87 protein-coding genes and 4 pseudogenes are annotated in these 102,843 nt (G+C 65.6%); 59 read left to right on the top strand and 32 right to left on the bottom strand.

The window, feature by feature from the left end:
* Window positions 1-121 precede the first annotated feature (121 nt).
* Window positions 122-1,621 carry a serine/threonine-protein kinase gene (locus tag AC5Y21_RS16670; protein WP_499913809.1) on the top strand — a complete coding sequence of 500 codons (1,500 nt, stop codon included), beginning with the start codon at window positions 122-124 and terminating at the stop codon, window positions 1,619-1,621.
* Between the two features lie 32 nt (window positions 1,622-1,653).
* Here AC5Y21_RS16670 and AC5Y21_RS16665 read toward each other — a convergent pair whose 3' ends face one another.
* On the bottom strand, window positions 1,654-2,850 hold the full coding sequence (locus AC5Y21_RS16665; RefSeq protein WP_499913807.1) for a cysteine desulfurase-like protein: 1,197 nt from the start codon (window positions 2,848-2,850) through the stop codon (window positions 1,654-1,656).
* A 118-nt stretch (window positions 2,851-2,968) separates the two neighbouring features.
* Between AC5Y21_RS16665 and AC5Y21_RS16660 the strand changes: the two genes are divergently transcribed.
* The 21 genes from AC5Y21_RS16660 to AC5Y21_RS16560 all read left to right on the top strand — a co-directional run bounded on the left by AC5Y21_RS16660 (window position 2,969) and on the right by AC5Y21_RS16560 (window position 23,920).
* Window positions 2,969-4,939 (top strand): DUF6541 family protein, encoded by a 1,971-nt coding sequence (locus AC5Y21_RS16660; protein WP_499913805.1) that lies wholly within the window; start codon window positions 2,969-2,971, stop codon window positions 4,937-4,939.
* A gap of 93 nt (window positions 4,940-5,032) precedes the next feature.
* On the top strand, window positions 5,033-5,506 hold the full coding sequence (locus tag AC5Y21_RS16655) for a bacterial proteasome activator family protein (protein ID WP_499913820.1): 474 nt from the start codon (window positions 5,033-5,035) through the stop codon (window positions 5,504-5,506).
* A 20-nt stretch (window positions 5,507-5,526) separates the two neighbouring features.
* Complete coding sequence (gene wzt, locus AC5Y21_RS16650; protein ID WP_499913803.1) at window positions 5,527-6,363, top strand: galactan export ABC transporter ATP-binding subunit Wzt/RfbE; 837 nt, start codon at window positions 5,527-5,529, stop codon at window positions 6,361-6,363.
* Window positions 6,356-7,264: a galactofuranosyltransferase GlfT1 gene (glfT1, locus tag AC5Y21_RS16645; RefSeq protein WP_499913801.1), complete on the top strand. Its 909-nt coding sequence runs from the start codon at window positions 6,356-6,358 to the stop codon at window positions 7,262-7,264. Before wzt ends, glfT1 begins: the two co-directional genes overlap by 8 nt.
* The gene (gene wzm / locus AC5Y21_RS16640) at window positions 7,261-8,091 is read left to right on the top strand and encodes a galactan export ABC transporter permease subunit Wzm/RfbD (RefSeq protein ID WP_499913799.1); all 831 of its coding nucleotides are present in this window, start codon (window positions 7,261-7,263) and stop codon (window positions 8,089-8,091) included. The genes glfT1 and wzm overlap by 4 nt, the downstream gene beginning before the upstream one ends.
* A gap of 155 nt (window positions 8,092-8,246) precedes the next feature.
* Entirely contained in the window at window positions 8,247-8,711 is a 465-nt protein-coding gene (locus AC5Y21_RS16635) for a GTP cyclohydrolase I (protein ID WP_499913797.1), read from the top strand.
* Window positions 8,708-9,250, top strand: a complete 543-nt coding sequence (locus AC5Y21_RS16630) for a 6-carboxytetrahydropterin synthase (protein ID WP_499913795.1) — start codon at window positions 8,708-8,710, stop codon at window positions 9,248-9,250. Before AC5Y21_RS16635 ends, AC5Y21_RS16630 begins: the two co-directional genes overlap by 4 nt.
* 42 nt (window positions 9,251-9,292) lie before the next feature.
* Complete coding sequence (locus AC5Y21_RS16625; protein WP_499913793.1) at window positions 9,293-9,574, top strand: NfeD C-terminal domain-containing protein; 282 nt, start codon at window positions 9,293-9,295, stop codon at window positions 9,572-9,574.
* Between the two features lie 66 nt (window positions 9,575-9,640).
* Entirely contained in the window at window positions 9,641-10,756 is a 1,116-nt protein-coding gene (locus AC5Y21_RS16620; RefSeq protein ID WP_499913792.1) for an SPFH domain-containing protein, read from the top strand.
* A gap of 187 nt (window positions 10,757-10,943) precedes the next feature.
* Window positions 10,944-11,438, top strand: coding sequence for a GreA/GreB family elongation factor (locus tag AC5Y21_RS16615; protein ID WP_499913790.1), 495 nt, complete (start codon window positions 10,944-10,946; stop codon window positions 11,436-11,438).
* A gap of 53 nt (window positions 11,439-11,491) precedes the next feature.
* Window positions 11,492-11,920: a GtrA family protein gene (locus tag AC5Y21_RS16610; protein WP_499913788.1), complete on the top strand. Its 429-nt coding sequence runs from the start codon at window positions 11,492-11,494 to the stop codon at window positions 11,918-11,920.
* 31 nt (window positions 11,921-11,951) lie between these two features.
* Complete coding sequence (dprE1, locus tag AC5Y21_RS16605; protein WP_499913786.1) at window positions 11,952-13,346, top strand: decaprenylphosphoryl-beta-D-ribose oxidase; 1,395 nt, start codon at window positions 11,952-11,954, stop codon at window positions 13,344-13,346.
* Window positions 13,347-14,111, top strand: coding sequence for a decaprenylphospho-beta-D-erythro-pentofuranosid-2-ulose 2-reductase (gene dprE2, locus AC5Y21_RS16600; RefSeq protein ID WP_499913784.1), 765 nt, complete (start codon window positions 13,347-13,349; stop codon window positions 14,109-14,111).
* A 2-nt stretch (window positions 14,112-14,113) separates the two neighbouring features.
* Window positions 14,114-16,078 carry a galactan 5-O-arabinofuranosyltransferase gene (locus tag AC5Y21_RS16595; RefSeq protein ID WP_499913782.1) on the top strand — a complete coding sequence of 655 codons (1,965 nt, stop codon included), beginning with the start codon at window positions 14,114-14,116 and terminating at the stop codon, window positions 16,076-16,078.
* A gap of 6 nt (window positions 16,079-16,084) precedes the next feature.
* The gene (locus tag AC5Y21_RS16590) at window positions 16,085-19,360 is read left to right on the top strand and encodes an arabinosyltransferase domain-containing protein (protein ID WP_499913780.1); all 3,276 of its coding nucleotides are present in this window, start codon (window positions 16,085-16,087) and stop codon (window positions 19,358-19,360) included.
* A gap of 350 nt (window positions 19,361-19,710) precedes the next feature.
* Window positions 19,711-21,672 carry a serine/threonine-protein kinase gene (locus AC5Y21_RS16585; protein WP_499913778.1) on the top strand — a complete coding sequence of 654 codons (1,962 nt, stop codon included), beginning with the start codon at window positions 19,711-19,713 and terminating at the stop codon, window positions 21,670-21,672.
* A 173-nt stretch (window positions 21,673-21,845) separates the two neighbouring features.
* Complete coding sequence (locus AC5Y21_RS16580) at window positions 21,846-22,151, top strand: hypothetical protein (RefSeq protein WP_499913777.1); 306 nt, start codon at window positions 21,846-21,848, stop codon at window positions 22,149-22,151.
* Between the two features lie 8 nt (window positions 22,152-22,159).
* Complete coding sequence (locus tag AC5Y21_RS16575) at window positions 22,160-22,459, top strand: type II toxin-antitoxin system PemK/MazF family toxin (RefSeq protein ID WP_499913775.1); 300 nt, start codon at window positions 22,160-22,162, stop codon at window positions 22,457-22,459.
* A gap of 47 nt (window positions 22,460-22,506) precedes the next feature.
* A complete protein-coding gene (locus AC5Y21_RS16570; RefSeq protein ID WP_499913773.1) occupies window positions 22,507-22,827 on the top strand; it encodes an ArsR/SmtB family transcription factor in 321 nt (106 codons plus the stop codon).
* A complete protein-coding gene (locus AC5Y21_RS16565; RefSeq protein WP_499913772.1) occupies window positions 22,824-23,303 on the top strand; it encodes an SRPBCC family protein in 480 nt (159 codons plus the stop codon). The genes AC5Y21_RS16570 and AC5Y21_RS16565 overlap by 4 nt, the downstream gene beginning before the upstream one ends.
* Window positions 23,300-23,920 (top strand): maleylpyruvate isomerase family mycothiol-dependent enzyme, encoded by a 621-nt coding sequence (locus AC5Y21_RS16560; protein WP_499913771.1) that lies wholly within the window; start codon window positions 23,300-23,302, stop codon window positions 23,918-23,920. Before AC5Y21_RS16565 ends, AC5Y21_RS16560 begins: the two co-directional genes overlap by 4 nt.
* A gap of 5 nt (window positions 23,921-23,925) precedes the next feature.
* On the opposite strand, the gene AC5Y21_RS16555 is transcribed toward AC5Y21_RS16560, so the two are convergent.
* On the bottom strand, window positions 23,926-25,062 hold the full coding sequence (locus AC5Y21_RS16555) for a BTAD domain-containing putative transcriptional regulator (protein ID WP_499913769.1): 1,137 nt from the start codon (window positions 25,060-25,062) through the stop codon (window positions 23,926-23,928).
* Between the two features lie 367 nt (window positions 25,063-25,429).
* Here AC5Y21_RS16555 and AC5Y21_RS16550 point away from each other — a divergent pair, with 367 nt between their 5' ends.
* The 4 genes from AC5Y21_RS16550 to AC5Y21_RS16535 all read left to right on the top strand — a co-directional run bounded on the left by AC5Y21_RS16550 (window position 25,430) and on the right by AC5Y21_RS16535 (window position 34,867).
* On the top strand, window positions 25,430-28,759 hold the full coding sequence (locus AC5Y21_RS16550) for an arabinosyltransferase domain-containing protein (RefSeq protein WP_499913767.1): 3,330 nt from the start codon (window positions 25,430-25,432) through the stop codon (window positions 28,757-28,759).
* Window positions 28,756-32,016: an arabinosyltransferase EmbB gene (embB, locus tag AC5Y21_RS16545; protein WP_499913765.1), complete on the top strand. Its 3,261-nt coding sequence runs from the start codon at window positions 28,756-28,758 to the stop codon at window positions 32,014-32,016. Before AC5Y21_RS16550 ends, embB begins: the two co-directional genes overlap by 4 nt.
* Window positions 32,017-32,646: 630 nt before the next feature.
* Complete coding sequence (locus AC5Y21_RS16540; protein WP_499913764.1) at window positions 32,647-33,045, top strand: hypothetical protein; 399 nt, start codon at window positions 32,647-32,649, stop codon at window positions 33,043-33,045.
* A 31-nt stretch (window positions 33,046-33,076) separates the two neighbouring features.
* Window positions 33,077-34,867: an acyl-CoA dehydrogenase family protein gene (locus AC5Y21_RS16535; protein ID WP_499913762.1), complete on the top strand. Its 1,791-nt coding sequence runs from the start codon at window positions 33,077-33,079 to the stop codon at window positions 34,865-34,867.
* Window positions 34,868-34,940: 73 nt separating this feature from the next.
* Here the strand turns inward: AC5Y21_RS16535 and AC5Y21_RS16530 are convergent, their stop codons facing one another.
* The 11 genes from AC5Y21_RS16530 to glf all read right to left on the bottom strand — a co-directional run bounded on the left by AC5Y21_RS16530 (window position 34,941) and on the right by glf (window position 54,398).
* Window positions 34,941-36,521 carry an acyl-CoA carboxylase subunit beta gene (locus AC5Y21_RS16530; RefSeq protein WP_499913760.1) on the bottom strand — a complete coding sequence of 527 codons (1,581 nt, stop codon included), beginning with the start codon at window positions 36,519-36,521 and terminating at the stop codon, window positions 34,941-34,943.
* 7 nt (window positions 36,522-36,528) lie between these two features.
* Window positions 36,529-41,931, bottom strand: coding sequence for a polyketide synthase Pks13 (gene pks13 / locus AC5Y21_RS16525; RefSeq protein WP_499913758.1), 5,403 nt, complete (start codon window positions 41,929-41,931; stop codon window positions 36,529-36,531).
* A gap of 22 nt (window positions 41,932-41,953) precedes the next feature.
* Window positions 41,954-43,843 (bottom strand): long-chain-fatty-acid--AMP ligase FadD32, encoded by a 1,890-nt coding sequence (fadD32, locus tag AC5Y21_RS16520; RefSeq protein WP_499913756.1) that lies wholly within the window; start codon window positions 43,841-43,843, stop codon window positions 41,954-41,956.
* Between the two features lie 309 nt (window positions 43,844-44,152).
* Entirely contained in the window at window positions 44,153-45,175 is a 1,023-nt protein-coding gene (gene culp6, locus AC5Y21_RS16515; protein ID WP_499913754.1) for a carboxylesterase Culp6, read from the bottom strand.
* A gap of 153 nt (window positions 45,176-45,328) precedes the next feature.
* Complete coding sequence (locus AC5Y21_RS16510) at window positions 45,329-46,243, bottom strand: esterase family protein (RefSeq protein ID WP_499913752.1); 915 nt, start codon at window positions 46,241-46,243, stop codon at window positions 45,329-45,331.
* 172 nt (window positions 46,244-46,415) lie between these two features.
* Entirely contained in the window at window positions 46,416-47,471 is a 1,056-nt protein-coding gene (gene ag85A, locus AC5Y21_RS16505; protein ID WP_499913750.1) for a diacylglycerol acyltransferase/mycolyltransferase Ag85A, read from the bottom strand.
* Window positions 47,472-47,846: 375 nt separating this feature from the next.
* A complete protein-coding gene (gene aftB, locus AC5Y21_RS16500; protein ID WP_499913818.1) occupies window positions 47,847-49,838 on the bottom strand; it encodes a terminal beta-(1->2)-arabinofuranosyltransferase in 1,992 nt (663 codons plus the stop codon).
* A 25-nt stretch (window positions 49,839-49,863) separates the two neighbouring features.
* Window positions 49,864-50,775: a decaprenyl-phosphate phosphoribosyltransferase gene (locus AC5Y21_RS16495; RefSeq protein WP_499913817.1), complete on the bottom strand. Its 912-nt coding sequence runs from the start codon at window positions 50,773-50,775 to the stop codon at window positions 49,864-49,866.
* Window positions 50,776-50,780: 5 nt separating this feature from the next.
* Window positions 50,781-51,305 carry a phosphatase PAP2 family protein gene (locus AC5Y21_RS16490; RefSeq protein WP_499913748.1) on the bottom strand — a complete coding sequence of 175 codons (525 nt, stop codon included), beginning with the start codon at window positions 51,303-51,305 and terminating at the stop codon, window positions 50,781-50,783.
* Window positions 51,298-53,205 carry a glycosyltransferase gene (locus tag AC5Y21_RS16485; RefSeq protein WP_499913746.1) on the bottom strand — a complete coding sequence of 636 codons (1,908 nt, stop codon included), beginning with the start codon at window positions 53,203-53,205 and terminating at the stop codon, window positions 51,298-51,300. The genes AC5Y21_RS16490 and AC5Y21_RS16485 overlap by 8 nt, the downstream gene beginning before the upstream one ends.
* Complete coding sequence (gene glf / locus AC5Y21_RS16480; protein ID WP_499913744.1) at window positions 53,202-54,398, bottom strand: UDP-galactopyranose mutase; 1,197 nt, start codon at window positions 54,396-54,398, stop codon at window positions 53,202-53,204. Before glf ends, AC5Y21_RS16485 begins: the two co-directional genes overlap by 4 nt.
* Before the next feature lie 278 nt (window positions 54,399-54,676).
* Here glf and AC5Y21_RS16475 point away from each other — a divergent pair, with 278 nt between their 5' ends.
* The 3 genes from AC5Y21_RS16475 to AC5Y21_RS16465 all read left to right on the top strand — a co-directional run bounded on the left by AC5Y21_RS16475 (window position 54,677) and on the right by AC5Y21_RS16465 (window position 59,515).
* On the top strand, window positions 54,677-55,726 hold the full coding sequence (locus AC5Y21_RS16475) for a PirG (protein WP_499913742.1): 1,050 nt from the start codon (window positions 54,677-54,679) through the stop codon (window positions 55,724-55,726).
* Between the two features lie 171 nt (window positions 55,727-55,897).
* Window positions 55,898-57,529 carry an N-acetylmuramoyl-L-alanine amidase gene (locus AC5Y21_RS16470; RefSeq protein WP_499913740.1) on the top strand — a complete coding sequence of 544 codons (1,632 nt, stop codon included), beginning with the start codon at window positions 55,898-55,900 and terminating at the stop codon, window positions 57,527-57,529.
* Window positions 57,530-57,571: 42 nt separating this feature from the next.
* Window positions 57,572-59,515, top strand: coding sequence for a spermine/spermidine synthase domain-containing protein (locus AC5Y21_RS16465; protein WP_499913738.1), 1,944 nt, complete (start codon window positions 57,572-57,574; stop codon window positions 59,513-59,515).
* Between the two features lie 406 nt (window positions 59,516-59,921).
* Here the strand turns inward: AC5Y21_RS16465 and AC5Y21_RS16460 are convergent, their stop codons facing one another.
* The 7 genes from AC5Y21_RS16460 to AC5Y21_RS16430 all read right to left on the bottom strand — a co-directional run bounded on the left by AC5Y21_RS16460 (window position 59,922) and on the right by AC5Y21_RS16430 (window position 65,507).
* Window positions 59,922-60,389 (bottom strand): DUF350 domain-containing protein, encoded by a 468-nt coding sequence (locus AC5Y21_RS16460; protein WP_499913736.1) that lies wholly within the window; start codon window positions 60,387-60,389, stop codon window positions 59,922-59,924.
* 28 nt (window positions 60,390-60,417) lie between these two features.
* On the bottom strand, window positions 60,418-61,584 hold the full coding sequence (locus AC5Y21_RS16455; protein WP_499913734.1) for a glutathionylspermidine synthase family protein: 1,167 nt from the start codon (window positions 61,582-61,584) through the stop codon (window positions 60,418-60,420).
* Complete coding sequence (locus AC5Y21_RS16450; RefSeq protein WP_499913733.1) at window positions 61,581-62,294, bottom strand: hypothetical protein; 714 nt, start codon at window positions 62,292-62,294, stop codon at window positions 61,581-61,583. The genes AC5Y21_RS16455 and AC5Y21_RS16450 overlap by 4 nt, the downstream gene beginning before the upstream one ends.
* A gap of 64 nt (window positions 62,295-62,358) precedes the next feature.
* The gene (locus AC5Y21_RS16445; RefSeq protein ID WP_499913816.1) at window positions 62,359-63,177 is read right to left on the bottom strand and encodes an HAD family hydrolase; all 819 of its coding nucleotides are present in this window, start codon (window positions 63,175-63,177) and stop codon (window positions 62,359-62,361) included.
* Complete coding sequence (locus tag AC5Y21_RS16440; protein WP_499913731.1) at window positions 63,174-63,959, bottom strand: lysophospholipid acyltransferase family protein; 786 nt, start codon at window positions 63,957-63,959, stop codon at window positions 63,174-63,176. Before AC5Y21_RS16440 ends, AC5Y21_RS16445 begins: the two co-directional genes overlap by 4 nt.
* A 17-nt stretch (window positions 63,960-63,976) precedes the next feature.
* Entirely contained in the window at window positions 63,977-64,729 is a 753-nt protein-coding gene (locus AC5Y21_RS16435) for a lysophospholipid acyltransferase family protein (RefSeq protein ID WP_499913729.1), read from the bottom strand.
* A 7-nt stretch (window positions 64,730-64,736) separates the two neighbouring features.
* A complete protein-coding gene (locus AC5Y21_RS16430; RefSeq protein ID WP_499913727.1) occupies window positions 64,737-65,507 on the bottom strand; it encodes a lysophospholipid acyltransferase family protein in 771 nt (256 codons plus the stop codon).
* Between the two features lie 107 nt (window positions 65,508-65,614).
* Here AC5Y21_RS16430 and AC5Y21_RS16425 point away from each other — a divergent pair, with 107 nt between their 5' ends.
* Together AC5Y21_RS16425 and AC5Y21_RS16420 are read left to right on the top strand one after the other, a co-directional pair.
* Window positions 65,615-67,165, top strand: a complete 1,551-nt coding sequence (locus AC5Y21_RS16425; RefSeq protein WP_499913725.1) for a Rieske 2Fe-2S domain-containing protein — start codon at window positions 65,615-65,617, stop codon at window positions 67,163-67,165.
* Window positions 67,162-67,494: a hypothetical protein gene (locus tag AC5Y21_RS16420; RefSeq protein ID WP_499913723.1), complete on the top strand. Its 333-nt coding sequence runs from the start codon at window positions 67,162-67,164 to the stop codon at window positions 67,492-67,494. The genes AC5Y21_RS16425 and AC5Y21_RS16420 overlap by 4 nt, the downstream gene beginning before the upstream one ends.
* Before the next feature lie 16 nt (window positions 67,495-67,510).
* Here AC5Y21_RS16420 and AC5Y21_RS16415 read toward each other — a convergent pair whose 3' ends face one another.
* The 3 genes from AC5Y21_RS16415 to AC5Y21_RS16405 all read right to left on the bottom strand — a co-directional run bounded on the left by AC5Y21_RS16415 (window position 67,511) and on the right by AC5Y21_RS16405 (window position 71,605).
* The gene (locus AC5Y21_RS16415) at window positions 67,511-69,304 is read right to left on the bottom strand and encodes a serine/threonine-protein kinase PknH/PknJ (protein ID WP_499913720.1); all 1,794 of its coding nucleotides are present in this window, start codon (window positions 69,302-69,304) and stop codon (window positions 67,511-67,513) included.
* Between the two features lie 68 nt (window positions 69,305-69,372).
* Window positions 69,373-70,935 carry a phytoene desaturase family protein gene (locus AC5Y21_RS16410; protein ID WP_499913718.1) on the bottom strand — a complete coding sequence of 521 codons (1,563 nt, stop codon included), beginning with the start codon at window positions 70,933-70,935 and terminating at the stop codon, window positions 69,373-69,375.
* Window positions 70,936-70,981: 46 nt separating this feature from the next.
* On the bottom strand, window positions 70,982-71,605 hold the full coding sequence (locus AC5Y21_RS16405) for a TetR/AcrR family transcriptional regulator (protein ID WP_499913716.1): 624 nt from the start codon (window positions 71,603-71,605) through the stop codon (window positions 70,982-70,984).
* Window positions 71,606-71,675: 70 nt separating this feature from the next.
* On the opposite strand from AC5Y21_RS16405, the gene AC5Y21_RS16400 reads away from it, so the two are divergent.
* The 4 genes and pseudogenes from AC5Y21_RS16400 (at window position 71,676) to AC5Y21_RS16385 (ending at window position 73,258) form a co-directional block, all read left to right on the top strand.
* Window positions 71,676-72,170 carry a DUF2834 domain-containing protein gene (locus tag AC5Y21_RS16400; protein WP_499913714.1) on the top strand — a complete coding sequence of 165 codons (495 nt, stop codon included), beginning with the start codon at window positions 71,676-71,678 and terminating at the stop codon, window positions 72,168-72,170.
* A gap of 55 nt (window positions 72,171-72,225) precedes the next feature.
* A pseudogene (locus AC5Y21_RS16395) lies at window positions 72,226-72,294 on the top strand (antitoxin); the annotation flags it as partial.
* A pseudogene (locus AC5Y21_RS16390) lies at window positions 72,281-72,588 on the top strand (type II toxin-antitoxin system PemK/MazF family toxin). The pseudogenes AC5Y21_RS16395 and AC5Y21_RS16390, both read left to right, overlap by 14 nt.
* Before the next feature lie 79 nt (window positions 72,589-72,667).
* Window positions 72,668-73,258 carry a TIGR03086 family metal-binding protein gene (locus AC5Y21_RS16385; RefSeq protein ID WP_499913712.1) on the top strand — a complete coding sequence of 197 codons (591 nt, stop codon included), beginning with the start codon at window positions 72,668-72,670 and terminating at the stop codon, window positions 73,256-73,258.
* A gap of 181 nt (window positions 73,259-73,439) precedes the next feature.
* On the opposite strand, the gene serS is transcribed toward AC5Y21_RS16385, so the two are convergent.
* The gene (gene serS / locus AC5Y21_RS16380) at window positions 73,440-74,696 is read right to left on the bottom strand and encodes a serine--tRNA ligase (RefSeq protein ID WP_499913710.1); all 1,257 of its coding nucleotides are present in this window, start codon (window positions 74,694-74,696) and stop codon (window positions 73,440-73,442) included.
* A 112-nt stretch (window positions 74,697-74,808) separates the two neighbouring features.
* Between serS and AC5Y21_RS16375 the strand changes: the two genes are divergently transcribed.
* The 3 genes and pseudogenes from AC5Y21_RS16375 (at window position 74,809) to AC5Y21_RS16365 (ending at window position 76,767) form a co-directional block, all read left to right on the top strand.
* Complete coding sequence (locus AC5Y21_RS16375) at window positions 74,809-76,146, top strand: septum formation family protein (RefSeq protein ID WP_499913708.1); 1,338 nt, start codon at window positions 74,809-74,811, stop codon at window positions 76,144-76,146.
* A 4-nt stretch (window positions 76,147-76,150) separates the two neighbouring features.
* Window positions 76,151-76,554: pseudogene (locus AC5Y21_RS16370) on the top strand (metallopeptidase family protein); the annotation flags it as partial.
* Between the two features lie 6 nt (window positions 76,555-76,560).
* Window positions 76,561-76,767 carry a hypothetical protein gene (locus AC5Y21_RS16365; RefSeq protein WP_499913815.1) on the top strand — a complete coding sequence of 69 codons (207 nt, stop codon included), beginning with the start codon at window positions 76,561-76,563 and terminating at the stop codon, window positions 76,765-76,767.
* A gap of 1 nt (window position 76,768) precedes the next feature.
* Here AC5Y21_RS16365 and AC5Y21_RS16360 read toward each other — a convergent pair whose 3' ends face one another.
* Both AC5Y21_RS16360 and pheA read right to left on the bottom strand, forming a co-directional pair.
* The gene (locus tag AC5Y21_RS16360) at window positions 76,769-77,455 is read right to left on the bottom strand and encodes a histidine phosphatase family protein (protein WP_499913706.1); all 687 of its coding nucleotides are present in this window, start codon (window positions 77,453-77,455) and stop codon (window positions 76,769-76,771) included.
* A complete protein-coding gene (pheA, locus tag AC5Y21_RS16355) occupies window positions 77,452-78,405 on the bottom strand; it encodes a prephenate dehydratase (RefSeq protein ID WP_499913704.1) in 954 nt (317 codons plus the stop codon). Before pheA ends, AC5Y21_RS16360 begins: the two co-directional genes overlap by 4 nt.
* 93 nt (window positions 78,406-78,498) lie before the next feature.
* Here pheA and AC5Y21_RS16350 point away from each other — a divergent pair, with 93 nt between their 5' ends.
* From AC5Y21_RS16350 to AC5Y21_RS16325, 6 genes are all read left to right on the top strand, one after another.
* Window positions 78,499-79,278 carry a DUF2470 domain-containing protein gene (locus AC5Y21_RS16350; protein WP_499913813.1) on the top strand — a complete coding sequence of 260 codons (780 nt, stop codon included), beginning with the start codon at window positions 78,499-78,501 and terminating at the stop codon, window positions 79,276-79,278.
* A gap of 61 nt (window positions 79,279-79,339) precedes the next feature.
* On the top strand, window positions 79,340-80,524 hold the full coding sequence (locus AC5Y21_RS16345; RefSeq protein WP_499913702.1) for an LCP family protein: 1,185 nt from the start codon (window positions 79,340-79,342) through the stop codon (window positions 80,522-80,524).
* 206 nt (window positions 80,525-80,730) lie between these two features.
* Entirely contained in the window at window positions 80,731-82,218 is a 1,488-nt protein-coding gene (locus AC5Y21_RS16340; RefSeq protein WP_499913700.1) for a hypothetical protein, read from the top strand.
* Window positions 82,219-82,229: 11 nt separating this feature from the next.
* Window positions 82,230-82,793 (top strand): hypothetical protein, encoded by a 564-nt coding sequence (locus tag AC5Y21_RS16335; protein WP_499913699.1) that lies wholly within the window; start codon window positions 82,230-82,232, stop codon window positions 82,791-82,793.
* Window positions 82,794-82,928: 135 nt separating this feature from the next.
* Window positions 82,929-83,492, top strand: coding sequence for a hypothetical protein (locus AC5Y21_RS16330; protein WP_499913697.1), 564 nt, complete (start codon window positions 82,929-82,931; stop codon window positions 83,490-83,492).
* A 678-nt stretch (window positions 83,493-84,170) separates the two neighbouring features.
* Window positions 84,171-84,725, top strand: a complete 555-nt coding sequence (locus AC5Y21_RS16325) for a ferritin (RefSeq protein WP_499913695.1) — start codon at window positions 84,171-84,173, stop codon at window positions 84,723-84,725.
* Here the strand turns inward: AC5Y21_RS16325 and AC5Y21_RS16320 are convergent.
* Both AC5Y21_RS16320 and AC5Y21_RS16315 read right to left on the bottom strand, forming a co-directional pair.
* Window positions 84,722-85,546 carry a glycerophosphodiester phosphodiesterase gene (locus AC5Y21_RS16320; RefSeq protein WP_499913692.1) on the bottom strand — a complete coding sequence of 275 codons (825 nt, stop codon included), beginning with the start codon at window positions 85,544-85,546 and terminating at the stop codon, window positions 84,722-84,724. The two genes, AC5Y21_RS16325 and AC5Y21_RS16320, sit on opposite strands and share 4 nt — an antisense overlap.
* Window positions 85,547-85,550: 4 nt before the next feature.
* Window positions 85,551-86,630, bottom strand: a complete 1,080-nt coding sequence (locus AC5Y21_RS16315) for a DUF4328 domain-containing protein (protein ID WP_499913690.1) — start codon at window positions 86,628-86,630, stop codon at window positions 85,551-85,553.
* Between the two features lie 540 nt (window positions 86,631-87,170).
* Between AC5Y21_RS16315 and AC5Y21_RS16310 the strand changes: the two genes are divergently transcribed.
* From AC5Y21_RS16310 to rraA, 9 genes are all read left to right on the top strand, one after another.
* Entirely contained in the window at window positions 87,171-87,323 is a 153-nt protein-coding gene (locus tag AC5Y21_RS16310; RefSeq protein ID WP_499913688.1) for a hypothetical protein, read from the top strand.
* A gap of 156 nt (window positions 87,324-87,479) precedes the next feature.
* Window positions 87,480-88,103: a superoxide dismutase gene (locus AC5Y21_RS16305; RefSeq protein WP_499913686.1), complete on the top strand. Its 624-nt coding sequence runs from the start codon at window positions 87,480-87,482 to the stop codon at window positions 88,101-88,103.
* A 206-nt stretch (window positions 88,104-88,309) separates the two neighbouring features.
* Window positions 88,310-88,843, top strand: a complete 534-nt coding sequence (locus AC5Y21_RS16300; protein WP_499913811.1) for a peptidase — start codon at window positions 88,310-88,312, stop codon at window positions 88,841-88,843.
* 587 nt (window positions 88,844-89,430) lie between these two features.
* The gene (locus AC5Y21_RS16295; protein ID WP_499913684.1) at window positions 89,431-89,829 is read left to right on the top strand and encodes a transcriptional regulator; all 399 of its coding nucleotides are present in this window, start codon (window positions 89,431-89,433) and stop codon (window positions 89,827-89,829) included.
* Window positions 89,830-89,962: 133 nt separating this feature from the next.
* Window positions 89,963-90,619: a DUF6474 family protein gene (locus AC5Y21_RS16290; RefSeq protein ID WP_499913682.1), complete on the top strand. Its 657-nt coding sequence runs from the start codon at window positions 89,963-89,965 to the stop codon at window positions 90,617-90,619.
* A 1-nt stretch (window position 90,620) separates the two neighbouring features.
* The gene (locus tag AC5Y21_RS16285; RefSeq protein ID WP_499913680.1) at window positions 90,621-91,277 is read left to right on the top strand and encodes a YcnI family copper-binding membrane protein; all 657 of its coding nucleotides are present in this window, start codon (window positions 90,621-90,623) and stop codon (window positions 91,275-91,277) included.
* On the top strand, window positions 91,274-91,786 hold the full coding sequence (locus AC5Y21_RS16280; protein ID WP_499913678.1) for a copper resistance CopC family protein: 513 nt from the start codon (window positions 91,274-91,276) through the stop codon (window positions 91,784-91,786). Before AC5Y21_RS16285 ends, AC5Y21_RS16280 begins: the two co-directional genes overlap by 4 nt.
* Before the next feature lie 110 nt (window positions 91,787-91,896).
* Window positions 91,897-92,340, top strand: a complete 444-nt coding sequence (locus AC5Y21_RS16275) for an Rv3852 family protein (protein ID WP_499913676.1) — start codon at window positions 91,897-91,899, stop codon at window positions 92,338-92,340.
* Between the two features lie 5 nt (window positions 92,341-92,345).
* Window positions 92,346-92,837, top strand: coding sequence for a ribonuclease E activity regulator RraA (rraA, locus tag AC5Y21_RS16270; RefSeq protein WP_499913673.1), 492 nt, complete (start codon window positions 92,346-92,348; stop codon window positions 92,835-92,837).
* On the opposite strand, the gene AC5Y21_RS16265 is transcribed toward rraA, so the two are convergent.
* A complete protein-coding gene (locus tag AC5Y21_RS16265; protein WP_499913671.1) occupies window positions 92,834-94,303 on the bottom strand; it encodes a flavin-containing monooxygenase in 1,470 nt (489 codons plus the stop codon). The genes rraA and AC5Y21_RS16265 overlap by 4 nt on opposite strands.
* Window positions 94,304-94,380: 77 nt before the next feature.
* On the opposite strand from AC5Y21_RS16265, the gene AC5Y21_RS16260 reads away from it, so the two are divergent.
* The 4 genes and pseudogenes from AC5Y21_RS16260 (at window position 94,381) to AC5Y21_RS16245 (ending at window position 96,980) form a co-directional block, all read left to right on the top strand.
* Window positions 94,381-95,022, top strand: a complete 642-nt coding sequence (locus AC5Y21_RS16260) for a TetR/AcrR family transcriptional regulator (protein WP_499913670.1) — start codon at window positions 94,381-94,383, stop codon at window positions 95,020-95,022.
* Window positions 95,023-95,053: 31 nt separating this feature from the next.
* Window positions 95,054-96,254: pseudogene (gene dinB / locus AC5Y21_RS16255) on the top strand (DNA polymerase IV).
* A gap of 64 nt (window positions 96,255-96,318) precedes the next feature.
* A complete protein-coding gene (locus AC5Y21_RS16250) occupies window positions 96,319-96,585 on the top strand; it encodes a type II toxin-antitoxin system Phd/YefM family antitoxin (protein WP_499913668.1) in 267 nt (88 codons plus the stop codon).
* Window positions 96,585-96,980 (top strand): type II toxin-antitoxin system VapC family toxin, encoded by a 396-nt coding sequence (locus AC5Y21_RS16245; protein ID WP_499913666.1) that lies wholly within the window; start codon window positions 96,585-96,587, stop codon window positions 96,978-96,980. The genes AC5Y21_RS16250 and AC5Y21_RS16245 overlap by 1 nt, the downstream gene beginning before the upstream one ends.
* Here the strand turns inward: AC5Y21_RS16245 and AC5Y21_RS16240 are convergent.
* Both AC5Y21_RS16240 and AC5Y21_RS16235 read right to left on the bottom strand, forming a co-directional pair.
* Complete coding sequence (locus tag AC5Y21_RS16240) at window positions 96,977-97,987, bottom strand: PHP domain-containing protein (protein WP_499913664.1); 1,011 nt, start codon at window positions 97,985-97,987, stop codon at window positions 96,977-96,979. The genes AC5Y21_RS16245 and AC5Y21_RS16240 overlap by 4 nt on opposite strands.
* Complete coding sequence (locus AC5Y21_RS16235) at window positions 97,975-98,409, bottom strand: hypothetical protein (RefSeq protein WP_499913662.1); 435 nt, start codon at window positions 98,407-98,409, stop codon at window positions 97,975-97,977. The genes AC5Y21_RS16240 and AC5Y21_RS16235 overlap by 13 nt, the downstream gene beginning before the upstream one ends.
* 51 nt (window positions 98,410-98,460) lie before the next feature.
* Between AC5Y21_RS16235 and AC5Y21_RS16230 the strand changes: the two genes are divergently transcribed.
* Complete coding sequence (locus AC5Y21_RS16230) at window positions 98,461-99,321, top strand: LLM class F420-dependent oxidoreductase (RefSeq protein ID WP_499913660.1); 861 nt, start codon at window positions 98,461-98,463, stop codon at window positions 99,319-99,321.
* A 149-nt stretch (window positions 99,322-99,470) separates the two neighbouring features.
* On the opposite strand, the gene AC5Y21_RS16225 is transcribed toward AC5Y21_RS16230, so the two are convergent.
* The gene (locus AC5Y21_RS16225; protein WP_499913658.1) at window positions 99,471-100,721 is read right to left on the bottom strand and encodes a cytochrome P450; all 1,251 of its coding nucleotides are present in this window, start codon (window positions 100,719-100,721) and stop codon (window positions 99,471-99,473) included.
* A gap of 167 nt (window positions 100,722-100,888) precedes the next feature.
* On the opposite strand from AC5Y21_RS16225, the gene AC5Y21_RS16220 reads away from it, so the two are divergent.
* A complete protein-coding gene (locus tag AC5Y21_RS16220; protein WP_499913656.1) occupies window positions 100,889-102,778 on the top strand; it encodes an ATP-binding protein in 1,890 nt (629 codons plus the stop codon).
* Window positions 102,779-102,843: the final 65 nt, after the last annotated feature.

Here is a 102,843-nt window from a genome sequence, read left to right as displayed (position 1 = left end):
CCCTATTTCGAACCGAAATTGGGGCCTTTTGCGTCTGCTCGCCGACAAATCCACCCACGAATTCACGTTGGAGATCCAGCAATAGCGAGACGGTGACGGGGCCTGAAGTCGAGAATCGGTGATGTCCGAGAGGAGTCCGTCGGTGGATGAGGTGGTGTTTGGGCGTTACCGGTTGTTGTCGGTGATCGGTGAGGGCGGGATGGGCCGGGTGTATCGGGCCCTTGACACAATGATCGGCCGTGAGGTGGCGGTCAAGGTGTTGTCTCCCGAGCTGGGCGCCGAGCCGGGGTATCGGGCGCGGTTCAAGCGTGAGGCCTCTGTTGCGGCGCGGCTCAACGAGCCGCACATCATCCCGATCTATGACACCGGGGAGATCGATTCGCAGCTGTATCTGGTGATGCCAATCGTCTCGGGCGTCGATGTGCAGGGGCTGCTGCAGCGGGAGGGTCCGCTGCGCCCGGCCCGGGCTGTTCACGTGATTGAGCAGCTGGGTGCGGCGCTGGACACCGCGCACGGGGCGGGGCTGGTGCATCGTGACATCAAGCCGTCCAACGCGTTGGTGGCCGCGCGCGATTTTGTTTATCTGATCGATTTCGGGATCGCCCATGACGGAGCTGCGACCAAGTTGACCAGTACCGGCGTGATGGTGGGCACGCTGGCCTACATGGCTCCGGAGCGTTTCAGCGCCGGGGTGGCCGACGCCCGCTCGGATGTCTATGCGCTGGCGTGTGTGTTGCATGAATGTCTCACGGCCCATCAGCCCTATCCGGGCAACAGCCTCGAGCAGCAGATTGCCGGGCATCTGACGTCGGACCCGCCTCGACCCAGCGAGCAGCGCCCTGAAGTGCCCACGGCATTCGACGAGGTCATCGCCTGCGGCATGGCTAAGACGCCTGAGGCGCGCTACCGCAGTGCCGGCGAGTTGGCCGCTGCGGCCCACCACGCCCTGACCAGTGCGGCCTCCCCCGTTCCACGCACTGCACCCGGGCCGGCGCCGACTGCACCCCGACCCCTCGTCTCGACACCGCCGCCGACCCTGGGACGCCCGGTGCCGCAGCCTGGGCCCGCCGAGCGCCGCGTCTCGTCCGGGCGATCGGGGTGGTGGATCGCCGCGGTGGTCGTGGTCGTCTTGGCCCTGGTCAGCGTCGGGGTGCTGGTCGCAGTTCTGTCGCAACACCAGGGATCCCAAACACCCACGGCCGCAACGACTTCGGAACCAACCGCCCAACCCGCGGCGCCGTCCGGGCAGACCGCGCCGTCTTCGCAGCCAGCCGCGCCCAAGTCCCAGTACTTCAAAACTCCGTGGGGCACACGCTGCCAAGTCGACGCGGACACGGTGCTGTGCGATACGTGCGAACCGGGGCTGCTACTGGACACACCTCATAGCAGCTGCCCCAGTCCGGGACAACCCAATCAAATCGGCATCAACGCCTCGGGCGCTAAAGCAACGCCGGCTGTCGGCGTCATCCTTCCCGCTTCTCCCGACATCCAGCAACTCTCGACCGGCCAGACCTACCACGCCAACGGCTGGACGATAACGGCAAGCGGCTGGGTCCGTTTCACCAACGACGCGACCGGTCACGGCATGGCCGTCGCCGCTCAGAACAGCGACTACTTCTGACCTGACCTGATCCGCGCGAAAAGACGCGCCGGCTAGCCCAGTGAGGCCAACGCACGCACGAGTTGATCGACCTCGGCCGTCGTCGAGTAATGCGCCAGGCCGACGGTAACGGCTCCGCCGACGTCGTTGGCGCCCAGCACATCCAGCACGCGTGAACTCTCGTCGACAATCGCGAGAATTCCGTTGTCCGCCAGACGCTGTATCACCCGCTCAGCCGGCACCCCTTGCAGGGCGAAACTGACCACCGGTATGCGTGTCTCCGGCCGGCCGATCACCATCACCAGCGGCAACGAACGCAACGACACCATCAGGTAGTCGAAGATGCGGTTCAGATATGAAGCGGCCGATTGCATCGACACAGCAAGACGTTCGCGTCGGTTGCCGCGGGCCGACTCGTCAAGCGCGGCAAGGTATTCGACGCTGGCGACCACACCGGCCAGCAGACCGAACTGGTGCGCCCCGACCTCCAGGCGCGCCGGGCCGGTGGCGTAGGGATCCGTGGAGACCGAGCTGAACGAGTCCACCAGAGCCGGATCGCGAAACACCAACGCCCCGATCGGCGGACCACCCCACGCGCTGGCGTTCACCGCCACCACGTCCACGTCCGACTCTTTGACGTCCAGCAATCGGTAAGGCGCAGCGGCGGAATGGTCGACCACCGCCAGCCCGCCGACGTCGTGGACCAGCTTGGTCATGGCTCGCAGATCGGTGACCGTGCCCAACGTTCCCGACGCCGAGGTCACGGCAACGAGGCGGGTCGACTTGCCGATCAGGCTCTCCCACTGCCACGTCGGCAAATCGCCGGTCTCGATATCGACCTCGGCCCATTGCACCTTGGCCCCGTAGCGATGGGCCGCGCGCAGCCACGGCGCGATGTTCGCCTCGTGGTCCAAGCGGCTGACGATCAGCTCGTATCCCAGGCCGGCCCGCGACGACGAAGCTTCGGCCAGCGACGACAGCAACACCGCACGATCGGCACCCAACACCACGCCTGCCGGGTCGGCGTTGAAGAAGTCGGCCATCGCCGCGCGCGCCGCGTCCAGCACCGCCGCACTGCGCTGCGCCGACGGGTGAGCGCCCGCCGTGCTGGCGCTGGACCTGCGGAATGCCGTCGACACGGTGGTCGCAACGGAATCGGGAATCAGCATCCCGGCCGGCGCGTCGAGGTGCACCCATCCGTCACCCAACGACGGATGCAACCCACGCACCCGGGCGACGTCGTATGCCATGACAGCCACCTTAGAGCTTCCGCAATTCCGCGAAATTGTGACGGTAGCGGGTGCCATACACGCTCCAGCCGGTCAGAGGCCTCGCGAGCCAGGTCACCCGGCCAGCCATACTAGTCGAGTGGGGGTTGCCTTCGGAACGCTGATGGCGTTGTTCTTACTGATCGCCCCGGGAGCCATCGTTGCACGTATCGCACAGCTAACTTGGCCAATCGCGATCGCTGTCGGCCCGGCCCTGACCTACGGCGTCGTCGCTCTTGCGATCATCCCCTACGGCGCGGTCGGAATCCCCTGGAACGGCTGGACGGCGCTGGCCGCGCTGGCCGCCGTGTGCCTGCTGATTACGGGTTTGCAGCTGCTGCTCGCCCGCTACCGCAACACCGAGGCTGAAGCCCGGGCTGTCGGCGTCCGGCCCGCGGTCATCGTCGCGGCCGGCGTGCTGCTGGGCGTTCTGCTGATCGGCTGGGCGGCCTGCCGCGGCTTGACCCATTGGCAGTCCATACCAAGCACCTGGGACGCCGTCTGGCATGCCAACACCGTGCGCTGGATCCTCGACACGGGCCAGGCGTCGTCGACCCATATGGGCGAGCTCCGCAACGTCGAGACACACCGGTCGCTGTACTACCCGTCCGTGTTCCACGCTCTGACGGCGGTGTTCTGCCAGCTGACTGGGGCAGCACCCACTACCGGTTACACCTTGAACTCGCTGGCAGCATCGGTCTGGCTGTTTCCGGCCAGCGCTGCCATCCTCACCTGGCACGTGCTCAGGCCGCGTACCAGCGAACTACGCGCAGCGGGAGCCGCGGCTACCGCTGCGGCGCTGTCGGCGTCGTTCACCGCGGTGCCCTATGTCGAGTTCGGCGTCGCGGCGATGCCGAACCTGGCGGCCTACGGGGCCGCGGTTCCGACGATGGTGTTAATCACCTCGACATTGCGGCACCGCGACCGCATTCCGCTGGCGGTGCTGGCCCTGGTGGGGGTCTTTTCGGTACATATCACCGGCGGGGCGATCGTCATGCTGCTGCTGGGCGCGCGTTGGCTTTTCGAGGAGCTGTGGCGTCCCGTCCGGGGGCGACTCGCCGACATTGCGACGCTGGCGGGCGTCGGGGTGGCGGCCGGGTTGATCCTGTTGCCCCAGTTCATCAGCGTCACCCAACAAGAAGACATCATTGCCGGGCATTCTTTCCCGACTTACCTCAGTAAGCGGCGTGGACTTTTCGACGCCGTCTTTCAGCACTCACGCCATCTCAACGACTTTCCGGTCCAATACGCGACGATCGCGCTGGCCATTGCCGGTGGCCTGATCCTGCTGGTCAAAAAGGTCTGGTGGCCGCTGGCGGTGTACCTGTTGCTGATCGTGGTGAACGTCGATGCGGGAACGCCGTTGGGTGGGCCGATCGGCGTGCTGGCCGGCGGAATCGGCGAGTTCTTCTACAAAGACCCACGGCGGATCGCGGCCGCGACAACGCTGCTGTTGACTGCGGGAGCAGGTCTGGGGTTGTTTGCGGCGGTCCTGGGGCTGGTGGCGCTGGGGAAACGACTGACCGGCCGTTTCAGACCCGTGCCGGCGCCCGCCTGGACCGGCATCACAGCAGCGCTATTGGTGGCGGCCACCCTGGTGAGCGCATGGCACTACTTTCCGCGCCACCGGTTTTTGTTCGGTGACAAGTACGACTCGGTGATGGTCGACAAGCGAGACCTCCAGGCCATGGCCTACCTGGCGACCCTGCCGGGCGCGCGCGACACCATCATCGGCAACTCCAATGTGGACGGCACCGCGTGGATGTATGCGGTGGCTGACCTGCATCCGCTGTGGACCCATTACGACTTCCCGCAGCAGACCGGCCCCGGCTATTTCCGCTATATCTTCTGGACGCACGCCCGCGAAGGCACCAGCAACCCGTGGGTGGTCGAAGCGGTCCGAGTACTCAACATCCGCTACATCCTGACCAGCGAACCGACGGTTCGCGGGTTCGCCGAGCCCGAGGGGATAAGGTCACTAGAGAAATCGAAGTCGTGGGCGAAGATCTATGACAACGTTGGCGCCCAGATCTGGGAATGGCGCGGTGATACCGCTGCCAAACGCCCCTAGACGGCACGCAAGAGGACGGTGACTGGATTGACAACCCGTGACGATGGCCCAGACGACAACGGCATCGAGATCATTGGCGGCCTCGACCCGCGGATGATGGCGATGCGCGATGCGGCAGCTGACGTCGACGACAACGACGAACGCTCGCTGACCGACCTGGTCGAGCAACCCGCCAAGGTGATGCGAATCGGCACGATGATCAAGCAATTGCTCGAGGAAGTCCGTGCCGCGCCGCTCGACGAGGCCAGCCGCACCCGGCTGCGGGACATCCACGCCACCAGCATCCGGGAGCTCGAAGAGGGGCTCGCCCCGGAACTGCGGGAGGAACTCGACCGTCTCACCCTGCCGTTCAGCGAGGACAGCGCCCCGTCGGATGCCGAATTGCGCATCGCACAGGCTCAGCTGGTCGGCTGGCTGGAAGGGCTCTTCCACGGTATCCAGACGGCGCTGTTCGCCCAGCAGATGGCCGCCCGAGCGCAGCTGGAGCAGATGCGCCAAGGCGCGCTGCCGCCCGGCATGGGTAAGCCGGGCCAAGCCGGCGGTCACGGCACCGGTCAGTACCTCTAACCTTTGAGCAACGTCGACCCGTGTCGAACCGCCCGTACATCGAAACCCGCAGTGCGTGGGTGGAGTTTCCCATCTTCGATGCCAAGTCGCGTTCCCTGAAGAAAGCCGTGCTCGGCAGGGCGGGCGGCACAATCGGTCGCAACGACGACAACGTGGTCGTCATCGAGGCCTTGCGCGACATCACCATGTCGCTCAGCCTGGGCGACCGAGTAGGTCTGGTAGGCCACAACGGAGCCGGGAAATCGACTCTGCTGCGGCTACTTTCGGGCATCTACGAACCCACCCGCGGCTCCGCAAAGGTCGTCGGCCGGGTGGCCCCGGTCTTCGACCTGGGCGTCGGCATGGACCCGGAAATCTCCGGCTTCGAGAACATCATCATCCGCGGCCTGTTCTTGGGGCAGACCCGAAAGCAGATGCTGGCGAAGGTCGACGAGATCGCCGACTTCACCGAGCTCGGCGAATACCTGTCGATGCCGCTGCGCACCTACTCCACCGGAATGCGGGTACGGCTGGCGATGGGCGTGGTCACCAGCATCGACCCCGAGATCCTGTTGCTGGACGAAGGCATCGGGGCGGTGGACGCCGATTTTCTGAAGAAGGCCCAGTCGCGGCTGCAGGGCCTGGTGGAGCGTTCCGGGATCCTGGTATTCGCCAGCCATTCCAACGAGTTTCTGGCCCGGCTGTGCAAGACCGCGATGTGGATCGAGCACGGCGTCATCAAGCTCACCGGCGGCATCGAGGATGTGGTGCGGGCCTACGAGGGCGAAGACGCCGCCCGTCACGTCCACGACGTGCTGGCCGAGACACGGTCCGACGCCGAAAAGCCGCTGGTACAAAAAGTTTCCGGGGATGAGTGACGCCGTCTTCGCCGTCGTGGTCACCCACCGGCGCCCCGACGAGCTGGCCAAGTCCCTGGATGCGGTGACCAGCCAGAGCCGGTTGCCCGATCAGCTGATCGTCGTCGACAACGACGCATCTGATGACGTCCGCGATCTGGTTGCCCGCCAACCGATTTCCACCACATACCTGGGGTCACGCCGAAACCTCGGCGGGGCAGGCGGTTTCGCGCTCGGGATGCTGCACGCGCTGGCCCAGGGCGCCGATTGGGTGTGGCTGGCCGACGACGACGGGCGGCCGGGGGATACGCAGGTGCTGGCGACCCTGCTGGCCTGCGCCGAGAAGTACGGGCTGGCCGAGGTGTCGCCGATGGTGTGCAACATGGACGACCCGCAGCGGCTGGCCTTTCCGTTGCGACGCGGGCTGGTATGGCGCAGGCACACAAGCGAATTGCGCACCGAAGCCGGTCAGGATCTGCTGCGCGGCATCGCGTCGTTGTTCAACGGCGCCCTGTTCCGCGCGTCCACCCTGGAGTCAATCGGGGTACCGGACCTGCGGCTGTTCGTCCGCGGCGACGAGGTGGAGATGCACCGCCGGCTGGTGCGGTCCGGCCTGCCGTTCGGCACCTGCCTGGACACCGCTTACCTGCATCCCTGCGGATCTGACGAGTTCAAGCCGATCCTGGGCGGCCGGATGCACACCCAATACCCCGACAACCCGGCCAAGCGATTCTTCACCTACCGCAACCGCGGCTATCTGATGTCGCAGCCGGGTCTGCGTAAGCTGCTGCTTCAGGAGTGGCTGCGGTTCGGCTGGTTCTTCGTGGTGACCCGCCGCGACCCCAAGGGCTTGCTCGAGTGGATTCGGCTACGCCGCTTGGGGCGCCGCGAAAAGTTCGGACAGCCGGGAGGTTCGGCATGACGTTCATTGACGCGGCCGCTGAGTCCAAGACGTTTGCCCGCGCCCGCAATGATCTGATCGAGGGCTTCCGGCGTCACGAATTGTGGCTGCACCTGGGCTGGCAGGACATCAAGCAGCGCTACCGCCGCTCGGTGCTGGGACCGTTCTGGATCACCATCGCCACCGGTACCACCGCGGTGGCCATGGGCGGCCTGTATTCCAAGCTGTTCCACCTGGAACTGTCGAAACACCTTCCCTACGTCACCCTTGGGTTGATCGTCTGGAACCTGATCAACGCCGCCATCTTGGAGGGCGCCGAAGTCTTCGTCGCCAATGAAGGCTTGATCAAGCAATTGCCCACACCGTTGTCCGTGCACGTTTACCGGTTGGTGTGGCGGCAGATGATCCTGTTCGCGCACAACATCGCCATTTATGTGGTCATCGCGATGATCTATCCCAAGCCGTGGTCGTGGGCGGACCTGTCGTTTATTCCGGCGCTGGTGCTGATCTTCCTCAACAGCATCTGGGTGTCACTGTGTTTCGGCATCCTGGCGACCCGCTACCGCGACATCGGTCCGCTGCTGTTTTCCGTCGTGCAGTTGCTGTTCTTCATGACGCCGATCATCTGGAACGACGACACACTGCGCCAGCAGGGCGCCGGGCGCTGGTCGCAGATCGTCGAGCTCAATCCCTTGCTGCACTATCTCGACATCGTTCGGGCGCCGCTGTTGGGTGCCCACCAGGAGCTGCGGCACTGGGCGGTGGTGGTGACGCTGACCATCATCGGCTGGCTGCTGGCCGCGGTCGCGATGCGTCAATACCGCGCCCGGGTGCCGTACTGGGTGTAGCGGCGTTCGCTGCTCAGTCAGCCGCGGACGCTCGGCTCCAAGAATCCTCCAAGGATCCTTTGAGAATCCCTCAAGGCAGCGTCGGGATGCTGGGCCGACGCATGAGACGCCCCAGATCACGTGCGATCTCGCCAATTGCCAATGAGAGGATTCACATGCTGCGCCACGCCGAGTTGTCCTTGCTCGCCGGTGGGCCACTGCCGGCCCACGACTCCGATTCAGAACTCGTGTTGGCGCCTCCTGTTCCGTTTCATTCGCTGTGCGAGCAGCATCTGCTTCCGTACTACGGCGTTGTGCGGGTCGGATACATTCCGGGCGAAACACGGTTGAACGAGTTCGAATTGGCGCGGATCGTCGAGGCGAGTTCGCGTGGCATTCAGATCCAGCAGCGGATGACCACCCGGATCGGATTGTGGCTGCACCACCAGTTGGCGCCTAGAGGGGTAGGCGTCCTGGTGGAGGCGGTCCACATCTGCATGCCACCGAGCCGCGTCTCGTCCGTCGGCACCCAGACGATCACGACCGCCTACTTCGGATCCCTGCGCGACAGCGCCGCTGAGCGACGCGAATTCCTCACGCTGGCAAGCCAAGAGCAGACATCGTCACAGGAGAGCGAATGACGCAGATGACCGAGACCGCACTCGCCGACGTGGTGCATATCGCGACGATGCACCGCGACGATGCGCCTTTGGGCCGAACGGCACGCTTCCATATGCGCAAGCAGTTCGACAGCTTGCCGTGCTGCCATCGCTCGTGGACCAATGAAGGAAAGCGTTTCTTTCTACATGGCTATGAGCGAACCTTCGAAATCGAGTTCGCGTGCGCGCAGACCGCGCCCGGTACCGGCGTGGTGCTGGGTCCCGATGCCGTCGAGGAAATCCGGGCGGCGCTGCGAAAGCAATTCGACCACACCACGCTGATCGCGGCGGACGATCCGGAACGTGACCTGTTCGAGCTGCTGGCCAGCCGGGGCGTGATCGACCTGCGGGTCATGGACAACACCGGGATGGAGGGCTCTGCGGCCTGGGTGTTCGACACCGTCGAGAGCATCGTCATGCGGACAACGCAAGGCCGGGTCTGGGTGTCACAGATCAGGGCACGCGAGAGCCAAAGCGACGCGGTCACGTTAACGGCGCGACCAGGAGCGATCCCGAACTGAACCCAGCGAAGCTGGATTAACCTTTCCGGCAAGGACACGGCCATGAGAACTCGTCTAGCAAAGGCCATTGACTCGACGCCGGCCCGCTCCGAGGGGCATTATTCGTTCGTGACCGAGGTGATCGGCTGCGTTGGAACGCTGGTCGTAGGGACTCGCGGCGAAGGTGGTGCCGGCGAGGTCTTGCTTAGTGTGCGGGGGACCAAGGAGGCATTCCTGGCCTGGTCCGATGAACCACTCCCGAAGGGCACGAAGGTGCTGGTAGTCGAGGCTCGGGGCGCGAGGACGGTGGTCGTCGAACCCTGGAGTGATTGCGCGCTGTTTTGACCAGCGAAATCCCCTGAAACACAACATCAAACACACGAGGAAACCAAACCCCCTTTAGGAGTCACCATGCTCGGTTATAAAGTGCCCGATCCGGACGAGGCGATGCTTATCGCCGGCGCGCGAAGCAGGGGCAACGCGCCCTTCCGCGTGGTGACCGGCCACGGCGCCTTCGTCATCCCGTTCTTCCGCAAGGCCCGGTTCCTGACATTGGCGATGTGCGAGTCCGAGGTCGCCGAAAAATGCGTCACCCAGCAGGGCATCACGCTCAACGTCCGGGCAGTGATCGCGTTCAAGGTCGGCAACGACACCGAAAGCATCATCGCAGCGGCACAACGCTTCCTGTCCGAGCAAGACCAGATGTCGGTACTCACCGGCCGGATCTTCGCCGGCCACCTGCGTTCGATCATCGGCTCGATGACGGTCGAGCAGATCATCCGGGAACGCCAGAAGCTGGCGACCGAGGTGCTCGACGGCTCCAAGGAGGAAATGGCCCGCATCGGCCTGAATGTCGACGCCCTGCAGATCCAGTCCATCGACGACGACGGACTCGGCTACATCACGGCGATGTCGGCGCCACACAACGCCGCCATCCAGCAGCAGGCGCAGATCGCCCAGGCGCAGGCGAACCAGAAAGCCGCCGAAGCCGAGCAGGAGTCACAGCGCCAGCAAGCTGAATTCGCCCGTCAGACCGCGGTTGTCAAGGCCCAGTACAAGGCCGAGGTCGACAAGGCTCAGGCAGAGGCGGCCCAGGCAGGTCCGCTGGCCGAAGCCGAGGCTCAGCGCGAGGTGCTGGCGATGCGCACCGAATTGGCCCAGCGCGCGGCCGAACTGCGCCAGCAGGAGCTGGTCGCCGAGGTGGTCAAGCCCGCCGAGGCCGAGGCCGAACGGGTTCGGATCCTGGCCCTCGCCGATGCGGAGAAGATGAAGATCCAGGCCGAGGCGGCGGCGTCGCACAACCGGGTGGCGCTGGACCGGATGCTGATCGACCAGTTGCCGCAAATCGTGGAGAAGGCCGCGGGCGGGCTCGCCGGTGCGAATGTGACCGTGCTCAACGGCGCCGAGGGCCTCAGCCAGGTGGCCACCGGGCTGGTCTCGCAAGGCAAAGCCATCTTCGACGCCCTGCGTGGCGGAGTCATCGACTACGACTACGACGGCGAAGGGGTGCCGCCCGCCACCCAGTGAGGTGACGGCTGCATTGCCGAGAAGACGCAAAAGCACCCTATTTCGTGACGAAATGGGTGCTTTTGCGTCTGCTGGCGCGTGGTGGTGTCACACTGAAACGCCACGAGTTGGATTCCCCGCCGCTGAGTAATCCGGCAAACGGGTACCCACACGCAATACGGCAATCTGGCGCGAAAGGTCGGCGGACGTGGTTAAGAAAGTCCAGACATCGGGACCGGCGAGCGCGGCGCGGGATAACCTCGCCGCGGAGCTGGCTCGGCTACGCCAGCGCCATCATCGCCTGGAGACCGAGGTCAAGAACGACCGCGGCATGATCGGCGATCACGGAGACGCGGCCGAGGCGATTCAGCGCGCCGACGAGCTGGTCGTGCTCGCTGACCGGATCCACGAACTCGACCGGCGGCTGCGGGCGGGGCCGTCAGACTTCACAAACTCCGACGACTCGGAAGCGCTGCCCGGCGGCACCGAGGTGACGTTGCGGTTCCCCGACGGCGAAGTGGTCACGATGCACGTGATCTCCATCGTCGAGGAGACCCCGGCCGGCCGCGAAGCCGAGACGTTAACGGCTCGCAGCCCCCTGGGCCAGGCCCTCGCCGGCCGTCAGCCGGGTGACACGGTGACCTACTCGACGCCGCAGGGACAAAGCCAGGTCGAGTTGATCGACGTGAAGCTGCCCGCCTGACCGGCGGTCGCGCAACACCGGGTAGCCGCGCAAGGGCCGTTAGACTTTGCCCGATGGTTGCCCCGATACCCGAGGCTGCACCGCCGCGCCCACCGCTGACCCTGACCACGCAAGTGTGGCGTTTCGTCGTCACCGGCGGCCTGTCGGCGGTGGTCGACTTCGGGCTCTACGTCATTCTCCTCAAAGTGGTGGGTTTGCCGTATGACCCGGCAAAGGCGATCAGCTGGCTTGCCGGCACCATCACCGCGTACCTGATCAACCGCCGCTGGACGTTTCAAGCGGCACCGAGCACGGCCCGGTTCGTCGCGGTCATGGTGCTGTACTGCATCACCTTCGCCGTGCAGGTCGGACTCAATCATCTGTGTCTGGCGCTGTTGCACTATCGGGGCTGGGCGATACCCGTCGCATTCGTGATCGCGCAGGGCACGGCCACGGTGATCAACTTCATTGTGCAGCGAGCCGTGATCTTCCGGATCCGCTGAGCCGACCCGCCAGGCTGTACCCTCTTTGACGATGTCGAGCAACCCTGAGCCAACTACGACGACCACCCGGTTGACGGGCTTCGGCCGCACCGCCCCGTCGGTGGCCCAGGTGCTGCGCACCCCCGATCCAGAGGCGATCGCCAAGGCGGTGGCGCGAGTCGCAGACGCGGGAGGTTCTAGAAGCCGGGGCGTTATCGCCCGCGGGCTGGGGCGCTCCTACGGCGACAACGCGCAGAACGGCGGCGGGCTGGTGATCGACATGACCGCGCTGAACGTCATCCACTCCATCAGCGCCGACACCAAGCTGGCCGACGTCGACGCCGGGGTGAACCTCGACCAGCTGATGAAGGCCGCCCTGCCGTTCGGGCTGTGGGTTCCGGTCCTGCCCGGGACCCGTCAGGTCACCATCGGCGGCGCGATCGCCTGCGACATCCACGGCAAGAACCATCACAGCGCGGGCAGCTTCGGCAACCACGTGCGCAGCATGGACCTGCTGACCGCCGACGGCGAAATCCGTCACCTTACTCCCGACGGTGAAGATTCCGAGCTGTTCTGGGCCACCGTCGGCGGTAACGGACTGACCGGCATCGTCTTGCGCGCCACCATCGCGATGACGCCGACCGAGACGGCATACTTCATCGCCGATGGCATCGCCACCAAGGACCTCGACGAAACCGTCGCCGTTCACCTCGACGGCAGCGAAAGCCACTACACCTACTCCAGCGCGTGGTTCGACGTGATCAGTCCGCCGCCGAAACTCGGCCGGGCCGCGGTCAGCCGGGGCAGCCTCGCGAAGCTTGATCAGCTGCCACCGAAGCTCGCTAAGAACCCGCTGCAATTCACTGCGCCACAGTTGCCCGCGGTGCCCAACGTCTTCCCGATCGGCGTGATGAACAAGCTGACGGGGAGCATGGTCGGTGAGGCCTTCTACAGGATGAGCGGGAACTACCAGAACAAGATCGTCAATTTGACACAGTTCTATCACATGCTGGACCTGACGACCGGATGGCAATACGCCTACGGCCCTGGGGGTTTCGTCCAACACCAGTTCTTGGTTCCGCCCAATGCGATGGAGGAGTTCAAGGGCATCATCCGGTGGATTCAAACGCAGGGTCACTACTCGTTCCTCAACGTGTTCAAGCTTTTCGGCCCCGGCAACAGGGCCCCGCTGAGCTTCCCGATGGCAGGCTGGAATGTCGCAATGGACTTTCCGAACAAGCCCGGCGTCAACGAGTTCCTCAACGAACTCGACCGCAGGGTCATGGAGTTTGGCGGCAGGTTATATACCGCAAAGGATTCGCGGGTTAGCGCCGAGCGATTTCATGCCATGTATCCGCGCATCGACGAGTGGATTGCGGTGCGCCGCAAAGTCGATCCGTCGAGGGTGTTCGCCTCCGACATGGCCCGACGTTTGGAGTTGCTCTAAATGGTTCTCGACGCCGTAGGAAACCCGCAGACCATCTTGCTGCTGGGCGGTACCTCCGAGATCGGGTTGGCGATCTGTGAGCGCTATCTGCAGAACGCACACGCGCGGATCGTGTTGGCCGCCATGCCCGACGACCCCGGCCGTGACGCCGCCGTCGCGCAGATGAAAGCCGCCGGCGCCAAGGCGGTCGAGCTGATCGACTTCGAAGCCACCGACACCGACAGCCATCCTAAGGCCATCGACGAAGCCTTCGTCGGCGGCGATGTCGACGTGGCCATCGTCGCGTTCGGTCTGCTCGGCGACGCCGAAGAACTCTGGCAGAACCAGCGCAAGGCGGTGCAGATTGCCGAAATCAACTACACCGCAGCTGTTTCCGTCGGCGTGCTGCTGGGTGAGAAGATGCGCGCTCAGGGCTTCGGTCAGATCATCGCGATGAGCACGGTGGCCGGTGAACGGGTGCGACGGTCCAATTTCGTCTACGGCTCCACCAAGGCCGGCCTGGACGGCTTCTACCTTGGATTGTCAGAAGCGTTGCGTGAGTATGGTGTTCGCGTGCTGGTGATCCGGCCGGGCCAGGTGCGCACCCGGATGAGCGCGCATGTCAAGGAAGCTCCGCTGACCGTCGACAAGGAGTACGTCGCCAACCTCGCGGTGACGGCGTCGGCAAAAGGTAAGGAACTGGTTTGGGCGCCAGCAGCATTCCGTTACGTGATGATGGTGTTGCGACACATCCCGCGGAGCATCTTCCGCAAGTTGCCAATCTGACCATGCGCAATGCGCTGGCCGGCCTAGGCCAGATGGTGCTGGCGGCGTTGGTGGCCGTCCTGGTCGCAGCGGTGTCGCTGACCGCCATCGCTCAGGTGCAGTGGCCGGCCTTTCCGTCGTCGAACCAGCTGCATGCGCTGACCACCGTCGGGCAGGTCGGTTGCCTGGCGGGCCTGATCGCGACCGGCTGGGTATGGCAGCGCGGGCGGTTCCGATGGCTGGCGCAGCTGAGCGGGCTGGTGCTGGTGTCCGCGTTCACCGTCGTGACCCTGGGTATGCCGTTGGGGGCCACCAAGCTCTATCTGTTCGGCATCTCCGTCGACCAGCAATTTCGCACCGAATATCTGACCCGCCTCACCGACAGCCCCGCCCTGCAGGACATGACGTATCGAGGGCTCCCGCCGTTCTACCCGCCGGGCTGGTTCTGGATCGGCGGGCGCATCGCGGCGCTGACCGGGACACCGGCCTGGGAGATGTTCAAGCCGTGGGCGATCACCTCGATCACCATCGCGGTCGCGGTCGCGCTGGTGCTGTGGTGGCGGATGATCCGCTTCGAATACGCGCTGATCGTCACCACCGCCACCGCGGCGGTCACGCTGGCGTACAGCTCGCCGGAGCCCTACGCCGCGATGATCACGGTCCTACTGCCGCCGGTACTGGTCATGACCTGGTCGGGTCTGCGCGCCGGAGCGCGGGCGGCCGCCGAGCGTCAGCCCGCCGAGCGTGACGCCACAGTCACGCTGGGGCGCGAGCGTGACGGCATCGTCACGCTCGAGGAGCGCGCGGGCGGGTCGGCGGGCTGGGCCGCCGTGGCCGCCGCCGGGATATTCCTGGGCTTCGCGGCTACGTGGTACACGCTGCTGCTGGGCTACAGCGCCTTCACGGTCACGCTGATGGCGCTGGCTCTGGCAACCGGGCGGTGGCGAAGCGGCGGGTTCAAAGCCGCCCTGGACCCGCTGCGCCGACTGCTCGTCATCGGCGTCATCGCAGCGGCGATCGCGTCCACCACCTGGCTGCCGTATTGGCTGCGAATACTGCATGACCCGGTCAGCAACACCGGCAGCGCCTTCCACTACCTGCCGGCGGACGGCGCAGAGCTCACCTTCCCGATGCTGCAGTTCTCCCTGCTGGGAGCGATCTGCATGCTCGGCACCCTGTGGCTGGTGGTGCGCGCGCGTTCGTCGGTGCGGGCGGGTGCCCTGGCGATCGGAGTGCTGGCCGTCTACCTGTGGTCGCTGTTGTCGATGCTGACCACGCTGGCCCGCACGACGCTGCTCTCGTTCCGGCTGCAGCCGACGCTGACTGTGCTGCTGGTCGCCGCCGGGGTGTTCGGCTTTGTCGAGGCGGCGGGCGCCCTGGCCGCGCGCAGCCGAATCGTCCTCCCGGTCGCCGGCGCGATCGGGCTGGCCGGGGCGATCGCATTCAGCCAGGACATTCCCGACGTGCTGCGGCCCGACCTCACCATCGCCTACACCGACACCGACGGCCACGGCCAGCGCGGCGATCGGCGACCGCCGAGCTCCGAGAAGTACTACTCGGCCATCGACGCCACCATCCGGCGCGTCACCGGTAAGCCGCCAGACCAGACCGTGGTGCTGACCGCCGACTACAGCTTCCTGTCTTACTACCCGTACTGGGGTTTTCAGGGGTTGACGTCACATTACGCCAACCCGCTGGCGCAGTTCGACCAGCGCGCCGTGCAGATCAAACACTGGTCCAAGCTCAAGACCGCCGACGAGTTCATCCACGCGCTGGACACGTTGCCCTGGCCGCCGCCGACGGTGTTCCTGATGCGCCGTGGCGCTGGCCAGACCTATACCCTGCGGCTGGCCGAGGACGTATATCCCAACCAGCCCAACGTCCGTCGCTACATCGTCGAGCTGCCGGCTGCGCTGTTCGCCGACCCGCGGTTCACCGTCGAAAGCGTCGGCCCGTTCGTGCTGGCGATCCGCAAGCCGGCGGGATAACGGCTGATGGCCACCGAAACCTCACCTGAGACGGTCGAAGAACTACGATCTACGTCCGTGAGCGACACGGGAGAAAATCACCGGATCGCTCGCTTCATTGCGGTGGTCGCCGGCCTGCTCGGGACCCTTCTGGCGATCATCACCCCGGTGCTTCCGGTCAAGCAAACCACCGCCCAACTGAACTGGCCGCAGAACGCCACCATCAACAGCGTCGAAGCACCGCTGCTCGGGTATGTGGCCACCGAACTGAACGTCAGCGTGCCGTGTCAGGCGGCAGCAGGACTGACCGGACCGCAGAACGCGGGCAAGACGGTGCTGTTGTCGACCGTCCCCAAGCAGGCCCCTAAGGCCGTCGACCGTGGCCTGCTGATCCAGCGCACCAACGACGAGTTGGTGCTGGTGGTGCGCAATGTCGCGGTGGTGACTGCCCCGCTGAGCCAGGTGCTCAGTCCGGCTTGCCAGCGGTTGACGTTCACCGCCCACGCCGACCGGGTAACCGCCGAGTTCGTCGGCCTGACGCAGGGACCCAACGCCGAGCACCCCGGCTCGCCACTGCGCGGCGAACGCAGCGGCTACGACTTCCGGCCGCAGATCGTCGGCGTGTTCACCGACCTGTCCGGTCCGTCGCCACCGGGTCTGAGCTTCTCCGCGACCGTCGACACCCGCTACAGCAGCAGTCCCACCATGCTGAAGCTGGTCGCAATGATCCTCGGCGTGCTGATGACCGTCACCGCGCTGATCGCGCTGCACTTCCTCGATACCGCTGACGGCACTCGGCACCGACGCTTCCTGCCCGCGCGCTGGTGGTCGATCGGCGGTCTGGACGCCCTGGTGATCGCGGTGCTGGCGTGGTGGCATTTCGTCGGCGCCAATACCTCCGACGACGGCTACATCCTGACCATGGCGCGGGTGTCGGAGCATGCCGGGTACATGGCCAACTACTACCGCTGGTTCGGTACTCCCGAGGCGCCGTTCGGCTGGTACTACGACCTGCTCGCGCTATGGGCGCACGTCAGCACCACCAGCATCTGGATGCGACTGCCGGTCCTGGCGATGGCGCTGACCTGCTGGTGGGTGATCAGCCGCGAAGTCATGCCTCGGCTAGGTGCGGCCGTTAAGCGAAACCGGGCCGCGGCGTGGACCGCGGCGGGCATGTTCCTGGCGGTCTGGTTGCCACTCGACAACGGGCTGCGGCCCGAGCCGATCATCGCCCTGGGCATCCTGCTGACCTGGTGCTCGGTCGAACGGGCGGTAGCCACCAGCAGGCTGCTGCCGGTCGCGGCCGCGTGCATCATCGGCGCGTTGACCCTGTTCTCCGGGCCGACGGGTATCGCCTCTATCGGTGCGCTGCTGGTCGCGGTCGGGCCGCTGCGGACCATCCTGCATCGCAGGTCCAAGCGGTTCGGCCTGCTGCCGCTGGTGTCGCCGATCCTGGCGGCGGTGACCGTTACCACGATCCTGATCTTCCGCGACCAGACCCTGGCCGGAGAGATGCAAGCCAGCATGCTCAAGCGCGCCGTCGGGCCCAGCTTGAGCTGGTTCGACGAACACACCCGCTACGAGCGGCTGTTCATGGCCAGTCCCGACGGCTCGGTCGCGCGGCGTTTCGCCGTGCTGGCCTTGGTACTCGCGCTGGCGATATCGGTGGCAATGTCGTTGCGCAAGGGCCGAATTCCGGGCACCGCCACCGGGCCGAGCCGCCGCATCATCGGCATCACGATCATCTCGTTCCTGGCGATGATGTTCACTCCCACGAAATGGACGCACCACTTTGGGGTGTTCGCCGGTCTGGCCGGATCGCTGGGAGCGCTTGCCGCAGTGGCGGTTACGGCTGCGTCGATGCATTCTCGACGCAACCGAACTGTGTTTGCTGCCACCGTGCTGTTCCTGGTCGCGTTGTCGTTCGCCAGCGTCAACGGCTGGTGGTATGTATCCAATTTCGGTGTGCCGTGGTCTAATTCGTTCCCCGCGTGGCACTATGCCTTTGCCACGGCGCTGCTGATGCTGACCGTGCTGGTGCTGCTGCTGTCGGCGTGGTTTCACTTCGTCGCGACTTCCAACGGACCGCCCAAGACTCGGTACGGGGCGCGAGCCGCCGGAATTGTCCAGTCTCCGTTGGCAATTGCGACCTGGGTGTTGGTGACCTTCGAAGTGGTGTCGTTGACCGCGGCGATGGCGAGCCAGTACCCGGCATGGTCGGTGGGCCGTTCCAACCTGCAGGCACTCACCGGAAAGTCTTGCGGACTGGCCGAAGACGTGATGGTAGAGCAGGATCCCAACGCCGGCATGCTGCCCCCGGTAACCGCTCAGGTTGCCGACGCCCTGGGATCCGGCCTGTCAGAAGCCTTCACGCCCAACGGTATTCCGGCCGATGTCTCCGCCGACCCGGTGATGGAACGCCCGGGTGATCGCAGTTTCATCAACGAGGACAGCAAGATCACCAGCAGCGAGGCCGGTACCGAAGGCGGGACCAACGCCGCGCCGGGAATCAACGGCTCCCGTGCCCAGCTGCCCTACCACCTGGATCCGGCCCGTACGCCGGTGCTGGGCAGCTGGCGCGCCGGCATCCAGGTCCCCGCGATGCTGCGGTCGGGCTGGTACCGGCTGCCCACCAAGGATCAACGCGACAAAACCGGCCCGCTGCTGGTGATCTCGGCGGCCGGCCGCTTCGACCCTCGTGAGATCCAGCTGCAGTGGGCCACCGACGACGGAGCTGCCAGCGGGCACGCCGGCGGGTCGTTCCAGTTCGGCGACGTCGGGGCGTCGCCGGCCTGGCGTAACTTGCGGTTGCCGCTTTCCGTGATACCAAGCACCGCCAGTCAGGTCCGCTTGGTTGCCGACGACTCGGATTTGGCGCCCCAGCACTGGATCGCGTTGACGCCGCCGCGAATTCCGCAGCTGCGCACGCTGCAAGACGTTGTGGGCTCGAAGGATCCGGTGTTCCTGGACTGGCTGGTGGGTTTGGCGTTCCCGTGCCAGCGACCGTTCGGCCATCGAAACGGCGTCACCGAGACACCCAAATGGCGCATTCTGCCGGACCGATTCGGCGCCGAGGCCAACTCGCCGGTGATGGACAAGAACGGCGGCGGGCCCTTAGGCATCACCGAGTTGCTGGTGAAGGCGACGACGGTAGCCAGCTACCTAAAGGACGACTGGTTCCGCGATTGGGGCGGGTTGCAGCAGTTGACGCCCTACTACCCCGACGCCCAGCCCGCCCATCTCGAGCTGGGGACGGTGACCCGCAGCGGGCTGTGGAACCCGGCGCCGCTCAGGCACTATTAGGCTCGCTTTCGCGGAAGGCCGTCGATCCCGTCACACCAGCCACTCGCATACCAGAAAAGCTGCCCATGTTGCGGTTTCGTATGCGATATCGCGGGCGATATCGCATTGGAAAAACCACTGGCCAAGTCCCCATGGGTCGGCGGGGTTGGTGTGACTGGTCGGTCCGGTCTTGCCGTATCACTTCGGGTTCGGCGGCGGATTAACGCCCTGGTAGACGAACGCGCCCCGAGCTTGCCCGCGGAGGTGGCGGCCGTTTAGCAGAAACGCGGAAATACCGGGCCTGATTGGCGATACTTATGGCCTTCTTCATAACTTTCACGGTCGCGAACTGACGTGATGGGAGTTCCGCGATGTCGGCTGACGTGGACGGCACGCCTTTTGGGCGCTACCGCTTAGTGGAGTTACTGGGCCGCGGCGGCATGGGCGAAGTCTGGCGGGCGCATGACACCGACACCGACCGGATTGTGGCCATCAAGGTTCTCCCCGCGAATTTGTCTGAGGACAAGGATTTTCAGCAGAGATTCCGACGGGAAGCCCACGCGGCGGCGCGATTGAACAACCCGCACGTCATTCCGATCCATAACTACGGCGAAATCGATGGCCGCCTTTATGTCGATATGCGGCTTGTCGAGGGGCGAGATCTCGGTAGCGTGCTGGCCGACGGGCCGCTGGAGCCAGGGCGGGCGGTGCGCATCATCGAACAGGTCGCCAAGGCGCTACATGCAGCCCACCAGGTGGGCCTGCTGCACCGCGACATCAAGCCCTCGAACATCCTGCTCGACCACGACGACTTCGCCTACCTGATCGATTTTGGGATCGCCCGGGTGGCTGATGAGACGCGAATGACCAAGTCCGGCTACATGATCGGTACTTTTCAGTACATCGCGCCGGAGCGTCTGGATAGCGGAACAGAAGATGCCCGCGCCGACATCTACTCGCTGGCCTGTGTGCTGTATGAATGCCTGACCGGAGACCCGCCGTTTGAGGGCGACACGATGGCGCGCCTGGTTGCCGCACACTTGAGCAAGCCCCCGCCTCGTCCGTCGATCAACCGGCCCGAGGTTCCCCAAGCGGTCGACGAGGTCATCGCCACTGGTATGGCCAAAGACCCCGATCAAAGGTATGCGACGACCATCGAGTTGTCGGACGCGGCGTGCGGGGCGGTCACTGAGCCGATTCAGCGACCCCATCCGGTGTCACCGACCGGCTCACAGCAGGGTCAGCGCACACCCATAGCCGGTTTCGTCTCACCGTCAGCCCCCACTCAGTTCGATTCGGCTGGCGGCCCCACCTCGCTTTCACCGCTACTGGGTCGGCCGAGTGGTGATGAAAAAAGCCGAAGACGCCGCCGGATCGCGTTGGTCGGAGGCGCAGCGGTGCTCGCAACAATCGTCGTTGTACTCGCCATGGTGTTCACCAACGGCAACAAAGGCGCCCATCGGACGCCCGCCGCCCCAACCAGCACGGCACCGCCGAACACCGGGCCCTTCACCGGCAGATACCGCGCCGACTTCGGCCCCTCCGCCACCCATGGGAAACCGGACGATGGAGGGACCCCGTCCACCGGGCAGTGGGCGGTGCGTTCGGTGTGTAAAACCACCGGCTGCGTGGCAACAGCGACGTCTACGGGCGGGCCTACCCTGCCGTCGGCCTTCGTGATCGATGACTTTGGCGGACAGTGGCATGCGGTCAGCCTAGGTTCAGTGGCGTCGTTCCCAGCGGGCGTGACGGGGTTTGACGGCTGCATCCCCGGCGAATACTTGACCGTCATCACGTTGCAACCGCGGCCCGACGGGACACTGGCCGGCCAATATCGCGCAACGGGCCCTCCCGATTGCGAGACGGAGCGAACCGTCACCTTCACCCGGATCGGAGACGTCGACCTCAACAGCCTTCCGGATCCGGCCAGCCAACCGCCACGCGTTGTGTCCCCGGCCGCCGCGTGGCACGGGCGTTACCACGGAACGAAAACAGCTGTCACGGCCAACTTTAAGCCATCCTCGTGGGATACCAGCATCCAGACCGACTGCCTTCGGACGGGCGAACGCTGCCTCAGCATGGACCCAAGCAAGACGGGAGCTGGCTATGTCTTCGCGGACGGAAAGTGGGTTTACAACCTTGATGGTGGCATCACCCGATGCAGCGGAGGTGGAACTGGTCCAGAAAAAGTTCATTGGGAATTTCCACTTCCGCAGCCGCCGCAAGATCCGATCACGTTGTTGACTGGCCGCGGACACACGCAGGTAACCGGCAACACCTCCTGCGTCGGCTCGTATGACCAAGCGGTGAAATTCGAACGCACCGGCGATTGAACGGCGTGGCAGGAGGAGTAAATGCGAAGGCATACGAGATCGGCTGATAGCCCAACGATCAGCTGAAGCGGCAAGATCCGCTGCGACTCGACCAGTTCGGGCCCGGGGGCGGTGATCGCCGCACCGCCGTATGCGCTTGGTTATGCACTCAATTTCAGCGTAAACTCTGCGCCATGGGTAAGCGAGTGAGCCTGATCCTCAAAGACGCGGATGAAGCGGTGATCGCGCCGTACCTCAGCGAAGGATCCGAGTCGTTCGAGGTACTGCGCGAGTGGGCGAATCAACGGGGCGAGAGCGACATCAAATCGGAGGCCGGCGCGCTCCGCGTACTGCTCCAGGCCGGCGCCGAAGCGCTCCGTGAGCGTGTCCTCGATGCCGGATACGTCCAATTGGCGGAGGAGTTCAACAGCGAACCTGCGCGCGCCGAGCGGCAGGCGGCAAGGGACCGCTACGTGCGCCGGTCCGAGGCCAGCCGGTGAATCGAGGGATGCGGAGTCAGACATACCTAGTGGACCTCGGGTACGGCTCGAAGCCATGGGTGATCCTCAGCAACAATCCGCGGAACAGGAACCTGGACACGGTGTTGGCGGCTCGGATCACGACGACGAGCAAGAACGCACACGTACCGACGGTCGTGCCATTGACCGCAGCCGATCCTCTTGCCGGGTTCGTCCTGGTGGACGACATTGTGCAGCTCTACCACGACGAACTGAGCGAATCACTTGGTGCCCTATCTCCGCCGACAATGCAGGAGATCAGCAAAGCACTCCGCATCGCACTCCCCTAAGTAGTGCCCATTTCTTCTGTCCGTCCGTAAGCGTACACTTACCGTTCGTGGCCACTTACCAAGATGGTGCTGCGTGGCTGGCGTTAGCCGACGGGACGCGACGGTCGATTGTCGAACGCCTTGCCCACGGGCCCTTGGCGGTCGGCGAACTGGCCCGTGACCTACCCGTCAGCCGGCCAGCCGTTTCGCAACACCTCAAGGTGCTGAAGTCCGCGGGGTTGGTGCGCGACCGTGCCGCGGGAACGCGTCGCGTCTACCAACTCGACCCGACCGGTCTGCAGGCATTGCGCGCCGATCTTGACCGGTTCTGGATGCAGGCACTGGCCACATACGCACAAAGTCTGGATGAGACAGGAGAAGCTGAATGACAACACCGAACGTGCGTCACCACATCGTCGTCAATGCCCCGATCGAGCGCGCTTTCGCCGTCTTCACCGAACAGTTCGGCAATTTCAAACCGCGCCAGCACAACCTGCTCACCGTCCCCATCGCCGAGTCGGTATTCGAACCGCGGGTAGGCGGACACATCTACGACCGCGGCGTCGACGGGAGTGTGTGCCGGTGGGCGCGCGTGTTGGTTTACGAGCCGCCCACCCGTGTCGTGTTCACCTGGGACATCGGCCCGACCTGGCAGCTGGAAAGCGACCCGTCCAAAGCCAGCGAAGTCGAAGTGCGCTTCACCGCCGAGTCCGACCAGCGCACGCTCGTCGAGCTCGAACACCGGCATCTGGACCGACACGGACCAGGCTGGAAGTCGGTCGCTGACGGCGTCGACGGTGACGCGGGCTGGCCACTGTATCTGGACCGCTACAGTCGCCTGTTCAGCGTGGCGGCACGGCCATGACGACAGACCTGATGGAGATGGCCCGCGCCGAGCGGGCCGACCTCGCGGAGTTCCTGGCCACCCTGACGCCGCAGCAGTGGGCCGCACCCAGCCTGTGCACCAAGTGGAGCGTGAAAGACGTTGTCGCCCATGTGATCAGCTACGAGGAACTGGGCACTCTCGGGCTGGTCAAACGATTTGCGAAGGGGTGGATGGTGCGGGCCAACCAGGTCGGCGTCGACGACTTCGAGACCCTGAGCCCGCAGGAATTGCTGGACTTTCTCCGCAATCACCTCACGCCCAGCGGGCTCACCGCGGGCTTCGGCGGCATGATCGCGCTGGTCGACGGCACAGTCCATCACCAAGACATCCGGCGCGCGCTCGGCCAGCGTCGCACCATCCCCGCCGATCGACTCGTAAGGGTCCTCGGCCTGGTGCCCGGTAACCCGAGACTCGGTGCCGGACGCCGGATCAGGGGACTGCACCTGCGCGCCACCGATGTCGACTGGGAACACGGCAGCGGGCCCGAGGTATCCGGCTCCGGCGAGGCGCTACTCATGGCGATGACCGGCCGCCCCGCGGCCCTCGCCGATCTCACCGGCCCAGGCGTGGGCACGTTGGCCTCGCGGCTGCGCTGATCCGTTCAGCTCGGCCTGATCTCGACGACGAACTCGCTGGTCCCAATGCGAATACGGTTGCCGTCAGCGAGGTTGGCGCTGCCTCGAATGCGCTGGCCTTGTACCTCGACACCGTTGGTCGACCGCGAATCGTAAATCACGAAACCCGCTCCGGTGTCGATGATTACCGCGTGGTGCCGGCTGACGTCTTCGTCGTTGGCGATAACGATGTCGTTGTCGTCAAGCCGCCCGATCCGGGTCGTCGCGCCGCTCAACCGGTAGCGGCGACCGGTCCGGTCATGCAGCCACGCGTCGGCGGACTCCGCGGGCGCCGCAACGCCCGAATCGCCCTGATAGGCGCTCAGCCTGCGGGTGGTTGAATCGGAACGCTTAACGGCCAGCGGCTGCTGACGCAGGATGCGTTCGTGCAGCGCGGTGATCGTGGGACCGGGGTCGATGCCCAGCCCTTCGGCCAGGGCCGTTCTCAGTCGCCGATAGGCGCCGAGCGCGTCCGACTGGCGCTCGGTGACGTAGTAGGCGGTGATCAGCTGCGCCCACAGCGGTTCCCGATAAGGGTGTTCGGCGGTTAGTGCCTCGAGCTCGGCAATCACCGCGCCGGCGCGGCCGCAGGCGATCTCGGCGTCGGCGTGCGCGGTGTGGGCCGCCACCTTTTCTTCCACCAGCGCGGTGCCGAACGCCTGGACGAAGGCAAAGTCGCGCAGGTCGTCAAGCACCGGTCCGCGCCATTCGCTCAGGGCGGCGGACAAATGGCTGCTGGCATCCTCGAATCGTCCGGCTGCGGAGGCCTGGATACCGGCGGCCTTTTCGGCCGTGAAACGCCCGACGTCGCACTCGATGTCGGCGATGCTGAGCTGATACCCCGGCGGCGCGCTGGCCAGCATCTGGTACGGGTCGGCCCCCGCGGTGCGCAGCAGTCGGCGCAGGTTGGACACGTGCGACTGGATGCTGGTCCGCGCTGCCGGTACCGGGTCCTCGTCCCACACCGCGTCGATCAACGCGTCGACCGACACCGGACGATTGCGGTTGATCACCAGCATGGCCAAGACGGCTCGCTGTTTAGGCGCGCCCAGCGGGAACCGGACGCCGTGCGAAGTCATCAGCAGCGGGCCCAGAACGCCGAACCCGAGTCCCGAGCTCTTCATTGCGCCGCCAGCCTCCTGGGTTGTCGAGGGCCTCAGCCGTCGATCCCATTGTGACGGCATGCGCGGCCACAATCGGGCGAATCCACGCGGCGCCGGTTGACGGCTTTCGGTGTGAGTATGGGACGGCGATCGGCGCTCGGGTTCAGCCCAGGCTGCACGCGCGAAGCCCAGAATTCCACCCCAAACACCCGAGCGTGCAACGCGATATCACCGGCGATATCGCTTTCAAACCAGCAACATGGCTGCCCTTTTGGTACCCGAGTGGCAGGTGTGACGAGATCGCCAGCGCCTCGCCGATCTTCGGCCAGCCGGCTGCGCGGCCCTGCATCCTCACCCGACAAAGCTGCGTCGCTTACGATCGACCCTCGTGCCCCCCGACGGTAATGAGCGACCGCAGCGCATCCCGCGGTTGGTGGCCGCCGGCGCCGGCATCGTGGGTCTGTTGTTGTGCGGCCTCGTTCCATTGCTTCCGGTGAAACAGACCACGTCGACCATCCTGTGGCCTCAAGGCACCACCGCGGACGGTCACGTCAGCCAGATCACCTCTCCATTGGTTTCCGGAGCGCCGCGCGCACTGGACATCTCTATCCCCTGCCCGGCGATGGCCACCCTGCCCCCCGACGGCGGCCTGGTGCTGTCCACGCTGCCGTCCGGCGGCATGGACGCCGGCAAGCACGCGCTGTTCGTGCGCGCCAGTAAAGACGTGATCGTCGTCGCGTTCCGGGATTCGGTAGCCGCAGTGGCGCAACGCTCGGCGGTCGCCGCGGGCGCGTGCAGCGTGCTGCACATCTGGGCCGACGCCGGTGCCGCGGGGGCGGATTTCGTCGGCATCCCCGGAGCCAGAGGGATCCTGGCCCCAGAGAAGAAGCCGCAAGTCGGCGGGATCTTCACCGACCTGAAAATCTCCGCACAGCCGGGTTTGTCGGCCCGCATCGACGTCGACACCAGGTTCATCACTGCGCCGACGGCGCTGAAGACGATCGTGATGCTCCTGGGTGCGCTGGCGGTCCTGGTCGCCATCGTCGCGATGGCCGTGCTGGACCGCCACAGCCGCGGCGGCGACACGTTGCGCGACTGGCGCTCCCCGATCGCCTGGCTGTCTCGGTACCGCCCGAGCGTGCACCGGCCATCGTGGTGGCGGGTCGGCCTGACGACCTGGATCGCCGATGCCGCAGTGACCGGGACGCTGCTGCTCTGGCACGTCATCGGCGCCACTTCGTCCGACGATGGCTACAACCTGACGATCGCCCGCGTCGCACCTCGAGCCGGCTACTTCGTCAACTATTACCGCTACTTCGGCACCACCGATGCGCCGTTCGACTGGTACTTCGGCGTCCTGTCCAAGATGGCGTCGGTGAGCACTGCCGGCGTGTGGATGCGGTTGCCCGCCACGTTGGCCGGGATCGCGTGCTGGCTACTTATCAGCCACTGCGTGCTGCGACGACTCGGTCCCGGCAAGGGGGGTCTGGCGTCCAACCGGGCGGCGATCTACACCGCGGGCGCCGTGTTCGTGGCCGCCTGGCTGCCGTTCAACAACGGGCTACGACCCGAGCCGCTGATCGCGCTGGGCGTGCTGGTCACCTGGATCCTGGTGGAACGCGCGATCGCACTGCGGCGACTGGTCCCGGCCGCGCTGGCGATCATCGTCGCGATGCTCACCGCGACGCTGGCACCGCAGGGCCTCATCGCGCTGGCCGCGCTGCTGACGGGGGCGCGGGCCATCGCTGCGGCGATCCGGCGGCGTCAGGCCACCGACGGCTTACTGGCACCGCTGGCGGTGCTGGCAGCGTCGCTGTCGCTGATCACCGTCGTGGTGTTCAGGTCGCAAACGCTGGCCACGGTGGCCGAATCGGCCCGCATCAAATACAAAGTCGGGCCGACGATCGCGTGGTACCAGGACTTCCTGCGCTACTACTTCCTTACCGTCGAGAGCAACGCCGGAGGATCGATGACGCGTCGATTCGCCGTGCTGGTGCTGCTGCTCTGCATGTTCGGGATGCTGTTCGTGCTGCTGCGGCGCGGGCGGGTAGCGGGGCTGGCCAGCGGCCCGGCCTGGCGGCTGATCGGCACCACCGCGGTCGGCCTGCTGATGTTGCACTTCACCCCCACGAAGTGGGCCATCCAGTTCGGGGCGTTCGCTGGACTCGCGGGGGCGCTGGGGGCGGTGACCGCGTTCACCTTCGCCCGGATCGGCCTGCACAGCCGACGCAACCTCGCGCTCTACGTGACGGCGTTGCTGTTCGTGCTGGCGTGGGCCACTTCGGGCATCAACGGCTGGTTCTACGTCGGTAACTACGGGGTGCCGTGGTACGACATCCAACCCGTCGTCGCCAGCCATCCGGTGACGTCGATGTTCCTGGCATTGTCGATCTTCACCGGACTGCTGACCGCCTGGTACCACTTCCGGATGGACTACGCCGGGCACACCGAGGTCAAAAACAACCGGCGCAACCGCGTCCTGGCCTCCACCCCGCTGCTGGTGGTCGCCGTGATCATGGTGCTGGGCGAGGTCGGGTCGCTGGCCAAGGGCGCGGTGTTCCGCTACCCCCTCTATACCACCGCCAAGGCCAACCTGGCCGCGCTCAGCAGCGGGCTGTCGCCGAACAGTTGCGCCATGGCCGACGACGTGCTCACCGAACCCGACCCCAATGTCGGCATGCTGCAACCCGTTTCGGGACAGACCTTCGGGCCCGACGGGCCGCTGGGCGGCATCAACCCCGTCGGCTTCAAACCCGAGGGGGTGGGCGAAGACCTGCAGTCCGACCCGGTGGTGAGCAAGCCCGGAGTGGTCAATTCCGACGCCTCGCCCAACAAACCCAACGCCGCCATCAGCGACTCCGCTGGCACCGCAGGAGGCAAGGGCCCGCCGGGTGTCAATGGCTCGCACGCGTTTCTGCCGTTCGGTCTGGACCCCGCGCGCACCCCGGTGATGGGCAGCTACGGCGAGAACAACCTGGCGGCGACGGCCACCTCGGCCTGGTACCAGCTGCCGCCCCGCAGCCCGGACCGGCAGATCGTGGCGGTCGCTGCCGCGGGCGCCATCTGGTCGTACAAAGAAGACGGCGACTTCATGTACGGGCAGTCCCTGAAACTGCAATGGGGCGTAGCCAGGCCCGACGGCAGCATTCAGGCGCTCGGCGAGGTCTATCCCATCGACCTCGGGCCGCAGCCCGCGTGGCGCAACTTGCGCTTCCCACTGACCTGGGCGCCACCGGAAGCGAATGTGGCGCGGATCGTCGCTTACGACCCGAACTTGAGCTCTGAGCAGTGGTTTGCTTTCACACCACCGCGAGTACCGGAACTGAAAACACTGCAGCAGCTCATTGGATCGCAGACCCCGGTGCTGATGGATATCGCGACAGCGGCCAATTTCCCGTGCCAGCGGCCGTTCTCCGAACACCTTGGCATCGCCGAACTTCCGCAGTACCGGATCCTGCCCGACCACAAGCAGACCGCGGTGTCTTCCAACCTATGGGAGGCGAGCTCGGCCGGCGGTCCGTTCCTGTTCACCCAGGGACTGCTGCGAACCTCGACGGTCTCGACGTACCTCCGCGGCGACTGGTACCGCGACTGGGGATCCGTCGAGCAGTACCTCCCGCTGGTGCCGACCGATCAAGCGCCGAACGCCCTTGTCGCACAGGGTGTGATCACCGTGCCCGGCTGGAGCCGGCAAGGACCGATTCGAGCCCTGCCATGACGACAACCGGCGCGAGCAGACGCAAAAGCGCCCAAAATGGGGCCATTTCGGGCGCTTTTGCGTCTGCTCGCCAGGTCCAGGTGACGCGCTGGGCGGCCATCGTCGCCGGGCTGATCGGCTTCGTGCTGTCGGTTGCCACGCCGCTGCTGCCGGTCGTGCAGACCACCGCGATGTTGAACTGGCCGCAGAACGGCCAACTGAACAGCGTTACAGCGCCGTTGATCTCGCTGACGCCCGTCGACCTGACCGCGACTGTACCGTGCAGCGTGGTGCGCGATATGCCGCCGACGGGTGGGGTGGTGCTGGGCACCGCGCCCAAGAACGCCAAGGACGCCAACCTCAACGCGATGTTCGTGGTCGTCAGCAGCCAGCGGGTGGACGTCACCGACCGCAACGTGGTGATCCGCAGCGTGCCGCGCGACCTGGTGGCCGGCGGCGCGAACGCGCCGGGATGCTCAAGCATCGAGATCACGTCGACCCGCGCCGGAACCTTCGCCACTTTCGTTGGGCTGAAGGATCCCGCGGGAAATCCCCTGCGCAGCGGCTACCCTGACCCGAATTTGCGCCCTCAGATCGTCGGGGTGTTCACCGACCTCAGCGGCCCAGCTCCGTCCGGATTAAAGCTGTCGGCGACCATCGACACCAGGTTCTCCACCACCCCGACGACGCTCAAACTGCTTGCGATCGTGGGCGCGATTCTGGCCACCGTGATCGCGCTGATCGCGCTGTGGCGGCTTGACCAGCTGGACGGACACCGAATGCGGCGACTGCTTCCGGCCAATTGGCGCACGTTCACCCTGGCCGACGCCGCGGTGATATTCGGGTTCCTGCTGTGGTGGGTGATCGGGGCCAACTCCTCCGACGACGGCTACATCCTGGGCATGGCGCGGGTCGCCGACCGGGCCGGCTACATGTCCAACTACTTCCGCTGGTTCGGCAGCCCGGAGGACCCGTTCGGCTGGTACTACAACCTGCTGGCGCTGATGACCCACGTCAGCGACGCGAGCCTGTGGATGCGGCTGCCGGACCTGTTCGCCGGGCTGGTGTGCTGGCTGCTGCTGTCGCGCGAGGTGCTGCCCCGACTTGGACCGGCGGTGGCGGCCAGCAAGCCCGCCAGTTGGGCGGCAGGCATGGTCCTGCTGACCGCGTGGATGCCATTCAACAACGGCCTGCGGCCCGAGCCGATCATCGCGCTCGGCTCGCTGGTCACCTACGTGCTGATCGAGCGATCGATGCGCTACAGCCGGCTGACGCCGGCGGCTCTGGCGGTCATCACCGCCGCGTTCACCCTGGGGGTCCAGCCGACCGGCCTGATCGCGGTGGCCGCGCTGGTCGCCGGCGGTCGCCCGATCCTGCGGATCCTGGTGCGTCGTCACCGCCTGGTCGGCACGCTGCCGCTGGTGGCCCCGATGCTGGCGGCCGGGTCGGTGATCCTGACCGTGGTATTCGCCGACCAGACGCTGTCAACGGTGTTGGAAGCCACCAGGATTCGCACCGCGATCGGGCCTAGCCAGGCGTGGTACACCGAGAACCTGCGCTACTACTACCTCATCCTGCCCACGGTGGACGGCTCGCTGTCACGCCGGTTCGGCTTCTTGATCACCGCGCTGTGCCTGTTTACTGCGGTGTTCATCATGTTGCGGCGCAAGCGGATTCCCGGTGTGGCGCGCGGTCCGGCGTGGCGGCTGATGGGCGTCATCTTTGGCACCATGTTCTTCCTGATGTTCACCCCCACCAAGTGGGTGCATCACTTCGGACTGTTCGCTGCCGTGGGCGCGGCCATGGCGGCGCTGACGACGGTGCTGGTCTCGCCGTCGGTGCTGCGCTGGTCGCGCAACCGGATGGCGTTCTTGGCGGCGCTGATGTTCATGCTGGCGCTGTGCTTCGCCACCACCAACGGCTGGTGGTATGTCTCCAGCTATGGTGTGCCGTTCAACAGCACGATGCCGAAGATCGGCGGAATCACCGTCAGCACAGTCTTTTTCGTCCTGTTCGCAATCGCCGCGCTGTACGCGGCGTGGTTGCACTTCGCATCCAGGGATCACGGCGAAGGTCGTCTGGCCCGGGCGGTTACTGGCGCGCCGGTACCGATCGCGGCCGGATTCATGGCGCTGGTGTTCGTCGCATCGATGGTGGCCGGAATCGTGCGCCAGTACCCCACCTACTCCAACGGCTGGGCCAATGTGCGGGCCTTCACCGGCGGCTGCGGGCTGGCCGACGACGTCCTCGTCGAGCCGGACAGCAACGCGGGATTCATGACGCCGATGCCCGGCGACTACGGCGCGCTGGGCGCCTTGGGTGGCATCAACCCGGTCGGCTTCACGCCCAACGGAGTACCGGAACATACTGTCGCCGAGGCGATCCGGATGACACCCAACCAGCCGGGCACCGACTACGACTGGGATGCGCCAACCAAGCTGAAGAAGCCGGGCGTCAACGGGTCGGTGGTGCCGCTGCCCTACGGCCTCAATCCCGACCAGGTTCCACTGGCCGCCAGCTACACCACTGGCGCGCAGCAGCAGAGCAGGCTCACGTCGGCGTGGTATCAGCTGCCCACGCCGGACGCCGGGCATCCGCTGGTGGTGGTGACCGCCGCAGGCAAGATCACCGGCAACAGCGTGCTGCATGCGCACACCGCGGGGCAGACCGTGGTGCTGGAATACGGCAAGCCCGGTCCCGGCGGCGACGTGGTGCCGGCCGGACGGCTGGTGCCCTACGACCTGTATGGGGAGCAGCCGAAGGCCTGGCGCAACCTGCGCTTCGCGCGAGCCGACATGCCCGCGAACGCGGTTGCCGTTCGGGTGGTGGCCGAGGACTTGTCCCTGACCCCGGAAGACTGGATCGCGGTGACTCCGCCGCGGGTTCCTGAGTTGCGTTCGCTGCAGGAGTATGTCGGCTCGTCGCAGCCGGTGCTGATGGACTGGGCGGTCGGGCTGGCGTTCCCGTGCCAGCAGCCGATGCTGCACGTCAACGGCGTCACCGAGATCCCGCGGTTCCGCATCACGCCGGACTACACGGCCAAGAAGATGGACACCGACACCTGGCAGGACGGCGTCAACGGCGGTCTGCTGGGCATCACCGATCTACTGCTGCGGGCCCACGTCATGTCGACCTACCTGTCGCGAGACTGGGGCCGCGACTGGGGCTCGCTGCGGAAGTTCGACACGCTGGTGGATGCGGGGCCGGCCCAGCTGCAATTGGGAACCGCGACCCGCAGCGGATTGTGGTCGCCGGGGAAGATCCGGATCAAGCCGTAGAGCGAGCGTCTCTACAGGCGAAGCTGCTCGACCGGGCAGTGTTAGATCGGTCAGCTGAATCGGCATCGATGCGGGCCATGGCGGGTTCTGACAAGCGTCGAATGAGTAGATCCGGCATCGCCCACCTTCTGATATCACTGTTATCAGCATTTCAGCTCGGTTGCCAACGATGTGCGTCGGCGTCTGGCCAACCACATATCGGCAACCTCAGCTGGGCCGGATTTCGACTACTTGCAGCCCAAGCTTGATGGCTCGGTCAGAGTAACGACAACTCGCGATAGAGAAATGGATCGACTTCTTCGGCCACAGGACGTTGTTGAAGCGGCCTGCTATTCCTTTGCACCCCAATACCTTTGGCTACAAAACGATGTCAGCCGCACCCTGCCGTTGAATTTCTTCAGCTAACTAACAAATTTAAATTCAAAGAAAATGCGCCTGACCAGGTTTTAGTTCCGCCGAATGTGGTCAATACTTGGCTGCGGGTGTGGGAATTCAATCAACAGTAAAACGGTGGGGCAAATGCGCGTGTGTACAACAATGGCGAAATCCGTTGCGGCAATCACTCTAGTCACTTCTGCGGCATTTGCGGCGGGCATCGCCGTCGCTTCTGCTGACCCGGGCGTGACAACGGTGGCTCTGGATTCGAAGCTGCGAAACTGCGATTTCAGCCTGGTGGCCTACCCACCCCTGGAGTTGGAGCCGTCTTTGGCGACCGGGTCGGCCATCATCCACAAAACGGGGTCCACAGCCGTCGCTGAGGTGCATCTGGCGGATGCCCCCGACCCGAACACCCACTTCACCGTCGGCTTGATCCAGGAACCGCGGCCGTCGTCGGCGAGCTGCGGGCCCGGGGCGCCGGGCACGTCTTTCACCGGCATGGACACCGATGGGGGCGGCAATGGAACGGTGACCATTCAAGACACGCTTCGGCCAGGCACGACGGGGGTCTGGGTGATTATCGAACGACCGAATGCACACGCCCAAGATCCGGCCGAGTATTACACCTCTGAGTTCGTGGTTCCTACTTAAAACACCGCGGCGGCTGTAATACCGTCGCGGGATGAGTGAGTACGACTTGGAGGCCGTGGATCGGCTGCCCTTCTCGACCCCGGAAAAGGCACAGCGATACGCGACCGACAACTATCGCGGCGCCGTGGGCCTCAATTGGTATCTCACCGATCCGACGCTGCAGTTCATCATGGCGTACTACCTGCGACCCGACGAAGTCGCTTTTGCGGAGCCACATCTGGCGCGCATCGGCGAGCTGATGGGCGGTCCGGTGGCGCGGTGGGCCGACGAAACCGACCGCAACCCGCCGCGGCTCGAGCGTTACGACCGGTGGGGACACGACATCAGCCAGGTCGTCATGCCCACTTCGTTGACGTCATCCAAACGCGCGGTGCTGGACGCCCAGCGGACGTTGCGCGCTGAGGCACGCAGCGCTGGGCTGAGCTCGTCGCTGCCCATGTTCGCCTCCAACTACCTGCTCAACCAGGCCGATATCGGGATGGGGTGCGCGCTGGGCACCGGCGGCGGCATGGTGCAGTCGCTGGTGGCCGCCTATGCGCCCGCCGACGTACGCGAACACGTCCTGGCCAAGTTCGACTCCGGCGAATGGGCGGGCGAAACCGCGCAACTGCTGACCGAACGGACCGGCGGCTCGGACCTGGGAGCGCTCGAGACGACCGCTCGACGCGTCAGCGGCGAAAATGGAGACGCCTGGCTGCTGAACGGCTTCAAGTGGTTTGCGTCGAACTGCGCCGGCGAGGCGTTCGTCGTGCTGGCCAAACCCGAGGGGGCTCCGGACTCGAGCCGCGGCGTCGCCAACTTTCTGGTGCTGCGCACCCGGCGGGACGGCTCACGCAACGGAGTGCGGATCCGTCGGCTGAAGGACAAGCTCGGCACCCGCTCGGTGGCCTCGGGCGAAGTCGAGTTCGTCGACGCCGAGGCGTTTCTGCTTTCCGGCAAAGCGTCCGGAGACTCCGGCCCGTCCGACGGCAAGGGGCTGGGCCGCATGATGGAGCTGACCAACGCCGCACGGCTGGGCATCGCCCTGTTCGGCCTGGCCAACGCGCGCCGGGCTCTGGTCGAATCGCTCTGCTACGCCAGGCAGCGCCGGGCATTCGGCGGGCCGCTCATCGACAAGCCGCTGATGCGGCGCAAGCTCGCCGAGATGATCGTCGACGTCGAGGCCGCGCAGGCGCTGGTGTTCGACGGCATCGGGGCAAGCAACCACCGTCAGCCCCGAACCGTGCGCCAGCGAATCGCGGTGCCGGTCACCAAGCTCAAGGTCTGCCGGCTTGGCATCACCGCGGCTTCGGACGCGATCGAAATCCACGGCGGCAACGGGTACATCGAAACCTGGCCGGTGGCAAGGCTTTTGCGTGATGCGCAGGTCAACACCATCTGGGAGGGTCCAGACAATATCCTGTGTCTGGACGTGCGCCGCGGCATCGAACAGACGCAGGCGCACGAGACGCTGTTGGCGCGCATGCGCGACGCGGTGTCAGTCTCCGACGATGACGAGACCACCAGGTTGGTTGCCGACCGCATCGATGATCTCGAGACGGCGACGACGGCCTGGGCCAAGCTCGACGGCCCAGTGGCCGAGGCGCGGCTATTCCCGCTGACGGTGTTCATGGGCGACGTGTACGCCGGCGCGCTGCTCACCGAGCAGGCGGCGTGGGAGCGGGCCGCGCGCGGCACCGACCGTAAGGGCCTGGTCGCGCGGCTATACGCGCAGCGGTATCTGGCCGATCGCGGGCCACTGCGCGGCATCGACGCCGACTCCGACGAGGCATTGGAGCACTTCGACGAGCTGGTGGACGGGGCGTTCGCGCCGCGAGTGTGAACTGTCCGACGCACAAACGGCGTGTCGCGTCGTGGATTTCACACTCGGCGCGAGGGGATGCTCGGCGTAGAAACTAGATCGGGATCAGGCTGTGCTTGCGCGCGACGCGGAACCACAGCTGCTTGTCCCGCAACAGATGCATCGACTTGCGCAGCAGCAGCCGGGTCTGGTGCGGGTCGATGACCGCGTCGATGAAGCCACGTTCGGCGGCGGTCCACGGGATCGCCATGTTGAGGTTGTAGCCCTCGATGAAGTCCTTCTTGATCTGCTGCGCCTCGGGCGTGGTCGGGTCGGGGAAGCGCTTCATCAGCAGCTGTGCGGCACCCTCCGCGCCAATCACCGCGATGCGGGCGGTGGGCCAGGCGAAGTTGAAGTCGGCGGTCAGCTGCCGCGAGCCCATCACGGCGTAGGCGCCGCCGTAGGACTTGCGGACGGTGATCGTGACCTTCGGCACGTCGGCCTCGACCACCGAGTGCAGGAACCGGCCGCCGCGCTTGATGATGCCGTTCTTCTCCTGCTCGGCGCCGGGCAGGAAGCCGGGCGTATCCACGACGAAGACCAGCGGGAGTTCGAACTGGTCGCAGAACCGGATGAACCGCGCTGCCTTGTCGGAGGCCTCGTTGTCGATCGACCCGGACAGGTGCATGGGCTGGTTGGCGACCACGCCCACCGCACGTCCGTCGACCCGAGCGAACCCGGTGATGATGGCCGGCCCGTGCTGCGCGGCGACGTCGAGGAAGTCGCCGTCGTCGAAGATGCGCAGCAGGATCTCGTGCATGTCGTAGGCCATGTTGTCCGAGTCCGGAACGATCGAGTCCAGCTCCAGGTCGGTGGGAGTGATCTCGGGCTCAAGGCCGGGGTTGACGATCGGGGGCTTATCGAAGCAGTTGGATGGCAGGAACGACAGGTAGTCCCGGACATATTGGAACGCGGCGGCCTCCGAATCCACCACGTGGTGGATGTTGCCGTGGCGGGCCTGCGCGTCGGATCCCCCGAGCTCGTCAAGGGTGACATCTTCGCCGGTGACTTCCCGGATCACATCGGGCCCGGTGACGAAGAAGTAGCCCTGGTCGCGCACTGACACCAGGAGGTCGTCCTGGATCGGCACGTACACCGCCCCGCCGGCGCATTTGCCGAAAATCAGGGAGATTCTCGGCACGACTCCGGACAGCGACTCCTGGCGGCGGCCCAGCTCGGCGTACCACGCCAGCGAGGTGACCGCGTCCTGGATGCGGGCGCCACCGGAGTCGTTGATGCCGATGATCGGGCACCCGACCATCGCGCACCACTCCATCAGCCGGGCCACCTTGCGGCCGAACATCTCGCCGACGGTGCCCTGAAACACCGTCTGGTCATGGGAGAACACCCCGACCGGCCGGCCATCGATCAGGCCGTGGCCGGTGACGCAGCCGTCACCGTAGAGCGCGTTGGGGTCGTTCGGGGTCTTCGCCAGCGCACCGGTCTCCAGGAAGGTGCCCGGATCGACCAGCGCGTGGATACGGGCGCGGGCACTCGGGATGCCCTTCTTGTCGCGCTTGGCGGCGGCCTTTTCACCCCCGGGCTCTTTGGCCAACTCCAGCCGGGCACGCAGTTCGGCCAGCTTTTCGGCTGTTGAGTGGACGACGATAGCTGGGTCGGGAGCTAAATCCGTCACTACTTGCCTACCTCACCTGTTCTGAATCGGCCGCCTGCCGCTCAGCGTCAATGTCGTCCAGCGCGCGGCTCATGTGTTCGCCCACCTTGGCGATGATCGGCTCGTCGATGGCCTGAATGTGCTCACCACCGATCGGCACGACCTCGAGGTCGGAGACGTACTCACCCCAGCCGCCGTCCGGCTTCCGGACGGCGTACCGCGGCTCGAACATGATCGCGTCGTCATGGTAGCGATCGGCCATGTAGAGGGTGACATGGCCGTCGTACGGCTGGATCTCGGCGGTGTCGATCGCCCGGTTGTCCAGGTACGACGTGCGCTGGTGCTCGATGATGCCGGCCGGGATCTGTACACCGCTTTGACTGACGGCGTCCAGCACGAACCGGATCTGGCCCTCGTCGTCCAGCTCCTCGAGCTGCTCGTACGGGACCTCCGGGATGGTGACGTTGAACGTCTTCTCGGCGAACCGGGCGTAGCGATCCCAGCGCTTGCGGATCTCCTCCTTGGTCTGCGGGATCTCCTCGCCCGCGCGCACCGCGTCGATCAATCCGACCCACCGGACGTCTTTGCCCAGTCGCTTCAGCCCGATCGCGCACGCGTAGGCCAGCACGCCGCCCAACGACCAGCCGGCCAGAATGTAGGGCCCGTCGCCCTGCATCTCGATCAGCTTCGGGACGTAGGCCGCCGCACGCTCTTCGATCGTGCCTTCCACCCGCTCCAAGCCGTACATCGGCGTGTCCGACGGCAGCCGGTTGAGCAGCGGCTCGTAAACGACGGTCGAGCCGCCGGCCGGATGGAACACGAACACCGGCGCCTTCGAGCTGCCTTCCGGCCGGGCGCGCAGGGTGCGGACGAAGCCGTCGATCTTGCCGGCCTCGAGGTAGCCACGCACCTTCTCGGCCAGTTCCTCGATGTTCGACGAGGTCAGCACGTCCTCAGCGGTAATCGGCCCTTCGGCGCGCTCCGAGAGTCGCTGCGCCATCTTCGCGGCGCTGTCCTGATCCAGATTGGGCAGTGTGTTGAAGATGCCGCCGGGCGACTTGCCGGTGACGATCGCCCAGGTGGCGAAGACGACCCGCTCGGCGGCGTCGCGCGGCGGGACGTCGGAGTTGAGTGCCGCGGCGACGGCCTGCTGGTTCAGTGCTTCGGCAGCGGCGGCCAGGTTCGGCTGCGCGCCATTACCCCCAGCAATGGAGGCGCGCGACGGGCCGGAGGGGTCGGTCGGCGGGGGCGGGATGGACCCTTCCATCGCCGACGGCTGGCTCGGCTCGGCCGGCGGCTCCGGCTGGGTTTCCGGCTCGGCTTGCGGGTCGGGCGCCGGCGCCAGCACCGTCGAAGGAGTTGCGCCGCTGAGCAATTCCGCCTGCGCCTTCGCGATCTCCTCAGCCGTCTGAGACTTCTGGTGCTCGTGCAGCTGCTCCACCTCGTCGCGGTGCTCGATCGCGTACTCGATCAGCTTCTCGACGTTGTAGAGGTTGGCGTCGCGGACCGCCTGCAATTGGATCGGGGGCAGGTCGAAGTCGTACTCGACGCGGTTCTTGATCCGCACCGCCATCAGCGAGTCCAGTCCGAGCTCGATCAGCGGCACCTCCCACGGCAGGTCCTCGGGCTCGTAACCCATGGCCGCCGCGACGATGCTGCCCAGCCGGTCGGCGATGGTCTCGCCGGAATCCGGCGACCACTTGGTGAAGCCGGCCGGCATGTAGCGGCTGGTAAGGCTGTCCGACAGCGTTTCGGCCTCTTCCTCTTCGGCAAGAGCCTCCTCGACGCGTGTGGTGGCGCCAGAAGTCCCAGCCGCGATCGTGGTGCCGGCGCCAACCGCCGTCGGCAACACCGATTCCGAACCGGCCCGGGCCACCAGCGCGTCGTAGACCAGCGTGAAGGATTCCTCGATTCGCGCGTGCACCTGAACCGAGGCGCCGCCGGGATGCCGCGTCAACGTCGTCACCAAGCGGGCACCCAGGCCGGGCACCGCGCGTTGCTCCGATGCCGTCAGCTGGGCATCCGGAATTACCTGCGTGGCAGCGGCTCGCACCAGCGCCGCGAGATCGGGCTTCTCGCGGGACGCGAACTCCCATACGTGCCGGCCATCCGGCAACGCGACATGGCTGCCGGGCATCAGCACCGCGGCGTCACCGGAGAAGTGTGCGTCAAGCCAATGTTCCTTGCGCTTGAACCGAGTCGGCGGAATGTCCGCAAAATCCTCAGGTCCTACGGCTCGCGTGAACAGAGTCCAGATGTCCAAGTCATGGCCGTACACGTACAGCTGCGCCATCGTCGACGTGATCGACTCGACTTCGTCCTGCTTGCGGGCCAGCGTCGGAATCAGTTGCGCGTCGAACAGGCCGGCCGACGCGGTGGTCAGGCCCACCTGCATCAGCGCCACCGGGTTGGGCGCGAGCTCCAGGAAGGTGGTGTGTCCGCTGTCGACGGCATTGCGGATGCCGTGGGTGAAGTAGACGGAATGCCGCAGGCCCTTCTTCCAGTACTCGACGTCATGGATCGGCTCGCTGCCGGGCTTGATGTAGCGGCCCTCGTGCACCGTCGAGAAGATCCCGGCCATGGGGCTCATCGGCTTGATGCCCTGCAACTCGGCGGTGAGCTCGCCGAGCAGCGGATCCATCTGCTGGGTGTGGCTGGCGCCCTTGGTCTGGAACTTGCGGGCGAACTTGCCCTCGGATTCCGCGCGGGCGATGATCGCGTCCACCTGTTCGGGCGGGCCGCCGATGACGGTCTGGCTGGGAGCGGCGTAAACGCACACCTCCAGGTCCGGGAAGTCGGAGAACACCGTCTTGATCTCGTCGGCGGAGTACTCCACCAACGCCATCAGCCGGATGTACTCGCCGAAGAGCATCGCCTCGCCCTCGCCCATCAGATGCGAGCGCGAGCAAATTGCCCGGGTGGCGTCCCGCAGCGACAAACCGCCGGCAAAGTAGGCCGACGCGGCCTCGCCCAGTGACTGGCCGACCACCGCGGCAGGCTTGGCGCCGTGATGCTTGAGCAGCTCACCCAGTGCGATCTGGATCGCGAAGATGGTGACCTGAGTGGTCTCGATGCCGTAGTCCTGCGAGTCGTCCAGGATCAGCTCGAGCACCGAATAGCCCAGCTCGTCCTGGACCAGCGCGTCGACCTTTTCGATCCATTCGGCGAAGACCTCGTCGCGCAGGTACAGGCTCTTGCCCATCTTGCGGTGCTGCGCGCCGAATCCGGCGAGCACCCACACCGGGCCGTTGGTCACCGGGCCGTCGACGCTGAACACGTTCGGCGCCTGCTTGCCCGCGGCGACCGCGCGCAGCCCCTTGATCGCCTCGTCGTGGTCATGGGCCAGCACCACCGCGCGCGAGCGACCGTGGTTGCGTCGCGACAGCGACCGGCCGATCGACTCCAGCGACGAAGCGCGGCCTTCGGGGCTTTCCATCCAGTCCGCCAGCTCGGCGGCGGCGGCCTTCTTGCGGGACGTCAGGAACGCCGACACCGCCAGCGGAATCAGCGGCTGGGGAATCCCGTCGATAACCTCTTGCGCCGCAAGCTCTTCCAATGCGACCTGCTTGAGCCGCAACGCCTCTTCGGTCAACCCCGGAAGTTCGGGCTCCGCCTCTTCGGCTCCCGGCTCGTCGGTGAGGATTTCGCCGTACTCGTCGAAGCGCAGCGCGTGGCCTTCGAAACCGCCCACCGCGACCGGGGCGGATTCAGCTTCAGCGGGCGCCGCCGGTTCGGGCTCGGGTTCACGCTGGATGACGTCACGCGGCAGCACCTCGCGGACCACCATGTGCGCGTTGGCCCCGCCGAAGCCGAAGCTGGACACCCCGGCCAGCGCGTAGCCGCCGTAGCGGGGCCAGTCGGTGGCGGTGTCGACCATCTTCAGGTGCATGCCGTCGAAGTCAATGTAGGGGCTCGGCCCGGCGAAGTTGATCGACGGCGGCAGCTTGTCGTGCTGCAGCGCCAGCACCACCTTGGCCATGCTGCCCACGCCGGCGGCGGACTCCATGTGTCCCACATTGGTTTTGATCGCGCCCAGCAGGGCCGGCCGGTCGGCGCGACGCCCCCGGCCGATGATGCGGCCCAGCGCCTCGGCCTCGATCGGGTCGCCGAGGACAGTGCCGGTGCCGTGCGCCTCGATGTAGTCGACGTTGCGCGGGTCGATGCCGGCGTCCTTGTAGGCCCGGCGCAACACCTCGGCCTGCGCGTCCTGGTTGGGGGCGATCAGGCCGTTGGACCGGCCGTCGTGATTGACCGCGCTGCCGGCGATCACCGCCAGGATCTGGTCGCCATCACGGCGCGCGTCGTCGACGCGCTTGAGCACCAGCATGCCGGCACCCTCAGAGCGGGTGTAGCCGTCGGCGTCCGACGAGAACGACTTGATCCGGCCGTCGGGAGCCAGCACCGCGCCGATCTCGTCGAAACCGAGCGTCACTGCGGGTGTGATCAGCGCATTGACGCCACCGGCGACCGCCACATCGCATTCCCCATTACGCAGCGCCTGCACCGCTTGATGCGCGGCAACTAGCGAACTTGAGCACGCGGTGTCGACGGCGACCGAAGGGCCGCGGAAGTCGTAGAAGTAGGACACCCGGTTGGCGACGATCGAGGTCGCATTGCCGGTGATCGCATACGGGTGCGCGACGGTCGGGTCGGAGATGGCCAAGAAGCCGTAGTCCACGTTCGAGACACCGACGTACACGCCGACGGCCTTGCCGCGCAGGCTGGACGCCGGGATGCGAGCGTGCTCAAGGGCCTCCCAGGTGAGCTCCAGCGCCATCCGCTGCTGCGGGTCGATGTTGTCGGCTTCGGTCTTGGCCACCGCGAAGAACTCCGAGTCGAAGCCCTTGATGTCCTTCAGGTAGCCGCCGCGGGTGCGCGCGGTAGCCACGCGCGCGGCCAGCCGCGGCTCTTCGAGGAATTCCGACCAGCGGCCCTCGGGCAGATCGGTGATGGCGTCGCGGCCCTCCATCAGGGCCTGCCAGGTTTCCTCGGGGCTGTTCATATCGCCCGGGAATCGGGTGGACAGGCCCACGATCGCGATGTCGACGCGTTCGGCCGCGCCGTTGCGCGACCAATCCACATTGTCGTCGGCGGTGGTGTCCCGTTCCGGCTCGCCCTCGACGATCCGGGTCGCCAGCGACTCGATGGTCGGATGCTGGAAAGCCACCGCGACCGACAGCGTGACGCCGGTCAGGTCTTCGATATCGGCGGCCATCGCGACCGCGTCCCGCGACGCCAGGCCCAGCTCCACCATCGGCACCGACTCGTCGATCGAGTCCGGCGACTTTCCGACGGCCTTGCCCACCCAGTTGCGCAGCCACTGCCGCATCTCGGGGACCGTTATCTCGGACTGTTTGGCGGGCACGTTCCCCGCCGTGCCCTCAGAGGTGACGTTGTCGGTGTGCTCCGCGGAATCGTCTATGTCAGACATGGGTACCTTTGTGGTTCTTTGCTCAGGATTCGGTGGCGAAGGCCGTCGGCGAGCCAATGCCGCTGCGCAGGCTGCCGTCCAGGTACGCCGAACGGCACGCGCGACGGCCGATCTTGCCGCTCGAGGTCCGCGGAATCGTGCCGGCCTGTACCAGCAACAAGTCGCGGACGGTAACGCCGTGGCGCATCGCAATGGCCGCCCGGATGTCGTCGGCAATCGGCTGGTACTCGAGCTTGTGTGTACCGGCGGCACGCTCGGCGACGATCACCAGCTGCTCGGAGGTGTCCTCCGGGTCGAACTTCAGTCCGACATGCGGGTTGTCGAACACCTCCTGCGGCAGCTGGTTGGCGGGGACGGAGAACGCGGCGACGTAGCCGGTGCGCAGGGCCCGGCTGGATTCCTGCGCCGAGTACTCGAGATCCTGCGGGTAGTGGTTGCGGCCGTCGACGATGACGAGGTCCTTGATGCGGCCCGCTATATAGAGGTGGCCGTTGAAGTAGGTGCCATAGTCGCCGGTGCGCACCCACAATCCGTCGTCCTCCGCGCCCTCGGCGTGCGACTGGCTGATGCGCGACTTGAGGATGTTGCGGAAGATCTCGTTGGTCTCCGTTTCCTTACCCCAGTAGCCGTGGCCCAGATTCTTGCCGTGCAGCCAGATCTCGCCGATCTGCCCGTCCGGCAGCTCGCTGGCCGAATCCGCATCGACGATGACCGCCCATTCGTCCACACCGACCTTGCCTGCGGAGACCTGCGCCACGGCGGTGGGTGCATCGGGGGGCACCTCGACGAAGCGTTGGTTGTTGAGCTCGTCGCGGTCGACGTGGATGACCGTGGGCTTTTCATCCATCGGCGTGGTCGAGACGAACAAGGTCGCCTCGGCGAGACCGTAGGACGGCTTGATGGCGGTCTCCTGCAAACCGTACGGCGCGAACGCTTCATAGAATTTGCGCATCGACGCCGGGGACACCGGCTCGCTCCCGTTGAGGATGCCCTTGACGTTGCTCAAGTCCAGTGGTGGTTCGTCGTCGCGGGGCAGGCCGCGCACGGCGGCGTGCTCGAACGCGAAGTTCGGCGCCGCCGAAAAGACGCCGCCGGTCTCGCCGGGCTTGCGCGCGAGTTCACGGATCCAGCGGCCGGGGCGCCGGACGAACGCGGCCGGCGTCATAAAGGTGAAGTTGTGCCCGAGCACCGACGACAGCAGCGCCGTGATCAGGCCCATGTCGTGGAAGAACGGCAGCCACATGCACCCGCGGTCACCTTCGGTGCCTTCCAGCGCGTTGAGCACCTGCAACACGTTGGTGGGCAGGCTCAGGTGGCTGATCTGCACGCCGGTCGGGGTCCGGGTGGAGCCAGAGGTGTACTGCAGGTACGCGATGGTGTTCTCGTCGGCGGCGGGCTCCTGCCAAGTGGAGGCGACCTCGTTGGGTACGGCGTCGACGGCGATAACCCGCGGCCGTTCCTTGGCCGAACGGGCGCGGATGAACTTGCGCACGCCTTCGGCGGCGTCGGTGGTGGTCAGAATCGTCGATGGGGCGCAATCGTCGAGCACCGCATGCAAACGGCCGACGTGCCCCGGCTCAGCCGGATCGAACAGCGGCACCGCGATCCGCCCGGAATAGAGCGCCCCAAAAAAGGAGATCAGGTAGTCCAGGTTCTGTGGGCACAGGATGGCTATGCGGTCACCAGGTTGAGTGACCTGCTGCAGCCGGGCGCCGACCGCGCGATTGCGGGCGCTGAACTCCGACCACGCGATGTCGCGGGCGATACCGTCCCGTTCGGTGGAGAAGTCAAGGAACCGGTAGGCCAGCTTGTCGCCGCGAACCTTGGCCCACTTCTCAACGTGACGAACCAGGTTGGTCCCTTCCGGGAACCGGATCTTTCCATTCACGATGAATGGGTTGTGGTACGCCATGCCGCCCTCTCCTGTCAGATATCACTCTTCGGCTTCGCCGACGTCTGCTTCTGCACGCACGCCGACCCTCGCACCGCGCATGGTGCGCCGTGCCGGATCGGTGCCAGCTTCGACCCCGAATGGATCAACCACGATGCTCTAATTGCTCTTAGTTTTCTCTTAATGTTAAGGGGCGGCGCGCGGCATACCAAATCACAAGGTACCGCTGTTCGCACGCGCTATCGGCGCACCAGACGCTGTGTCCTGTGACTCAGCTTCTCTTCGCCCGAGCGTGACACCGACGGGTCGTACTGTCTAGCTCCCCGGCGGTCACCCGTGCTTGGGATGCGGCGCGTTTTCCAGAAGTCCGTGCGCCCAGTTCAACGTCCAATCGGTTGCCGGCGCACCGTCCAAGTTCCAGAACTGGGTGGTCGCATACATGGCATGGATCGGCTGAGCGCCGTTGCCGGCCAGCGTGTTCAGCGTGTTCGGCAGGTTGGCGATGCTGAACGCCTCGGCCGGTGCGGCGCAGATGAGATCGCCCGGCGCGCAGATCTCGTAGGTCTTGTCGTTGAGCGAGCCGAACCCGTTCGGCCGGGCGCCGGTCATGGTCAGCCCCATCCCGGACAGCATCGGTATCTCATGCAGGGTGATCTCCGCGCCCTCGCCGGGAGGGTTGGGCCCGATGTCCTTGCCCACGTCCACCTGGCGGCGCCCGTCGGCGATCAAGGTCACACCGAGCACCAGGTCGTCGTCCACCGGCCCGCGGCCGTTGCCGATGTCGCTGGCGATGTCACCCGCGATCACCGCGCCCTGCGAGAAGCCGAGCAACACGTAGCTGGTCAACGGGCACTTGGTGTTCATGTCGGTCATCGCTCGCAGCGTCGCCTGGGTGCCCTGCGCCCGGCTTTCGTTGTAGGACATCTGATTGTCAGCGGCGAGCGGATTGTGGAACTGCGCCGTGTAGGGCGTGGTGTATGTCTGCACCCGGCCCGGCCCGAACTGCTGGGCGAGCGTCGCAACCACGTTGTGCAGCAGCGCGTTCGGGAATTGCACCGGAGCAAGAGGCGGATCCAGCAGCGACGACTCCCAGGTACCGGGGATGTTGATCAGCTGCACGTCGGGGCAGGACGAGTCCTGGTACGCGGGCCGCGGCTTGTGCGGATGCGGGGTGGCGGTGACGGACGGCGGCAGAGCCCCGGGCGGCACCGCGCTGGGCGGGGGTTCGGGGGCGCGCATCATGATCACGACGGCCACGATCACCACGATGACGACTACCGCCATTGCGCACGCGGCAACCCAGGCGAGGATTCGGTGGCGTTTGCGCCGCGCATTCTTGGCCTTTTTGGCCATACGGGTCTCCTGCTAGCAGAGTCGGTAGGTCGCAGCGACGGGGCCGTCCCGCCCTCTGCTGCACTTGCCTACACGGTACCGGCTGCCCGCAGCCAACCCGGCCGCGTCGCCGCCCGCTCGACGTCTGTTACCCGCGCCTCTGGCCTGCGCCGGTTATCGGATGGCGCCGACGATATCGCCGGACATCGCGCCCAGTTCCCCGCTCCACGAACCCCAGCCGTGGTCGCCGCCGTTCGGGAAGTCGAAGTGGCCGTTGTGCCCGCCGACGTTCCGGTACTGCTGGTAGAACGACAGGTTGCTGCCCACCACCTGATCGGGCACACCAAGCACCCCTGCGGGGTCACTGGTCGTGTTGACTTTCGGGCTGTAGACCCAGATCCGGCTGTTGTTCTGGGCCAGCAACGAAAGGTGGACGTAGGGGTCGTGCCACTTCCACCGGCCCAGCTGTGGCGCACCCCACATGCCGTTGCCGTCGACGCCGCCGAACTGCTGCAGGCCGGCGAGGATGGCGCCGTTCATCGTGGTTTCCGACGGGTACAAGAAGCCCGACATCGAGCCGGCGAAGCCGAACCGGTCGGGATGGAAGGCCGCCAGCGCCATCGCGCCGTATCCGCCCTGAGCGGCGCCGACGACGCCGTGGCCGCCGGGTGCCAGGCCCTTGTTGGCGGCCAGCCAGTCGGGCAGCTCCTGAGACAGGAAGGTCTCCCACTGCTTGCTGCCGTCCTGCTCCCAGTTGGTGTACATGCTGTAGGCACCGCCCGCGGGTGCCACCACCGAGATGCCCTTGCCGGCCAGCGTGTTCATCGCGTTGCCGGCGGTGACCCAATTGCTCACATCAGGACCGGCGTCGAAGGGGTCCAGCAGATAGACCGCGTGCGGCCCGCCGGCCAGGAAGGCCACCGGGATGTCGCGGCCCATGGACGCGGACGGCACCATCAGGGATTCGTAGCCCGCTGCTCTCGCTGTGCCGGTGGAAACAGCGGTAGCCACAACTCCGCCAATCCCCACTGACAGCGCGGCAACGCAGAGCAGCCGCAGAACCGTCGACAGACGCCTTATGCCCCTCATGTCCACCTCCATGGTCTATAGCCCCTCGATGGTCTATAGCTGTGTGAACACTATCCAGTTCGGGCCCCGGAGCGGTAGGCCGGGTAGTGAACTGCACCACACCGCGGACGTGTCCCGCCGAAACGACCAACGGCGGCGACCCCTTGGAGTCGCCGCCGTCAGTGGTGTTGTTTTACGCGCCGTGCGTGGCGCCCGTTCCGGTGCCGGCCGCCGCGGTCGCAGGCGGGGTCCCGGTGCCACCGGGCGTAGCCCCCAGCACGCGCTGCAGGTCCGGCTTCATGGCGTTGAGCTGCTGGCCCCAGTACTCCCAGCTGTGGGTGCCGTTGGCGTCGAAGTTGAACACCGCGTTGTGACCACCGGCCTGGTTGTAGGCGTCCTGGAACTTGATGTTGCTGGTCCGCACGAAGCCTTCCAGGAACTTGGCGGGCAGGTTGTCGCCTCCCAGGTCCGACGGCTTGCCGTTACCGCAGTACACCCAGATGCGGGTGTTGTTGGCGACCAGCTTGCCCACCTGAAGCGACGGGTCGTTGCGCTGCCAGGCCGGGTCGTCCTTGGGGCCCCACATGTCCGAGGCCTTGTAGCCGCCCGCGTCGCCCATCGACACGCCGATCAACGAGGGGCCCATCGCCTGCGACGGGTCCAGCAGCGCCGACAGCGAGCCGGCGTAGATGAACTGGTCCGGGTGGTAGGACGCCAGGATCAGCGCCGAAGAACCGGCCATCGACAGACCGACCGCCGCGCTGCCGGTGGGCTTGACCTGCCGTTGCGCCTGCAGGTACTGCGGCAGCTCGCTGGTCAGGAAGGTCTCCCACTTGTAGGTGGTGCAGCCGGCCTTACCGCAGGCGGGCTTGTACCAGTCGGAGTAGAAGCTGGACTGCCCGCCGACCGGCATGGCGACCGAGATGCCCGACTGGTAGTACCACTCGAACGCCGGGGTGTTGATGTCCCAGCCGTTGAAGTCGTCCTGCGCGCGCATCCCGTCGAGCAGGTACAGCGCCGGCGAGTTGGGGCCGCCGCTTTGGAACTGGACCTTGATCTCACGGCCCATCGCCGCGGACGGCACCTGCAGGTACTCCACTGGCAGGCCCGGCCGGGAGAACGCTCCCGCAGTCGCGTTGCCCCCGACGGCGCCGATCAGACCCGACAGCAGGGCCGCACCAACGGCTCCCACCATGAGTCGGCGCGGCATACCCGTCACGGCACCGCGAAACCTGTCAACAAGCTTCATCGTTGCTTTCCTATCCTCGTAATCCTCGGAGGCCTCATCCCAAATGTGTTTGGGCGCATCCTGAACTAGCTCAGACTGCAAGCGACCCGCGCTGCAGTGCCCGTGTAGTCAATCACAACTTCGTGCGTCGACTCGCATCGAGGATGCGACGCAAACCTTCATTCAGCGTTCGTTCACTGTGATTTTCGGCTCGAAATCGGCGGCTGGAACGGGCGTTTCCGCATGTGGCCGCCCGTTGTTGCACTCCTGGTAGGCGCTCGAATGTGATTTTGCTGTCAATCTTCGGATCCGCACCGATCGAGGGCGGCAGTCGGCCGATCGAAACCCGGGCAAAAAAATCTGCCGGCGAAGCAGCGTCGCAGAGCCGGCGCGACCTCACTCGCGAGGCACGGGTGGACCCGCGTCGGGTATGTCGAGCCCACACCTGACGAGCTCGTAGAGCGGAACACGGTCAATCCGATACTTGGTGAATTCATAGGAATTCACGAAGTTGGACACGAACCGGTGAGCGGTCATCGGGGCACGCACCGAACTCAACACCGCCTGCGTCGCGGGACATTTCAGCGCCGCCACCGCCTCGGCAACCCATTGCTGGTCGAGGTAACCGGGAATACCCGGATACACCTTCACCCAGGGTCCGTCGGCGACCACCCAGTCCGGAAACAGGTTCTTGTCGTGCCCGATCCGGCCGTGCTTCAGCCGCTCGGTGTGTTGGGCGATCGGATTCGCCAACCCGATCTGGTCAAGCACTCTGACATCCAGCCCGACGTTCATCCCCAGCATGCCAAGATTGGTGAAAAACACTGCATGCTGGGGCTTTTGGGTCGACGGGCTGCCCGGCGCGTTGCTGGGCTGGATCATCGGCACCAGGTCCCACTGGGTGTAGTTGCCCGACGGCAGCAGCAACGCCCCGTTCGGAGTGTTGTTGATCGCCGTCAGGACGGCAGCCATCCTCGGGTAGTTCAGGTAGTCGGCGGCGGTCAAAGGATGCGCGTGGCCGGTGGCCTGCGCATAGAAGCGGCGCTCGTCGACGATCCCCGAGTAGGTGACCCGGGTGGCGTCGTCGCCCATTCCCGGCGAGTTTGCTGCCCACAGCGACCAGCCCGCGATCCCCAGCCACAGCACGGCGGCCGCGGCAGCGGCCAGCCAATTGCCGCTCTCGCGGGTGAAGTCTTTGCCGTCGGGAAGGGCCACCGGGATGACCGCAACCGGTGCCAGCAAACAGAATAGCGGTGCCAGCAAAACCCGGCCGTGCATGAAGTCGCCGCCCTGCCGAATCCAGTACAGCCCCTGGAAAAGCCCGCTGACCAGGACGAAAGCCACCGCGGCCGGCGGGCTTTGCACGGCCCGGGCCAGCCGGCCGTAGTTCGGCGACTCCAGCGGGCGCAGGAACGACGGCCGGCGCCGCGCCACCATCAACAGCAGGCCGAGCGGCACCAGCAGCACCACCGGCGCCCAAAGCGCATAGGGCGCATTGAAATTCGACAAATAGGTCATGCCCTGCGACCACTTGTCGCCGGCGGCATCCTTGGCCAGGGCGGTTCCGGGGACCAGCAGGCCGTAATAGCCCATCCGGAAGATCTGGTAGACGACCGGCAGGAACCCGCCCGCCACCACGATCAGCACCCGGCGCTGCCAGGTACGCGACGCGATCAGCATCATGATCAGCGCCAGGCCGCCCATCAGCGCCAGCTCGGGCCGGACCAGAACGCTCAAACCCGCGACGAACGCCAGCGCACCGATGAACCACCGATTGTCCGGGCGGTTGCGCAGCGGCTGCGACCAGCACACCATCATCCACCACAGCAAGCCCAGATAGGTCAGCACCAGCCCGCTCTCCAGGCCCGACGTGGCGAAGTCACGCGCTGGGGGCAGCGCGATGTAGACCAGCGCGCCGGCGGGCAGCATGATCGCCCGGCGGCCCCGCAGGCTGGGCGCATACAACCGGCCCGCGCCCAGCATGAGCAGCGCCACCCCCAGCAGGGAAAGCATCAGCGCCAGGAACAACGCCACATACTCCATGCGCATCGGCCCGCCGATCCAGCTGCCCACGTACACCAGGTAGGTCCACAGCGTGGAGGTGTTGGCTTCTACCCGCTCGCCCGTGTTGAACACAGGCCCGTTGCCGGCCAGCAGATTTCGCACCGTGCGCAACACGATCAGCCCGTCGTCGGCGATCCAGCGTCGTTGCCAGGCCCCCCAACCGAACAGCAAAGCGACCACCGCCACGCTGACCCACAGGCTAACCCGGACCACCCGGTGGTAGCGGAACACTGGCCGAAGGGCCCGCCTGACCGCCACCGGCCGACGCCGCAGCACGGCGGGGCTCAGGCCTTTCAGGCCGTCGAGGCGCAGCGGCCCCGTTATGGCTTTCAGGCGGGCGGATACCGGGCTAGCCGAAGGCAACGGCGGCTCCAAGCGTTGCGATCCACGCCAAGAACAGGAACTGCAACACCCGGTCACGCAGCGCTATGTCCTCGGGCTCTCCGGCCAGGCCACCGTCGACGTCCACCGCGTAGCGCAGGATCGCGATGGTGAACGGGACCATCGTCACCGCGAACCACGACAACCCCGAGTAACGGTCGCGCTCGAACGCCCACAGGCCGTAGCACATCACCACCGCGGTGGCCGACAACGTCCAGACGAACCGCAGGTAGGTGCCGGTGTAGCTTTCCAGCGATTTTCGGATCGCGGCGCCGGTGCGTTCGGCAAGTTGCAGCTCCGCGTAACGCTTGCCGGCCCCCATGAAAAGGGACGCGAATGCCGCGGTGAGCAAGAACCACTGGGACAGTGAGATGTTGGTGGCCGCACCGCCGGCGATGGCCCGCAGCAGGTATGCCGACGACAGGATGCAGATGTCGAGCACCGCCTGGTGCTTGAGGCCAAAGCAGTAGGCCAGCTGCATAACGATGTAGACGGCCATCACTACCGCCAGGTTGGGCGTCAACCACCAGGACAGGCCGAGCGACGCCACGGCGAGCACGACGGCGAGGGTGTAGGCCAGCCATTCGGGCACCACACCGGCGGCGATCGGGCGGAACCGCTTGGTCGGGTGTTCGCGGTCGGCTTCGACGTCGCGGACGTCGTTGATCAGATAGATGGACGAAGCGGCCAGGCTGAACACCACGAACGCCACCGCCACCTGGGTTCCCAGCTGGCCGTAGTCGTAGCGGTGGCCGCGACCCGCCGCCGCCACCGGCGCCGCCAGCACCAGGACGTTCTTCACCCATTGCCGCGGACGGATCGCCTTGATCACGCCGGTGACCAGATTTCCCGGAGGTCCGGTCACCACGTGTTCATTCACGTCACTCATGCCCTCGCCCCTTTGTCGAGCCGGACGACGGTGCCCGCGACCGCGGCGCCCAAAGCAATCCCGGCGGCAACGTCGCTGGGATAGTGCACCCCGGCCAGAACCCGCGACAGCGCCATCGGAGGCACCAGCACCGCGGCCAAGGGCAGTCCGGTAGCGCGGCCCATCAGGAGGGCCGCAGCCGTGGTCGAGGTGGCGTGCGCCGACGGAAAGCTCAGCTTGCTGGGCGTACCGACATTCACCGCGACGGCAGGATGACTCGGCCGTTGGCGTCGCACCAACCGCTTGATGAGCACGGCGGCCGCGTGGGCGACGAAGGCGCCGGCCCCGGCCACCAGCCAGTCCCGGCGATGCTGGGGCGCCAGCGCGGCACCGAGCAGCGACACGGCTACCCAACCGATGCTGTGCTCTCCGAAGTGCGACAGTCCGCGCGCCGCGGTCAACACCCCCGGGCGTTCAGCCAGCGTCGACTGGATGGCGACCATTGCGGCGACTTCGCCGCTCGGCGCCCCGGGTTCAGGCATGTCCCGAATCGTGGTGCGCGGGCGAGCCTGTCGGCAGTAGAGCCGTCTCCCACTTCTGTTTGCTGGACAGCACGGGCAACGCTTCGCGGTAGACCCGGCGCATCTCGTCGAACCGCCTCGCCAGCCGACGCTGACGGCGCAGCGACTGGAACAGCAGCGAGAACATCTTGGTTCGATCGCGTTGCCGGTAGACGACGCCGCAGCCGTCGGCCGTCGTGACGGTGACACCGTCGACGGTGCACAGCCGGAACCAGCGCGCGTCCTGAGTCGGCACGTTGTACTCGGGGCGCTGGTGGTGGGCGGGGGCGGCGACCTTGAGGTTGTGCAGCATCCCGCGGGCCAGCCGGTAGCTGATCGCCACCGGGTTCACCGGGGGCTTCATCGCCTTGGTCCGGTGCAACGGCGCCGGCAGCTCGCTGGCAGCCGGCAACACGACCGCGTCCGGGAATTCCTTGCGCATCCGGTGCACTTCCGGCAGCGCCGACTCCAGGATCGAGAAGATGTGCTCAGGTCCGGCGAGGAAGTCGTCGATAGCTCTGTTCTGGATCGCCACCGTCGAATATTCAAGGCAGGCAAGGTGTTTCAGGGTGGCCTTGAAATGGCTGCGGACCAGGCCGCTGATGTCACCGTTCCAGTGCAGGGCCGCGACCACCAGGCGATTGCGCAGATGGAAGTAGGCCTGCCAGTCGATGGCGTCGTCCTTGTCGCTCCAGGCCATGTGCCAGATCGCCGCACCCGGCAGCGTGACGGTCGGATAACCGTGCTCGCCGGCTCGTAGACCGTATTCGGCGTCGTCCCATTTGATGAACAGCGGCAGTGGCTGTCCCAGCTCTTCGGCGACCTGTCGCGGGATCATGCACGTCCACCAGCCGTTGAAGTCGACGTCGATGCGCCGGTGCAGTATCGCGCTCCGATCATTCTTGTCATTCAACGGGTATTCGGCGAAGTCGTGGTCGTACTCGGCGTGCGGCGCGGCGGTCCACATGAAGTTCGATTGGTTGACTACCTCGCCCATGATGTGCAGATGCGACGGTTCCTGCAGGTTGAGCATCTGACCGCCGATCAGCATCGGCGCCTTGGCGAAGCGGTTCATCGCCAGCACCCGCAGAATCGAGTCCGGCTCGATGCGGATGTCGTCGTCCATGAACAGAATCTGTTGGCAGTCGGTGTTTTTCAGCGCCTCGTACATCACCCGGCTGTAACCACCGGAGCCGCCGAGGTTGGGTTGGTCGTGGATGGAGAGCCGATTACCCAGGCCCGCGGCCGCGGCCGGAAAAGCCGGGTGATCGCGCACCTTGCGCGTGCCCTGATCCGGGACAATCACCGCACCAATTACCTCGTCCACCAATGGATCTGCGGTGAGGTCGGCCAGCGCATTCACACAGTCGGCCGGGCGGTTGAACGTCGGGATCCCCACCGCGATGTTGGCCGTACCCGGAGCGGGTTCGGTCGCATACCAACCTCCGCTGACGAGGCTGACCGCGGTATCGGTGGTGATGTCGAACCAGATCCAGCCACCGTCCTCGAACGACTTGAGCGGCACCTCGATCTCCACCACGGTCGGCTGGTCGTCGGTGCCGACAAATTGACGCCCCTCCACAGAGATACGCGCACCGGTGGCCTTGGTGCGGTAGACATCTACGCGTCCGGTCCCACTCAGCTCGACGCGCAGCACCACCGACGTGCAGACAGTCCAGCGCCGCCAATAGCTGGCCGGAAAGGCATTGAAATACGTGGCGAACGACACCTCGGATTCTTTGGCGATCTGCAGCGAGGTGCGGCTGGTCGCGTGTGCGCGGCTGGAGTTGGTGGTTGACTCCTCGAGATACAGCTTGCGCACGTCCAGGGGTTCGCCCGGTCGAGGCAGGATGATTCGGGACAGCAGGCTCACGGCGGTCATCTTGCGCCGTCCTCCTCTATCAGCGGCGCGCCGTCGCGCAGGTGCGGCGCCAGGACGTTGTCGTACATATTCAGTGCGCTGGCAATGGCCATGTGCATATCCAGATATTGATAGGTGCCCAGCCGTCCGCCGAACAACACTTTCGATGATGCGGTCTCGGACTTAGCCCTCGCCCGGTAGGCGGCCAACAGGGCACGGTCGGCCTCGGTATTGATCGGATAGTAAGGCTCGTCGTCGTCGTCGGCGAACCTGGAGTACTCCCGCATGATCACCGTCTTGTCGGTCGGGTAGTCGCGTTCGGCGTGGAAGTGCCGGAACTCGTGGATGCGGGTGTAGGGCACGTCGAGGTCGTTGTAGTTCATCACCGGCGTGCCCTGGAAATCACCGATCGGTAGCACCTCCACCTCGAAATCCAGTGTGCGCCAGCCGAGTCGGCCGTCGGCGTAATCGAAGTATCGATCTAACGGTCCGGTATAGACGACCGGGGCCGACGGCGATTCTCGGCGCAGCTGCTCGCGGACGTCGAACCAGTCGGTGTCCAGCCTGACCTCGATGCGGTCGTCGGCGGCCATCCTGGTCAGCCAGGCCGTGTAGCCGTCGACCGGCAGGCCTTCGTAGCTGTCGCTGAAGTACCGGTTGTCAAACGTGTAGCGCACCGGCAGCCGGGTGATGTTGGCCGCCGGAAGTTCCTTCGGGTCGGTCTGCCACTGCTTGGCGGTGTAGCCCTTGACGAAGGCTTCGTAGAGCGGCCGGCCGATCAGCGAGATCGCCTTCTCTTCGAGGTTCTGCGCGTCGCCGGTGTTGATCTCGGAGGCCTGCTCGGAAATGAGCGTTCGTGCCTCATCAGGGGTGAAGTATCGGCCGAAGAACTGCGACACCAGGCCCAGTCCCATCGGGAACTGGTAGGCCTGGCCGTTGTGCATGGCGAAGACCCGGTGCTGGTAGTTGGTGAACTCGGTGAACTGCCGCACGTAGTCCCAAACCTTCTTATTCGAGGTGTGGAAAAGGTGGGCACCGTACTTGTGGACCTCGATGCCGGTCTGCGGCTCCGCCTCGGAATACGCGTTGCCACCGATATGCGGGCGGCGTTCGACGACGAGCACGCGCTTTCCGAGTTGGGTAGCCACGCGCTCGGCGACAGTGAGGCCGAAGAATCCGGAGCCAACAACGAAGAGGTCGAAACGAGCGGTCATCGGTTGCCTAGGTTATCTGACCTTGCTGCCAAAACCTGATTTGACGGCGCGCGGCAGGCGGACTTCCGCAAGCGCAGAGGGCCCGAAAGTGGTGTCGAAGCCACCGCATCTCACCGCAATAGCCAAGGTCGCGATTGCCTCACGATTCGATATCGCCACTCTAGTCACAGCGACCACACTCGTACCATCAATCGTGTGAGGTTCATGTCGCGCACGACAGACAGAGACGGACCGCACAACACATAGTCCCGATTGAGGGCCAGATTGAGGAGACTTCCGTGCCGAACCGACGCCGACGCAAGCTTTCTACAGCCTTGAGCGCGGCCGCCGCCCTGGCAGTCGCGAGTCCATGCGCATATTTCCTTGTCTACGAATCGACCGAAAGCACCAAACCGACCGAACACCACGCATTCAAGCATGCGGCGCAGATCACCGACCTGCCCAACGAGCTGATGGGCGCGCTGTCCCAGGGGTTGTCGCAGTTCGGGATCAACTTGCCGAATGTGCCGAGCCTGACTGGCGCCACGGGCACCAGCCCTGGTCTCACCAGCCCAGGACTCACCAGCCCCGGCCTGACTAGCCCGGGGTTGACCAGTCCGGGTCTGACCAGCCCGGGGTTGACCAGTCCAGGCCTGACCAGTCCGGGTCTCACTAGCCCGGGGTTGACCAGTCCGGGCTTGACCCCTACGACGCCGAGCAACACATTTGCGCCGACGACGGGTGTGGGCGCCAACCCCGCACTGTCTAACCCAGGGCTGACCAGCCCGACCGGCGTCGCACCGGGAGTGACCAATCCCGGGGTCGCCAATCCCGCGATCGGCTCGCCGATCGCCAATCCGGGAGAGGTGCCGATCACCGCGCCGACTACCGGGTTGGACCCGGGCGCCGACGGCACCTACCCAATCCTGGGTGCCGAGCCGTCACTGGGCGCATTGGGACAGACCTCCCCGTCGGCTGCGCCGAGCGGTGGCGGCGGCCTGGTCAACGATCTGATGCAAGCCGCGAACCAGTTGGGCGCCGGTCAGGCCATCGACCTGCTCAAGGGCATGGTGATGCCGGCAATCACGCAGGGCATGCAGGGCGGCACCGGGGCTGTCGCGGGAGCGCCGGGTGCCGGTCTACCGGCCGGTGGCATCCCGACACCGTCGCTACCGGCGGGTTTGCAAGGTGCCGCCGGACTACCGGCCGCAGCCGGCGCTCCGGCCGCCGCGATACCCGGGGCCACGGGTGTCCCAGGCGCGCTGGCGCCCGCGGCTGCCGGCGTACCCGCGGCTGGAGCGGTGCCGACCTTGACGGCCGCACCGGTCGAAGCCCTACCCACCGGCTAGGGCTTCCGGAGAACTTGTCACCTGACGGCACCGCAGAGTCGCACTGAAGCCGGGACCTAGCAGCCCGCACAGCAACCTCTGCGGTGCCGTCGAAACCGCTCCAGCCAATAGCTGCGCACATGCGCCGTGTCGCCTCACAAATAACAATAGACACACGCGTAACATCACCTGGTGCCGTCCCGCAGCCGCGCACCCACGATGTTGCTCACCGCGATCGCGGCGACCATCGTCATCGTCACCTGGCTGGTAAATCCGGCCCGCCAAAGCTCTCCGGTCACACCGCCGGCTGCCGACACCCGGCTCTCCGAGCAGCCGCTGGTCGGGCTTGGTGGCGGTGTGACAGTTCGCGAACTCACTCAGGAGACGCCGTTTTCTCTGGTCGCGTTGACCGGCGACTTGACCGGTACCTCGGCGCGCGTGCGCGCACAGCGCCACGACGGTTCCTGGGGACCCTGGTATCAGACCGAATACCAAACCGGAGCGCCTGACCCGCGACCGCAGGGCGGGCCGCGCAGCACAGATCCGGTATTCGTCGGGACCACCAAGACCGTGCAGATCGCGATCACCCGCCCGATCGATGCGGCGGTGACCGGGGCACCGGCCAGGCCGCCGGACGCCGCCGACGGAAAGCCGGGTCTCGGCTACAAGCCGGCCACCAAAGAAGAGCCCTTCGGACAGAACATTTCGGCGATACTCATTTCCCCACCGCAGGCACCCGTCGAAACGCACTGGACGCCGCCGACCGGCGTCGTGCTGGCGGGACAAGCCCCCAGCATCATCAGCCGCGCCGAGTGGGGGGCCGACGAGTCGCTGCGATGCGGGACTCCGCAGTACGACAACGGAATTCGTGCCGCGGTAGTCCACCACACCGCCGGCAGTAACGACTACTCGCCGCAGGAGTCAGCCGGAATCGTCAAGGCCATCTACACCTACCACAGCAAAACCCTGGGCTGGTGTGACATCGCGTACAACGCGCTCGTCGACAAATACGGCCAGGTGTTCGAGGGCAGCGCCGGTGGGCTCACCAAACCGGTCGAGGGATTCCATACCGGCGGATTCAACCGCGACACCTGGGGCGTGGCCATGATCGGCAACTTCGACGACGTCCCGCCCACACCGCTTCAGATCCGCACCATGGGCCGACTGCTGGGCTGGCGCCTGGGGATGGACAACGTCGACCCCAAGGCAACGGTGTCGCTGGAGTCCGCGGGCAGCCATTTCACGACGTTTGCGGCGGGGTCTGTGGCGAAATTGCCTACCATCTTCACCCACCGCGACGTCGGCAACACCGACTGCCCGGGCAATGCCGCCTACGCGGTTATGGACGAGATCCGGGATATCGCATCGCATTTCAACGATCCGCCCGAGGAGCTGATCCGGGCGCTGCAGGGTGGTGTCATCTACGAACATTGGCAGACAATCGGGGGCATGAACAGCGTTCTGGGAGCGCCGACTTCTACGGAGGCCAGCGGACTCGGCGCGACCCGCTACGTCACCTTCGCCAAGGGAGCGATGTACTGGTCGCCCGAAATCGGCGCCGAACCGGTCACCGGGGCGATTTACGACGCCTGGGCGTCGCTGAGCTACGAACGCGGTCCACTCGGTTTGCCGACCAGCGCGGAAATACAGGAGCCGCTGCGGATCACTCAGAACTTCCAGCATGGGACCTTGAACTTCGAGCGTCTCAACGGCAACGTCACCGAGGTCGTCGACGGCATCACCACGTCGCTGTCGACGCAATCCCCGAGCGGCCCGACGGTCCCATCCGAACACTTCTCGGTACCGACGCACCCGGTCGGCTAGGCTGGGCGGCCCGGCGTTTCGGCGCGTACTACTCTGCGACCTGTGCCCGAGACGCCGTATTTGACCATCGATCTCGATCGGGTGCGAGAGAACTTCCGGAAGCTGCAGGCCGCGCTGCCCGACGCGCGGATCCGCTACGCGGTCAAGGCGAATCCGGCCGAACCTGTCCTGCGGGTTCTCGCGGCCGAGGGCACGGAATTTGACGTCGCATCGGTCGGCGAGATCGACGTGTGCGCATCGGCCGGTATCGACGGCCACCTTCTGACATTCGGTAACACCGTCAAGAAACCGTCGGAGATAGCTGCGGCGTACTCGCAGGGAGTGCGTCGGTTCGCCTTCGACACAGCGGACGGTGCGGCCTCGATTGCCGCGCATGCTCCGGGATCTAGTGTGGAATGCCGTATCGCACCGGTGTTTCCGTCGTCGGTGACTCCATTCGGCCACAAGTTCGGGTGCGCTCCCAGCGACGCCGTAGCCTTGCTGGATCATGCCCGAGGTCTGGGACTGCGTCCGGAAGGGCTCTGTTTCCATGTCGGCTCGCAACAGCTGGACCCGGCCGCGTGGGAGCTAGGAATGCGTTGTGCGGCAACCATCTATGACGCTGTAGGCGACCTTGCCGCGATCAACATCGGCGGTGGCTTCCCGCTTGGGTATGCGACCGGCGCACCGCACATCGAGGTGGTGGCCGACACGATCATGTCCGCCCTGACACGCCATTTCGGTCCGAATCCACCACACCTCGTGGTGGAACCTGGACGGCTGCTTGTGGGATCCGCGGGCACCATCTACTGCGAGGTGATAGGCGTGCGCGCCGGCACCGACGGCCGGCGCTGGGTGTACCTCGACATCGGTCGCTACGGCGGCCTTGCCGAAACCGAGAACGAATACATTCGGTACCGGTTGCGCACCGACCGTGATGACGACCCCGTCGACGATGCGGTAGTGGCGGGCCCGACCTGTGACGGCGACGATGTTCTTTACCAACGGTATTCGCTTCCGGTCACGCTACGGGCCGGCGACCGTGTCGTAATCGAGGATGCCGGCGCCTATAGCGCCAGCTACGCATCCGTGGCTTTCAATGGATTCCTGCCGCTACCAACCTATTTCGTGCAGCGATCCGGCGTCTGCGGTGCGGGCCGGACGATCGTCGAACCGATGGCGCCCGGAATCACCCGAAGTTGGCGCGTATCCGAGGTCATCTGCGACGTGCGAACCGAGTTCCAGCATCTGGTGATCGGCCGCACGGCACAGGGTGTGGCGTTGTTCAGCGACGATGAACGACAGAGCACCGAGTTCAGTCAGCTCGTCTACCACGAGGCGCTGCTGGTGCCGGCGATGCTGCTGACAGACAAGATCGAGCGGGTGCTCGTCATCGGCTCCGGCGAGGGTGTGGTGAGCCAGCTGGCGGTGGCCGCCGGCGCCGCGCATGTCGACCACGTCGACATCGACCGTGAAGCCGTGCGGCTATGCGCGGAGCATCTGCCCTACGGCTACTCGACAGACGAATTACGCAGGGCGGAAAGCGGACTCGGCCCGATCGCTGTGCATTACTGCGACGGGTGGAGCTTCGTCGGCCGCTCTGCCGTCGCCTACGACATCGTCGTGGTCGACCTTCCCGACGAGCGTCCTGAATCCGCGCAGCATAACCGGCTGTACCAGGCCGACTTTCTGCAGAGGTGCCGCAATATCGGTCGAGTGGTCGTCTTCCAGGCCGGATGCCCGACCCTGTGGCGCAACGAGTCGCTGCAACGGTCATGGCAGCGATTTCACGAAACATTCGACACAGTCGTTTATTTCGGCAGCGACGAGCACGGGTGGGCGTTTCTCTCTGGCCTGTCCGGGTCCGCCGGTTTTGATGGGGATCCGCTCGCATCGATGTCGGCCCGCCTGTCGACGCTGCCCTACCAGCCGCAGACTATCGACGCCGCATCGCTGATCGCTGCTACCGTTCCGCCAAAGGCGCTGCGCGCCATGGGTTGCCGGTAGGGGGCGTGTGTACTTGCAGCGTTGACTGTGAAGCGGCGGCGTTGACCGTGAAGTGGCGGCGTTGCCCGTGAACCGACGGCGTTGACTGTGAAGCGGCGGCGTTGACTGTGAACCCATGGCGTTGACCGTGAACCCACGGCGTTAATTGTGAAGTGGCGGTGAAGAATCGACGATTTTGCCGCCCTCAGTACACTTTGAAAGCCGACGTTTCACACTAGACGGCCACGCACTCGACGCGGCCGGCATCCGCGGCCCTTGCCCACTGCCCGCAACCGCCCCCCACCGCCAACCAACCACCGACAGCACAAGTTGTCGCTCGTAGCTGGACATGAGGACATATGTTTGAGCGACGGGACTCGAGTGACAAATGTGACCGGACGCCACCGACCGGCCGCCACGGCCCCCGTCAGAGAATCGCGACCGCTACCACAATTCCAAGCGCGAACTGCGCGGCCGCCACCATCAGCGACGAGTAACTGAACTCGTCGGATTCGAACAGCGTGTCCATGTCGATGCCGATCACCAGAGTCGCGATCCGCATCATCACCACCTGCGCGATGATGCCGACGATCCCGAAAATGGCAGATCCAACCAGCCCTTCGACCAGCTTTCCCGACGACGCGTAGATGGCGAGCACCACGATCAGCGCCATGCTGACCATGCCGGCGGCGGCAACGACGATCGCGTTCGGCTTTCCCACGTCGACCATCTTGCGCAGCGGCCCCGGGGTGGTGAGGTCAATCGCGTAGAACCCGAGGATCATCAGCACCAGGCCGACGATCGCATACAAGACGATGGCACCGACCCCTCGACCGAGCACATTCCAATGGCCCGCGTCCCAATAGCCCGACAGCGCAACGCTAGTTGTCGTCATCGATGATCAACTCCATTCTCATTGCCACTTATCTCGAAGGGATCCGGTGCGGGACAAAAGCTGCGCCGTCGTCGGTCACTAATCCGGCGGTCTCACGGATGCCGAGTCCTGCCGCCGAATCGCCGACGAGCCACGTGCCCAATGCGGGTCGCATGTCGTCGAACTCGGGCAGCGGATCCAGCAGCTGGTAGACGAAACCCTCTTCCCCGTAGACCCCACCGGTAGCGGTCTCGAGACCGGCGCCGACGATGGTGATGTTCGCGCCTTCCCGGCCGAGCTTGGGTTTGCGAACGTATTCGGTCAGCTCGTGCGGATCGTCGAGATAGGCGGGTAGCAGGTTCGGGTGGCCCGGGTACATCTCCCACAGCACAGCCAGGATCGCCTTGTTGGAAAGCAGTGTCTTCCAGAGCGGTTCGACCCACATCGTCTGCGGCAGGCTGGCCGCGACATGTTTGCCGAAGTCGTCGTCGAGCACCCACTCCCACGGGTAGAGCTTGAAGACCGCGTGGATCTGGTCCTCTTCCAGATCGACGAACCGCTCCAGCGCCGAATCCCAACCGAGGTCTTCGATCATCAATCCAATGGTCTGAAACCCCGCTTCGGCGGCGGTTTCCTGCATGTAGGTCGTCGTAATCTGGTCCTCGCCGGTCGCTTCGACACCCGACCAGGTGAAGTGCAACTCGGCGCTGGGCAGCGAATCGCCAACCACCTTCCAGCGATCGACCAACTGCTCGTGCAGCGAGTTCCACTGGTCGTCGTCCGGGAACTTGTCTTTGAGCCAATACCATTGCAGGATCGCGGCTTCCAGCAGCGTGGTGGGTGTGTCGGCGTTGTACTCGAGCAGCACCGCCGGCCTGCGACCGTCGTAACGTAAGTCAAAGCGGCCGTAAACATGTGGGTCGGAGCGCCGCCAGGATTCGGCTACGGCTTGCCAACTCCATTCCGGCAGACCGAAATCCGCGTACCGCTCCATCAACACCACTTGCTCGACGGCGTTGAGGCACATCGAGTGCAGCAACTCGACATCGGCTTCCAGCGCAAGGATCTCGTCCATGTCGAATTCGTAGTAGACCGACTCGTCCCAGTAGGGACGGTCCCTGCCCCGCGCGTCACGGGCCGGCGACCCGTAGACCAGCCCTTGCGATTCCACGATCGAACGCCATTTGGGCCGCGGCTCGGTTCGGCAGCGCTTCACGAGCCGCCGCCCCGACTTCCCCCACTGAACTTGCCGCCGAGCCCGCCGCGCTGAATAGTGCTGCCCGACTTCGTCTTGATCGTTGCGCCGCCAGGCCGCGTCGTCGTTCCCCCGATCGGCCGCGAACCCACCAAGCCCGAGCTGCCGTAGTAGTACCGGTACTGGTGCCCGCCGTAGAAGAAGAAGCCGTTGAGGCCCGGGCTGTGTCCGGTGCAGTAACTGTCCGGAACGATCACCGGCTGACCGTTCGGGTCGTCCCGGACGCATTGGGCCGTGACGGTGGGCGCCGACAGCGCCCAATACCCGAGGCCCGCCACGACACCCACTACCCCGACGGTCGCGCCGGCACCGATCAGCCGTCGGTTCCGCTTCTTGCGCTTCTCCTCCGCCTCAAGGCGCGCCTGTTCGATCTCCCGCTGCTTCTTCTCGTACTTCTCCCGCGCACGTAACTCGGCGGGCGTCGCCGGACGTGGCCGCGTGCTTGCCGCATCCTGGGACTTCATGCTGCCGCCGGACAGGAATTTGCCGGGTTCGTCCTCGTCCGAACCCGCCTCCCCCGAATCAGAAGGCTGCCACACCGGGTTCACCGACTGGGGTTGCTCGCCAAAGGCAGGGATCGGCGGCAGCGGCTTGGGGAACGCGGATTCCTCGTCCGAGCCGCCAGGCTCCTTACCTGGCTGGCCCTTTGCCGCGGACGGGTCTTCTGGCACGACCGGCAGTCTTCCACATCGCCGCGCTGTTCGGCGATAGTAAAACCACCCCTGCTGTCGGGTTCTAAGCCCACCAACGCTCGAGCACCCGGGCGACACCGTCGTCGGTGTTTGGCGCGGTGACCTCGTCGGCGGCGATCAGCACATCGGGGTGGGCATTACCCATCGCCACGCCGCGGCCGGCCTGCAGCAGCATCGGCACGTCGTTGGGCATGTCGCCGAATGCCAGCACCCCGTCGTCGGCTATCCCCAGCGGCCGGGCGATCTCGGCCACGCCGCTCGCTTTGCTGATACCCGACGGCATGATCTCGACCAGCCCATTGTTGGTCGAGTAGGTGATATCGCCCTCGATCCCGACGTGCTTGGCCAGTTCGGCGGCCATCTCCGAGCTGCGGGCACCGCTTTTGCGTATCAGCAACTTGATCGCCGGCGCGCTGAGCAGGTCTGCGATCGACACCTCGGTGTTGTCCGGGTTGAGCCAGGCGTGCTCGTAGCCCGGCGAGCTGACGAACTGGGGAGTCGCGGTGTCGTGGGCGCGCTCACCGATGCGTTCGACGGCCAGCCCGGCGCCGGGAATGGCCCGCGTCGCGATCTCGGCCAGCTCGGCCAGGGTGTCGACGGACAGCGTGCGCGCCGAGATCACCCGGTCGGTCGCCGGATCGTAAAGGACGGCGCCGTTGGCGCACACCGCCATGGGGGCGAAACCAAGCGCCTCGACGACGGGGCGCACCCACCTCGGCGGGCGGCCGGTCGCCAGGATGAAGTGCGCGCCGCTGGCGACAGCCGCGCGCACCGCGGCGCGAGTCCGCGGACTGATGGTTTCGTCGTCGTCGAATAAGGTGCCGTCGACGTCGCACGCGATGAGCGCCGGCGGTGTCGTCAGTTTTGTCCGCCTTCTTCGCGTCGCGACCGGGTCACGCCGTCGTGCCCATGCTTTTGCATCCGCTCGGCCAACTCGGCGATCCGAAACTCCCTGGACTGGTCCTGGGTTGGCGCGCCACCACCGAGCCGCCGCGGCACCCAATACGCACCTTCGGGATGCGGATACTCCTCCTGAACCCGGTAGAGCATCGTGTTCATCGCAGAGCGCAGCACCGCGTTGAGTTCATCGATGTCGCCTTGCGGCGGTAACGGCTTTCCGACCGCTACCGTGATCGGAATCTTGCTGCGGAACAAGTGCTTTGGATGATCCTTCGGCCAAATCCGATGCGCGCCCCAGACAATCATGGGAATCAGCGGCACTTGCGCCTCCAGCGCCATGCGGGCGGCGCCGGTCTTGAAATCCCTGAGCTCGAAACTGCGGCTGATGGTGGCCTCCGGATGTAGTCCAACGAGTTCGCCCTCGCGCAACCGCTGCACGGCTACGGCCAAAGCTTCGGCCCCCAGGGTGCGGTCCACCGGGATCAGCTGGGCCTGTTTGATCACGTAGTTGACGGCCTTCACATCCTGCATTTCGGCCTTGATCATGAACCGCAGCCGTCGCCGCCGTTGGTGGGCGGCAATCGAGGCGGGGACCCAGTCCACATAGCTGGTGTGGTTGAGGGCGATCAACGCGCCGCCGCGCTCCGGGATGTTCTCCAGGTCCTGGAAGGTGATCTTGTTTCCATTCAGCGCCATAACCGACGGAACAAGAACTTCCATCATCCTGAAGAACGGCTCTGCCACGTCGTTTCCTTCCGCGCTTACCGCGACCGCTGCGGGGCATGGCTAGCGGCTTTCGCCGCGATCTCATCAGCATCCATTTGAGCCGCCTCCGCCAACGTCGGGGCTCCACCGCCCAATCGGCGCGGCACCCAGTACTCTCCGGCCGGATGCGGATACCGCTGCTGCACCTGGTCCAGCAGCGCGGTCATCGACTCCCGCAGCGCCGCATTGGTCCGCGGGATATCCTCGGCGGCCCGCAGCGGCGCACCGACCTGCACGGTGACGGGTATCTTTTTGCGGCCCAGGTGTTTTGGGTGGCCTTTGGTCCAGATTCGCTGACTGCCCCAGACGATCATCGGCACAATCGGCACATCTGCTTCGACGGCCATCCGGGCCGCGCCGGTCTTGAAATCCTTGAGCTCGAAGCTGCGACTGATCGTGGCCTCCGGGTAGACGCCTACCAGTTCGCCCTCGCGCAGCCGCTGCACCGCAACGGCATAGGCGCCCGCGCCCGCTCCGCGGTCCACCGGAATGGTCTTGGTGTGCTTGATCAGGAAATTGACCACCTTCACCTGTTGCATCTCGGCCTTGATCATGTACCGGATCCGGCGACGGCGACGATTGACGGCCAGCCCCGCCGCCAGCCAGTCGACGTAGCTGGTGTGATTGATGGCGATCACCGCCCCGCCCCGCCCGGGAATGTTTTCCACGCCGCTGAGGGTGATCCGGCTCCCGGTCGCCAGCACCAGCGAGCGGGCCACGATCACCAGGGTGCGGTAAATGGGCTCCACGCTCGCCTCACTGCTCCGGCGCTCCGGCCCGCTGAGCGCGGCGCGCCGCCCGTATCGCTGCTTCCTCGGCGTCCAAGCGGGTCGCTTCGGCCATCGTGGGCGCACCGCCGCCCAACCGGTGCGGCACCCAGAACTCGCCGGCCGGATGCGGTCCGTACTGCTCTTGGGCTCGCTCCAGCAGATGCTGCATCCGTGAATGCAGCAACCCTTTCAATTCCTCGATGGCCAGCGTCGGTTCGATCGGTTCGCCGACGACCACCGTGATCGGCACCTTCGGCCGGAACAGCTTCTTGGGATGGTCTTTGGTCCAGATCCGCTGGGCACCCCACACGATGTGCGGAATGATCGGCACGCCGGCGTCGACCGCCATCCGTGCGGCCCCCGTCTTGAATTGCTTGATCTCGAAGCTGCGGCTGATCGTCGCTTCGGGATAGACGCCGACCCATTCACCGTCCTTCAAATTCTTGACCGCGGCCTCGTAGGAGGCGGCCCCGGATGCCCGGTCCACCGGTATGTGCCGCAGGCTGCGCATGATCGGACCGGTGATCTTCTGGTCGAACACCTCCTGCTTGGCCATGAACCGCACCTTGCGGCCCAGGCCCTGCTGGTAGGCGGGCAAACCCGCGAGCATGAAGTCCAGGTAACCGGTGTGATTGATCGCGATGACGGCGCCGCCGCTGGTAGGCAGGTTCTCCACGCCGGTGACGGTGATCTTCAAACCCTGTATACGAAAGGCCAGACGAGCAAGCTGAATGACGGTCGCGTATACCGGTTCCACAGCACTTCAGCCTACCGAAGGCTGCGACAGGCCGGGGTTGGCTGACTCCTCACGCTAAGCTCGATGGCGACTCGAACACAGACCGGAAACGGTCCAGAGAGGTATTTGTGCAGGTCACGAGCGTCGGCCACGCCGGCTTTCTGATCCAGACCCAGGCGGGCAGCATCTTGTGCGACCCCTGGGTCAATCCGGCTTACTTCGCCTCCTGGTTTCCCTTCCCAGACAACAGCACGCTGGATTGGGACCGCCTGGGAGACTGCGACTACCTGTACGTCTCCCACCTGCACAAGGATCATTTCGACGCAAAGTTGCTGGCCGCGCACGTCAACAAGGACGCGGTGGTGCTGCTGCCCGACTACCCGGTGCCTGATCTGCGAAACGCACTGCAGAAGTTAGGGTTTCACCGGTTTTTTGAAACCACTGACTCGGTCAAGCACCGGATCAGCGGGCCCAGGGGTGACCTCGACGTCATGGTCATCGCGCTGCGCGCCCCCGCCGACGGCCCGATCGGCGACTCGGCGCTGGTGGTTTCCGACGGCGCCACAACGCTTTTCAACATGAACGACGCTCGCCCGGTCGATTTGGAGCCGCTGACGTCGCAGTTCGGTCACGTCGACGTGCATCTGCTGCAGTACTCCGGCGCGATCTGGTACCCGATGGTCTACGACATGCCGGCGCGCGCCAAGGAGGCTTTCGCCACCCAGAAACGGCAACGCCAGATGGACCGCGCTCGCCAGTACATCGCCCAGGTGGGCGCGACCTGGGTGGTGCCGTCGGCCGGACCGCCGTGCTTTTTGGATCCGGAGTTGCGCCACCTGAACGACGACAGCGGTGACCCGGCGAACATCTTCCCCGACCAAATGGTGTTTCTGGACCAGATGCGTACCCACGGCCACGACCGCGGCTTGCTGCTGGTTCCCGGGTCCACCGCGGACTTCACTGGTACGACATTGAATTCGCTGCGTCATCCGCTGCCCGCCGAGCAGGTTGAGGCCATCTTCACTACCGGTAAGTCGGCGTACATCGCCGACTATGCCGAGCGGATGGCGCCCGTGCTGGCGGCGGAGCGGGCGAGCTGGGCTCCTGCCACCGGTGAGCCGCTGCTGGAGCCGCTGCGTGCGCTGTTCGAGCCGATCATGCTGCAGAGCGACGAGATATGCGACGGCATCGGCTACCCCGTCGAACTCGTGATCGGACCTGAAATAGTCGTCCTGGATTTCCCGAAACGAGCGGTGCGCGAACGGATTCCCGACGAAAAGGTCCGCTACGGGTTTGCGATTGCGCCGGAACTGGTGCGTACCGTGCTGCGCGATCAAGAACCAGACTGGGTCAACACCATCTTCTTGTCCACCCGATTCCGGGCTTGGCGGGTCGGCGGATACAACGAATACCTGTACACGTTCTTCAAATGCCTGACCGACGAGCGGATCGCCTACGCCGACGGCTGGTTTGCCGAGACCCACGACGACTCCGCATCGATCACCCTGGACGGCTGGGAGATTCAGCGGCGTTGCCCCCACCTCAAGGCCGACCTGTCGAAATTCGGCGTGGTGGAGGGCAATACGCTGACTTGCAACCTGCATGGGTGGCAGTGGCGGCTGGATGACGGCCGCTGCCTGACATCGCGGGGCCATGAACTACGGAGCACCCGACTATGACCGAGATTTACGACGACGGGCTGGTCCAACTGGATCGCGAAGCGATCACGTTGCGCCGCTACCACTTTCCCGACGGTACATCGAAACTCATCTCGCTGGACGCAATCCGCGGGTACCAGGCCGAGTCGCTGGGCCTGTTCGTGCAGCGGTTTCGCATCTGGGGGACTTCGGATTTCCGTCGCTGGCTGCCGCTGGACGTGCACCGGCCGTTCAGGTCGACGTTGATCACGCTGGACGTACCGGGCAGTCGGTGGCGCCCCGCCTTCACGCCGGAACGCCCGGACGAGTTCACCGCATTGCTGGACGAGCTGCTGAATCAGCGCGGTTAGCTGTGCACAACGGGTGTCAGGCCGCTACTTTGGCGGCGATCTGACGGGCGATGGTGACCGCGGAATCGGACGGGCTTTTGCTGCACTGGTTGATATCGATAACGACGTTGTTGGCCACGGTCAGCGCCCGCTGGCAGGCATAGTAATCCCACGTCCAGGACTGATTGCCGCCACCGATGGTTTTCGTGGTGGTTAGCATGCCGTTCGCGTTGGAGACGGCCCCCACGCTGTACACATAATCGGGTTTGCCGGCCACGGTGCGGGTGACTTTTCGGTTGGCACAGGCCTGCCACTGTTGGATGGAGGCGGTGAAGAACGCGTTCGCATCTTTGACGTTGTAAAACAACACCACAGCCTGAACGATCTGATGAGCAAATTTGGCGACGTTTTCGTGCAGCTCCTGTGAGCGCATGGCGCTCCACCCCGCGCGGCTATACGCGGTTATTTCCGCCGGGAACACCGCGGGCAGACAGGCCTTGTCCGGAACGTCGGTGCTCGTGTCGTACATCGCGCTACTGGAATTCGCGATGGTCACCCCGCTGGCGCCCGTCGCGGTGTCGATTTGGTCAGGGCTGAGCAGCAGCCCGTCCAGCGCGGTCTCCGCGACAAGCGGCGGGCCGGTCGTGGTGGTGGGGGTGAAGGTCGGAGAAGTCCCGGTCGACCTGGTGGTGGTGCCGGTCGCTTCGGGCTTGCTCGATTTGTTGGCGAGATACACGCCGGCGGCGACCAGAGCGACCACCGCGATCAGGGCGACGACGACCATGCCCAGCACCAGACGTTGGTTGGAGCCGGCTCGCGGGGCCGGCTGTTGCGGCAGTGGCCGCTGGCCCGGCCAGCCGCCCGGCTGGCCGGGCAAATGGGATGGTGGGAGCGGCGGCCAGCTGGGTGGGCCTGGTTGAGCCGCAGCGAAAGTCGGGGATTCGGGGCGTTGCCACCCCGGTGCGGGTTGGGGCGGGCTATGCCGAATTGGTGCGCTATGCGGCATGTGACGTGGCGCGTTGGTGAGGGCGCCGTGCAGGGCGGTGGCCAGTTCACGCCCGCTCTGATAACGCTCCTCGGGTCTTTTGGCCATGCCGCGGGCGATGGCGTCATCAAACCCGGCAGGTATTTCGGGTCGATGCTCGCTTGGCCGCGGCGGGTCCAGCGTCAGGTGACCGGCAATCTGCTGTTCCATGCTGTCGCCCGGATACGGCGTGGCGCCGGTCAGGCACTCATGGAAGACACACGCCAGCGCGTACACATCGGCGCGGCCGTCGGCGCTGCCGGTCATAAACCGCTCCGGCGCCATGTAGGCCATGGTCCCGACCATCATCCCGGTGCTCGTCAGCCGACTGGCCGAGGCGTCGTGCGCAATACCGAAGTCGATCAAATACACGAAGTCGTGACGGGCCATCAGCGCGTTGGACGGTTTGATGTCGCGGTGTACCAGCCCGGCTTCATGGGCGGCATCCACCGCCGCAGCCAGTTGATCGACCACATGTACGGCCCGTTGCGGGCTCATCGGGCCCTCCCGCCGCAACAGGGTGTGCACGTCGATGCCGTCGATGACAGGCATCGTCAGATACAACCGGCCGTCGATTTCGCCGGCCTCATAGATCGGGATTATGTGCGGCTCGGTCAACCGGGCGGCGGTGTATGCCTCCCGCCGGAACCGTTCCTCATACCCCGGTTCGCTCGCCAGTTCGGGCGACAGCACCTTGATCGCCACATTGCGCTGCATCATGGTGTCGTGGGCTTTGTATACCTTGCCCATGCCGCCTTCGCCGATCAGATCGATCAGCCGATAACGCCCAAACGCGACCTCATCCACCCGCAGCCTGCCCCGCCACGACCAGAATGCTAGCGATTCAGCAAGCCCAATACGAAATTATTCGCCAACTATGCGCTGCGGTCGGCGAGCACTTGACGGGCCGCGTTGTATCCGGGAATGAAGGTGATCCCCGGCCCGCCGTGGCATCCCGCACTGCCCAGGTAGAGTCCGTCGACCGGGATCGGCTGTCCGATAAATCCTTTTGGACCGGCCCGATTCTGGCCGATCTGGTCCGGATGCAGCAGCCCGTGACAGTAGTCGCCGCCCGGCGCTCCGAACATCACCCCCATGTGCTTGGGCGTGAAGGTGGTGTGCCGGGTGATGCTGCGCTCGAAATTCGGTGCCAATCGGGTGATTTTGTCGATCACCCGCTGCCCCATTTCCACCTTCGCCTGCCCGTAGTCGGCGCCGCCTTCGATCGGGAACCACATTGCGAACGCGGACGCGGCATGCTTGCCCGCGGGAGCCAGATCCGGGTCGTGCACCGAGGGGATCTGCAACACGAGCGTCGGGTCGGCCGGCACGATGCCGCGGCGGCAATCCTCCCATTGCTGCTGGACTTCTTCGGGTGTGCAGAAGATACCGATCGATGCCTGCATGGACGGATCGTTGAGCGTTTCATAGGGGGCGACGAACTCGGGCGGCTCGTCCAGGGCGAAATGCATTTGCAGGTAGCTGCCGCGGTGGTCGATACGCGAATACCGTTCGCGGACATCGGCGGGCAGCGCGGACGGGTCGATCAGGTCGTTGAGGGTGACGTCCGGCGCAATGCCGGAGACGACGATCGGGGCGGTCAGGGTCTCCCCCGTCTCGGTGCGGACTCCGTTGACTTTGCCGTCGGCGACGAGGATTTCGGTCACCTTGGTGCGCAGCCGAACTTCGCCGCCATCGCTCTCGAGCCGTCGGCACAGGTGGGCGGTGAGGGCGCCGATGCCGCCGCGAAGTTTCTTCATCTGCACGAAGTCGCCGTCGGGGATGCCGAGACCGAACGCGAGCGCGGCGGCACTGCCCGGTGTCGCCGGTCCGCGGTAGATGGTGTTGACGGCCAGCACGGTCATCGAGCCACGGATGGCGGCATGCTTCTCGCGGTCGGGGAAGTAGCGGTCCAATACGTCGGTGACCGAGCCGAACAGCATGTCGTCGATAGCGGACCGCTCGAATTCGTTTGTGGCGCAGGCATACATCTCGTCGAGGGTCTTGGGCAGCGTAGCGGACTCGAAGCGGCCGAGCGCCCGCGTCGGCGCCTGGCTCCAGGCCAGTAGGCCGGCCATTCCGGTGACGGCGTCCGCTCCGTGTACCTCGTTGAGGTGGCTGAACATCTTCATCGGGTCGGTGTATTGGACCAGCGGATCGTCCCCGACGCCGCGCAGCGCTATCGACATCACCTCTAAGTCGACTGTCGGCAGCGTGTCCAGCTCCAGCGCTTCGATGACCACCGACGACGTCGGGAACTGCACCGATCCCGCGATTTCGAACTTGTACCCGTCGAACAACTCCACCGTGGAGGCCATGCCGCCGGCGTAGAGCTTGGCGTCCAGGCATGCTGTCCGCAGCCCTGCCTGTTGCAGTAGGACCGCCGCGGTCAGCCCGTTGTGACCGGCGCCGATCACGATCGCGTCGTATTCAGACATGTGACCTCCCGAACTGCAGGCTGGCACGCGACTAAAGTTTTGTCAATTATGACGAAACTGCGGTGACCCAGGTTCCGGAGATGCCATGCCGCAGCGATTCGAGGGCCACATGCGACATCCGCGCCAGCTCTCCGAGTGATCGATCGTCGCCAACCATCCAAGCTTCCATCGCTCCGAATACCGCGGCTGCAATACAGCGGGCCGTCACCGTGATTCGCAGCGGAGCATCCGGTGTGTGCCCTTCTTTGCAGCTACGCCTTCGCAGTTGCGCCTCGATGGCCTCGGCGAGGTCAGCTTGGACGTCCCGGATGTGACGGACGATGCGGCCCGGGTCGAGCTCGCCACCCCTTAGGGCGGCGATTTTCGTAACGGCCTCAACGTCATATGGAAATGCGAAGATGGCCGACTGCACGGAGTCGATGACGGATTCATCGGCGGGTCTGGCCTCCAGTGCGGCGCGGAACCAGTTCAATCCGGTGTAGTCGGCAAACAGCAGATCGTGCTTTGAAGTGAAGTGGCGATAGAAGGTTCGCAGTGAGACTCCGGCGTCCGCCGCGATCTGCTCGGCGGAGGTGTCCTCCACGCCCTGAGCCAGGAATCGCACCACCGCCGCCTGCCGCAACGCCTCGCGGGTGCGTTCGCTGCGCGCGGTCTGCGCGGGCCTGACCATGGTTAGTAAGGTAGCAAGAAATATTGTGTCAATATTGACAAAACTTCAAGCCGCGAGTGAGACTGCGGCCATGGTCTCACTTCTCGTCCACGCAGTCCTTGGGCTTACTGTCATCGGCCTCATCGTCAAGTCGAATCCTCAGGTCTTCGCCAAACCGGCCAACGGACCGGCGTTTTCGCCGTTGGAATGCGTGTATTACGTCGTCGGCATCGCCTCGATCGGGCTGGGCTGGTACTTCAACATCCGCTTCGTGCGGGAATACTCCCACGGGTCGACCAACCCGATCTGGGGCCCCGGCAGCTGGGCGGACTACATCCGACTGATGTTTACCAACCCGGCGGCCGGTTCGGCCAGCCAGGACTACACGATCGCGAACGTCATTCTGCTGCCGCTGTTTACCATCGTGGACGGCTACCGGCGCGGGCTACGGCGCCCCTGGCTGTATTTTGTCTCCAGCCTGTTCACCAGCTTCGCCTTCGCGTTTGCCTTCTACTTCGCCACCATCGAACGCCAACACCGGCACGCCCAAGCCGGTGCGTCGGAGGTGCCGAGGGTGGACGCCTGAGCCGAGCAAGTCCCCTGCCGCTCAGTGGCTCGGTAACCAAGCGACTGCGGCCGCGGCCCTCGCCGAGATCGCCGATTGGGGCCCTGCCGAGGACTGGGCTGACTGGGCCGATGCGGCGCGGTGAACTTTGGTTCGCCGCGACACCCGGCGGCGACCGGCTCGTGCTCATTCTCACGAGAGATCCGGTTGCTGACCGAATCGGCGCCGTCGTCGTAGCCGCATTGACCCGCACCCGTCGAGCACTGGCATCCGAGCTGGAACTTACCGCGCCGACGACGGCGTACCAAGCGATTGCGTGGTCAATTTCGACAACATCCATACGCTGCCGCGCGCCGCGTTGCGTCGCCGGATCACTCGCTTTTCTCCGGCACGGGTGCACCAGGCTTCTCGGACACTTCGAGCAGCTACCGGCTGCTGAAACATACATCCGGACACGATCTGATCGGTCGCGTTTCCTGAGACCGATTTATGTCACTCCTAGTCCCTACGATTCGGTCATGAACAACGGCACGACTGCAAGGATTGGCTCGATGGCCGTCGAGGCGACTGACCTGCTGATCGACGCGGTCAGCACGATTCCGCCCGGAAGCTGGGACGACCCGTCGAACCTAGACGAGTGGAGCTTGCGTGACCTTGTCGGACACGCAACCGGCAGCGCCGCGAAGATCGTCACGCTCGTCGAAGACGGACAGCTCTGGGAGGGCCCATCCCAGCCTGCCGACTGGATTTGCGACGACCCGGTGGGCCGGCTGCGCGAGCTGGCGACTCGATTACGAGATGCTCTACCCGCAGCCGACTTAGAGGCGATGCGAACCTCCCCGGAGGGTGAGGTTCCGCTGCGGCGAGCGCTCCTGTACCCGGTTTCGGATTTGACCTTGCACAGCTGGGACGTGCACCGCTCGCAAGGTCAGTTGGTCGAACTGCCCGACGACCTCCTCGCGCTATGCCAAGGGCTTGTGGAGTCGGTGCCGGAAGCCGTGCTGCGGCGCCCGGGCGGCTTTGGGCCAGCCCAACAGGCGCCGACGGGCTCCTCGCCGACAACCCGGCTGATGGCCTTCCTCGGGAGGTCAGTTACGGGCACTGGCTGATCTCGTAACGTCTGTCACTCGAGTACCAGAAAAGCCGGCCATGTTGCGGTCTTCAATCCGATATCACCGGCGATATCGAGTTGTAAAACCACTGGCCAAGCATCGTAGGGATTGCTGTGGCTGATGTGACTCACGTGTCGACCGAAGTGCACAACATCCCGGTCGGCGCAGGGTCGACCCTTTAAGCAGGCTCCAGCAGTTCGGTACCGACGAACGGCACCAGAGCGGCCGGCACCCGAACGCTGCCGTCGGGTTGCTGGTGGTTCTCCAGGATCGACACCAGCCAGCGGGTGGTGCCCAGCGTGCCGTTGAGCGTGGCCGCGGTCTGCGGCTTGCCGTTGGCGTCCCGGTAGCGCGTCGCCAGGCGACGCGCCTGAAAGGTGGTGCAGTTCGACGTCGACGTCAGCTCGCGGTAGGTCCTTTGCGTCGGAATCCACGCCTCGCAATCGAATTTGCGGGCAGCCGATGAGCCGAGATCGCCTGCGGCGACGTCGATTACCCGATACGGCACGTCGATGAGCGCGAGCATCTCCCGCTGCCAGCCCAGCAGTCGCTGGTGTTCGACCTCAGCCTGGGCGGGCTCGCAGTAAACGAACCCCTCCACCTTGTCGAACTGATGCACCCGGATGATGCCGCGGGTGTCCTTGCCGTAGCTGCCGGCCTCGCGGCGGAAACACGACGACCAGCCCGCGTACCGCAGCGGCCCGCCGGAGAGATCGAGGATTTCGTCGGAGTGGTAGCCGGCCAGCGGCACCTCGGACGTACCCACCAGGTAGAGGTCGTCGGCTTCCACCCGGTACACCTCCTCGGCGTGTGCGCCCAGGAACCCGGTGCCCGACATCACCTCCGGGCGCACCAGCACCGGCGGGATCATCGGGACGAAACGGTTCGAGACGGCCAGCCGCAGCGCCAGCTGCAGCAGGCCCAGCTGCAGCAGCGCGCCCCGGCCGGTCAGAAAGTAGAACCGCGAGCCGGACACCTTCGCACCGCGCTGCATGTCGATCAGACCCAGCGATTCGCCGAGCTCCAGGTGATCCTTCGGGTCTTGCAATTGCGGTGTTTCGCCGACGATGTCGAGCACCGCGTAGTCGTCCTCCCCACCGGCCGGTACCCCGTCCAGGACGACGTTCGAGATCGCCATATGTGCCGCCGTGAACGCCGTCCCGGCTTCGGCTTGGGCGGTTTCTGCGGCTTTGACCTGCGCGGCTAGTTCCTTGGCGCGGTGCAGCAGCGCGGGGCGCTCCTCAGCCGATGCGGCACCCACGCTCTTGCTGGCTGCTTTTTGTTCGCCGCGCAGCGCGTCGGCTGTCGAAATCGCGGCCCGACGGGTGGAGTCGGCCGTCAGCAGCGCGTCCACCAACGACGGGTCTTCGCCGCGGCTGAGTTGGGAGCGGCGTACGGCGTCGGGGTCTTCCCGGAGCAACTTCAGGTCGATCACGGCCGCAAGATTACTTTTGCCCGCGCGGTGACCGGCTACAGCATCCCGCCGGGCACGGCGTAAGGCATCACATCTGTAACGTTTGTAACGTGGTTTGACGCCCCCTGTCAGAATGGAGCGGATGTCGAACACGACCGAGGACGAAGTCGACTCGGCCAGCCCGCCCACCGAAGAGCCGGAGCAACCGCTGGCCGGGTTCCGCTGGCCGCGCGCTTTGGCTCCGACGGCGACCAGGCGGGCGCTGCTTCTCACCGCGCTCGGCGCCCTGCTGATCGCCGGGCTGGTCACCGCGATTCCTTCCGTCGCCACCTCGGGCCGGCTGACGGGCTATTCGGACAACAATCCGGTGCCCAGCACCGGTACCCGGAGCAATCCCACATTCAGCCGCGCCAGCAGTGGCAGCTGCCTGATGTGGCCGGACGGCGCGCCGGATTCCGCCGCGATCGTCAACTGCGCCGACGACCACCGCTTCGAGGTCGCCGAGTCCGTCGACATGCGGACCTTCCCCGGCTCGGAGTACGGGCCCACCGCCGCTCCGCCGTCGCCCGCCCGGATTCAGCAGATCACGCAGGAGCAGTGCGAGGCGGCGGTGCGCAACTACCTCGGACCCAAATTCGATCCCAACAGTAAGTTCACCGTGAGCCTGCTGTGGTCCGGTGACCGGGCGTGGCGCCAGTCCGGCGACCGCCGCATTCTGTGCGGCCTGCAGTTGCCCGGTCCCAATAACCAACAGGTCGCCTACAAGGGCAAGGTCGCCGACATCGACCAGTCCAAGGTGTGGCCGGCCGGCACCTGCCTGGGCATCGACCCCGCGGCCAACCAGCCGATCGACGTTGCGGTCGACTGCGCCGCGCCCCACGCGATGGAGGTCACCGGCACGGTCAACCTGGGCACGAAGTTCCCCAACGCCCTGCCGACTGAGGCCGACCAGGACGGGTTCATCAAGGACTCCTGCACCAAGATGACGGACGCCTACCTTGCGCCCATCAAGCTGCGCACCACCACCCTGACGCTGATCTATCCCACCGTGTCGATGCCCAGTTGGGCGGCGGGTAGCCGCGAGGTGGCGTGCAGCATCGGCGCGACCCTGGGCAACGGCGGTTGGGCGACCTTGCTCAATAGCGCCAAGGGCGCGTTGTTGATCAACGGCCAGGCCCCGGTACCACCGCCAGACATTCCCGACGAACGGCTCACCCTGCCGCCCGTGGCCCCGCCGGCGCCGGCCCCCCAACAGCAGCCCAGTGCGCCGGCGCAGACGACGCCGCCGGGCAATCAGCACCTGCCGGGCCAACCGGCGGTGACGCCGTCTCAAGCGCCGGCACCGCAGGCGCCGCCGCCGTCTTCTCGGGCTCAGGAGGCTCCGCCACCGGCCGAGGGCGGAGCACCGCCAGCCCCGCAGGCACCGGAAGGCCCGGCGCCGGCCGCCCCCGCTGAGCCCCCGCCGGGGTAGCGGCGTGGCCGTGCGGATGGACCCGCAGCGGTTCGACGAACTGGTCTCCGACGCACTCGATCTGATCCCGGCTGAGTTGACCGATGCCATGGACAACGTCGTCGTGCTGGTCGCCGACCGCCACCCAGAGGAGGACGACCTGCTGGGGCTCTACGAAGGGGTCGCGTTGACCGAGCGCGACTCGGACTACGCCGGAGCGCTGCCGGACGCGATCACGATCTACCGCGAGGCGCTGCTGGACGTGTGCGATTCCGATGACCAGGTCGTCGAGCAGGTGGCGATCACCGTGATCCACGAGATCGCACACCATTTCGGCATCGACGACGACCGGCTGGACGAGTTGGGCTGGGGTTAACCGGCGCAGTCGGGCGCGGCATCCCGGATTTGTCCGACGCCAATGCTATGAACGCTCTTATGAGCATGGGCTGCCGCGATTGCCGGGCGGGCTTGGACCATTGCCACGGCACCCTTATCCGTCATTCAGTGGGCCGACTACTGGGCCGGTCGGAGTGCACCGAGCCGGGCTGCGTGAGCCCCGAGCTGTTGCCGCATTGCTTCGTCGTGGACTGCGACGCCATCGGCTGCGCATGCGCGGTCGAATCGATCGCGGCGGCGGTCTGAATCAGCCCATCGGGTCGCTGCTGGATGCCACCGCGTCGGCGACCGGGCTGGAGTCGGGCTTCGGGTAGAACGGCGGCGACAGCGATCCCCACCGCACACAACTCCACCGCCCGTCGGTGATCGGCGACAGCACCACCGACTCCGCGTTCCCGAGATGGTTGTCCAGCGCAAAGTTGGAGTCCACTCCGGCCATTACCGCCGAGGCCAGTCGGATCACCGCGCCGTGGCTGACGACGACGATGTCGCCGTTCCAGTCGTGGTCGTCGAGATAGCGCAGCCGCAGGTCGGTGATCACCGGCAGGTAGCGGTCCAGCACGTCGTTGCCAGTCTCGCCGCCGGGTAGCGGCACATCGAGCTCACCGTGATGCCAGCGCTCGTAGACGGCATTGAATTCGGCGACCGCGTCGTCGTCGTTGCGGTTTTCCAGATTTCCGACCTGCACCTCGTGGATGCCCTCGAACTGTTGGGCCGTCACGTCCAGATGCTCGCCGATCACTGCCGCCGTTTCCGACGCCCTGACCGCCACCGAATGCGCGAGCATGGCCGGTCGCCCGAAACCCAGGGCGAACGCCAAGGCCTGATCGCGGCCCAACGGCGTCAGCGAGGTTCCCGGCGGGCGAGTGTCCAGCCTGCGGTCGACGTTGCCGTAGGACTGGCCGTGCCGCAGCAGCACCAAGCGGCCGCTCATGGTCCGGACCCCGCGCCACGGTCATGCTCGGAGTTGCCTGCGCGCAACCCCTCCAGCCAACTCGCCGCCTCGTCGACCGGCGGCGGCTGGGCTCCGGTGGACAATTCCGCCGGCCAGGACCCGAGGTATCGCACGTCGTTGCAACGACGGTGCAGCGCCATGAGTGCCTCGGCGACCGCGCCGTCGTCGATGTGTCCCACGCAGTCCACGAAGAACAGATAGGTGCCGAGTTCGGTGCGGGTGGGCCTGGATTCGATCCGGGTAAGGTCAATACCGCGGATGCCGAATTCGGCGAGCGCGGTCAGTAGTGCGCCTGGGACATTGTCGATCCGCAACACCGCCGCGGTGCGATCGGCTCCGGTGCGGGCCGGCGGTGGCCCCGGCAGGCCCACCAGGACGAAGCGGGTGCGGGCGTTGGATTCGTCGACGACACCGCTCGCCAACTCCGTCAGCCGGTAGTGGGTGGCGGCCAGTGGTGAGGTGACCGCGGCGTCGACTTGGCCCTTAGCTACCTGCCGTGCCGCGTCGGCGTTGGAGTAGGCAGGCCGCAGCTCGGCGCCGGGCAGATGAGCTTCCAGCCATTGCCGCACCTGAGCCGCCGCCACCGGAAAGGCTGCCAGCGTGCGTACGTCAGCGGCGCTGCGCCCGGATTTGACGACGATGCTAAAGGCCACGTCAAGCGTGGTTTCGGCGAACACTTGCAGCGGCGACCCGATGGCCAGGTTGTCCAGTGTGGGCATCACCGATCCGTCGATGGAGTTTTCGATCGGCACGCACGCGTAGTCGGCGTGGCCGTAACGGACGGCGTCCAGCGCGGCCGGCGTGCTCTCGATCGGCAACCGCTGCACCGAGTCTGGCCCAGCTTCGGCAAACAGGCCCGCGGCAGACATCTGCAGCAGGGCAGCCTCGGTGAAGGTCCCTTCCGGGCCGAGGTAAGCAATGCGCGCCACGACCACAACCCTAACGGCGACTAGTCACCGCCGGGCCTTGCGGTTCCCCTCCCGCTAAGTTAACTTAGGCTTACCTAACGCATGGAGGTAATGGTGTTACCGGTCACAAGCCCCGCGCCCACGACCGCAGAACGCATTCGTAGCGCCTGCGCACGGGCCGGCGGCGCGCTGCTGGCCATCGACGGCGAGGAACCGGTGGCCACGCCTGTACACCACTTGCTGTCCGACGGGTCGTTCGGCGTCGCTTGTCCGGTCGATCGCGCCGCGACGATGTCCGGCGCGCAGGCGATGCTAGAGCTGACCGATTACGCGCCGCTGCCCATGCGCGAACCGGTCCGTTCGCTGGTGTGGGTCCGCGGGCGTCTGGAAGAGGTTCCCCTGGACACGGTGTCCGAGCTGCTCGACCTGATTGCCACCGAATATCCCGACCCGGCGTTGCTGCAAATCGAGACACCGCGATCGGCGCCCTCCGGCCCGGAGGAAACCCGCTACACACTCCTGCGGCTGGAAATCGCATCCGTGGTCGTTACCGACGCCACCGGCGCCGAGCCGGTCAGCGTGACGGACCTGTTGTCAGCCCGACCCGACCCGTTCTGCGAGATCGAATCGACGTTGCTGTGGCACCTTTCCACCGCCCACACCGACGTGGTCGCACGACTGGTGTCGAAGCTGCCGACCCCGCTGCGCCGCGGCCAAGTCCGTCCATTGGGGCTCGACCGCTATGGCGTGCGGTTTCGCGTCGAAGGCAGCGACGGTGACCACGACGTCCGGTTGCCGTTCCACAAACCGGTCGACGACATGACCGGACTGAGCCAGGCCATCCGGGTGCTGATGGGCTGCCCGTTTTTGAACGGGCTACGCGCCCGCCGGTAGCCCACGGGAGCGCGCAGGTGGACCGCTGAAGGCGCCGCCAGCCGACCCTGACAGTTACGTTATGCGGGTGGATGGTGACCCGCGATCGCAGCGGCCGCGCCGGCCCCCGGACGCACGGTCGGAGCCGTCACAGGTCATTCGCCGCGAAAGCCGGACCCGCCAACGACAGATCGATCAGACCGAGCCGCTGCGCCGGATATCGGCCCAAGTCCCCTCGCCTTCGCGACCCGTCGTGTCCGCCACGTCCCCCTCGCGAACGGCGGCGCCCAGGCGCCCCAAGCCTCGCAAGCGCCGCTGGGCCCGCATGCTGCTGCGGATTCTGCTGATCATTCCGTTACTCGCGTTGCTGGGCGTCGTCGGCGTGTCAGCGTGGATCGACACGTCGCTGCATCGCGAGTCGGTATTGGCGGACTACTCCGATCGGCCTGCTACCGGCCGCGGCACCAACTGGCTGATTGTCGGTTCGGACAGCCGGCAAGGCCTCACCGACGAACAGCAGCGCGACCTGGCCACCGGCGGCGACGTCGGCAACAGTCGTACCGACACCATCCTGTTGGTGCACGTACCGGGCCTCGGGTCCAGCAACCCGGCCACGATGGTGTCGATCCCCCGCGATTCGTTAGTACCGATTCCCGGACACGGCAAGGACAAAATCAACGCCGCCTTCGCCATGGGCGGCGCAACCCTGTTGGACCAGACGGTGGAACAGGCCACTGGGCTGCGCATCGACCACTATGCCGAGGTCGGATTCGGCGGGTTCCCCGCGCTAGTCGATGCGCTCGGCGGCGTCACCGTATGCCTGAGCGAGCCGATCAGCGATCCGCTGGCCGGTATCGATCTGGCGGCCGGTTGCCAGAAGCTGACCGGCCGCAATTCGCTGGGTTATGTCCGGAGCCGCGCCACTCCGCGGGCGGACCTGGATCGGATGGCCAACCAACGACAGTTCATGTCGGCGCTATTGCACCGTGCCGCCAGCCCCGCGGTGTGGCTGGATCCGTGGCGCTGGTATTCGGTGCCCCACGCGACTGTCGGCGCCCTGACCGTTGACCGCGGCGATCACGTATGGGATCTGGCCCGGCTCGGCTGGGCGCTGCACGGACCCACCACCCCGCTGACCGTCCCGATCGGTGAGTTCACCGAAAGCGACGTTGGCGCGGTGGTCGTGTGGGACCACGACGCGGCCCGCAAGCTGTTCGCCGCGCTGGCCGCCGACGCCGTCGTGCCCGGTGGGTCCGATGGTCACTGATGATTTCCCGTTCCTTAGCGTTGGCATCGATTCGGTGATGGTGCGGCGCGTACCCGTGCGCCACGGATTCGCGCCTACTTTTGGTTTGTGCCGGTGGCTGAGTGGCTGCGCGGTTGCGATTATGGGTTGATGGTCGATCCGCGGTGTGCGCAAGCCACGGCATTTGACCGACCGTCGTTGGGGTCCCGGTTTGGAGGCGATCGCTGATGGCGGCCGTCGTGTCCTCGGGCGGTGGTGGGGGCGATGAGCTGTTCGCCGAACCCGCCCGGGCGCTGCCGCTGATCGCCCAGGGTGCCGCGGTGGGCACCAAAGCGGCCACCGCCGGTGCTACCCACGCCACCTCCGCGTTGCCCACCACCGCGGCGACTACCCCGTTTGATGCCGCGGTGCAAGCGGCGCTGATCGCGCTGGCCGAACAAGATGAGGCGGCCTCGATGCTCAGCGCGACCAGTGCGGCCACCCATGCCGCTGGTGCTGATGCCGCGGTGGCGTCGGTGGTCACCGAAGACACCCACTCCGGGCAGAGCCTGACCCGGGTCGGCGAGCAGGTGGGCAGCGGCGGGATGTATCAGGGTCTTGCGGCGATGATGCCGCCCGTGCCCTCGGTGCCCTCCACCGGTGGTGCTCCCTCGACTGGTGCCGGTGGTGGTTCCTCACCGGTGCTGGCTTCGATCCTGCAGCCCCCGGTTACCGCACCGGCGCACTCGCCTGGTGCCGCACCGTCACCAACGCCGACGGCCCAGCCGCTGGCACACACTCAACCCCAGCCGCCCCCGACGACGCAGTCCCCTGATGCGGGGCAAGCTCAACATGCCCAAACCCGGCAGCCCCCGCTAGCCGCCGAACCCCCGCGGGCTCAGCCGTTGGCGCCAGCAGCACCCGTGACGGCCTTCCCTGCCCTCGCCGCTGGCGGGCCCGCACCGCTCAACGGGTCCCCCAAGCCAGGTCCGGGACCCAGCGGGGTTCAAATGCTCGGCGGCCCTAGCGGGTCAGGGCCGGCACCTCAGGCCCCGCCCTTCCCGTTTCCGCTGGACCCACAACCTCCCATACCGCCGCTGCCGGATCCGAAAGACATGGACCCCAAGCAGTTAAACGACGCGTGGAACGATTTGGTGGCGGACCGAGAGGCCTACAACGCCCAATGCGGGCCGCCCCACGTCTTCAAACTGCCAGCAGAAAATGGGGCATATCAGGCCTGTCTTAGCCACTTGCGGTCCACGACGGAAAGGGAGGCGGCGCTTAGACAACGGTTCCGCGACTTAGGCATTCCCGAACCCCCACCTGACCGCGCTCCAGGCGCCGCCCCACCGCCAGGCACGCAACAACCAGCGCCAGGACAACCTGGTGCGCCCGGTTCCGAACCACCATCGGGTACGCCTACCGGCCCAAATCTCAATCAGCAGGCGACGCAAATCGGTAAAGATGTCATGGCGAACGTACCTAAGGGCTCAAGACTAGATACATTGGCCGATAGACTTAATCAATTGCACATCGGAGATCAGCAACAGGCCGCGGAGGCGGCAGACGCCGCGGCGAAAGCGGCATGGGGTGAGACCGGCGGAATTGTCGCGGGACCTAATGGGACAAAGCTGGTGCTACCCGCTAACCCGAATTTCGGGGAAGCCATTATGGTAGCCCCGGACGGAACCATTACGGTATTTCGGGGCGACCTCTTCCAGTTCCTGCCGAGGTAGCGGAGTAGGGTATGGATGTAACATCTTTGACCGGAGTAATCGACTTCGAGGTCTATCTCCTGATGACAATGAAGCCGCGTCTGTCTTTAGCAGATACCCGGGGCTTATTAGATGCCAAGCTAACCAAGGTAGGGCTATCTTTGGACGACGCAGTACGTATTTACGATCGAGTAGCAGACGCCCTCGGCGAAGAGACATCACGATTTCGAGACATGAAGACGCTCTTCGGCGTTCACGACAATAACGCCACATCGCTGAAGTACAACAGTGTGTTGTGGCCCGGATTTGAATTCAACGCCCACGCTGATGTAAACGGGCTGCTCGAGTCAGCAGGTTACGCTCACATCGAGCGCACACCGCTCGATGTCGAATCTCCAGTCGAGCTGGCCGCGTGGAGTTGCGACATTTCCGAATTTGATAAGCGTTTCGGCCCTGCTATCAGTTGTGTCAAGAGGCCATTATTCGACGACATCCTTCCCGCGTACGAAAGCTATGAGTTCTTATGGAAGGAAGACCGCTACGGCGCAGGATTCCTTTGGGGGCTATTCTTGTCATCTTCGATGGTTTGGGAGTGAGCTCGCCAAGCGTCACAGGCGATCAGCTTCAGCACTCTGGGAGAGCACGGCGGTGCTTCCTGATGGATCGGACACGGTGTTTAGAGGCGAAATTCACCAATTCTTGCCCTACCTTGGCCGATGAATGGATACACGATGAATACCGATTCGCTTGCCGCTATAGTCGACTTCGAGGTGTACTTACTTATGACTATGGAGCTGCGAGTCAGAATGTCGCACCAGGAAGCTCGACTAAAAGCAAAACTAGCTGAGCACGGGTTTTCCGTCGATAAAGGCGAGCGAATACATGAACGGGTGGCCGCAGCCCTTGGCGACGAAACCTCCTATTTCGAAAATATGAAGAAGCAGCTAGGTGTCGCCGACCAGAACGCCACATCACTGGAGTACAGCAGCGTATTGTGGCCAGGATTCAACTTCACCGCCATCGCTAATGACGGCGGAGTGCTTGAGTCGGCACGGTATCGGCGTACGACGCGCGGTGTGCCTACCGCCGATTCTCCGATCGGGCTGCCTATCTGGAGCATGGATGTCAGCGAATTCACGGAGCAGTTCGGCCCCATGAGGGGCGGCCGCCAATGGTCTATGTTCGACAAACTTCTTCCCGCATACGAGGAGTACGAATTTCCCTGGCGCGGCGAGAGTTATGGTGCGGGGTTCAGTTGGGGACTATTCATGTTTACGGCGAAGTCGTGGGATTGAGCCTGCCGGGGCGGGGAATATCCGCGAGTTCCGCACGAGTTCGGCTTTCCATCCGCATGACACAGTGCGCCGATGACGCGCGTGGCGACAATCGTGAGGTTCGTGTGTAGAGGTTCTGAATATGCTTCTTTGCGAATCGTCCAGGAACTGTTCAGTTTGGTGCTCTTTCAAAGTTGTCGAGTCCTGCCGGCGGCGAGGATCCAAGACGCCAAACCCCACCGCGTATTTATCCTTACCAGGTTAGTGCAGGGAACTTCCGATCAATTGCGGTTCGGCCCCAGCTGAACCCGGTGGTTCCTCGGCATACGGGCCTGGCTAGTGCCGGGCGCACTTCGGTTGCCCTGGCGCTGGCTGCTACATACCTCGCGATACCTCGCGGTGGGAAGCAGAGCCAGGAGCACGGTCAGGCCGGGGTTCCGGGATGCCGAGGTCACGGAAGCGTTTCCTGAGTGCGGCAGTTGATGCTTCGATCGGTCCGGTGGATAGGAGGAGTGGTGGTCGACGGTCCGTCTATTCGTCCGGGCAATTTAGGTTCGAATTAACTTTAGCCTAGCTTTACTTAGGCAAGACTGTCCAAATTCAAGCCATCCTAGAAGCTTGCCGCGACTTAGGAAAACCTTTCCTGAGTAAGTGATACCTTCGTTGCAACCCGCTTCTACCTGCGATAACCTGCTTTTCATGAGTGATTACGACGGCTCCAAGACAAAGTTTCATGCATTATTGCAGGAACAGATTCACAATGAATTTACCGCAGCCCAGCAATATGTGGCGATCGCAGTTTACTTCGACGGTTCCGATTTACCGCGATTGGCGAAGCACTTTTATAGCCAAGCGGTCGAGGAACGCAATCACGCGATGATGCTGGTGCAGCATCTCCTCGACCGGGACGTACGCGTCGAGATCCCGGGAGCGGACGCGGTGCGCAACCAATTCGAGCGGCCCCGGGACGCCCTGGCGCTGGCTCTCGACCAGGAGCGAGCGGTCACCGACCAGGTCAGCCGGCTGGCGGCGGTGGCCCGCGACGAGGGCGACTACCTCGGCGAGCAGTTCATGCAGTGGTTCCTGCAGGAACAGACCGAAGAGGTGGCGTTGATGACTACCCTGCTGCGGGTCGCCGACCGCGCCGGCGCCAACCTGTTCGACATGGAGAACTTCGTCGCCCGTGAGGTGGGCTCGGCGCCCAGCGTCACAGCCGCGCCACGCGCCGCCGGCGGCCGACTGTCATCGAGTTAGTTTCGGCCAGGCGCGGCGCGCCCATCCTCCAACCAGGCTTTGGTACGCCCGGGGAAGTTGGTCGCGATCCAGGCCACCCCGATCTCCCGGCAGAAGTCGATGTCGTCGTACTCGTCGACGTTCCAGCAATAAACCGACCGGCCCTGCGCCAGCGCGCGATCGACCAGCTGCGGGTATTCCCGCAGCGCCGGCAGCCACGGCCCGACGGCGGTGGCACCGACGGCGGTGGCCGCAGTGCTGGCCAGGTAGCGGCCGGTCTTGCCGAGCAACACCGTCGGCAGCAGCGGCGCTGCCCGACGAATCCGCCAAACCGCAGCCGCCGAAAACGACATCACGACGGCGCGGGATCGGTCGGCGGAAGCGGGCGACGCGATACCAAAACGATGCAGCAGCGCCAGCAGCTTCGTTTCCACCAGCGAGCCGTACCGGACCGGGTGCTTGGTCTCGACGAAGATCTTCACCGGCCGGCGCCAGTCCAGCACCAGCGCAACGAGGGAGTCCAGTGTCAACAGGCTGGTATCGCCGTGGGTGCCGTCGGGGCGCCAGCTGTCGTGCCATTCCCCGTACTCGAGCTCGCGCATCTGGGCCAGAGTCTTAGTGCTGACCAACCCGTCGCCCGTGGAGGTCCGGTCGAGCCGGCGGTCGTGCACGCAAACCAGATGACCGTCGCGGGTCAGCCGGACGTCACACTCGACACCGTCAGCGCCCTGTTTGAGAGCGAGGTCGTAGGCGGCCAACGTGTGTTCGGGCCGGGCTCCCGAAGCTCCACGGTGGGCAACCACGAAGGGGTGCCCGGTGAGCACCTCGTCGGCCCACGTCATACGCCTATGCTGCCGGTTCCTGCCCGTCCAACTCAACAGGGCCGGCAGATCCGCTCGGTCGGGCGGGGCCGTCGGAGCCCACCACGACCCAGCGATGCGCCGGTCGTTCGATCGGCTTGAGTTCGAACCCTTCGAAGACCCGGGCCACGGCGGCCACCGTGGCCGCCGCAAATAGGTAGCCGCACACCATCCATGCCGTGTTGTTGGCGATGCCCTGCGCGTCGGTGGCCAAGCTGGTAAGGATCGCGAAGGCCGAGACCACGTTGCTGAGAATCCAGACCAGCCACCACCGGATGATCGGTTTCTGCAGTCGGTGGTAGTGGCCTTCGACAGTTGCCAGCTCGATCACGTAGACCGGGGCCCAGAACAGGTTGACTAGCGGTATCAGACATCCGGCCCGGAGCGCGCGGACGGAACGCTGATCTGACATGCCGTAGTGCTCGAACGCGGCAGCGCGCCGTGCAATCAGCCATCGGGTCAGCACCACCGCACAGAAGATCGCGACCACGATCGCCGCCACACTGGCCAGAATGCCGAACCAGTCCGCGGCCAGCGCGACGAACGAATTGAGCAACATGTTGCGGTTGATGATCAGCAGCACGTACCGCACCACGAACATCAGCGCGACGACGGCCAGCACCAAGACGCCGACGAACAGCGTGGTGCGTACCGTCGCGGCGGAGGGTCCCGTCGCGGCAGACGCTGCCGCGGGGGCGGGCGCCTGTTCGACGCGGTCCGCCAAGCCCCAGCGCGGTATCACGGCGTAGTGCGGTGTCGGCCCAAGAGGCCGTCGCGGTCGCCGCGCCGGCGGCGCGGCTCCGGGGCGCACCGCGATCCAACGGAAGCCCGGCAGCAATCGCGGCGGTGTGCGCTGCCAACCCGCAGGCCGCTGGGCAGTAGCTGCGGGGCGGGTGGCAGCCGGAGCCGCCGCGGTGGGCAGGCCGGCGGTGGTGCTCCACCGAGGGTCGGCCGCCGGTGCGTCCGGCGACGGTGCCATCAGCGCGCCGCGGCAGCGGGGGCACCACTCGCGGCGACGTTCGCGGACGTTCCATCGAGTGCCGCATTGGGAGCACACCTGGATCACCGGACCATGCTAGCGCTGGCGACGATGCGGGCCGTGGCAACGGCCCGCTGAGAAGCGGCGCCATCAGACCCCGCGCTGGCGACGATGCGGGCCGTGGCAACGGCCCGCTGAGAAGCGGCGCCATCAGACCCCGCGCTGGCGACGATGCGGGCCGTGGCAACGGCCCGCTGAGAAGCGGCGCGGGTGCGACACCAGCTACCAAGGGCTATCCACAGTTTCCACAGGTTTATGCACAGCTGGCGTCGGGGTACACGGACCCATTGATACAGCCCCTACCGGGTAGTCACGTGCGCAACTGTGGATAACCCGGGCTGTTTGACGTGTGCCCATCGACAACCAAACAGGTACCCGAGCGAATGGATCGTCGCGCTAGCAACCACGGAGACGACCGCCTGACGGATGCCAACGAGTGCGCACGTCATGGCGCTGTTCTCCGACAGGTTTCGCGAAGCCGTTACAACACGTTATGATCGCGGTCACTGGAGTCGGTTGTGACTCACCTCACTACGGTGGGGTGAATGTGCAGGTGGAAGGCGTTTAATGGCCATGCATCCGTTCGGTCCGGGGACGGCGTCGTCGCGCTCGTATTCGGGCTCACCCGCGTGGAACCACTCCAACGGCTTCGCCGCACTGCGCGCCGCCCTGATCGCGCTGGCCTTGCTCGCCATTCTTATCGTCTTCGTCCTGTATTGAGTTCATGCCGGTCACGGCATCAACGGAACCGCCCTCTACCGGTCATCCTTGCGGCGCGAGCGGTCATGGAGCAGGGTTGATTACGCTAGGCCGCCCCGGGGGAACCCGTGCGAATGACTCAGGCGATCACCAACGATCATCGAAGGAAGGAATGCCGTGGCTGAATACACCCTGCCCGACTTGGACTGGGACTACGCAGCGCTGGAACCACACATCTCCGGTCAGATCAACGAGATCCACCACACCAAGCACCATGCCACCTACGTCAAGGGCGTCAACGACGCTGTCGCCAAGCTCGAGGAGGCACGCGCGAAGGAAGACCACTCGGCGATCTTCCTGAACGAGAAGAACTTGGCCTTCCATCTGGGCGGTCACGTCAACCATTCCATCTGGTGGAAGAACCTGTCGCCGGACGGTGGTGACAAGCCGACCGGCGATCTCGCCGCCGCCATCGACGACCAGTTCGGGTCGTTCGACAAGTTCCGCGCCCAATTCAGTGCGGCCGCCAACGGCTTGCAGGGGTCGGGTTGGGCTGTGCTGGGCTACGACACGCTCGGCGGCAGGCTGCTGACCTTCCAGCTCTACGACCAGCAGGCCAACGTCCCCCTCGGCATCATCCCGCTGCTGCAGGTCGACATGTGGGAACACGCCTTCTACCTGCAGTACAAGAATGTCAAGGCGGACTACGTCAAAGCGTTCTGGAATGTCGTCAATTGGGCGGACGTGCAATCGCGGTATGAAGCTGCCACCTCGAAAACCCATGGCTTGATATTCGGCTGAGTCCTTCCGGTCGGTTGGGGCGTCGCGCGAATCGCGCGGCGCCCTAACCTTTTCGGGGTCACGATTTCCAGTTTGTGAATGCGCGCACACGGTAGCCGTGTCGGCTTGCGAGCCGCCAAAACCCCGCGCATGCTTAGTCATTCGAGCTACCATTTATTCGAGCTACCGGCGTGGTTACTTCGGATGAAGGCGTCGCGGAGGGCGAGATGGATGCTGGATCAAGCCGGCCCATAGGGGTTGCTCCCTTTCATTCTCGTGGTGCCCTGAAAGGGTTTGTGATCTCCGGACGTTGGCCCGACTCGACCAAAGAGTGGGCCCAGCTGTTGATGGTCGCCGTTCGGGTGGCATCGCTGCCCGGATTGTTGTCCACCACAACCGTGTTCGGCGCCCGCGAGGAGTTGCCCGACGAACCCCAGCCCGACACGGTTGGCCTGGTCCTGGCCGAGGGCACTGTCTTCGGCGAATCAGCTATTCGGCCAGGGTATTTCGCTGATCATCAGCCGCCGGCACTCCTGATGCTGCATCCGCCGTCGGAAACCACGCCGTCGTTGCCGGAATGCAGTGGGGCGGCCTCGGGTTGCGTGCTGCTGCCGGGATTGCCCTATCTGGGATTGGAGCACCGGGCGGCTTGGGTGGAGGCGGAAGCCGACGGCACCATCACGTCAATGGTCAGCCGAGTCGGCGTCGATCCGATCAGTCATCCCGATACCGCGATTCTCGCGATGCTGCTCGCGGCGTAGCGCAATACGGGTCGCGCCTGCCGGCCTGTCCCGGCTGCGCGCAAACTCCGCGGCAACGCCGGACACTGGCCGTGATCGTCGAAACAGCACCCCAGGCCGCCCGGTGCAGCGGCGCCGTCGGCGCCTCTACCTGCCAATCGGCAGCCCACCCGCGCCCAAATGGCTTTCAAAGATCACTCAAATGTGACCATTGGTCGTCGCCCCGAGTCGGCCGTCGTACGCGACCTGTGCACTGCCGGACAGCAAATGAGGCGCTCGGCGCTTCGTCATCGTCCGCTGGTTGCCCAGCGGTACGCGCATTCACTTATCACGCCCGATTAGAACCCTTCGGTCACGCCGACGAAGTTGAAACGCCGGGTGAGTTTCCACGACGAATTCTTCGGATAACCTGTGAATTCTGTTCGGATTATGGACACCGGGGGTTGTCCGTTGGATGCTCTGCAGGGGCGGTGTCGCGCACCGCTTCAAACGCCGGACCCAAATCCGGCAGGGTTTGCACTTGGTTTGTGGACGCAACAGTCGCTACCATGGTCAGCAAATACATATTGATAACCGTTTCCTCTTCAGCCCCGGTGGAGGTCATATCGATGAGCACGACGTTCGCTGCCCGCCTGAACCGCCTATTCGACACCGTGTATCCGCCCGGACGGGGGCCGCACACCTCCGCAGAGGTCATCGCCGCACTCAAAGCCGAGGGCGTCACGATGTCGGCTCCCTACCTCTCGCAGCTACGTTCCGGCAACCGCACCAACCCGTCGGCAACGACGATGACCGCCCTCGCCAACTTCTTCCGCATCAAGTCCGCCTACTTCACCGACGACGAGTACTACGAAAAGCTCAACAACGAATTGTCGTGGTTGGCCACGATGCGTGATGAGAACGTGCGCCGCATCGCGATGAACGCCGCCGAGCTCTCCCCCAAGGCCCAGCTTGACCTTGTGGAGCGCGTCGAAGAACTGCGCCGCGCGGAGCGCGTGAACGCCTGAGCGACGCTGCAGCCCGCTTACCGGTCGACCCCTTCTGACCTGACGGACCACCCACAGCCATCTCCGTTTAGGGTTGGCTGAGATCGCGTACCCACACCGCGATAGTCCACGAGATATCGGGAGGCGTCCGGGAATGGGCCTGTTCCGCAAGCGAAAGAGCCGTGCGACGCGTCGCGCCGAAGCCCGCGCGATCAGGGCCCGCGCCAAGCTCGAGGCGAAGCTGGCCGCCAAAAACGAGAGACGTCGTATCAAAAACGCCCAACGGGCCGACGGCAAGGCTCTCAAGGCGCGGATCAGGGCGCAGCAGGACAGCGACAAAGCAGCACTGAAAGTTGCCGAAGCCCAGCTCAAGGCCGCGCGCGAGGGAAAGATGCTGTCCCCGACCCGGATCCGGCGGGTGCTGACGGTGTCCCGGCTGCTCGCGCCGGTCCTCACGCCGGTGATATACCGCGCCGCCATGGCGGCCCGGGCGCTGATCGACCAGCGGCGCGCGGACCAGCTGGGGATTCCGTTAGCTCAGATCGGCCAGTTCTCCGGTCACGGGGCGCGGCTTTCGGCCCGCATTGCCGGGGCGGAGCAGTCCTTGCGGATGGTGCAGGAGAAGAAGCCCAAGGACGCCGAGACCAAGCAGTTCGCGGCCGCTATCACCGAACGGCTGACCGATCTGTCGGCGGCCGTGACCGCAGCGGAGCACATGCCGGCCGCGCGGCGGCGCGCGGCCCACTCCGCGATCGCCTCGCAACTCGACGGCATCGAAGCCGACCTGATGGCCCGGCTCGGGCTGAACTGACATGTCACCTGGGAATAGGCGCCTCACGAGCGGCCTGAGCGTCCTGGGTGTCTTGGGCATTACTGCCCTGCTCTGGCTCGGCTCGGCCGTCGGCATCCCGTCGGCCTGGGCACACGTCCACGCCAGCAGCGACAACGCCGTGCGCGGCGGCATGGCCATCGTCACCTTCCGCGTGCCCAACGAGTCGAACACGGCTGCAGCCACCACCGCGCTTGTCGTCACCCTGCCGAATCTCACATCGGTGCGCACCGAGTCCATGCCCGGGTGGACGGCCAAGCTCGACCGCGACGCTGCGTCCGGCACCGTCCGGTCGGTGACCTGGACGGCCACACCGGCCGGCGGGATCGCGGCCGACCAGTTCGGGTTGTTCCGGCTATCGCTGCAGCTACCCAACGCCGACACGGTCAGCTTCCCGACCACCCAGACCTACTCCGACGGGTCGATCGTGCAGTGGGACCAGCCGTCATCGCCCGGTGGTGCCGAACCAGAACATCCGGCGCCCACGCTGACCCTGAGAGCGAGCTCGGCACCGGCCGACCACCACCCACCAACCGCGGCGAAAACATCACCGGACAACATCGCGCGGCTGTTGGGCGGGGCGGCCCTGGCCGTGGCGGTGCTGGGCATCTGTCTCATGTGGATGCGGCGGCGAGCATGAGACGCCGAGGAGCTATCGCGCGGGTCGGCCTGCTACTGGCCGCCCTGATCGCGGCGGCGCTGCTGACTGCACAAGTCGCGTCCGCGCATGCCACACGCGTGTCCACCGAGCCCGCCGACGGCGCGGTTCTCGCCGCCGGCCCGGATCAGGTGAGCGCTACCTTCAACGAGCGATTGCAGGCCAACTTCGCCGCAATGACGGTCGTCGGGCCCGATGCCAACCTGTGGTCGTCCGGCGACCCGACCGTGCAGGGCGCCGTCGTCAGCGTCGGGATGCGCCCGATCGGACCGGCCGGGAGCTACACGGTGAACTACCGGGTGACCTCGTCGGACGGCCACCCGGTGTCCGGGTCGTGGTCGTTTCGGCTGACGGTGGCCGGGACCGGTACGCCTGGGCCGGCCGCCGCTCCGGCGGATAGCGGCGATAACGCCCCGGTCTGGCCGTTTGTGGCCATAACCGTGGCGGCTGTCGGCGCGGCGGTGTGGTGGGAGATGCGTCGCAGGCGTTGACCGGCCCTCGTCACCAAGGCGCCCGAACGCGTCCTGGCATGATGGGACCGATCAACCCGGTGCGCGAACTCGAACGAGAAGATGTGAGAAAGCTGTAAAGGAGCGGCCGCATGACAGACCCGCAGGATCAACCCAACCACGAACCTGAAGGCGAATCGGCGCCGCCGGACAAGAAGCCGCCCGAGAAGGCCGCCAAGAAGGCCGCACCCCCGCCCGCCAAGAAGGCACCCGCCAAAAAGGCAGCGGCCAAAAAGGCACCGGCCAAAAAGGCGCCGGCCAAGAAAGCGCCCGCCAAAGCTCAAAGCCCTGCGCCTGCACCACCCAAGCCGGCCGAGCAGCCATCCGACCTGCAGCAGCGCATCGAAACCAACGGAGACCTTGCTGCTGCCGCGAAAGATGCTGCGGCCCAGGCGAAGTCAACCGTAGAAGACGCCAAGCCGGTCAGCAGCGAACCCGCATTGCCGGCGTCGGGCAGCTCACCGCTACCGCTGGTGGTGGCGCTGGCACTCAGCCTGTTGGCCATACTGCTGATCCGTCAGCTGCGGCGCCGCTAATCCCGGTGCCCCTGTCCTTCCGGCCTACCGCTGACCTCGTCGACGATATCGGGCCCGACGTACGCAGCTGTGACCTCCAGTTCCGCCAGTTCGGGGGCCGCACCGAATTCGCCGGCCCGATCAGCACCGTGCGGTGTTTCCAGGACAACGCGTTGCTGAAATCGGTGCTCTCGCAGCCTGGTGCGGGTGGGGTGTTGGTTATCGACGGCGCCGGCTCCCTGCACACCGCGCTGGTCGGCGATGTGATCGCCGAACTGGCCCGCTCCAACGGCTGGGCCGGACTGGTCGTACACGGCGCGGTGCGGGACGCTGCCGCGCTGCGCAGTATCGACATCGGCATCAAGGCGCTGGGCACCAATCCACGCAAGAGCACCAAAACCGGTGACGGCGAACGTGACGTCGAGATCAGCCTCGGCGGAATCACATTCGTGCCCGGCGAGGTCGCCTACAGCGACGACGACGGCATCGTCGTCGTTCAGTCGTCGTCTAAGCGCTAAACCGCCACGGGCGCAGCGTTTCTGGCGAACCGCAGGCCCTCGTCGTCGACTTTGCCGCGCCGGATCGTCCGCATGTCGAAGAAATAGTTCTGTTTGAGCCGCCACGGCGCGCGCGACCCAGACTTGGGTAGTAAGTGCATCGAACGCTGGAAGTAGCCCGGACTGAAATCCATGAACGGCAACTCGTCGACGTCGTCGCCGGGATGCTGCGGCTCCACGGTGTCAAAACCCTTGGCGTCCATATAGTTCAGCAACCGGCAGGAGAATTCGGACACCAGGTCGGCCTTGAGCGTCCAGGACGCGTTCGTGTATCCGAAGGTGATGACGAAGTTCGGCACGCCGGAGAACATGCAGCCCTTATAGGTCATCAGCGATGTCAGGTCGAAGGGCTCACCGTTCCTGGTCGGCTGCAGCCCACCCAGCAACTGCATGTTCAATCCCGTTGCGGTGATGATGATGTCGGCCTGCAACTCCTCGCCGGAAGTGAGCTTGATTCCGGTTTTGGTGAACCGCTCGATGGTGTCGGTGACGACGTCGGCCTTGCCGTGCCGGATGGTCCGGAAGAAGTCGCCGTCGGGGGCCAGACACAGCCGCTGGTCCCACACGTTGTAGCGGGGCCCGAAGTGCTTTTCGACGTCGTAGCCTTTGGGCAGGCGTCTTTCGGCCATCGTCATCAGCATCTTGCGCATGTAGGCGGGGGCTTTGCGCGACAGCTGGTACTGGAAGGTGCTGAACGCGATGGCTTTCCAGCGGTTCGCCATGTGCGCGAGGCGATCGGGCAGCAGCCGGTTGGCCCGCTCGGCAAAGGGATCGACGCCGGGCAGCGAGCCGATGTAGGTCGGCGAGCGCTGCAGCATCGTCACCTGACCGGAGCCGGAGTTCACCAGCGCCGGGATCAGAGTTATGGCGGTGGCGCCGGATCCGATGACGACGATCTTCTTACCCGCGTAGTCGAGGTCCTCCGGCCAGTGCTGCGGATGGACGATCGTGCCTTCGAAATCCTCGGCGCCGGCGAACGTGGGCGTATATCCCTCGTCGTAGTTGTAGTAGCCGGTGCAGGCGAACACGAATGAGCCGGTGATCTCGCGCTGCTGGCCGTCGCTGTCCACGGTCAGAGTCCAGCGATTGTCGGCGTCGGACCAATCGGCGGCCAGCACCCGATGGCGGTAGCGGATGTGCCGGTCGATTCCGTTCTCGGCCGCAGTCTCCTTGATGTAGGCCTTGATCGCGTCGCCGTCGGCGATCGATTGCGCCGAACGCCACGGCTTGAACCGAAACCCAAGGGTGAACATGTCCGAGTCCGACCGGATACCCGGGTACTTGAACAAGTCCCACGTGCCGCCCAGATCGTCGCGACGCTCGAGGATCGTGAAGCTCTTGTTCGGGCAGCGGTCCTGCAGATGCCAGGCCGCGCTCACACCGGAGATGCCGGCGCCCACGATCACGACGTCGAAGTGCTCAGTCATGTCCGCCACGTTATCAACGCCATGTCGAGTTGGTCAACAACGTGTCGAAACACTCAACACTGTGTAAAGTAGCGGTCGTGACTAGTGTCGGCCAGACCCGTGCCCTGCGTGGCCGCCGTTCCACCCGCCCGTCGGGCGACGACCGCGAGCAGGCCATCCTCGCGACCGCCCAGCGGCTGCTCACCGAGCGGTCGTTCGCCGACATCTCGGTCGATGACCTGGCTAAGGGCGCCGGGCTCTCGCGGCCGACGTTCTACTTCTATTTCAAGTCCAAGGAGGCAGTGCTGCTGTCGCTGCTCGAGCCGGTGATCACCCGTGCCGACTCGGAGTTTGACGGCGCGGTGCAGCGGCTGCCCGCGGACCCACGCCGAGTGTGGCGCGCCGGCATCAAGGCGTTTTACGCCGCGTTCGCCTCGCACCGTCCGCTGGCCCGCGCCGCGACCGAAGCACTGGCCACCAGCGCGGACTTGCGGGCGGTGTGGTTGGGATTCATGCAGAAGTGGATCGACCAGACGACGGCCATGATCGCCGCCGAACGAGCACGCGGCGCCGCTCCGGGGACCATCCCGGCCGCCGACCTGGCGACTTCGCTGAACCAGATGAACGAGCGCACGATGATGGCCGCGCTGTCCGCCGAGACACCCGCGGTGGACGAGGACCGGGTGGTCGACACCCTGACTCACATCTGGGTCAGCAGCATTTACGGCGAGGCTCACTAACTCACGGTTTGTCACACCCGTATGCGAACATATGTTCGTGCGGTGCGATGCGTCCATCCTGCACGCGGATCTTGACTCGTTCTACGCGTCCGTCGAACAACGCGACGACCCGACATTGCGCGGCCGCCCGGTGATCGTCGGCGGCGGGGTGGTGCTCGCGGCCAGCTACGAGGCCAAGGCGTACGGCGTGCGGACCGCCATGGGCGGGGCGCAGGCCCGTCGGCTATGTCCGCATGCGGTGGTGGTGCCGCCGCGCATGAGCGCCTATACAAAGGCCAGCGACGACGTGTTCGACGTGTTTCGCCATTGCACCCCGAGCGTCGAGCCGCTTTCGGTCGACGAGGCGTTCCTCGACGTCGGTGGCCTGCGCCGGGTGTCCGGAACGCCTGTCCAGATCGCGGCACAATTGCGCGCCGACGTGCGCGACCAGGTCGGCCTGCCGATCACCGTCGGGATCGCCCGCACGAAGTTCCTCGCGAAAGTCGCCAGTCAGGAGGCCAAGCCCGACGGGTTGCTGCTGGTGCCGCCCGATCGGGAGCTGGCCTTCCTGCACCCGCTGCCGGTCCGCCGGTTGTGGGGCGTGGGTGCGGTGACCGCCGACAAGCTGCGTGCGCACGGCATCACGACCGTGGCCGACGTCGCAGAACTTTCCGAGTCGACGCTGGCATCATTGGTCGGTGGCGCGATGGGCCGCCAACTGTATGCGCTGTCCCGCAACATCGACCGCCGCCGGGTGACCACCGGTGTGCGGCGCCGCTCGGTGGGTGCCCAGCGCGCACTCGGCCGGGCCGGCAATGGCATGTCTGCCGCAGAGATCGACGCGGTCGTGGTCACCCTGATCGACCGCATTACCGGCCGGATGCGGGCCGCGGGGCGCACCGGGCGCACCGTGGTGCTGAGGCTGCGCTTCGACGACTTCAGCCGGGCCACCCGGTCCCGCACCTTGCCGTGGTCGACGTCGTCGACGCAGCCCATCCTGGCCGTCGCGCGCCAGCTCGTCGCGTCGGCCGCGCCCGTTACCGCCGAACGTGGGCTGACGCTGGTCGGCTTCGCGGTGTCGGGCATCGACCGCGACGGTCGCGCAACAGTTGATGCTGCCGTTCGACGGTGAACCTCCCGCGGTAGATGCGGCCGTCGACCAGGTTCGCCGGCGCTTCGGCAAGTCCGCGCTCACTCGCGGGGTATTAGTGGGCCGCGATCCGGGTGTGGAAATGCCGCATCTGCCTGACTGACTCGCTCTAGGTGCTACGACGCCGCCAGGTGCTACGACGTCCTTTAAGTGCTACAATGTGCTACATGCAGCGTATCGGCGTTCGCGAGCTCCGGCAGAATGCCAGCCGCTACCTTGCCCAGGTGGCGTCCGGTGAAATCGTGGAAATAACGCAGCGCGGTCGACTGGTGGCGCGAATCGTTCCCGCCGGCGGCGACACATGGGCCGATCTGGTGGCCGCCGGCGAGGTCATCCCCGCCTCGTCGAAGGAGGACCTTCTCGCGGAACCGCCGGGCAATTTCGGTCCCGGCTTGTCTGCGGAACTCGAACGTCTCCGCGAAGACGAGCGTTAATGCGGCTGTATCTTGACACCTCGGCGCTGACGAAGCTTGTCACCGAGGAGGCTGAGACGGCGGGGCTCCGGAGCTATCTCCAGACTCATGCGACGGACACACACTTCACCTCCGCGCTCACGCGCACGGAGTTGATCCGCGCGGCGTCCCGGCACGGGCCCCCGGCAGCCATCGCACATGCAAGACGGCTGCTGACACGACTTGACGTCGTTGCGTTGACCACTCGGCTTCTCGACGTGGCGGCGGTTCTCCCGCCAACGGAGCTGCGGTCGCTCGACGCTATCCACTTGGCCGCGGCCCAGGCCGCGCCCGACTTGCGGGCGCTGGTGACCTACGACGCTCGTATGGCGCAAGCCGCTGGTTTAGCGGGAATCGCTGTCGCACAACCTGTTTAATTGCTGGCCGCGGCCCACTCAAGCAGCTTGTCAGCTGGCCAGGTGTTGACGATGCGGTCGACGGGAACACCCGCGTCCAAAGCCCGCTGTGCGCCGTAGCCCAGGAAGTCCAGCTGGCCGGGCGCGTGGGCGTCGGTGTCGATGCTGAACACGCAGCCGATGTCGCGCGCGAGGTTCAGCAGCCGGCTTGGCGGGTCACGACGCTCCGGCCGGGAGTTGATCTCCACCGCGGTGCCGTGCTCACGACAGGCGGTGAACACCGCCTCGGCGTCGAACTTCGACTCGGGCCGGATGCCACGGTTGCCCGCCACCAGCCGGCCTGTGCAATGGCCCAGCACGTCGGCGTGGGGGTTGGAAACCGCATTGATCATCCGCCGGGTCATCGCGTCCGCATCCATCGACAGCTTGGAGTGCACGCTGGCCACTACGATGTCGAGGCGTTCGAGTAACTCCGGCTCCTGGTCCAGGCTCCCGTCGTCGAGAATGTCGACTTCGATCCCGGTCAGAATGCGCATCGGCGCGAACTCGTCGCGCAGCTCGTCAATTACGTCGAGCTGTCTGCGCAACCGCTCCGGCGACAACCCGTTGGCGATCGTCAGCCGCGGCGAATGATCGGTGAGGGCGCAGTATTCATGCCCAAGCGAGGCCGCGGTGGCCATCATCTCGTCGATCGGCGCGGAACCGTCCGACCAGTTCGAGTGCAGGTGCAGATCCCCGCGCAGCGCGGCCCGTACCTCACCGCCACCGAGGTCTTCTGCCGCAGCACGTAATTCGGTCAGCTGGTCGGGTTCGCGGCCGGCCCAGGCCTGCGCGATGACCTTCGCGGTTTTGGGCCCGATGCCCGGAATCGACTGCCAGCTGTTGGCCTGGCCGTGCCGCTCGCGGGCCGCGTCGTCGAGCTTCTCGACGATGTCGGCGGCGTTGCGGTATGCCATTACCCGTCGGGGATCTTGGCGGCTGCGGTCCTTGTAGTACGCGATCTGCCGCAGCGCGGTTACCGGGTCCATACCAGCTGCCCAGCGATGAATCCGGCCAAAATCACTGCGAAGCCGCCGATTTCGCCGACGATAAGTGACGCCATCGCCGCCCCGGTTCCGCGCACCGGATGCTCGAATTGGTTCTCGGTGTCGCGGCGCGCGCCATGCAGGATGTAGGTCCCGATAGCGGCGACGAAGAAGAACACCACGACCATCGCCGCGACCAGGTTCACCCAGGTCGGCCAGGCGCTGAGTTCGACGAAGGCCGCGATCAACAGCGTCGCGAACGAGTACAGCAGCGCCGCCCGGTGCGCGATATCGACGTACACATGTGCGCGGCTATCGGCACTGACCATGATCTGGCGGTACTTCCATACGCCGAGGGCAAGCGCCAGCAGAAAGATCAGTCCGGCCGCCAACAGCGTGATCTTGGTATCGATACCGAGTGTCATCGTTGCGCCCAGTCTAGTTGCGCCTCAGAAAGCCGGACTACCGTCGTGTCCATGCGATTCGCGTTCAAGACCTCACCGCAGCACACCACCTGGACCGACATGCTGGCCGTCTGGCAGGCGGCCGACGACATCGATGTCTTCGAGTCGGGGTGGACGTTCGACCACTTCTACCCGATCTTCACCGATTCCACCGGCCCATGCCTGGAAGGCTGGACGACGCTGACCGCGCTGGCGCAGGCCACCAAACGGCTGCGGCTGGGCACCTTGGTCACCGGCATCCACTACCGCCATCCGGCGCTGCTGGCCAATATGGCCGCCGCGCTCGACATCATCTCCAACGGCCGCCTCGAGTTGGGCATCGGCGCGGGCTGGAACGAGGAGGAGTCCGGCGCCTACGGCATCGAGCTGGGCAGCATCAAGGAACGCTTCGACCGGTTCGAGGAAGCGTGTGAGGTGCTCACCAGCCTGCTGAGCACCGACTGCTCCGATTTTCAAGGCAAGTACTACCAGCTCAAAGGCGCCCGCAACGAGCCGAAGGGACCGCAGCGTCCGCATCCGCCGATCTGCATTGGCGGCAGCGGCGAAAAGCGCACCCTGCGCATCACCGCGCGTTACGCCCAACATTGGAACTTCGTCGGCGGCCCGCCCGACTTATTCGCGCGCAAGCGCGACGTGCTGGCGGCGCACTGCGCGGACATCGGGCGCGACCCGAAAGAGATCACGTTGTCAGCGCACCTCTTCCTCGGCGAAGACCGCAACTACGGGCAGGTCATCGAGAACGCGGCCGGCCTGGCCGCCGAAGGTCTGGACCTCGGCATCGTCTACATCAACCCGCCGCATGACCCCGCCGTCCTGGAGCCGCTGGCGGAGGCGATCCGGGATTCGGGGCTCTGGGTCCGTGGCGGCGCATAGACGCTGACGGTAGCCACTCGACCCCCCCGGCCGCGTTGCGCAGAAGGAGCGGAGCGCCGAGCCTGTAATTTTGCAGGCTACTACTCGCACTTTCGCTGCAAATGTTCAGTTTCGGCGAAACCACGCCGAGCGGCCCGGCCTCAAGCGCCCTAGTGGCCGGGGTCGAACTCGATCGACAGCGCGGCAGGACCGGTCAGTGACGTCAGAGGCTTCCATGGGGCCGGGCCGGTACACCGCGCGTTGGGCATGCGCCGTGTCATGACCGACAAGGCTTCGGCGAGTTCAAGTCTGGCGAGATTGGCGCCGAGGCAGTAATGCATTCCAGCGCCAAAGGTCTGCATCGGCGGGGCACCCTCGCGGGTGATGTCGAGCCGATCGGGATCGTCGTAGACCGCGGGATCGCGGTTCGCGGACGCGGTGTTGGCGATGACCAGGGTGCCGGCCGGAATCGTGACTCCGGCAAGTTCGAGAGTCTCGAGCGCCACCCGCAGCGTGCCGAATCCAATCGGAGAATGCCGCATCGTTTCCTCGACCGCATTCGTCGCAAGATCCGGACGATGCGCCAGTAGCGCCCACTGGTCAGGGTGATCGCACAGCACCTGCACCGAGGCGGCCAGCTGGTTTCGCGTGGTGTCCGTCCCGGCGATCAGCAAGCCCGCCGCCAACATGCGCAACTCGTCGGCGCTCAGGCGATCGCCTGGAGAACTCGGGTCTTCGGCGCGGATCAGCTCGGAGATGAGGTCGTCGGTCAGCGTCCGGCGGCGGCGGGCGACCATGTCGTCGATGTAGGCGTCGAGCTCGTCCCACGCCGCCAAGATCGTCCGTTCGTGGGCGGCGACGTCCCAGTCGAAGACCTTGAAGATGTCGTCGGTCCAATCTGAGAACTGCTCCCAATCATCCGCGGGTGCGCCGAGCAGCGCGCAGATGATCGGGATCGGATACTGGCGCGCGATATCGGCGACCACCTCGCAGCGCCCTGTTGTGGTGTGACGGTCAACCAGTTTGGTGATTACGTCGACGACCGTTTCTCGTAGCCCTGCCGTGGCTCGCGGCGTGAAGGCCTTTGACACCAGTCGGCGCAGCCGGTGGTGCGCGGCGCCATCGAGACTGATCAGGCTCGCCGCGACTCGGTCCCATAGCGGGCCGGAGGTGATGCCTTGACCGGCCAGGAACATGCCTTGTGGTACGCGGAATCGTTGGTCGCGCAGCAGGTTTCGCACCAGTTCGTAGGTCAGGATTTCCGGGCCGTGAGTATCGATGGCGATCGGTGCCCGATGGCGGGCTTGCGCGATGAGCCGGTGCGCCTCAGCTGGATTGCGCAAGTGCTCATACGCCAAGATCGGCAGGCCCGCGTCGAAGACGTTCGGGCAGCCGCGCGTAAGTGTGGCGTCTACGGTCATGATGGCACCTCGGTCGGATGAGTCGGCTATGCGTCAGTGGTCACCGGCGCGACGCCATCGTGGCTCGGATCTCGCACGGGCCAATCAGTAGTGGATTACTGGTTTTCTTGTTGGGCTTCTCGATCGTTGCTCTGTCCGACCCGTGCCGTCGCTCTTAGGCTGTGTACGTGCGTTTGACGTGGCCGTTGACCGGCCGCTCGAAGGAATTGCGGCTCATCGAAGCCGCGATATTCGACCCGGATTCGTCCGGGGTCATCGTTTGCGGGGCTGCCGGCGTCGGAAAAAGCAGGATCGCTCGTGAAGCGCTCAGTTCGGCTGAGTCCGCCGGATGTGAAGTCCGCTGGATCGTGGGCACATCCTCGGCGCGAACCCTCCCGCTGGGGGCCGTCGCATCGTGGGCGGACCCGGCCGTCAACGACCATCTCGACTTGGTCCGCGGCGTGGTCACCTCCCTGACCGCGGCAGCCGCGGGCAAGACAGCGGTGCTCGGTGTCGATGACGTCGCCCTGCTCGATGACCTGTCGACGTTCGTGGTGCATCAGATCATTCAGCGTCGCGCCGCGAAAGTGGTGCTCACCGTCCGCGATGGTGAGCCCATTCCGGCCGGGACGCGAGAACTGTGGAAAGCCGGGCAGTTCGATCGCCTCGACGTGCGGCCGTTGGCACAGGACGCAATCGCCCCGCTTATGTCGGTAGTTCTGGGCGGGCCCATCGATCCGCAGGCCGCCGAACGGCTGTGGGCGCTGACCCGCGGCAACCCCCTGTACTTACGAAACATCGTTGAGCAGGAGGTCGCCGACGAACGGCTCGTCCTGCGGGACGGGTTTTGGCGTTGGCTTGGTGATCCGGTGGTGCCGCCCGACCTGGTGGAGCTGATCGAAGAACGGTTTCGAACTCTGCCCGCCTCAGTCGGAGACGTGCTTGATGCGCTGGCCGTGGGCGAACCCATCGAGCTCGGATCGATCACCCGGATAACCGATCCGGCCGCGGTCGAGGAAGCCGACATGCGCGGTCTCATCACCCTCGAGCCAAGCGAAGGCGGCGTGGAAGTGCGGGTGGCACATCCGATGTACGGCGAGGTGCGCCGCAGTCGCGCGGCTCCCACTCGGCTGCGCCGGCTGCGCGGATTGGTCGCCAACGAACTCGCCAATGCGAAGAATCGTGACGACATTCGTGTCGTCGTGCGGCGGGCCACCTTGAGTCTTGACTCCGATCTCGAGCCCGACGCCGACCTGCTGCTCAAAGCGGCCCAAGGCGCGGTCTGGCTTGTCGACATTCCGCTGGCGGATCGGCTCGCCGATGCGGCCACCCGCGGCGGAGCCGGAGCGGGGGCAGCATTCATCCGGGCGTACATCTTGTCCTGGCTGGGCCGTGGCCACGACGCCGAAGCGGCCGTCGCCGATGTGTCGAGCAGCGAATTGACGGACGTCGACTTCGACAGGTTGTCCTTCGTTCGAGCCACCAACAGGCTATTCAGCCTCGCAGACCCCGCGGGCGCCAAGGAGTTGATCGACGAAGCGCGGCGGTCCGCCCGACCTGCGGCGCGTAACTGTATCGACGCCGCGCTCGCCGTGTACTGGGCTGCAATGGGCCGGCCGCAAGCAGCCCGGGAATCGTTGCAGGACATCGCCTTCGATGATCTGCCAGACGTCGCCGCCCGTTTAACCGCGTGGGCTGCCACCGTTGCCGCCGGCGACGCCGCCCACGTGACTGAAGCCGTGGCGGCGGCTGAGGTCGGCTATCCCATCGCGGTGCGTGGGTTCCTGATCATCACCGATGCGCACGTCAGCGCCCTGTGGTTGGCTGGGCGCGTTGCTGATGCCTCCGACGTGGCGGTCCTGTTGCGTCAGCGCTCGGCGGCCCATCCGAGTCCGCAGCTGAGCCCAATCTCCAACGGTCTGGAGGGCCGCACTGCCCTGGGCACCGGCCATCTCGATATCGCTTGTTCGCTGTCGAGATCGGCCGTGGAGGCGTTGGGTGGCTGGGGACAAACTCTCTCGGCTGGACCTACCGATATCAACTCACCCGCGTCACCGCTTTGGCCATGCGCGGTTTGACCGATGAAGCCGTCGCCGCGAAGGACATGCTTGACAAGCTGCGGCATCCCGGCTGGCGATACCTC

The organism is Mycobacterium sp. NGS41 (assembly GCF_059812725.1).
The sequence above is the reverse complement of the archived record's forward strand: the minus strand, read 5'-3'. Positions and strand labels throughout refer to the sequence as shown.

Coding starts and splice junctions, on each gene's coding strand:
- AC5Y21_RS16670 (WP_499913809.1), top strand. CDS start 122: ATGTCCGAGAGGAGTCCGTCGGTGGATGAGGTGGTGTTTGGGCGTTAC.
- AC5Y21_RS16665 (WP_499913807.1), bottom strand. CDS start 2,850: ATGGCATACGACGTCGCCCGGGTGCGTGGGTTGCATCCGTCGTTGGGT.
- AC5Y21_RS16655 (WP_499913820.1), top strand. CDS start 5,033: ATGATGGCGATGCGCGATGCGGCAGCTGACGTCGACGACAACGACGAA.
- glfT1 (WP_499913801.1), top strand. CDS start 6,356: ATGAGTGACGCCGTCTTCGCCGTCGTGGTCACCCACCGGCGCCCCGAC.
- wzm (WP_499913799.1), top strand. CDS start 7,261: ATGACGTTCATTGACGCGGCCGCTGAGTCCAAGACGTTTGCCCGCGCC.
- AC5Y21_RS16635 (WP_499913797.1), top strand. CDS start 8,247: ATGCTGCGCCACGCCGAGTTGTCCTTGCTCGCCGGTGGGCCACTGCCG.
- AC5Y21_RS16630 (WP_499913795.1), top strand. CDS start 8,708: ATGACGCAGATGACCGAGACCGCACTCGCCGACGTGGTGCATATCGCG.
- AC5Y21_RS16625 (WP_499913793.1), top strand. CDS start 9,293: ATGAGAACTCGTCTAGCAAAGGCCATTGACTCGACGCCGGCCCGCTCC.
- AC5Y21_RS16620 (WP_499913792.1), top strand. CDS start 9,641: ATGCTCGGTTATAAAGTGCCCGATCCGGACGAGGCGATGCTTATCGCC.
- AC5Y21_RS16610 (WP_499913788.1), top strand. CDS start 11,492: ATGGTTGCCCCGATACCCGAGGCTGCACCGCCGCGCCCACCGCTGACC.
- dprE1 (WP_499913786.1), top strand. CDS start 11,952: ATGTCGAGCAACCCTGAGCCAACTACGACGACCACCCGGTTGACGGGC.
- dprE2 (WP_499913784.1), top strand. CDS start 13,347: ATGGTTCTCGACGCCGTAGGAAACCCGCAGACCATCTTGCTGCTGGGC.
- AC5Y21_RS16595 (WP_499913782.1), top strand. CDS start 14,114: ATGCGCAATGCGCTGGCCGGCCTAGGCCAGATGGTGCTGGCGGCGTTG.
- AC5Y21_RS16590 (WP_499913780.1), top strand. CDS start 16,085: ATGGCCACCGAAACCTCACCTGAGACGGTCGAAGAACTACGATCTACG.
- AC5Y21_RS16585 (WP_499913778.1), top strand. CDS start 19,711: ATGTCGGCTGACGTGGACGGCACGCCTTTTGGGCGCTACCGCTTAGTG.
- AC5Y21_RS16580 (WP_499913777.1), top strand. CDS start 21,846: ATGGGTAAGCGAGTGAGCCTGATCCTCAAAGACGCGGATGAAGCGGTG.
- AC5Y21_RS16575 (WP_499913775.1), top strand. CDS start 22,160: ATGCGGAGTCAGACATACCTAGTGGACCTCGGGTACGGCTCGAAGCCA.
- AC5Y21_RS16565 (WP_499913772.1), top strand. CDS start 22,824: ATGACAACACCGAACGTGCGTCACCACATCGTCGTCAATGCCCCGATC.
- AC5Y21_RS16560 (WP_499913771.1), top strand. CDS start 23,300: ATGACGACAGACCTGATGGAGATGGCCCGCGCCGAGCGGGCCGACCTC.
- AC5Y21_RS16555 (WP_499913769.1), bottom strand. CDS start 25,062: ATGAAGAGCTCGGGACTCGGGTTCGGCGTTCTGGGCCCGCTGCTGATG.
- embB (WP_499913765.1), top strand. CDS start 28,756: ATGACGACAACCGGCGCGAGCAGACGCAAAAGCGCCCAAAATGGGGCC.
- AC5Y21_RS16535 (WP_499913762.1), top strand. CDS start 33,077: ATGAGTGAGTACGACTTGGAGGCCGTGGATCGGCTGCCCTTCTCGACC.
- pks13 (WP_499913758.1), bottom strand. CDS start 41,931: ATGTCTGACATAGACGATTCCGCGGAGCACACCGACAACGTCACCTCT.
- fadD32 (WP_499913756.1), bottom strand. CDS start 43,843: ATGGCGTACCACAACCCATTCATCGTGAATGGAAAGATCCGGTTCCCG.
- culp6 (WP_499913754.1), bottom strand. CDS start 45,175: ATGGCCAAAAAGGCCAAGAATGCGCGGCGCAAACGCCACCGAATCCTC.
- AC5Y21_RS16510 (WP_499913752.1), bottom strand. CDS start 46,243: ATGAGGGGCATAAGGCGTCTGTCGACGGTTCTGCGGCTGCTCTGCGTT.
- ag85A (WP_499913750.1), bottom strand. CDS start 47,471: ATGAAGCTTGTTGACAGGTTTCGCGGTGCCGTGACGGGTATGCCGCGC.
- AC5Y21_RS16490 (WP_499913748.1), bottom strand. CDS start 51,305: ATGCCTGAACCCGGGGCGCCGAGCGGCGAAGTCGCCGCAATGGTCGCC.
- AC5Y21_RS16485 (WP_499913746.1), bottom strand. CDS start 53,205: ATGACCGCCGTGAGCCTGCTGTCCCGAATCATCCTGCCTCGACCGGGC.
- glf (WP_499913744.1), bottom strand. CDS start 54,398: ATGACCGCTCGTTTCGACCTCTTCGTTGTTGGCTCCGGATTCTTCGGC.
- AC5Y21_RS16460 (WP_499913736.1), bottom strand. CDS start 60,389: ATGACGACAACTAGCGTTGCGCTGTCGGGCTATTGGGACGCGGGCCAT.
- AC5Y21_RS16420 (WP_499913723.1), top strand. CDS start 67,162: ATGACCGAGATTTACGACGACGGGCTGGTCCAACTGGATCGCGAAGCG.
- AC5Y21_RS16410 (WP_499913718.1), bottom strand. CDS start 70,935: ATGTCTGAATACGACGCGATCGTGATCGGCGCCGGTCACAACGGGCTG.
- AC5Y21_RS16405 (WP_499913716.1), bottom strand. CDS start 71,605: ATGGTCAGGCCCGCGCAGACCGCGCGCAGCGAACGCACCCGCGAGGCG.
- AC5Y21_RS16400 (WP_499913714.1), top strand. CDS start 71,676: ATGGTCTCACTTCTCGTCCACGCAGTCCTTGGGCTTACTGTCATCGGC.
- AC5Y21_RS16385 (WP_499913712.1), top strand. CDS start 72,668: ATGAACAACGGCACGACTGCAAGGATTGGCTCGATGGCCGTCGAGGCG.
- AC5Y21_RS16375 (WP_499913708.1), top strand. CDS start 74,809: ATGGAGCGGATGTCGAACACGACCGAGGACGAAGTCGACTCGGCCAGC.
- AC5Y21_RS16365 (WP_499913815.1), top strand. CDS start 76,561: ATGAGCATGGGCTGCCGCGATTGCCGGGCGGGCTTGGACCATTGCCAC.
- AC5Y21_RS16360 (WP_499913706.1), bottom strand. CDS start 77,455: ATGAGCGGCCGCTTGGTGCTGCTGCGGCACGGCCAGTCCTACGGCAAC.
- AC5Y21_RS16345 (WP_499913702.1), top strand. CDS start 79,340: ATGCGGGTGGATGGTGACCCGCGATCGCAGCGGCCGCGCCGGCCCCCG.
- AC5Y21_RS16340 (WP_499913700.1), top strand. CDS start 80,731: ATGGCGGCCGTCGTGTCCTCGGGCGGTGGTGGGGGCGATGAGCTGTTC.
- AC5Y21_RS16335 (WP_499913699.1), top strand. CDS start 82,230: ATGGATGTAACATCTTTGACCGGAGTAATCGACTTCGAGGTCTATCTC.
- AC5Y21_RS16330 (WP_499913697.1), top strand. CDS start 82,929: ATGAATACCGATTCGCTTGCCGCTATAGTCGACTTCGAGGTGTACTTA.
- AC5Y21_RS16325 (WP_499913695.1), top strand. CDS start 84,171: ATGAGTGATTACGACGGCTCCAAGACAAAGTTTCATGCATTATTGCAG.
- AC5Y21_RS16320 (WP_499913692.1), bottom strand. CDS start 85,546: ATGACGTGGGCCGACGAGGTGCTCACCGGGCACCCCTTCGTGGTTGCC.
- AC5Y21_RS16310 (WP_499913688.1), top strand. CDS start 87,171: ATGGCCATGCATCCGTTCGGTCCGGGGACGGCGTCGTCGCGCTCGTAT.
- AC5Y21_RS16300 (WP_499913811.1), top strand. CDS start 88,310: ATGGATGCTGGATCAAGCCGGCCCATAGGGGTTGCTCCCTTTCATTCT.
- AC5Y21_RS16295 (WP_499913684.1), top strand. CDS start 89,431: ATGAGCACGACGTTCGCTGCCCGCCTGAACCGCCTATTCGACACCGTG.
- AC5Y21_RS16290 (WP_499913682.1), top strand. CDS start 89,963: ATGGGCCTGTTCCGCAAGCGAAAGAGCCGTGCGACGCGTCGCGCCGAA.
- AC5Y21_RS16285 (WP_499913680.1), top strand. CDS start 90,621: ATGTCACCTGGGAATAGGCGCCTCACGAGCGGCCTGAGCGTCCTGGGT.
- AC5Y21_RS16280 (WP_499913678.1), top strand. CDS start 91,274: ATGAGACGCCGAGGAGCTATCGCGCGGGTCGGCCTGCTACTGGCCGCC.
- AC5Y21_RS16275 (WP_499913676.1), top strand. CDS start 91,897: ATGACAGACCCGCAGGATCAACCCAACCACGAACCTGAAGGCGAATCG.
- AC5Y21_RS16265 (WP_499913671.1), bottom strand. CDS start 94,303: ATGACTGAGCACTTCGACGTCGTGATCGTGGGCGCCGGCATCTCCGGT.
- AC5Y21_RS16250 (WP_499913668.1), top strand. CDS start 96,319: ATGCAGCGTATCGGCGTTCGCGAGCTCCGGCAGAATGCCAGCCGCTAC.
- AC5Y21_RS16245 (WP_499913666.1), top strand. CDS start 96,585: ATGCGGCTGTATCTTGACACCTCGGCGCTGACGAAGCTTGTCACCGAG.
- AC5Y21_RS16240 (WP_499913664.1), bottom strand. CDS start 97,987: ATGGACCCGGTAACCGCGCTGCGGCAGATCGCGTACTACAAGGACCGC.
- AC5Y21_RS16235 (WP_499913662.1), bottom strand. CDS start 98,409: ATGACACTCGGTATCGATACCAAGATCACGCTGTTGGCGGCCGGACTG.
- AC5Y21_RS16230 (WP_499913660.1), top strand. CDS start 98,461: ATGCGATTCGCGTTCAAGACCTCACCGCAGCACACCACCTGGACCGAC.
- AC5Y21_RS16225 (WP_499913658.1), bottom strand. CDS start 100,721: ATGACCGTAGACGCCACACTTACGCGCGGCTGCCCGAACGTCTTCGAC.